General features: G+C 71.7%; 94 protein-coding genes and 2 pseudogenes (2 of these 96 running past the window's edge). 42 read left to right on the top strand and 54 right to left on the bottom strand.

The genetic code is table 11. The features are described 5' to 3' along the window. The 18 genes from ABFX81_RS05065 to ABFX81_RS04980 all read right to left on the bottom strand — a co-directional run. A protein-coding gene (locus ABFX81_RS05065) for an aminotransferase class III-fold pyridoxal phosphate-dependent enzyme (protein ID WP_086853647.1) crosses the window boundary here: on the bottom strand, window positions 1–1371 show its 5' portion. It extends 45 nt beyond the left edge of the window; only the first 1371 of its 1416 coding nucleotides appear in the window; the start codon lies at window positions 1369–1371; its stop codon lies beyond the left edge, outside the window. Next, the gene (gene dxs / locus ABFX81_RS05060; RefSeq protein WP_086853645.1) at window positions 1368–3263 is read right to left on the bottom strand and encodes a 1-deoxy-D-xylulose-5-phosphate synthase; all 1896 of its coding nucleotides are present in this window, start codon (window positions 3261–3263) and stop codon (window positions 1368–1370) included. Before dxs ends, ABFX81_RS05065 begins: the two co-directional genes overlap by 4 nt. 28 nt (window positions 3264–3291) lie before the next feature. Further along, window positions 3292–4449, bottom strand: coding sequence for a flavodoxin-dependent (E)-4-hydroxy-3-methylbut-2-enyl-diphosphate synthase (ispG, locus tag ABFX81_RS05055; RefSeq protein WP_086853643.1), 1158 nt, complete (start codon window positions 4447–4449; stop codon window positions 3292–3294). Window positions 4450–4453: 4 nt separating this feature from the next. After that, complete coding sequence (gene hpnH, locus ABFX81_RS05050; RefSeq protein WP_086853641.1) at window positions 4454–5476, bottom strand: adenosyl-hopene transferase HpnH; 1023 nt, start codon at window positions 5474–5476, stop codon at window positions 4454–4456. Between the two features lie 5 nt (window positions 5477–5481). Beyond that, window positions 5482–6123, bottom strand: a complete 642-nt coding sequence (locus ABFX81_RS05045; protein ID WP_086853639.1) for a phosphorylase family protein — start codon at window positions 6121–6123, stop codon at window positions 5482–5484. Beyond that, window positions 6123–8195: a squalene--hopene cyclase gene (gene shc / locus ABFX81_RS05040; RefSeq protein ID WP_346137669.1), complete on the bottom strand. Its 2073-nt coding sequence runs from the start codon at window positions 8193–8195 to the stop codon at window positions 6123–6125. Before shc ends, ABFX81_RS05045 begins: the two co-directional genes overlap by 1 nt. Window positions 8196–8317: 122 nt before the next feature. Next, window positions 8318–9451: a polyprenyl synthetase family protein gene (locus tag ABFX81_RS05035; RefSeq protein WP_086854294.1), complete on the bottom strand. Its 1134-nt coding sequence runs from the start codon at window positions 9449–9451 to the stop codon at window positions 8318–8320. After that, window positions 9451–10863, bottom strand: a complete 1413-nt coding sequence (gene hpnE, locus ABFX81_RS05030; RefSeq protein WP_086854295.1) for a hydroxysqualene dehydroxylase HpnE — start codon at window positions 10861–10863, stop codon at window positions 9451–9453. The genes ABFX81_RS05035 and hpnE overlap by 1 nt, the downstream gene beginning before the upstream one ends. Further along, on the bottom strand, window positions 10860–11021 hold the full coding sequence (locus tag ABFX81_RS05025; protein ID WP_346137774.1) for a DUF6380 family protein: 162 nt from the start codon (window positions 11019–11021) through the stop codon (window positions 10860–10862). The genes hpnE and ABFX81_RS05025 overlap by 4 nt, the downstream gene beginning before the upstream one ends. 581 nt (window positions 11022–11602) lie before the next feature. After that, a complete protein-coding gene (hpnD, locus tag ABFX81_RS05020) occupies window positions 11603–12553 on the bottom strand; it encodes a presqualene diphosphate synthase HpnD (RefSeq protein ID WP_086854297.1) in 951 nt (316 codons plus the stop codon). After that, window positions 12550–13452, bottom strand: coding sequence for a squalene synthase HpnC (gene hpnC / locus ABFX81_RS05015; protein WP_086854298.1), 903 nt, complete (start codon window positions 13450–13452; stop codon window positions 12550–12552). Before hpnC ends, hpnD begins: the two co-directional genes overlap by 4 nt. A gap of 359 nt (window positions 13453–13811) precedes the next feature. Further along, the gene (locus ABFX81_RS05010; protein WP_346137668.1) at window positions 13812–14600 is read right to left on the bottom strand and encodes an ABC transporter ATP-binding protein; all 789 of its coding nucleotides are present in this window, start codon (window positions 14598–14600) and stop codon (window positions 13812–13814) included. Continuing rightward, entirely contained in the window at window positions 14593–15522 is a 930-nt protein-coding gene (locus ABFX81_RS05005) for an ABC transporter permease (RefSeq protein WP_086854299.1), read from the bottom strand. The genes ABFX81_RS05010 and ABFX81_RS05005 overlap by 8 nt, the downstream gene beginning before the upstream one ends. Before the next feature lie 100 nt (window positions 15523–15622). Next, window positions 15623–16495: a glycosyltransferase gene (locus tag ABFX81_RS05000; protein ID WP_086854300.1), complete on the bottom strand. Its 873-nt coding sequence runs from the start codon at window positions 16493–16495 to the stop codon at window positions 15623–15625. Window positions 16496–16500: 5 nt separating this feature from the next. Then, window positions 16501–17280 carry a CDP-alcohol phosphatidyltransferase family protein gene (locus ABFX81_RS04995; RefSeq protein ID WP_346137667.1) on the bottom strand — a complete coding sequence of 260 codons (780 nt, stop codon included), beginning with the start codon at window positions 17278–17280 and terminating at the stop codon, window positions 16501–16503. Continuing rightward, complete coding sequence (locus ABFX81_RS04990) at window positions 17258–18319, bottom strand: iron-containing alcohol dehydrogenase (RefSeq protein ID WP_086854302.1); 1062 nt, start codon at window positions 18317–18319, stop codon at window positions 17258–17260. Before ABFX81_RS04990 ends, ABFX81_RS04995 begins: the two co-directional genes overlap by 23 nt. Beyond that, window positions 18307–19059 carry a phosphocholine cytidylyltransferase family protein gene (locus ABFX81_RS04985; protein WP_086854303.1) on the bottom strand — a complete coding sequence of 251 codons (753 nt, stop codon included), beginning with the start codon at window positions 19057–19059 and terminating at the stop codon, window positions 18307–18309. The genes ABFX81_RS04990 and ABFX81_RS04985 overlap by 13 nt, the downstream gene beginning before the upstream one ends. Then, window positions 19056–20861, bottom strand: a complete 1806-nt coding sequence (locus ABFX81_RS04980) for a DUF5941 domain-containing protein (RefSeq protein ID WP_086854304.1) — start codon at window positions 20859–20861, stop codon at window positions 19056–19058. Before ABFX81_RS04980 ends, ABFX81_RS04985 begins: the two co-directional genes overlap by 4 nt. 277 nt (window positions 20862–21138) lie before the next feature. Here ABFX81_RS04980 and galE point away from each other — a divergent pair, with 277 nt between their 5' ends. The 3 genes from galE (at window position 21139) to idi (ending at window position 24111) form a co-directional block, all read left to right on the top strand. Continuing rightward, entirely contained in the window at window positions 21139–22110 is a 972-nt protein-coding gene (galE, locus tag ABFX81_RS04975; protein WP_086854305.1) for a UDP-glucose 4-epimerase GalE, read from the top strand. Between the two features lie 169 nt (window positions 22111–22279). Beyond that, complete coding sequence (locus ABFX81_RS04970) at window positions 22280–23218, top strand: cation diffusion facilitator family transporter (protein WP_086854306.1); 939 nt, start codon at window positions 22280–22282, stop codon at window positions 23216–23218. Between the two features lie 299 nt (window positions 23219–23517). Beyond that, the gene (gene idi / locus ABFX81_RS04965) at window positions 23518–24111 is read left to right on the top strand and encodes an isopentenyl-diphosphate Delta-isomerase (RefSeq protein WP_086854307.1); all 594 of its coding nucleotides are present in this window, start codon (window positions 23518–23520) and stop codon (window positions 24109–24111) included. 22 nt (window positions 24112–24133) lie between these two features. Here the strand turns inward: idi and ABFX81_RS04960 are convergent, their stop codons facing one another. Further along, window positions 24134–24640, bottom strand: a complete 507-nt coding sequence (locus tag ABFX81_RS04960; protein ID WP_086854318.1) for an ATP-binding protein — start codon at window positions 24638–24640, stop codon at window positions 24134–24136. 218 nt (window positions 24641–24858) lie between these two features. Here ABFX81_RS04960 and ABFX81_RS04955 point away from each other — a divergent pair, with 218 nt between their 5' ends. The 5 genes from ABFX81_RS04955 to ABFX81_RS04935 all read left to right on the top strand — a co-directional run bounded on the left by ABFX81_RS04955 (window position 24859) and on the right by ABFX81_RS04935 (window position 30024). Further along, entirely contained in the window at window positions 24859–25614 is a 756-nt protein-coding gene (locus ABFX81_RS04955) for an enoyl-CoA hydratase-related protein (RefSeq protein ID WP_086854308.1), read from the top strand. Window positions 25615–25719: 105 nt separating this feature from the next. Next, window positions 25720–26589 (top strand): SCO6745 family protein, encoded by an 870-nt coding sequence (locus tag ABFX81_RS04950; protein WP_346137666.1) that lies wholly within the window; start codon window positions 25720–25722, stop codon window positions 26587–26589. Window positions 26590–26731: 142 nt separating this feature from the next. Further along, on the top strand, window positions 26732–26863 hold the full coding sequence (locus ABFX81_RS04945; RefSeq protein WP_010042827.1) for an LPFR motif small protein: 132 nt from the start codon (window positions 26732–26734) through the stop codon (window positions 26861–26863). A gap of 101 nt (window positions 26864–26964) precedes the next feature. Further along, the gene (locus tag ABFX81_RS04940; RefSeq protein WP_086854310.1) at window positions 26965–29361 is read left to right on the top strand and encodes a helix-hairpin-helix domain-containing protein; all 2397 of its coding nucleotides are present in this window, start codon (window positions 26965–26967) and stop codon (window positions 29359–29361) included. A 105-nt stretch (window positions 29362–29466) separates the two neighbouring features. Next, entirely contained in the window at window positions 29467–30024 is a 558-nt protein-coding gene (locus ABFX81_RS04935) for a putative glycolipid-binding domain-containing protein (RefSeq protein ID WP_086854311.1), read from the top strand. Here ABFX81_RS04935 and ABFX81_RS04930 read toward each other — a convergent pair. Together ABFX81_RS04930 and ABFX81_RS04925 are read right to left on the bottom strand one after the other, a co-directional pair. Beyond that, the gene (locus ABFX81_RS04930) at window positions 30021–31661 is read right to left on the bottom strand and encodes an ATP-binding cassette domain-containing protein (RefSeq protein WP_086854312.1); all 1641 of its coding nucleotides are present in this window, start codon (window positions 31659–31661) and stop codon (window positions 30021–30023) included. The two genes, ABFX81_RS04935 and ABFX81_RS04930, sit on opposite strands and share 4 nt — an antisense overlap. A 46-nt stretch (window positions 31662–31707) precedes the next feature. Next, window positions 31708–32730 carry an oxidoreductase gene (locus tag ABFX81_RS04925; protein WP_086854313.1) on the bottom strand — a complete coding sequence of 341 codons (1023 nt, stop codon included), beginning with the start codon at window positions 32728–32730 and terminating at the stop codon, window positions 31708–31710. Window positions 32731–32796: 66 nt separating this feature from the next. Here ABFX81_RS04925 and ABFX81_RS04920 point away from each other — a divergent pair, with 66 nt between their 5' ends. Further along, window positions 32797–33744 carry an FAD-dependent oxidoreductase gene (locus ABFX81_RS04920; protein WP_086854314.1) on the top strand — a complete coding sequence of 316 codons (948 nt, stop codon included), beginning with the start codon at window positions 32797–32799 and terminating at the stop codon, window positions 33742–33744. An 86-nt stretch (window positions 33745–33830) separates the two neighbouring features. Here ABFX81_RS04920 and ABFX81_RS04915 read toward each other — a convergent pair whose 3' ends face one another. From ABFX81_RS04915 to ABFX81_RS04905, 3 genes are all read right to left on the bottom strand, one after another. Beyond that, window positions 33831–35555, bottom strand: coding sequence for a BCCT family transporter (locus ABFX81_RS04915; RefSeq protein ID WP_086854315.1), 1725 nt, complete (start codon window positions 35553–35555; stop codon window positions 33831–33833). Window positions 35556–35636: 81 nt separating this feature from the next. Continuing rightward, window positions 35637–36938, bottom strand: coding sequence for a M14 family metallopeptidase (locus ABFX81_RS04910; protein ID WP_086854319.1), 1302 nt, complete (start codon window positions 36936–36938; stop codon window positions 35637–35639). A 50-nt stretch (window positions 36939–36988) separates the two neighbouring features. Continuing rightward, the gene (locus tag ABFX81_RS04905; protein WP_086854316.1) at window positions 36989–38947 is read right to left on the bottom strand and encodes a Xaa-Pro dipeptidyl-peptidase; all 1959 of its coding nucleotides are present in this window, start codon (window positions 38945–38947) and stop codon (window positions 36989–36991) included. Between the two features lie 201 nt (window positions 38948–39148). Between ABFX81_RS04905 and ABFX81_RS04900 the strand changes: the two genes are divergently transcribed. Continuing rightward, the gene (locus tag ABFX81_RS04900) at window positions 39149–40672 is read left to right on the top strand and encodes a M1 family metallopeptidase (RefSeq protein ID WP_346137665.1); all 1524 of its coding nucleotides are present in this window, start codon (window positions 39149–39151) and stop codon (window positions 40670–40672) included. Window positions 40673–40766: 94 nt separating this feature from the next. Next, on the top strand, window positions 40767–41660 hold the full coding sequence (locus ABFX81_RS04895) for an arginase family protein (protein WP_086852014.1): 894 nt from the start codon (window positions 40767–40769) through the stop codon (window positions 41658–41660). An 11-nt stretch (window positions 41661–41671) separates the two neighbouring features. On the opposite strand, the gene ABFX81_RS04890 is transcribed toward ABFX81_RS04895, so the two are convergent. Continuing rightward, window positions 41672–42151, bottom strand: coding sequence for a macro domain-containing protein (locus tag ABFX81_RS04890; protein WP_086852016.1), 480 nt, complete (start codon window positions 42149–42151; stop codon window positions 41672–41674). A 42-nt stretch (window positions 42152–42193) separates the two neighbouring features. After that, window positions 42194–43660 (bottom strand): amino acid permease, encoded by a 1467-nt coding sequence (locus ABFX81_RS04885; protein ID WP_086852019.1) that lies wholly within the window; start codon window positions 43658–43660, stop codon window positions 42194–42196. Window positions 43661–43928: 268 nt separating this feature from the next. Here ABFX81_RS04885 and ABFX81_RS04880 point away from each other — a divergent pair, with 268 nt between their 5' ends. Continuing rightward, complete coding sequence (locus ABFX81_RS04880; protein ID WP_346137664.1) at window positions 43929–44645, top strand: MerR family transcriptional regulator; 717 nt, start codon at window positions 43929–43931, stop codon at window positions 44643–44645. Here the strand turns inward: ABFX81_RS04880 and ABFX81_RS04875 are convergent. Genes ABFX81_RS04875 through ABFX81_RS04865 form a run of 3 tightly spaced genes read right to left on the bottom strand, consistent with a single transcriptional unit; the run spans window position 44631 to window position 49223 of the window. Continuing rightward, window positions 44631–46817: a 3-hydroxyacyl-CoA dehydrogenase NAD-binding domain-containing protein gene (locus ABFX81_RS04875; RefSeq protein ID WP_346137663.1), complete on the bottom strand. Its 2187-nt coding sequence runs from the start codon at window positions 46815–46817 to the stop codon at window positions 44631–44633. The two genes, ABFX81_RS04880 and ABFX81_RS04875, sit on opposite strands and share 15 nt — an antisense overlap. A gap of 34 nt (window positions 46818–46851) precedes the next feature. After that, on the bottom strand, window positions 46852–48066 hold the full coding sequence (locus tag ABFX81_RS04870) for an acetyl-CoA C-acetyltransferase (protein ID WP_346137662.1): 1215 nt from the start codon (window positions 48064–48066) through the stop codon (window positions 46852–46854). A gap of 11 nt (window positions 48067–48077) precedes the next feature. Next, on the bottom strand, window positions 48078–49223 hold the full coding sequence (locus ABFX81_RS04865; RefSeq protein WP_346137661.1) for a CaiB/BaiF CoA transferase family protein: 1146 nt from the start codon (window positions 49221–49223) through the stop codon (window positions 48078–48080). Between the two features lie 219 nt (window positions 49224–49442). Here ABFX81_RS04865 and ABFX81_RS04860 point away from each other — a divergent pair, with 219 nt between their 5' ends. Continuing rightward, the gene (locus ABFX81_RS04860) at window positions 49443–49928 is read left to right on the top strand and encodes a hypothetical protein (protein ID WP_086855351.1); all 486 of its coding nucleotides are present in this window, start codon (window positions 49443–49445) and stop codon (window positions 49926–49928) included. A 27-nt stretch (window positions 49929–49955) separates the two neighbouring features. Here the strand turns inward: ABFX81_RS04860 and ABFX81_RS04855 are convergent, their stop codons facing one another. The 7 genes from ABFX81_RS04855 to ABFX81_RS04825 form a co-directional block, all read right to left on the bottom strand. After that, the gene (locus ABFX81_RS04855; RefSeq protein WP_086855352.1) at window positions 49956–50864 is read right to left on the bottom strand and encodes a DUF4231 domain-containing protein; all 909 of its coding nucleotides are present in this window, start codon (window positions 50862–50864) and stop codon (window positions 49956–49958) included. A gap of 95 nt (window positions 50865–50959) precedes the next feature. Further along, window positions 50960–52867 carry an AAC(3) family N-acetyltransferase gene (locus ABFX81_RS04850; RefSeq protein WP_086855353.1) on the bottom strand — a complete coding sequence of 636 codons (1908 nt, stop codon included), beginning with the start codon at window positions 52865–52867 and terminating at the stop codon, window positions 50960–50962. Continuing rightward, on the bottom strand, window positions 52864–54126 hold the full coding sequence (locus ABFX81_RS04845) for an FxsB family cyclophane-forming radical SAM/SPASM peptide maturase (protein ID WP_086855354.1): 1263 nt from the start codon (window positions 54124–54126) through the stop codon (window positions 52864–52866). Before ABFX81_RS04845 ends, ABFX81_RS04850 begins: the two co-directional genes overlap by 4 nt. Before the next feature lie 88 nt (window positions 54127–54214). Next, on the bottom strand, window positions 54215–58189 hold the full coding sequence (fxsT, locus tag ABFX81_RS04840) for an FxSxx-COOH system tetratricopeptide repeat protein (RefSeq protein WP_346137659.1): 3975 nt from the start codon (window positions 58187–58189) through the stop codon (window positions 54215–54217). Beyond that, the gene (locus ABFX81_RS04835; RefSeq protein WP_346137658.1) at window positions 58179–59486 is read right to left on the bottom strand and encodes a TIR-like protein FxsC; all 1308 of its coding nucleotides are present in this window, start codon (window positions 59484–59486) and stop codon (window positions 58179–58181) included. Before ABFX81_RS04835 ends, fxsT begins: the two co-directional genes overlap by 11 nt. 170 nt (window positions 59487–59656) lie before the next feature. Continuing rightward, window positions 59657–59827, bottom strand: coding sequence for an FxSxx-COOH cyclophane-containing RiPP peptide (gene fxsA / locus ABFX81_RS04830; RefSeq protein WP_086854639.1), 171 nt, complete (start codon window positions 59825–59827; stop codon window positions 59657–59659). Window positions 59828–59977: 150 nt separating this feature from the next. Continuing rightward, window positions 59978–60367 (bottom strand): MmcQ/YjbR family DNA-binding protein, encoded by a 390-nt coding sequence (locus ABFX81_RS04825; protein ID WP_086854638.1) that lies wholly within the window; start codon window positions 60365–60367, stop codon window positions 59978–59980. Between the two features lie 91 nt (window positions 60368–60458). Here ABFX81_RS04825 and ABFX81_RS04820 point away from each other — a divergent pair, with 91 nt between their 5' ends. Beyond that, window positions 60459–61637: a saccharopine dehydrogenase NADP-binding domain-containing protein gene (locus ABFX81_RS04820; protein ID WP_086854637.1), complete on the top strand. Its 1179-nt coding sequence runs from the start codon at window positions 60459–60461 to the stop codon at window positions 61635–61637. Window positions 61638–61659: 22 nt separating this feature from the next. Here the strand turns inward: ABFX81_RS04820 and mmpA are convergent, their stop codons facing one another. Further along, complete coding sequence (gene mmpA, locus ABFX81_RS04815) at window positions 61660–61806, bottom strand: morphogenic membrane protein MmpA (RefSeq protein ID WP_086854636.1); 147 nt, start codon at window positions 61804–61806, stop codon at window positions 61660–61662. A 178-nt stretch (window positions 61807–61984) separates the two neighbouring features. Here mmpA and ABFX81_RS04810 point away from each other — a divergent pair, with 178 nt between their 5' ends. Beyond that, on the top strand, window positions 61985–62179 hold the full coding sequence (locus ABFX81_RS04810; protein WP_346137657.1) for a hypothetical protein: 195 nt from the start codon (window positions 61985–61987) through the stop codon (window positions 62177–62179). Here the strand turns inward: ABFX81_RS04810 and ABFX81_RS04805 are convergent. The 3 genes from ABFX81_RS04805 to ABFX81_RS04795 all read right to left on the bottom strand — a co-directional run bounded on the left by ABFX81_RS04805 (window position 62167) and on the right by ABFX81_RS04795 (window position 64494). Beyond that, on the bottom strand, window positions 62167–62862 hold the full coding sequence (locus ABFX81_RS04805; RefSeq protein ID WP_086854635.1) for an endonuclease V: 696 nt from the start codon (window positions 62860–62862) through the stop codon (window positions 62167–62169). The two genes, ABFX81_RS04810 and ABFX81_RS04805, sit on opposite strands and share 13 nt — an antisense overlap. 125 nt (window positions 62863–62987) lie before the next feature. Beyond that, window positions 62988–63311 (bottom strand): hypothetical protein, encoded by a 324-nt coding sequence (locus ABFX81_RS04800; RefSeq protein ID WP_010042867.1) that lies wholly within the window; start codon window positions 63309–63311, stop codon window positions 62988–62990. A gap of 70 nt (window positions 63312–63381) precedes the next feature. Beyond that, window positions 63382–64494, bottom strand: a complete 1113-nt coding sequence (locus ABFX81_RS04795) for a WD40/YVTN/BNR-like repeat-containing protein (RefSeq protein ID WP_428837133.1) — start codon at window positions 64492–64494, stop codon at window positions 63382–63384. A 249-nt stretch (window positions 64495–64743) separates the two neighbouring features. Between ABFX81_RS04795 and ssgD the strand changes: the two genes are divergently transcribed. After that, complete coding sequence (gene ssgD, locus ABFX81_RS04790) at window positions 64744–65160, top strand: spore wall synthesis regulator SsgD (RefSeq protein WP_086852655.1); 417 nt, start codon at window positions 64744–64746, stop codon at window positions 65158–65160. A 127-nt stretch (window positions 65161–65287) separates the two neighbouring features. On the opposite strand, the gene ABFX81_RS04785 is transcribed toward ssgD, so the two are convergent. Then, window positions 65288–65935, bottom strand: a complete 648-nt coding sequence (locus tag ABFX81_RS04785) for a GPP34 family phosphoprotein (protein ID WP_086852656.1) — start codon at window positions 65933–65935, stop codon at window positions 65288–65290. 296 nt (window positions 65936–66231) lie between these two features. On the opposite strand from ABFX81_RS04785, the gene ABFX81_RS04780 reads away from it, so the two are divergent. The 5 genes from ABFX81_RS04780 to ABFX81_RS04760 all read left to right on the top strand — a co-directional run bounded on the left by ABFX81_RS04780 (window position 66232) and on the right by ABFX81_RS04760 (window position 75360). Beyond that, a complete protein-coding gene (locus tag ABFX81_RS04780) occupies window positions 66232–67857 on the top strand; it encodes an ATP-binding cassette domain-containing protein (protein ID WP_086852658.1) in 1626 nt (541 codons plus the stop codon). Window positions 67858–67867: 10 nt separating this feature from the next. Beyond that, the gene (locus ABFX81_RS04775; RefSeq protein WP_346137655.1) at window positions 67868–70171 is read left to right on the top strand and encodes an ATP-binding cassette domain-containing protein; all 2304 of its coding nucleotides are present in this window, start codon (window positions 67868–67870) and stop codon (window positions 70169–70171) included. Between the two features lie 455 nt (window positions 70172–70626). Continuing rightward, on the top strand, window positions 70627–73011 hold the full coding sequence (locus ABFX81_RS04770) for an Orn/Lys/Arg family decarboxylase (RefSeq protein WP_346137654.1): 2385 nt from the start codon (window positions 70627–70629) through the stop codon (window positions 73009–73011). 401 nt (window positions 73012–73412) lie between these two features. After that, window positions 73413–74189, top strand: coding sequence for a dimethylargininase (gene ddaH, locus ABFX81_RS04765; RefSeq protein ID WP_086851822.1), 777 nt, complete (start codon window positions 73413–73415; stop codon window positions 74187–74189). A gap of 190 nt (window positions 74190–74379) precedes the next feature. Then, window positions 74380–75360 carry an acyl-ACP desaturase gene (locus tag ABFX81_RS04760; RefSeq protein WP_086851824.1) on the top strand — a complete coding sequence of 327 codons (981 nt, stop codon included), beginning with the start codon at window positions 74380–74382 and terminating at the stop codon, window positions 75358–75360. 155 nt (window positions 75361–75515) lie between these two features. On the opposite strand, the gene ABFX81_RS04755 is transcribed toward ABFX81_RS04760, so the two are convergent. Next, entirely contained in the window at window positions 75516–75761 is a 246-nt protein-coding gene (locus ABFX81_RS04755) for a WhiB family transcriptional regulator (protein WP_346137653.1), read from the bottom strand. 246 nt (window positions 75762–76007) lie between these two features. On the opposite strand from ABFX81_RS04755, the gene ABFX81_RS04750 reads away from it, so the two are divergent. After that, entirely contained in the window at window positions 76008–76793 is a 786-nt protein-coding gene (locus ABFX81_RS04750) for a VOC family protein (RefSeq protein ID WP_086851827.1), read from the top strand. Between the two features lie 446 nt (window positions 76794–77239). Here ABFX81_RS04750 and ABFX81_RS04745 read toward each other — a convergent pair whose 3' ends face one another. Together ABFX81_RS04745 and ABFX81_RS04740 are read right to left on the bottom strand one after the other, a co-directional pair. Next, window positions 77240–78277 carry a substrate-binding domain-containing protein gene (locus tag ABFX81_RS04745; protein ID WP_086851829.1) on the bottom strand — a complete coding sequence of 346 codons (1038 nt, stop codon included), beginning with the start codon at window positions 78275–78277 and terminating at the stop codon, window positions 77240–77242. 104 nt (window positions 78278–78381) lie between these two features. Then, complete coding sequence (locus tag ABFX81_RS04740; protein WP_086851831.1) at window positions 78382–79359, bottom strand: multicopper oxidase domain-containing protein; 978 nt, start codon at window positions 79357–79359, stop codon at window positions 78382–78384. A 189-nt stretch (window positions 79360–79548) separates the two neighbouring features. On the opposite strand from ABFX81_RS04740, the gene ABFX81_RS04735 reads away from it, so the two are divergent. Both ABFX81_RS04735 and ABFX81_RS04730 read left to right on the top strand, forming a co-directional pair. Next, window positions 79549–82026: a ThuA domain-containing protein gene (locus ABFX81_RS04735; RefSeq protein ID WP_346137652.1), complete on the top strand. Its 2478-nt coding sequence runs from the start codon at window positions 79549–79551 to the stop codon at window positions 82024–82026. A gap of 47 nt (window positions 82027–82073) precedes the next feature. After that, complete coding sequence (locus ABFX81_RS04730) at window positions 82074–84215, top strand: OmpL47-type beta-barrel domain-containing protein (protein WP_346137772.1); 2142 nt, start codon at window positions 82074–82076, stop codon at window positions 84213–84215. On the opposite strand, the gene ligD is transcribed toward ABFX81_RS04730, so the two are convergent. Beyond that, on the bottom strand, window positions 84202–85233 hold the full coding sequence (gene ligD, locus ABFX81_RS04725; RefSeq protein WP_346137651.1) for a non-homologous end-joining DNA ligase: 1032 nt from the start codon (window positions 85231–85233) through the stop codon (window positions 84202–84204). The genes ABFX81_RS04730 and ligD overlap by 14 nt on opposite strands. A 74-nt stretch (window positions 85234–85307) precedes the next feature. Between ligD and ABFX81_RS04720 the strand changes: the two genes are divergently transcribed. Beyond that, a complete protein-coding gene (locus tag ABFX81_RS04720) occupies window positions 85308–86372 on the top strand; it encodes an ATP-dependent DNA ligase (protein ID WP_346137650.1) in 1065 nt (354 codons plus the stop codon). A 16-nt stretch (window positions 86373–86388) separates the two neighbouring features. Here ABFX81_RS04720 and ABFX81_RS04715 read toward each other — a convergent pair whose 3' ends face one another. Then, window positions 86389–87579 (bottom strand): alcohol dehydrogenase catalytic domain-containing protein, encoded by a 1191-nt coding sequence (locus ABFX81_RS04715; RefSeq protein WP_086846704.1) that lies wholly within the window; start codon window positions 87577–87579, stop codon window positions 86389–86391. A 177-nt stretch (window positions 87580–87756) separates the two neighbouring features. On the opposite strand from ABFX81_RS04715, the gene ABFX81_RS04710 reads away from it, so the two are divergent. After that, on the top strand, window positions 87757–88761 hold the full coding sequence (locus tag ABFX81_RS04710; RefSeq protein WP_086846702.1) for a DUF3048 domain-containing protein: 1005 nt from the start codon (window positions 87757–87759) through the stop codon (window positions 88759–88761). Between the two features lie 16 nt (window positions 88762–88777). Here the strand turns inward: ABFX81_RS04710 and ABFX81_RS04705 are convergent, their stop codons facing one another. Further along, a complete protein-coding gene (locus ABFX81_RS04705) occupies window positions 88778–89242 on the bottom strand; it encodes a MarR family winged helix-turn-helix transcriptional regulator (RefSeq protein WP_086846700.1) in 465 nt (154 codons plus the stop codon). Window positions 89243–89450: 208 nt separating this feature from the next. Between ABFX81_RS04705 and ABFX81_RS04700 the strand changes: the two genes are divergently transcribed. The 8 genes from ABFX81_RS04700 (at window position 89451) to ABFX81_RS04665 (ending at window position 96848) form a co-directional block, all read left to right on the top strand. Continuing rightward, window positions 89451–90206 carry a CoA transferase subunit A gene (locus ABFX81_RS04700; protein WP_346137649.1) on the top strand — a complete coding sequence of 252 codons (756 nt, stop codon included), beginning with the start codon at window positions 89451–89453 and terminating at the stop codon, window positions 90204–90206. Further along, complete coding sequence (locus tag ABFX81_RS04695; RefSeq protein ID WP_086855077.1) at window positions 90206–90850, top strand: 3-oxoacid CoA-transferase subunit B; 645 nt, start codon at window positions 90206–90208, stop codon at window positions 90848–90850. Before ABFX81_RS04700 ends, ABFX81_RS04695 begins: the two co-directional genes overlap by 1 nt. Continuing rightward, entirely contained in the window at window positions 90847–92049 is a 1203-nt protein-coding gene (locus ABFX81_RS04690; protein WP_086855078.1) for an acetyl-CoA C-acyltransferase, read from the top strand. The genes ABFX81_RS04695 and ABFX81_RS04690 overlap by 4 nt, the downstream gene beginning before the upstream one ends. Window positions 92050–92166: 117 nt before the next feature. Next, window positions 92167–92940: a protocatechuate 3,4-dioxygenase subunit beta gene (gene pcaH / locus ABFX81_RS04685; RefSeq protein ID WP_086855079.1), complete on the top strand. Its 774-nt coding sequence runs from the start codon at window positions 92167–92169 to the stop codon at window positions 92938–92940. Window positions 92941–92946: 6 nt separating this feature from the next. Next, on the top strand, window positions 92947–93552 hold the full coding sequence (pcaG, locus tag ABFX81_RS04680; RefSeq protein ID WP_086855080.1) for a protocatechuate 3,4-dioxygenase subunit alpha: 606 nt from the start codon (window positions 92947–92949) through the stop codon (window positions 93550–93552). Beyond that, window positions 93549–94844, top strand: coding sequence for a 3-carboxy-cis,cis-muconate cycloisomerase (pcaB, locus tag ABFX81_RS04675; protein WP_086855081.1), 1296 nt, complete (start codon window positions 93549–93551; stop codon window positions 94842–94844). The genes pcaG and pcaB overlap by 4 nt, the downstream gene beginning before the upstream one ends. Next, the gene (gene pcaDC / locus ABFX81_RS04670; RefSeq protein ID WP_346137648.1) at window positions 94841–95959 is read left to right on the top strand and encodes a bifunctional 3-oxoadipate enol-lactonase/4-carboxymuconolactone decarboxylase PcaDC; all 1119 of its coding nucleotides are present in this window, start codon (window positions 94841–94843) and stop codon (window positions 95957–95959) included. The genes pcaB and pcaDC overlap by 4 nt, the downstream gene beginning before the upstream one ends. Before the next feature lie 97 nt (window positions 95960–96056). Next, the gene (locus tag ABFX81_RS04665; protein WP_086853631.1) at window positions 96057–96848 is read left to right on the top strand and encodes an SDR family NAD(P)-dependent oxidoreductase; all 792 of its coding nucleotides are present in this window, start codon (window positions 96057–96059) and stop codon (window positions 96846–96848) included. Window position 96849: 1 nt separating this feature from the next. Here ABFX81_RS04665 and ABFX81_RS04660 read toward each other — a convergent pair whose 3' ends face one another. Next, complete coding sequence (locus ABFX81_RS04660) at window positions 96850–99534, bottom strand: AAA family ATPase (RefSeq protein ID WP_086853633.1); 2685 nt, start codon at window positions 99532–99534, stop codon at window positions 96850–96852. 180 nt (window positions 99535–99714) lie between these two features. Here ABFX81_RS04660 and ABFX81_RS04655 point away from each other — a divergent pair, with 180 nt between their 5' ends. The 4 genes and pseudogenes from ABFX81_RS04655 to ABFX81_RS04640 all read left to right on the top strand — a co-directional run. Continuing rightward, entirely contained in the window at window positions 99715–101028 is a 1314-nt protein-coding gene (locus tag ABFX81_RS04655; protein WP_086853635.1) for an MFS transporter, read from the top strand. 18 nt (window positions 101029–101046) lie between these two features. Beyond that, the gene (locus ABFX81_RS04650) at window positions 101047–102201 is read left to right on the top strand and encodes an anhydro-N-acetylmuramic acid kinase (RefSeq protein WP_086853637.1); all 1155 of its coding nucleotides are present in this window, start codon (window positions 101047–101049) and stop codon (window positions 102199–102201) included. A gap of 57 nt (window positions 102202–102258) precedes the next feature. Further along, window positions 102259–102339, top strand: a pseudogene (locus ABFX81_RS04645) (DUF2510 domain-containing protein); the annotation flags it as partial. Window positions 102340–102849: 510 nt separating this feature from the next. Continuing rightward, a pseudogene (locus tag ABFX81_RS04640) lies at window positions 102850–103752 on the top strand (hypothetical protein); the annotation flags it as partial. A 182-nt stretch (window positions 103753–103934) separates the two neighbouring features. Here the strand turns inward: ABFX81_RS04640 and ABFX81_RS04635 are convergent. Then, complete coding sequence (locus tag ABFX81_RS04635; RefSeq protein WP_086839953.1) at window positions 103935–104543, bottom strand: TetR/AcrR family transcriptional regulator C-terminal ligand-binding domain-containing protein; 609 nt, start codon at window positions 104541–104543, stop codon at window positions 103935–103937. A 166-nt stretch (window positions 104544–104709) separates the two neighbouring features. Between ABFX81_RS04635 and ABFX81_RS04630 the strand changes: the two genes are divergently transcribed. Continuing rightward, window positions 104710–105531: a phosphatase PAP2 family protein gene (locus tag ABFX81_RS04630; protein ID WP_086839952.1), complete on the top strand. Its 822-nt coding sequence runs from the start codon at window positions 104710–104712 to the stop codon at window positions 105529–105531. Further along, window positions 105528–106475 carry a DMT family protein gene (locus ABFX81_RS04625; protein ID WP_086839951.1) on the top strand — a complete coding sequence of 316 codons (948 nt, stop codon included), beginning with the start codon at window positions 105528–105530 and terminating at the stop codon, window positions 106473–106475. The genes ABFX81_RS04630 and ABFX81_RS04625 overlap by 4 nt, the downstream gene beginning before the upstream one ends. Here ABFX81_RS04625 and ABFX81_RS04620 read toward each other — a convergent pair. Next, window positions 106465–108516, bottom strand: a complete 2052-nt coding sequence (locus ABFX81_RS04620) for a phosphocholine-specific phospholipase C (protein ID WP_086839950.1) — start codon at window positions 108514–108516, stop codon at window positions 106465–106467. The genes ABFX81_RS04625 and ABFX81_RS04620 overlap by 11 nt on opposite strands. A gap of 169 nt (window positions 108517–108685) precedes the next feature. Here ABFX81_RS04620 and ABFX81_RS04615 point away from each other — a divergent pair, with 169 nt between their 5' ends. Further along, window positions 108686–109969, top strand: a complete 1284-nt coding sequence (locus ABFX81_RS04615; RefSeq protein WP_086839948.1) for an MFS transporter — start codon at window positions 108686–108688, stop codon at window positions 109967–109969. 25 nt (window positions 109970–109994) lie between these two features. Here ABFX81_RS04615 and ABFX81_RS04610 read toward each other — a convergent pair whose 3' ends face one another. From ABFX81_RS04610 to ABFX81_RS04590, 4 genes are all read right to left on the bottom strand, one after another. Further along, entirely contained in the window at window positions 109995–111080 is a 1086-nt protein-coding gene (locus tag ABFX81_RS04610) for a hypothetical protein (protein ID WP_346137647.1), read from the bottom strand. Window positions 111081–111199: 119 nt separating this feature from the next. Next, a complete protein-coding gene (locus ABFX81_RS04605) occupies window positions 111200–111562 on the bottom strand; it encodes a peptidoglycan-binding protein (protein ID WP_428837132.1) in 363 nt (120 codons plus the stop codon). Between the two features lie 159 nt (window positions 111563–111721). Next, window positions 111722–112960, bottom strand: coding sequence for a SpoIIE family protein phosphatase (locus ABFX81_RS04595; protein ID WP_086839944.1), 1239 nt, complete (start codon window positions 112958–112960; stop codon window positions 111722–111724). A 418-nt stretch (window positions 112961–113378) separates the two neighbouring features. Then, entirely contained in the window at window positions 113379–113585 is a 207-nt protein-coding gene (locus tag ABFX81_RS04590; protein WP_086839942.1) for a LysM peptidoglycan-binding domain-containing protein, read from the bottom strand. Between the two features lie 178 nt (window positions 113586–113763). On the opposite strand from ABFX81_RS04590, the gene ABFX81_RS04585 reads away from it, so the two are divergent. Beyond that, window positions 113764–114418: the 5' portion of an aromatic ring-hydroxylating dioxygenase subunit alpha gene (locus ABFX81_RS04585; protein ID WP_346137646.1), read on the top strand. 416 nt of this gene lie beyond the right edge of the window; only the first 655 of its 1071 coding nucleotides appear in the window; the start codon lies at window positions 113764–113766; its stop codon lies off the right edge, out of view.

The raw sequence follows: 114418 nt of genomic DNA, 5'->3' as shown, positions 1-114418 counted from the left end.
CCAGACCAGCCCGCCGTCGTGCGCGTCGTCCATCACGGCCGTGAAGGCGTCGACGAACCGGTCCACCTCCCGCTCGCCGATGATCAGCGGCGGGATCAGCTTGATCACCTCCATGTGATCGCCGGAGACCTGGGTGAGGATCCGGTGCTTCTGGAGCAGCGGTACGACGACCATCTGCGCGAACAGTCCCTTGCGCGCGGCCTGGAGCACGGCCCAGCGGCTGCGCAGTTTCAGCGACTTCGGCCGGCCGAACTCGATCCCGATCATCAGGCCCCGGCCGCGGACGTCCGCGAGCATCTCGTACTTGTCCGTCAGCGCCGCCAGCCGGGATCTGAGCTGTTCCCCGGTGGCGCGGACGCCCGCGACGATCTGCTCGTTCTCCATCACCGACAGCACCGCCAGACCCGCCGCCATGGCCTGCGCGTTGGACCCGAAGCTCGCCGAGTGGACCAGCACCCGGTCCATCGACGAGTAGACCTTCTTGAAGATCCAGTCCTTGCCGAGCGTGGCGCCCACCGGCACATACCCGCCGGAGAGCGCCTTGGCCACGCACACCAGATCGGGCTCCACGCCGTCCTCGTGCTGGTAACCGTAGAAGTCGCCGGTACGGCCCAGGCCCGTCTGCACCTCGTCGGCGATGAGCAGCGCCTTGTGCCGGTGCAGCAGCTCCTGGGCGGCCCGCAGATAGCCGGGCGAGGCCTCCAGCACGCCCTTGCCCTGGATCGGTTCGACGATCAGGGCGGCTACGTCGCCCTTCCTCACCTCCCTCTCCAGCGCGTCGAGATCGCCGAGCGGGACGGCCGTGTCGGGCAGCAGCGGGGCGAAGCCGTCGCGGAAACCGGACTCCCCGTTCACGGAGAGGGCGCCGGTGGTCAGGCCGTGGAAGGCGTGCTCGCAGTACAGGATCCTGGGCCTGCCGGTGACGAACCGGGCGAACTTCAGCGCTCCCTCGACCGCCTCTGTGCCGCTGTTGCCGAAGAACACCCGGTCCAGGTGCGGGCTGTGCGCGAGCAGCTTCTCGGCCAGCAGGCCGGGCAGCGGCTGGCAGTCGAAGCGGGTGAGGTCGGCGAGCTGGGCGTCCAGGACGTCGTGCAGCGCCTTGCGCACCACGGGGTGGTGGCGGCCCAGGCCCATCACCCCGAACCCGGCGAGCATGTCCAGGTAGTCGTTGCCGTCCGCGTCGTAGAAGTAGGCGCCCTCGGCGCGCTCGTAGACCTTGTCGAAGCCGATGGTGTGCAGCATGCGCGGGAGCTGGTGGTTGAGGTACCGGGTGTGCAGCTCGTAGCGCTCGGCTCCGCGTTCGGCCAGGAGTGCGCCGAGGTCGAACGCCCCGGCCTGCGACGACTCCGACGCGGACTCGGCTGTTGTCATTCCTGTGGCTCCTTGGACAGCTCTTCCTTCACGGTCAGGCTCGCGCTGATCCGTCCGGCGACCTCGACGGGTGTCAGGCCGATGTCGGCGAGCACCTCACCGCGCTTGGCGTGCGCGAGGAACTGCTCCGGGATCCCGAAGCGCCGCACGGGGACGTCGACTTCGGCATCGCCCATGGCCAGCGCCACGGCCGAACCGACCCCGGCCGCCCGGCTGTTGTCCTCGACGACGGCGACCAGGCGGTGTTCGGAGGCGAGGCCCGGGAGGGCCGGATCGACCGGTTTGACCCAGCGGGGGTCGACGACGGTGCAGCCGATGCCGCGGGCTTCGAGCAGCTCCGCCGCCTGGAGGCACACCGGCGCCATGACGCCCACGGCGACCAGAAGCACCTCCGCCCGGTCGGCGCGGTGCAGCACGTCCAGTCCGCCCACCCGGTCCACGGCCGGGATCGTCGGGCCGACGGACTCCTTCGGGAAACGCAGCAGGGTCGGGGCGTCGTCCACGGCGACCGCCTCGCGCAGCTGGGCCCGCAACTGGTCGGCGTCGCGCGGCGCGGCGATCCTCAGGCCCGGCACGACCTGGAGGACGGACATGTCCCACATGCCGTTGTGGGAGGCCCCGTCGACGCCCGTGACGCCGGCCCGGTCCAGCACGAAGGTCGCCCCGCAGCGGTGCAGGGCCACGTCCATCAGGAGCTGGTCGAAGGCACGGTTGAGGAAGGTGGCGTAGACGGCGACGACCGGGTGCAGGCCGCCCGTCGCCAGGCCCGCCGCGGACACGGCCGCGTGCTGCTCGGCTATGCCGACGTCCCACACCCGGTCCGGGAACCGCTCGGCGAACCTGCCCAGACCGACCGGATGGAGCATGGCCGCGGTGATCGCGACGACGTCGTCCCGCTCCTCGCCGATCCTGACGATCTCGTCGCCGAACACGGAGGTCCAGGAGGGGCCGCCCGCCGGCGAGAGCGGCGCGCAGGTCAGCGGGTCCATGACGCCGACGGTGTGGAAGTGGTCCTCCTCATGGGCGAGGGCGGGCTCGTAACCGCGGCCCTTCTCCGTGAGGCAGTGGACGAGGACCGGCCCGTGGAAGCGCTTCGCACGCCGCAGGGCGGACTCCACGGTCCCGATGTCGTGCCCGTCGATCGGGCCCACGTACTTCAGGCCCAGGTCCTCGAACAGGCCCTGCGGGGCGAACGCGTCCTTGAAGCCCTTCTTCGCTCCGTGCAGGGCCTCGTAGAGGGTGGTGCCGATCAGCGGCGTGCCCTGGAGCACGTCCTTGCCCCAGGCCAGCACCTTCTCGTAGCCGTCGGTCGTGCGCAGTGTCGCGAGGTGGTTGGCGAGGCCGCCGATCGTCGGGGCGTAGGAGCGTTCGTTGTCGTTGACGACGATGATCAGCGGCCGGTTCTTGGCGGCCGCGATGTTGTTCAGCGCCTCCCAGGCCATACCGCCGGTCAGGGCGCCGTCGCCGATGACCGCGACGACATGGCCCTTCTCCCCCTGCACCTGGCGGGCCTTGGCGAGCCCGTCGGCCCAGCCGAGCGCCGTGGACGCGTGGCTGTTCTCGATGACGTCGTGCTCGGACTCCTCGCGCGACGGGTAACCGGACAGGCCGCCCTTGCCGCGCAGCTTGGAGAAGTCCTGGCGTCCGGTCAGCAGCTTGTGGACGTAGCTCTGGTGGCCGGTGTCCCACAGGATGCGGTCGACCGGCGACTCGAAGACCCGGTGCAGGGCGACGGTGAGCTCCACCACCCCCAGGTTGGGCCCCAGATGACCTCCGGTCCTGGCGACCGCGTGCACCAGGAACTCCCTGATCTCGTCGGACAGTTCGCCGAGTTCCGCTTCGGACAGCGCCTTCAGGTCGCGTGGTCCCCGGATGGTCTCCAGAATCGTCACGATCGGGCCCCCTTCGGTTCCGTGCTGTTCAGCTCACGGTGACGGCCGGTTCCCCCGACCCCACGCCGTCCTGCTCCATCTGCTCGGCGATCTTCATCGCCTCTTCGATCAGCGTCTCGACGATCTTCGACTCGGGAACGGTCTTGATGACCTCGCCCTTGACGAAGATCTGCCCCTTGCCGTTGCCGGAGGCCACCCCCAGATCGGCCTCCCGTGCCTCGCCGGGGCCGTTGACCACACACCCCATGACGGCGACCCGCAACGGCACTTCCATGCCCTCGAGTCCGGCCGTGACCTCGTCGGCGAGCTTGTAGACGTCGACCTGGGCGCGACCGCAGGACGGGCAGGAGACGATCTCCAGCCTGCGCTGCCGCAGCCCCAGGGACTCCAGGATCTGGATGCCGACCTTGACCTCCTCGGCCGGCGGCGCGGACAGCGACACCCGGATCGTGTCGCCGATGCCCCGCGACAGCAGCGCGCCGAAGGCCACCGCCGACTTGATCGTGCCCTGGAACGCCGGGCCCGCCTCCGTCACCCCCAGGTGCAGCGGGTAGTCGCACTGCTCGGCGAGCTGCCGGTACGCCTCGATCATCACGACCGGGTCGTTGTGCTTGACGGAGATCTTGATGTCCCGGAAGTCGTGCTCCTCGAACAGGGACGCCTCCCACAGCGCGCTCTCCACGAGCGCCTCCGGGGTGGCCTTGCCGTACTTCTGGAGCAGCCGCCGGTCCAGCGACCCGGCGTTGACCCCGATCCGGATCGGCGTGCCGTGATCCTTCGCCGCCTGGGCGATCTCCTTGACCCGGTCGTCGAACTGCTTGATGTTGCCGGGATTGACGCGTACTGCGGCGCAGCCCGCCTCGATGGCCGCGAACACGTACTTCGGCTGGAAGTGGATGTCGGCGATGACCGGGATCTGCGACTTGCGGGCGATGGTGGCGAGGGCGTCGGCGTCGTCCTGCGTGGGGCAGGCGACCCGGACGATCTGGCAGCCGGACGCGGTGAGTTCGGCGATCTGCTGCAAGGTGGCGCCGATGTCCGACGTACGGGTCGTCGTCATCGACTGCACCGACACCGGGGCCCCGCCCCCGACCGCCACCGGACCGACCTGGATCCGGCGCGAGTCGCGCCGCTCCGCGATCGGCCGGACCGGTACCTCGGGAACGCCCAGCGGGATGGCGGTCATGGCCTCACTCCCGGTTTCCGGAGACCGTCTCGCGCATGGCGCGCAGGGACTCCTTCAGCGATCCCATGGTGGCGAGGACGGCGGTGGGCTCGTAGCCGCAGTGCGCCATGCAGTTGGCGCAGCGCGGGTCCTTGCCGCGGCCGTACTTGTCCCAGTCGGTGTCCTCGACCAGCTCCCGGTACGTCGGCACGTAGCCGTCGCTCATCAGGTAGCAGGGGCGCTGCCAGCCGAACAGCGAGTAGTTCGGGATCGCCCAGGCGGTGCACGGGAAGTCGACCTTGCCCTCCAGGAAGTCCAGGAAGAGCGGGGAGTGGTTGAGCCGCCAGCGGCGCCGGTTGCCGCCCGCGAAGGCCTTCTTGAACAGTTCGCGGGTCTGCTCCACGCCCAGGAAGTGCTCCTGGTCGGGGGCCTTCTCGTAGGCGTAGGCGGGCGAGATCATCATTTCGTCGACCTTGAGGTCGTCGTTGAGGAAGTTCAGCACCTCGATGATGGTCTGCGGGGTGTCGGTGTTGAAGAAGGTCGAGTTGGTGGTCACCCGGAAGCCGCGCCGCTTGGCCTCCTTCATGGCCTCCACGGCCTCGTCGAACACGCCCTCCTTGGCCACCGACTCGTCGTGCCGCTCGCGCAGCCCGTCGATGTGCACCGCGAAGGCGAAGTAGGGGGAGGGCTTGAACTTGTCCATCTTCTTGCGCAGGAGCAGGGCGTTGGTGCACAGGAAAACGTACTTCCGCTTGGCCACCAGCTGACGCACGATCTCGTCGATCTGCGGATGCATCAGCGGCTCGCCACCGGCGATGGACACCATGGGGGCGCCGGACTCCAGCACGGCCCCCACGGCCTGCGCGACGGGCATCCGCTGCTTGAGCACCCCGGCCGGGTGCTGGATCTTGCCGCATCCCTCGCACTTGAGGTTGCAGGCGTACAGCGGCTCCAGCTCCACGATGAGCGGGAACTTGTCCCGTCGGCGGAGCTTCTGTTCAGCCAAGTATGTAGCGACCTTGATGGACTGTCGGAGCGGCATGGCCATCTGGCTCACCTCCTGGGGAGCAGCAAGGAACGGTGCCATTCGAAGAAAGCGGGAAGGACCGAACGAAGAACACGGAAAGCTGATATTCCACCGCGCACCGTGCCGATCCGGACGAGTTCATGTTCTGGAGCGTCCACGACCACCCGGACGGCCGCAACCGGGCGCTCGCCCGCGCGCACGGCGCTCAGGAGCGTGGCCGCCGACTCCATGTCGACCGCGATCGCGCCGGTCGCGCGCAGATCCGACCGTTCGTGACCTCGGACGACATGGTCGGAGCCGGTGAGCGGCCCGGTGTGCACGGTCCGCCCGGGCACCGCGCGGCCCAGCTCCTTGACCAGCAGGTCGGTCCCGACGCAGGCGGTCGTACCGCGCGGGTCTCGGGTCTCCTCGGCGACGACCAGGTCACCGGGGTGCATGCCGGGTGCGAGCCCCGCGCAGAAGCCGGTCGCGAGGACGGCCGCGTCGCGCAGGGCCGGGTCGGCGAGCATCCGGGTGACGGACCGCTCGGCCGCCGCCGGACCCATACCGGTCCGCAGCACGGTGACCGGCCCGCCGGCGCCGCCACGGTCCCCCGCGCGCAGGGCGAGCTGCTCGATGCCGAGCGCGCAGGCGATCAGCAGCGGGGCCGGAGCGGGCTGTGAGCTCATCAGCTCCCCTTGGCGTCGGCGAGCGGCTTCCCGGTCTCTCCACTCCCGTTGGCCGCGGCGAGCGGTTTCCCGGCCGCCCCGCCGCCCTGGTGCCGGTCGGCGAAGGGCTCCCCGTGCAGGTACCGGCCGAGCGCGGTGAGCGGGAACACCTGCCGGTAGAGGTGGTAATTGATCGAGAAGTCCCACGGGAAGCCCGTCCCCGTGAAGTACGGCTCGTCCCAGGAACCGTCGTCCCGCTGGGTGGCGGCGAGCCACTCGATACCGCGTTCGACGGCCTTGGAGTCCCGCTCCCCCGCCGCGAGCAGGGCCATCAGGGCCCACGCCGTCTGGGAGGCGGTCGAGGCGCCCCGGCCGCTCCACTCCCCCACGTACTTGTAGGAGCGCAGGTCCTCGCCCCAGCCGCCGTCGTCGTTCTGGACCGCCTCCAGCCAGGTCACGGCCCGGCGGATCGCCGGGTGCGCCGCGGGGATGCCGGCGACCACCAGGGCGGGTACGACGGACCCGGTGCCGTAGACGTAGTTGACGCCCCAGCGACCGAACCACGAGCCGTCGGGTTCCTGTTCGGCCAGCAGCCACTCGATGCCGCGCCGGGTGCGGGGGTCGTGGGCGAGGCCCTCCACCGCGAGCATCTCGACGACGTGGGCGGTGACGTCGGCGGAGGGCGGGTCGATGACCTCGCCGAAGTCGCAGAACGGCAGCCGGTTCGGGAACGGGCTGGTGTTGTCGACGTCGAAGGCGGCCCACGCCCCGTTCTTCGACTGCATGCCGAGGGTCCAGCGCACGCCGCGCCCGACGGCCTTGTCGACCCGCGCCGGGTCGTGGTGAGTGATCCGGCGCAGCGCGAGGATCACCTCGGCGGTGTCGTCGATGTCGGGGTAGTTGTCGTTGTGGAACTCGAACGCCCAGCCGCCGGGCGGCAGTCCGGGCCGCTGCACCGACCAGTCACCGGGCCGGACGATCTCCTCGCCCAGCATCCAGTCCGCGGCTTTCACCAACTGGGGGTGGTCGGCGGGCAGTCCGGCGTCGACGAGCGCGATCGCGGCCAGGCAGGTGTCCCACACCGGCGACTGGCAGGCCTCGATCATCCGGGCCCCGTCCTCGCGCCACACGGCGAACCGGTCCAGCGAGGCGAGCCCTTCGCGCATCACGGGGTGCTGGAGGTCGTAGCCGAGCAGATGCAGGGCGATGATCGAGTACACGGCCGGGGGCTGGATGCCGCCCCAGCAGCCGTCGTTCTCCTGCCGCTCGATGATCCAGCGGGCGGCTCTGTTCATCGCGGCTCTGCGCAGCCGGCGCGGCGCGACCTTCCGCAGGGCGTGCAGCCCCTTGTCCATCCGCTGGAAGGCGCCGTCCCAACTGAACGCCGGGGCGAGCGGCTTGGCCGGGTTCGGGTGGGCGGGGTCGGTGTGCAGCTCGTGCAGCGGGAAGGGCGCGGGGCGTACCGGCCGCTTCGCCGAGACGATCGTCAGCGGGACGACGGTCTGCCGCGCCCAGCAGCCGAAGTCGTAGATGTTGAGCGGCACCCACTTCGGGAAGTAGATGAGCTCCGGAGGCAGTTCGGGGAGGTCCTCCCACTTCCACCAGCCGAACAGTGCCAGCCAGATCCGGGTGAAGACCCGGGCGGCGGCGATGCCGCCCTGCTCGCGGACCCAGGCGGAGGCCTTCGCCATGTGCGGTGCGCCGGGCTCGTCCCCGGCCAGGCGGAGGGCGACGTAGGCCTCGATGGTGGCGGAGAGTTCGCCGGGGCCGCCGTAGAAGGTGGCCCATGCGCCGTCCTCGCGCTGCTCTCCGCGGATGAACAGCGCGGCGGCCTGCGTCGTCTTCTCGTCACGGATGCCCAGGAACTGACGGAGCAGCAGGTCCTCGGCGTCCATCGTGACGTTGGTCTCGAGGTCGCCCTTCCACCAGCCCTGGGCGTCCTGGCGCGAGAGCAGGAAGTCCGTGGCGCGCTGTGCGGCGCGGGCGGCGGCTTCTTCTACCCCGGCCGCCACGGGCGTGTCGGTGTCGGTTTCGCTGGCCGCGGCGGCGCGGGGTGGCAGTGCCCCGGTGCTTCCGTCGGTCGTCGCTGTCATGGCTTCCCCTTCGTGCAGTGGTGCAAGGTGTGCAGCTGCTGTGGGTCCGCCGTCGGCCGGTGCTCCGTGGTGTCTCGCGGCACCGGCCGGCGACTACGCGAGGGCTATTCGACCGATAGTGATCATCTCTTTCGTACGACGACGAAGTCCGCGAGTGCCGTGAACTGCTCCCGCACCCGGTCGGGCATGTCGACGGCGTCGAGGGCTTCGATGGCGATGGTGTGCTGACGGCGGGCCTCGTCGGCGGTCCACTCGCGGCCGCCCGCCTCCTCGATGAGAGCGGCGCGGGCCGCGAACTCCTCCTCGGAGAAGCTCTCGAAGTCGCTGCTCTTGGCGTCGGCGGCGAGGAGCTCGCCGAGCCGCTCGGAGGCGGATCCGCCCGCCGCGAGTGCGGCCACGACCGGCAGGGACTTCTTGCGCTGGCGCAGGTCGCTCCAGGTCTGCTTGCCGGTGGAGATCGGGTCGCCCCAGATGCCGAGGAGGTCGTCGACGGCCTGGAAGGCGAGGCCCAGGTGGTAGCCGTACTTCTCCAGGGTGTCGGCGGTGCGGTCGTCGGCGCCGCCGAGGACGGCACCGATGGAGCTGGCGCAGGCGAGCAGGGCGCCGGTCTTGTTGCCCTCCATCTCCAGGCACTCCTCGACGGTGACGCGGTCGCGGTGCTCGTAGGAGATGTCCTGGGCCTGACCGTCGATCAGGGCACGGGTGGCGGTGGTCAGGCGGCGGGTGGCGCGGCCGGCCTCGACGGTGCCGAGTTCCAGCAGCACCTCGTTGGCCAGGGCGAACAGGGCGTCACCGACCAGGATGGCCTGGGCGGGGCCGTGCACCTTCCAGACCGTGTCGCGGTGGCGGCGCTGTTCGTCGCCGTCCATCAGGTCGTCGTGGAGGAGGGAGAAGTTGTGGACGAGTTCCACGGCGACGGCGCCGGGGATGCCGGTCTCGGGGGCGGCGGACATGACCTCGGCGGACAGCACCGCGAGGGCGGGGCGCACGGCCTTGCCGCCGTCCCCCGCCGCGGGCCGGCCCTGGGCGTCGATCCATCCGAAGTGGTAGGCGGCAACAGTGTCCATGGGAGGTGCCAGGCGGTCGATGGCCGCCCGCAGTACCGGAGTGGCCAGGGTCCGGCCGCGCTCCAGGAGCGCGGTCACGTCCACCGCCTCGGCAGTCTTCGAGGCCGGGGGCACAGTGGGCACAGTCTCTCCTCTTGTTGCGGTACCGGGGGTGCGGGGGCCGTCTGCCGCGCTGTTCTGAGCGAGCATCACGCCGCCTCCTCGAACTCGAAGAGGTGGCGAGGGCGGGGCCGGCCCAGGGCGCCCAGCACGGCGTCCGCCGCGCTCACACCACTGCGGACCGCACTCTCCATGGTCGCGGGCCACCCGGTGGCGGTCCACGCTCCGGCCAGGTACAGGCCGGATGCCTTGGTGCGGGAGCCGGGCCTCAGGCGCCCGACTCCGGGGGTGGGAGCGAACGTCGCCGTGCGCTCCCGGGTGACGAAGAAGTCCTTCACTGCGGCGCCGCGGGTCAGCGGCAGCAGCCGCTCCAGCTCGGGCAGGTACCGCTCGCGCAGCACGGCCACGGGCTCGTCGATCTCGTCCTGGGCCGCCGACTGGGACAGGGCGAGGTACTGCCCGTCGCGCAGGCCCGACGCCTCGGTCCGGTCGAAGACCCACTGCACCGGAGTGCCGAGGGCGGTGAAGAACGGCCGGCCGAGCACCTTGCGGTCGTACACCACATGGACGTTGAGGATGGGCGCGGTGCCGATCTCCAGGAGCCGCTCGGGCGCGTCCAGGGCACCCGCGGGCAGCAGGTCGTGCGCCTCGCGCTGCGGTACGGCGAGCACCACCGCGTCCGCCTGGAGCGTCTCGCCGGGAACCCGGACGCTCCACCCGCCGTTGCCGTCGTCGGAGACGGAGGTGACGCGGGTACGGACCTCGGTGCGGACGCCCGCGGATTCGAGCGCCTTGCGGGCCAGCCGGTCGTGCAGGTCGCCGAGCGGGACGCTCGCCCAGCCGATGTCGGCCGCGCCCGGGTCGGACAGAAGACCGGTCTTGAACACCATCGCGGCGAGCCCCAGGGAGGCGTCGCCCGCGACCGCGTTGAGGGTGGCGACCCCGACCAGGTCCCACAGGGCCTCGACGGCGCGCTCCGACTGGCCGTGCGCGGCCAGCCAGCTGCCGAAGTCCTGTGCGTCCAGGGCCGGATCGGCGAGGTCCAGCCCCTTGAGCGCGAGTGCGGCCCGGCCGACCTTGGCGCGGTCGGCGAGCGACAGGTGCGGATAGGTGGCGAGGCTGCGGCCCAGATGCAGGGGCACGGGCAGCGCGTCGCGCCGCAGCCTGCCGAGGCGCCGCCCCGCGGGCCGCGCGACGTCCAAAACGGGCACGTCGAGCCGGTCCTGGAGCGGAGCCAGCGCCGCGCCCTCGATGCGGTCGAGGAACCAGCGGTAGGCGGTGCAGCAGCGCAGGTACACGTGCTGTCCGTTGTCGACGGTCAGCTCGCCGCGCTGGAAGGAGAAGGCCAGGCCGCCGAGTCTCGGCCTGCCCTCCACCAGGGTGACGCGCACGCCGGCGTCGGCGAGCGCGAGCGCGGTGGTGACGCCGGCGAGCCCGCCGCCCACCACGACGGTGTGCCGCCCCTCCGCGACCGGCCCCCGGGATCCCGTGCCGTGGGTCATCGTGCACCCTCCCCTGCGCGGCGGCCGTCCTGCTCGACCGGTGCGCGACCGACCGTCTCCGTCAGGGACGCCGTCCCACGCCGGAGGGTTGCCCGCCGCTTGTCTCCGACGGTTTGGCGGAGAGGGGCGTCGTGCCCACGCCCCGCCGCGGGGGTCACGCGAGCGGAACCGCCCGGCCCGGCGCCGACGACCGCAACACGCCCCCACCGGCGGGCAAGGGAGACCACCGACTCCGTCTCGTGGTGAGCCCGCGAGGCGTCGGCCCCACGCCCGGCAGCCGCCCAGGCCACCCGAGCGAAACCACCCGCCCCGGCAGTGACGACCGCAACGCGCCCCCGCCCACGGACAAAGGAGAACACCGACTCCGTCTCGTGGTGAGCCCGCGAGACGTCGGCCCCACGCCCGGCAGCCGCCCAGGCCACCCGAGCGAAACCACCCGCCCCGGCAGTGACGACCGCAACGCGCCCCCGCCCACGGACAAAGGAGAACACCGACTCCGTCTCATCGCGGACCTGCGAAGCGTCGTGCCCGCGCCCCGCCGCAGGGGTCACGCGAGCGGAACCGCCCGGGCCGGCGCCGACGACCGCAACGCGCACCCGCCGACGCGCCAGGGAAAGCACCGACTTGGTCTCACAGCAGGCCCGCAGGGCGTGCGGCACTGTCCGGGAGCACAGGACCGCACCCGCGCGGCGGGCGTGAGTCCGGTCGACGGTGGCATCCCCCTGGGCCGGTCCGTTCGTCACGCGCGCCTCCTGACGGTCCGTCGGGTCACATGGCGGGCGTCGAGGCCGGACAGGCCGCGCACGGCGACGTAGGCCTTCTCCCGGCCGGGCAGGGAGACGCGGCCGCGCAGCACGGCCTCGGGGTCGCGCTCGATGCGGTCGAGGAGGCGTCGGTAGATGCCGGCCATGGCGGCGACACAGGCGCCGCTGCGCCGGTCCAGCATGGGGAGCAGCCGGTAACCCTCGGCGAAAAGAGCGCGGGCCCGTCGCACTTCGAAGTGCACGAGGCCCGCGAAGTCGGAGCCCTCCGGTGGCCGCGGCCCGCTGAAGCCGGCCGAGCAGCCGAACTTGGCGAGGTCGTCGGCGGGCAGATAGGTGCGTCCGCCCACGGCGTCCTCGCGGACGTCTCTGAGGATGTTGGTGAGCTGGAGCGCCAGACCGAGCGTGTCGGCATACTCCGGCGCCCGCTCGACACCGCGCGCCCCCGGTTCCGTGCCGAACACACCGAGCGAGAGCCGCCCGATGGCCCCCGCCACACAGCGGCAGTAGACCTTCAGGTCGTCCCAGGTCTCGTACGTCTCGCCGCGTACGTCCATCAGGACGCCGTCGATGAGCTCGTCCAGGCCGCCGAGCGGGATCGGGAAGTGCCCGGCGGCGTGCGCGAGGGCGACGGCGACCGGGTCGGTGTCGTCGTCCGCCACCCCGCCCTCGCGGATCCGGCTGAGCAGCGTCCGGGTCTCCTCCAGCCTGGCCACCTTGACGTCGTCGGCGAGCGCGCCGTCGCCGAGGTCGTCGACCCGCCGCGAGAACGCGTACAGCGCCGACATCGCACGGCGCTGGGGCGTCGGCAGCAGCCGGATGCCGTAGGCGAAGTTACGGGCCTGCCGTCCGGTGACGGCCTCGCAGTAGCTGTAGGCGGCGAGTACCGGCGGGGATGCGTGTGGTTCCGACTCCACGGTCCGGATCACCCCTCTCCTCGCAGAGTCACGCCCACCTCACGCAGCAACTGGACCTTGCCGGGCTTGGGCGGGCCGGGAAGTACGTCGTAATCAGCGGCGGCGATGGCACGGACGGCCGCCCTTCCCCCCGCCACGAACCCTGCGAGCAGCAGCTTCAACCTGCCGTGGACGCTACCCACCAGGGGGGCGCCTTCATTCAGGAGATCCAGGGCCCTTTGCGCTTCGTACGCAATCAGCGCACGGACCGACGCTCCGGCGGATTCCGTGGCAAGGTCCGCCTCCTGGACATGAAAGCGTTTCATGTCGGCGGCAGGCAGGTAAACGCGGTCGCGGTCGAGATCCTCGGCCACGTCCTGGAGGTGCTCGACGATCTGGAGGGCCGTGCAGATCATGTCGGAGCGGCGGATCCGCTTGGGCGTCGAGGTGCCGGTGACGGCGAGGACGAGACGGCCGACGGGGTTGGCGGAGAGCTCGCAGTAGGCGAGGAGGTCGTCGTAGGTCTCGTACCGGCCGACCAGTTGGTCCTGGCGGTTGGCGGCGATCAGGCCGAGGAACGGCTCGGGGGTCAGGGAGCGGCGGCGGACGGTCGGCTGGAGGCGGCGCAGCAGGGGATGACGCGGGGTCGCGTCGAAGACCCTGCGCAGGTCGGCCTCGAAGGCGTCCAGCAGGACCAGCCGGTCCTCGGCCTCCTGCGGGGACACGCCGAGCAGTCGGGCGTCGGCGCCGCCGGGGGCCAGGTCGCCGTCGCCGATGTCGTCGACGAGACGGGCGAAGCCGTAGACGGCCATGAGGTCGGTGCGCCAGGCCCGGGGCAGGAAGAACGGGGCCACCGGGAAGTTCTCACCCGCGGCCTTGTCGAGCGTGCCGCGCTCCGGATCGAGGGCGCGCGCCGTGCCGGTTCCCGTCACCGCCGGCTGCCCGGCGCGAGGACGGCACGTGCTGCGTGGAGCTGGGGAGTTTCCGTAGCCATTGCCGTCACATCTCCCGTTCTACACTGCCGACCCAATACACACTATTTCGGACACGCCGCCCAGCCGTCCGCACGGCGGCGCGACGAGCGATGTCGCGCATTATCGCCCTGATTGCCGTGATTCGGGACCGGTACAGCTTACGTTGTACAACGCATCGAGGTTCGCCAGGGTGTCCCGCACATCACGAGAACACACCGATTGGCCCCAAGATTCCTGAGCCGGGCCGGAGTTGACGCTTCTTTTGCAGACGCAGGGCCCCGCCGGAACAGTTCCGGCGGGGCCCTGGACCGGCCGGACTACTTGCCGGTGAACTTCTCGTACTCCTTGAGCACCTCGTCGGTCGGGCCGTCCATCCGCAGCTCACCGCGTTCCAGCCACAGGACGCGGTTGCAGGTGTCGCGGATCGACTTGTTGTTGTGACTGACCAGAAACACGGTGCCGGCTTCCTTGCGCAGCTCCCGGATGCGGTCCTCGGAACGCTTCTGGAACTTGCGGTCGCCGGTGGCCAGGGCCTCGTCGATCATCAGGACGTCGTGGTCCTTGGCGGCGGCGATGGAGAAGCGGAGACGGGCCGCCATGCCGGAGGAGTAGGTGCGCATGGGCAGGGTGATGAAGTCGCCCTTCTCGTTGATGCCGGAGAAGTCGACGATGTCCTGGTAGCGCTCCTTGATCTCTTCCCGGGACATACCCATGGCAAGCCCGCCCAATATGACGTTCCGTTCGCCGGTGAGGTCGTTCATCAGGGCCGCGTTGACGCCGAGCAGCGAGGGCTGGCCGTCGGTGTAGACCTTGCCCTGCTCGGCGGGGAGCAGGCCGGCGATGGCGCGCAGCAGCGTCGACTTGCCGGAGCCGTTGGAGCCGATCAGACCGATGGCCTCGCCGCGGTACGCCACGAAGGAGACGCCTCGTACGGCGTGCACCTTGCGCACGCCCCGCGCCGTGTCGTCGGAGCCCCGCTTCAGAATGCGGCTGAGGGCCGCGGTGGCGCTGCCCTTGCCGGTCTTGGCGCCGTTGACGCGGTAGACGATGTGCAGGTCGTCCGCGATGACGGTGGGGATCCGTTCGTCCTGCTTCCGCTCAGCCACGGCCGTACCTCTCCTCCGCCTTCCAGAAGTACACGAAGCCACCCAGGGCGAAGAGCACGGCCCAGCCGCCCGCGGCCGCCCATACGTGGTCGGGGAGGTACTCGGAGCCGTAATCGTTCATGAGGGCGAAGCGCATCAGGTCCATGTAGATCGCGGCCGGGTTCCACTGGAGGACGTTCGAGATCCAGGCCGGCTTGTCCTCGAGGAAGATCGGGATGGAGAACATCACCCCCGACGCGTACATCCACGTCCGCATCACGAACGGCATCAGCTGCGCGAGGTCCGGGGTCTTGGCGCCCGCCCGGGCCATGATCAGCGCGAGGCCGGTGTTGAAGCAGAACTGAAGGGCGAGCACCGGCACGATCAGCAGCCAGGACAGGTCCGGGTAGTGGCCGAAGCCGACCGCGATGGCGAACAGCACGATCATCGAGAACAGCAGCTGCTGGAGCTGCTGGAGCGCGAAGGAGATCGGCAGCGAGGCGCGCGGGAAGTGCAGGGCGCGGACCAGGCCGAGGTTGCCGGAGATCGCGCGCACGCCCGCCATCACCGAGCTCTGCGTGAAGGTGAACACGAAGACGCCCGTGACCAGGAACGGGATGTACACCTCGCGGGACATGCCCCGGTCGGCCTCCAGGAGCAGGCCGAAGATGAAGAAGTACACGGCCGCGTTCAGCAGCGGTGTGGCCACCTGCCACAGCTGGCCGAGCTTGGCCTGGCTGTACTGGGCCGTCAGCTTCGCGCGGGAGAAGGCGAGGATGAAGTGCCGCCGGTCCCAGAGCTGACGGACGTACTCGATGAGGGACGGCCGGGCGCCGCTCACGCTCAGCCCGTACTTGGCGGCGAGCTCCCTCGCCGTGAGTCCCTCGTCGGGCGCCGCGGGCGCGCTCACCGCGACCGTGGCGTCGTGCGTTGTCTCACTCACTAGTGGAAACTTTCGTCTTCGAGATGCGCGGCCTGTCCGGGCCTGCATGAGCCGGGGGCCAGGGTACGGCCCCTCCCGGATACTCCCGGATACGAGCTTGTCAGATGACGGGGGGCCGGCCCAGTCGGGTCAGCCGCCACACCGTACGCCACTTCATGGGGCGACGGCGTCCGCACGGGGTGGTCCAGCCCTCGCGGAATCCGCCGAACCAGGCCCGCAGGGCGGAGCGGGAGGGACGGCGTACGAGGGTGAGCAGCAGCCACACGCCGAGGTAGACGGGGACGAGGGGCGCGGGGAGGTTGCGGCGGGCGAGCCAGACGCGGTTGCGGGCGACCATGCGGTGGTAGACCGCGTGCCGCGAGGGGGCGGTCGTCGGGTGGTACAGCACCATGTCGGACCGGTAGTCGATCATCCAGCCCGCGTCGAGGGCCCGCCATGCCAGGTCGGTTTCCTCGTGGGCGTAGAAGAATTCGTCCGGGAGGCCGCCGACGTCGGCGAAGACCCGGGTGCGGACGGCGTTGGCGCCGCCGAGGAACGTGGTGACGCGGGAGGAGCGCATCGGGTCGGAGGCCCGCAGCCGGGGCACGTGGCGGCGCTGGGTGACCCCGGTGTCGGGGTCGGCTATGCGGAAACTCACGATGCCGAGCTTCGGGTCGGCCTCGAAGGCCTTGCGGCACAGCTCGGCGGTGTCGTGGCTCGCGAGCAGCCCGTCGTCGTCCAGGAACAGCAGGATGTCGACGTCCCGGCCGGCCGGGCCGAAGGCCTCGATGCCGACGTTGCGGCCGCCGGGGATGCCGAGGTTCTCGGGCAGCTCGATCGTGCGGACGCCCTCGGGGACGTCCGGGACGGGCGAGCCGTTGCCGACGACGACCACCTCGACCGGGTCGCCGTCCTGCTTGGCGACCGAGTCGAGCAGGGCGCGCAGTTCGTCGGGGCGGTTGCCCATGGTGATGATGACGGCGCCGACCTTCATGCCGCTCACTTCAGCCTGCTCGAAGCGAGGATGGAGACCAGGTGCAGCAGGGTCTGGAGCAGCGCGATGCCGGCCAGCACCGCGACGCCGAGCCGGGAGAAGAACAGGTCGCCGCGGGCCTGGTCGACGATCGCCAGGACCAGGATCAGCAGGGACGCCTCGATGCCGAGGATCAGGCGGTGGAACTTGAACGCGGCGGCGGCCCTGCGGGCCAGCGCCATGCCGGAGGAGCGCATCTCGGATGCGGTCTCCTTGACCGGCGGCTTTCCGGTCTGGTGCCGGGCGACGCCGACGAGGTCGGTCTCGGCCTTGATCAGGATGGCGCCGAGGGCGGCCAGGGTGCCGAGGAAGGCCCACAGCCAGTCGATCCGGCCGCTGCCCCACAGGTCGGCGGCGCGCAGGCCGAAGCCGACGAGCACCGCGGCGTCGGTGAGGTAGGCGCCGACGCGGTCCAGGTAGACGCCGCTGAGGGAGTACTGCTTCCTCCAGCGCGCGATCTCGCCGTCGACGCAGTCCAGCAGGAGGTACATCTGGACCATGACGACGCCGAGTACGGCGCCCGGGATCCCCGGCACGAGCAGTGCCGGGGCCGCGAGTACACCGAAGACGGTCATCAGGTACGTGAGCTGGTTGGGCGTGACCCGGGTGTTCACCAGGTAACGGTCGACCCGCAGGGACACCTCACGCATGTAGAGGCGTCCCATCCAGTGCTCACCGCTGCGCCGGTCCTTCACCCCCGCGGGGTGAACGACGGGGCGTAGTTCAGCTACCGATGGCCTTGACATAGTCGGCGTAGGTGTCCTTGATCTGTTCGGTGTTCAGGTCGAGGTGTTCGAGGATGGTGTAGCGGCCGGGCCGGGTCTCCGGGGCGAACTCGACGGCCTTGACGAACTCGTCCGTGGTGAAGCCGATCTCGTCCGGCAGCACGGGCAGCCCGTGCCGGCGCAGCACCTCGGCCATGTACGCCGACTCGTCGTGCGCCCCGCGCAGCCACATCGCGAAGGCCGCGCCGAGACCGCACTGCTCGCCGTGGGCGGCGGCCCGCTTCGGATAGAGCAGGTCGAAGGCGTGGTTGATCTCGTGGCACGCCCCGGAGGACGGCCGCGAGTCGCCCGACACCGACATGGCGATGCCGCTGAGGACCAGCGCCTCGGCGAGCACCTGGAGGAAGTCGTTGTCCCCGATGCCGCCCGGGTGCCGCAGTACGGCCTCGCCGGCCTGGCGGGCCATGGCCGCGGCGAGTCCGTCGATCCGCTCGCCCTTGACGCGGTTGGCCAGCTCCCAGTCGGCGATCGCCGAGATGTTGGAGACGGCGTCGCCGATGCCGGCGCGGACGAAGCGGACCGGGGCCTCGCGGATGACGTCCAGGTCGATGACGACGGCGATCGGGTTCGGTACGCCGTAGGAGCCGCGGCCCGCGTCGTTGTCGAGGGTGGCGACCGGCGAGCACAGGCCGTCGTGCGCCAGGTTCGTGGGCACGGCGACCAGGGGCAGGCCGACCCGGGCCGCGGCGAACTTGGCGCAGTCGATGATCTTGCCGCCGCCGAGGCCGACGACCGCGTCGTAGTGGCCGGCCTTTATGTCACTGGCCAGCCGCACCGCGTCGTCGAGGGTGCCGCCGCCGACCTCGTACCAGGTGGCGCCGGGCATGCCGGGCGAGATGCGCTCGCGCAGCCTGGCGCCGGAGCCGCCGCTGACCGCGACGGCGAGGCGGCCGGAGTGCGAGATGCGCTCGTCGGCGAGGACGCACGCCAGGTCGTCGAGGGCACCCGGGCGGATGTCCACGACCAGCGGCGAGGGGATGAGCCGGGTCAGTACTGGCATGCGATCTCCCGTCCACGGGCGAGATCGTCGTGGTTGTCGATCTCCACCCACTTGACGTCGCCGATCGGCGCCACGTCGATACGGAAGCCGCGGTTCACCAGCTCCTGGTAGCCGTGCTCGTAGAACTGCTGCGGGTCGGTCTCCCACACGGTCTTGAGCGCGTCGGCCAGTTCGGCGGCCGCGTCGCCCTCGATGAGGGTGACGCCGATGTACTCGCCGGTGGCCTCGGCGGGGTCCATCAGCTTGGTGATCTTCGTCATGCCCTTGGCGGGGTCGACGACGACCTTCATCTCCTCGTCGGCCAGGTCCTTCACGGTGTCCAGGGCGAGGATGATCTTCTTGCCGTCACCGCGGGCGGCGAGCAGCGTCTTCTCGACGGAGACCGGGTGGACGGTGTCGCCGTTGGCGAGGATCACACCGTCCTTGAGGGCGTCACGCCCGCACCACAGGGAGTAGGCGTTGTTCCACTCCTCGGCCTTGTCGTTGTCGATGAGGGTGAGCTTGAGGCCGTACTTCGCCTCCAGCGCCTCCTTGCGCGCGTACACGGCCTCCTTGCGGTAGCCGACGATGATCGCGGCTTCGGTGAGGCCGACCTCGGCGAAGTTGGCGAGGGTCAGGTCGAGAACCGTGGGTTCGCCCTCTATGCCCGCGGGCCCCACCGGCACCAGCGCCTTGGGAAGGCTGTCGGTGTAGGGGCGCAGACGCCGTCCGGCGCCGGCCGCCAGCACGAGGCCGATCATGCGGGTTCTCCTTCATCGTGTACGGCGGGCGCCCCTGCGGACACCCAGAAGCGGATGCTCTCGACGAGCACCACCAGGGCCACGGCCACGGCGAGAACCGTGAGCGCGACCGTGAACTGCGAGGCGGTGAGCAGCGCGGCGAGGACGGTGACGAGCAGCGTCCGTCCTTCGTGCCCCCCGATGGAACGCACCAGCCAGGCCGGGGGCGCTCCGGCGTTGCCGCGGATGCGGTACACCGTGTCGTAGTGATGGTAGGCGACCGCGCCCACCAGCCCGAAAGCCGCAGGAAGGGCTCCGTTCACGTCCGCCCGGGCCGCCAGGACCAGGACGGTGCCGTATTCGGCGGCGCGGAGGAACGGGGGGACCAGCCAGTCGAGGGCGCCCTTGAGGGGGCGGGCGACGGCCAGGCCGGAGGTGAGGGCGTAGGCGAGGGCGGCGACGATCGGCCAGGGTCCGCCGAAGCCGGTGACCGCGGCCACGGCGACGACGGCGACACCGCCGAGGAGGGCGACGGCGGGGGTCGCGAAGCCCGGCAGCCTGCGCGCGGGCTTCCTGAGTGCCTCCGCCACGCCCTGGGCGAGCGGCCCGCTGTCCGCGAGGTCGGCGAGCGCCCCGGCCGCCCGGTCGGTCCGCCGGGCCTTGCGGGTCAGGGAGCGCAGCACCCGGCCCGCCGTGGTGTACGTCGCCGCGAAGGCGCAGCCGATGAGCAGCGCGTAGAAGGTGATACGGGGGGTGGTCGCCGCCGTGAGGACGGCGATCATCGCCCAGCGCTCGCCGATCGGCAGGACGATCATGCGGCGCACCCAGACCGTCCAGCCGACGCTGTCGAGCTTGTCGGAGAGGGCGGCGGTGGGGCTGGTGTTGGCGGTGGCGTCGTGGTTGGCCTCGTTGAAGGAGAAGTCCACGACGTGCCGGCAGGTCTGGAGGACCATGGCGCCGAGGGCGAGGGCCCAGACGTCGTCTCCGCCGCGGGCGGCACCGAGGGCGAGTCCGGCGTAGTAGGCGTACTCCTTGGCCCGGTCGAAGGTGGCGTCGAGCCAGGCGCCGAGCGTGGAGTACTGGAGGGAGTAGCGGGCGAGCTGGCCGTCGGTGCAGTCCAGTACGAAGGACGCGATCAGCAGCACGCCGGCCGCGACGAAGCCGCCGCGGGTGCCGGTGGCCGCGCAGGCCGCCGCTATGAGGGCGGTGAGGAGCGAGGCCGTGGTGACCTGGTTGGGGGTCAGGCCGCGGCGGGCGCACCAGCGGGCGATGTAGCGGGAGTACGGGCTGATGCAGTAGGTGGTGAAGAAGCCGTCGCGGGACTTCACGGCCGACTTCAGGCGCACGGCCTCGTCGTCGACGTCCGCCACCGCCTGCCGTGCCTCGTTGCGGGCCTGCGGGTCGGCGGGGACGGTGGCGACGAGGCTGCCCAGTTCGGGGCGGTGCACGTCGGCGCCGTCGGCGTCGAGGGCGGTGAGGATGCGGTCGGCGAGGCTGTCGACGAGGGTGGTGCCGCCGCCCGCGGAGTTCTCGCGGGCCATCGCCCGGGTCAGGGCCTGGCGGCCGGCCGGCTGGGCCGTGACGGCGCCCGGGATCGCGGCGAGCGGGAAGCGGGGGTCGGTGAGACCGAGGCGCAGCGCATGCACATGCCCCACGAACCGGGCGTCGACCAGGGCGACCCTCTCCTCGCCCGGCACCCCGGCGAGCAGGGTCTCCGCCTCGGCGGCGTCGGCCGCCACCCGCACGTCGAAGCCGAGGGACCGCAGATCGCCCTCGATCGACGATCCGGGGACCGGCTGTCCGGTGAGGATGGCGGTCGACAACCGAATTCACTCCCTGGGGACCGACGCGTCCGCGCCAGTGCTGTACATGGTGGGGGCGCCCGAGCCGGAAGCTCCCGGCCGGCATGTCGGCAGAGGCTATCGGATGCCGGGAGGGCCACGTTCACCGCCTGTTCGGCAGATCGATCTACGTGGTTCGCACAAGCCCTTGCCGCGATCATCATCGTGGATCCGGGGCCCGCCCCACAAACCGTGCCCTCAGACCGGACATCGGGGACATCGCGCCGGGTCCGGCCGTGGCCGCATAGGGTGGACGACCATGACTTGGCTGATCACCGGCGGGGCCGGCTACATCGGGGCCCACGTGGCCAGGGCCATGGACGAGGCCGGGGAGCGCGTCCTCGCCCTGGACGACCTCTCGTTCGGGGTGCCCGCGCGGCTCCCGGCGGACGTACCGCTCGTCGAGGGGTCCTCGCTCGACGGTGACCTGCTGAAGCGGGTGTTCGCCGAGCACGGCGTGACGGGTGTGGTGCATCTCGCGGCGCGCAAGCAGGTCGCCGAGTCGGTCGCGCGGCCGACGCGCTACTACCAGGAGAACGTGGGCGGTCTGGCGGCCCTCCTGGACGCGGTCGCCGAAGCCGGGATCGAGCGCTTCGTGTTCTCGTCGTCGGCCGCGGTGTACGGCGACCCGGGGGTGGACCTCATCACGGAGGACACACCCTGTGCGCCGGTCAACCCGTACGGCGAGACCAAGCTCGCCGGGGAGTGGCTGGTACGGGCGGCGGGCCGCGCGCACGGGATCTCCACCGTATGTCTGCGCTATTTCAACGTGGCGGGCGCCGCCGCGCCGGAACTGGCCGACACGGGTGTCTTCAACATCGTCCCGATGGTCTTCGACCGGCTGACGCGCGACGAGGCGCCCAGGATCTTCGGTGACGACTATCCGACCCCGGACGGCACCTGTATCCGTGACTACATTCACGTCGCCGACCTGGCCGAGGCGCATCTCGCGGCGGCGCGGCGACTCGCCGGCGGGGACGTCACGGGCGATCTGACGGTCAACATCGGCCGGGGCGAGGGCGTCTCGGTGCGCGAGCTCATCACGGTCATCGGCGAGGTCACCGGCGACCGCCGCCCCCCGCTCGTCGAGGGCCGCCGCCCCGGGGACGCCCCGCGGGCGGTCGCCTCGGCGGCCCGGGCGGCCGGGGAACTCGGGTGGACCGCGCGGCGCGGGGTGCGCGAGATGGCCGAGTCGGCGTGGCGGGGCTGGCTCCTGCACCACGGCTCCTGAGTGCGGCCCCCGACCGGTTGAGGGTGCCCTGACCTGCGCATCGTTTCCGCAGGTCAGGGCACATGACAACGGTGTTCAGTGCCGCGTTGCGCATACCCCCTCCCCGTAGTTCACTGGGGTGCCCGAGCGCGATCGGACGGGTACTCGGACGGACACAGGAGGGGCTTTCATGGGGGCTGGGCACGATCACGGGCACGCGCACGGCGCGCCGGCCGACGGTACGGCGACCTCGGCGTACCGCGGCAGGCTGCGGATCGCGCTGGCGATCACGCTCGGCATCGTCGTCGTCCAGGTCGTCGGCGGGGTGCTCGCCGACTCGCTCGCGCTCGTCGCGGACTCGGCGCACATGGCGACGGACGCGCTGGGCCTGGGCATGGCGCTGCTGGCGATCCGCTTCGCGAACCGCCCGGCCAGCGACCAGGCGACCTTCGGGTACGCCCGCGCCGAGATACTCGCCGCCCTGGCCAACTGTCTGCTGCTGCTCGGGGTCGGCGGGTACGTCGTGTACGAGTCGGTCCAGCGCTTCGTCACCCCGGCGGACACCGAGGGCCACCTCGCTGTCGTGTTCGGTGCCATCGGCCTGGTCGCGAACATGGTGTCGCTGGCGCTGCTGATGCGCGGCCAGAAGGAGAGCCTGAACGTGCGCGGCGCGTTCCTGGAGGTGGCGGCGGACGCCCTCGGCTCGGTCACGGTGATCGTCTCGGCCCTGGTGATCATGCTCACGGGCTGGCAGGCCGCCGACCCGATCGCCTCGCTCGTCATCGCGCTGATGATCGTGCCGCGCACGGTGAAGCTGCTGCGCGAGACCCTGAACGTCCTGCTGGAGGCGGCGCCGAAGGGCGTCGACATGGCGGAGGTGCGGGCCCACATCCTGGCGACCGACGGGGTGGAGGACGTCCACGACCTGCACGCCTGGACGATCACCTCCGGGATGCCGGTGCTGTCGGCGCACGTGGTCGTCAGCTCGGAGGTGCTGAGCGCGATAGGCCACGAGAAGATGCTCCACGAACTCCAGGACTGTCTCGGCGGCCACTTCGACGTGGAGCACTGCACCTTCCAGCTGGAGCCGAGCGGGCACCGGGAGCACGAGGCGCACCTCTGTCACTGACACGCCTCTGCTGAGGCATGTGGGACTGATGGCGCTGGTGGGGCGCATTCGGTCTGGAGTGCGCCGGGGTACGCAGCCCTCCGGCGCGCGCCCGCGCCCTGGCTCTCACCGCACCGGCGGGGACGATTTTCGGCCCATCGCGCCGGGCACGCTCACCTACTGGGTCCCTCTTCCGGGGCCGAGCGGCGCCGGCCGCGCTCCGCGCCACCGCGCGGGACATGCGGGCGCGGCGCGAAGTGCCGGGAGTGCCGGATTCGTACGGCAGACTTGGGGCGCGAAGACCGATGTGAAGGATGGGTATGCCGATCACACCTGCCACCGCGACGCACAGCCCGTCGAACGGCACCGCAGACGCGATTTTGCTGGAACTGGTCGACGAGGACGGCGTGACGATCGGCACCGCGGAGAAGCTCGCCGCCCACCAGCCGCCCGGGCAGCTGCACCGCGCGTTCTCCGTGTTCCTCTTCGACGAGTACGGCCGGCTGCTGCTCCAGCAGCGGGCGCTGGGCAAGTACCACTCCCCCGGCGTGTGGTCGAACACGTGCTGCGGCCACCCCTACCCCGGTGAGGCACCCTTCGCGGCGGCGGCGCGGCGGACCTTCGAGGAGCTCGGCGCCTCCCCCTCCCTGCTGGCCGAGGCGGGCACGGTCCGCTACAACCACCCGGACCCGGAGTCCGGTCTGGTGGAGCAGGAGTACAACCACCTCTTCGTCGGGATGGTGCAGGCCGTGCTGCGGCCGGACCCGGCGGAGGTGGCGTCGACGGCGTTCGTGACACCGCCCGAGCTGGCGGAGCGGCACGCCAAGGACACCTTCTCGTCCTGGTTCATGACCGTCCTGGACGCGGCCCGGCCGGCGATCAGGGAACTGACCGGCACGTCGGCCGGCTGGTGACGACGGCCCTGACGAGGCCCTTCTAGAGGAAGCGCGCGGGCTTGAGCGGCAGAGTGGCCCAGATCACCTTGCCGCCGCTCGCGGTGTAGTCGACCTCGCACACCCCGCCCGCCTCCCGGGTGATCTCGCGCACCAGCAGCAGTCCGCGGCCGCCGGTCCGGCCGTGGTCGGTCTCCAGTGCGGTCGGCCGGTACGGGTGGCTGTCCTCCACGGACACGCGCAGCCACTCGGCGCCGACGGCCAGCTCGACGGCGATGGTCGGCGAGAGCACCGCCGCGTGCTTCACGGCGTTCGTCACCAGCTCCGAGACGATCAGCAGCAGCCCCTGGGCCAGGTCGTCCGAGACGGGCACCCCCTGACGCAGCAGCAGGTCCCGTACGGCGTGCCGCGCCTGCGGCACCGAGGCGTCGACCGCTGGTGCGGTGAACCGCCAGACCCCTTCGTACGGCAGCGGATCTCCGGGCCCCTGGCCGAGGGGCGCCGCGCCGCCCTCTGGGCGTGGACCGAACCCACGCCCGTCGTTGTCCATCGTCCGGTCGCCACCCTCGCGCTCGATTGTCGCCACACCCCGAGTGTTGGTAACGATGCGCTCCCTACCCCAGAGCTGACCAGAAGTCAGCAGGTATCGAGCACTTCTGACCGTTGGCGTATGACACGGTCAGTTGTGGGACTGGTCCTGCCCCTGTTGTGCCGTCTCGGCGAACTATTCGGGTTGTACGGGTTTGGCATCCGGATAGCATCCGGCGCATGGAGCCGCAGCTGCTGTACAGCGTGACCGACTCGGTCGCGACGGTCGTGATCCGCCATCCCGAGAAGCGCAACGCCATGACGGCCGCCATGTGGCGCTCCCTGCCGCCGCTGCTGGAGAAGCTCGCGGGCGATCCGGCCGTGCGGGCGCTGGTGCTCACCGGCGAGGGCGGGACGTTCTGCGCCGGGGCCGACATCTCGACGCTGCGGGGCTCGCCGGAGGAGGCGCAGCGGCTGGCGGTGGAGGCGGAGGAGGCGCTCGCCGCGTTCCCGAAGCCGACGCTGGCGGCGGTGCGCGGGCACTGTGTGGGCGGCGGGGCGCAGCTGGCGGCGGCATGTGATCTGCGGTTCGCCGAGGAGGGGGCGCTGTTCGGCGTGACCCCCGCGAAGCTCGGCATCGTCTACCCGGCGTCCTCGACCAGGCGGCTGGTCTCCCTGGTCGGGCCGGCCACCGCCAAGTACCTGCTGTTCTCCGGCGAACTGATCGACGCGGAACGGGCACTGCGCACCGGGCTGGCCGACGAGGTGCTGCCCGAGGGGAAACTGGGCAAGAGGGTCGCCGAGTTCACGCGGGTCCTGGCGTCCCGTTCGCTGCTGACCCAGGCCGCGGCCAAGGAGTTCGCGAACGGGCGCACGGACCGCGACGCCCACTGGGCCGCACAGGCACGCGAGAGCGGCGACACCGCCGAGGGCGTCGCCGCGTTCCTGGAGCGCAGGCAGCCGCGGTTCGGCTGGAGTACGCCTACGTCAGGATGACGCCGGCGCGTGACCGGAGCAGTTCGACGGTGCGCGCGGGTGCCTTTTCTGCCATGAGGGGCACAGCCGTAGAGGACATACCAAGCGGTTGGTAACCTGCCGGGCATGACGACTGCCGCCCTCTCGCCGCTCGCCGGCCGACGCTGCCAGAACGTGCTCAATTCGCTCCACGCGACGCACTACTTCTCGCCGGACCTGGGGCGGGAACTGGGTGCTGCCGGGATCACTCATCCCCACGCCGTGAACTTCGCCGTGCGGGCCGCCGCCCTCGGGCCGGTCGGGGCCGGGGCGGTGGTGGCGGCCTTCTACAACTACAAGTACGAGCTCGTGGCCCGGCACGTGCCGGCGGTGTGGGAGGCCGCGACGCCCGCCCAGGTGCTGGCGGCACGCGCGCGTGCGGTCGACGCGACGCTGCGCCGCCTGCTCGGCGAAGAGGCCCTGGCGTCGGCGGCGATGGCCGAGGCCGCGCGGCTCGCGCTTCGCGCCGCCGAGGCCTGCTCGCGCGGGGCGCGGCCGCTGTACGCCGCCCATGCCGACCTGCCGGTCCCCGAGGAGCCGCACCTCGCGTACTGGCATGCGGCGACCCTGCTGCGCGAGCACCGGGGCGACGGGCATCTGGCCGTGCTGATGTCCGTGGGGCTGGACGGGCTGGAGGCCATGGTGACCCACACGGCGACGGGCAAGGGCATGGCACCGAAGTGGGTCTTCAGGAGCCGGGGCTGGAACCAGGAGGACTGGGACGCGGCGGCGGGCCGGCTGCGTGAGCGCGGGCTGCTGGACGCGGCCGGCGAACTCACCGAGCGCGGTGCCGCCCTGCGTGAGGAGATCGAGCAGGAGACGGACCGCCTGGACCGGGCACCGTACGAACACCTGGGCGCGGAGGGGGTGGCGCGGCTGACCGAGCTGGGGGCGGCGTTCGCGCAGGCGGCGCTCACGGCCGGGGCCTATCCGGCGGATCTGGTCGGCAAGCGCTGACCGGGGGCTCCTGGAAGCGGCCCGCCCCTCATCCGCACTCCGTGCCGAGTACGCGTGTTCGGCCGTGACGCATGGTGAAGCCTTGGTGAGGTACCCGTTCCCTCCCGGCCGCTGCGGTCGGGAGAGGAGAAAGGGGAATTTCGTGTTCCGTGCCATTGCAGATGTGCTGCGCCAGATCGGCGGTGCCATCGCCACCGTCGTGACGCTGCCCTTCCGGGCCCTGGCCCGGCTCTTCGGCGGCGCTTCGTCCTCCACCCGCAGCCGCAGGGTCTGACCAGAACGGTCCCGACGTGCCGGGTGCCGCCCTGACCCCCGAGTGTCGGTGTCACCTGCCACAATTGCCGCGCAACCTCAGTGGATAGGCGGTACGGGATCGTGACGACACCCGGGTCCCTCGAAGTAGGGTCCATCGAAGGCAGGATCGCCGAGGAGCTCGGCGTACGGGAGCGGCAGGTCAGGGCTGCCGTGGAACTGCTGGACGGCGGTTCTACGGTGCCCTTCATCGCCCGCTACCGCAAGGAAGCGACCGAGATGCTCGACGATGCGCAGCTGCGCACGATCGAGGAGCGGCTGCGCTATCTGCGGGAGCTGGAGGAGCGGCGGGCGGCGATCCTGGACTCGGTGCGCGAGCAGGGCAAGCTCACCGAGGAACTGGAGGCGCGGATCCGGGGCGCGGAGACCAAGGCGCGCCTGGAGGACATCTACCTCCCGTACAAGCCCAAGCGGCGCACCAAGGCACAGATCGCGCGTGAGGCCGGTCTCGAGCCGCTGGCGGAGGGGCTGCTCGGCGATCCGTCCGTCGAGCCCCTCGCCGCGGCCGCCGCGTTCGTCGACGCCGACAAGGGCGTGGCCGATCCGCAGGCGGCCCTCGACGGCGCCCGGGCGATCCTCACCGAGCGGTTCTCGGAGGACGCCGACCTGATCGGCGAGCTGCGCGAGCGCATGTGGGTGCGCGGGCGGCTGGCCGCCAAGGTGCGGGACGGCAAGGAGGAGGCGGGCGCGAAGTTCGCCGACTACTTCGACTTCGCGGAGCCGTTCACCGAGCTGCCCTCGCACCGCATCCTGGCGATGCTGCGCGGCGAGAAGGAGGAGGTCCTCGACCTCGTCCTGGAGCCCGAGGAGCCGACGGACGGCCCGTCGTCGTACGAGGGGATGGTCGCCCACCGGTTCGGGATCGCCGACCGGGGCCGCCCCGGCGACAAGTGGCTGCTGGACACGGTGCGTTGGGCCTGGCGCACCCGCATCCTCGTCCACCTCGGCATCGATCTGCGGCTGCGGCTGCGCACGGCCGCCGAGGACGAGGCGGTGCGGGTCTTCGCGGCCAACCTGCGCGACCTGCTGCTCGCCGCCCCGGCGGGCACGCGCGCGACGCTCGGCCTCGACCCCGGTTTCCGTACGGGCGTGAAGGTCGCCGTCGTCGACGCGACCGGCAAGGTCGTCGCCACGGACGTCATCCACCCCCACGTCCCGGCCAACCGGTGGGACGAGGCCATCGCCAAGCTCGCCCGGCTGGCGAAGGAGCACGCGGTCGAGCTGATCGCCATCGGCAACGGCACGGCGTCCCGCGAGACCGACAAGCTCGCCGGGGAACTGATCGCCAAGCACCCGGAGCTGAACCTCACGAAGGTGATGGTGTCCGAGGCCGGCGCGTCCGTGTACTCGGCGTCCGCCTTCGCCTCGCAGGAACTGCCCGACATGGACGTGTCGCTGCGCGGCGCCGTGTCGATCGCCCGGCGGCTCCAGGACCCGCTGGCCGAGCTGGTGAAGATCGACCCGAAGTCGATCGGTGTCGGCCAGTACCAGCACGACCTGTCCGAGGTGAAGCTGTCGCGTTCGCTGGACGCGGTGGTGGAGGACTGTGTGAACGGCGTGGGCGTGGACGTCAACACGGCGTCGGCCCCCCTGCTCGCCCGGGTCTCCGGCATCAGCTCCGGGCTCGCCGAGAACATCGTGGCGCACCGGGACGCCAACGGCCCGTTCAAGTCCCGTGGTGAGCTGAAGAAGGTGGCGCGGCTGGGCCCGAAGGCGTACGAGCAGTGCGCGGGCTTCCTGCGGATCCGCGGCGGTGACCCGCTGGACGCGTCCAGTGTGCACCCGGAGGCGTACCCGGTCGTCCGGCGCATGGTGAAGACCGCCGGGCAGGAGGTCGCGGGGCTCATCGGCAACACCGGGGTACTGCGCTCGCTGAAGCCGCAGGACTTCGTGGACGAGACGTTCGGTCTGCCGACGGTCACCGACATCCTGAAGGAGCTCGAGAAGCCCGGCCGCGACCCGCGTCCGGCCTTCAAGACGGCCGCCTTCAAGGAGGGCGTGGAGAAGATCTCCGACCTGTCGGCCGGGATGGTCCTGGAAGGTGTCGTGACGAACGTCGCCGCGTTCGGCGCGTTCGTGGACGTCGGTGTCCACCAGGACGGTCTGGTGCACGTCTCCGCGATGTCGAAGACGTTCGTCAAGGACCCGCGGGACGTGGTGAAGCCCGGGGACATCGTCAAGGTGAAGGTCCTCGACGTCGACATCCCGCGCAAGCGGATCTCGCTGACCCTGCGCCTGGACGACGAGGCGGCCCCGCAGGGGCAGGACGGCACCGGCGAGCGCAGGCAGCGGGGCGGGCGTCCGCCGCAGCAGCGGCAGGGCGGTCGTGGCGGCGGCCGTGGCGGCCGTGGCGGCGGTGGCGGTGGCGGTTCGCGTCAGGCGCCTCCGCCTGCCAACGGTGCGATGGCCGACGCGCTGCGCCGCGCGGGCCTGGTCGACCCCAAGAAGGGCAAGCGTTGACCGTTCGGCTGTGGGGAGCTGCGGGTCCGTTGTGGCCGGTCGCGCAGTTCCCCGCGCCCCTGGTGAAGAGGCGCTTCGCGCCCTTCACGATCTAGTGTGGCCGGTATGTCTGCTTCGCGTGTCATCACCTGGGACGTTTCCGCAAGCCGGGGGGTCGAGACCGCTTGGGTCGAGCTCGGGGACGGAGTGATGCGGGCGCGGGGGCGGGCCGTCGGGACCGTCCCCCAGCCGTACTGGGTCTCCTACGAACTCGAAACCGCCGAAGGGTTCGTGACCCGGCGACTGAGCGTCACGGTGGAGACAGAGGCGCAAGACCACGTCCTCGATCTGCGGCACGACGGCGGGGGCGGGTGGACCGCGAACGGCGTCCCCCTCCCCGCCGTCGACGGCGCCCTCGACTGTGATCTCGGGCTGTGTCCGCTCACCAACACCATGCCGGTGCTCCGGCACGGCCTCCATCGCGGGCCGGGCGAGCTGGAGCTCCTGATGGCCTGGGTGTCCGTGCCGGACCTGGCCGTGCGGCCGTCCCGGCAGACCTACACGCATCTCGGCCCCGGGCGGGTCCGGTACGCCTCCGGTGACTTCCGCAGCGATCTGGAGTTCGACGAGGAGGGGTACGTCGTCGACTACCCCGAGCTGGCCCGTCGCCTGACGGCCCGTTAGCGCTCGGTCACCTTGCCGTCCGCCACCTCAAGGCGGCGCGTGACGTGTACGGCGTCGAGCATGCGGCGGTCGTGGGTGACCAGCAGGAGGGTGCCCTCGTAGGAGTCGAGGGCCGACTCCAACTGCTCGATGGCGGGCAGGTCGAGGTGGTTGGTCGGCTCGTCGAGGACCAGGAGGTTGACGCCCCGGCCCTGGAGCAGTGCCAGGGCGGCCCTGGTGCGCTCGCCCGGGGAGAGGGTCGCCGCGGGGCGCAGGACGTGGTCCGACTTCAGGCCGAACTTGGCCAGGAGGGTGCGGACCTCGGCCGGTTCGGTGTCCGGGACGGCCGCACGGAAGGCGTCCATCAGGGGCTCCTGGCCGTGGAACAGCTTGCGAGCCTGGTCGACCTCCCCGAGCAGGACACCCGAGCCGAGCGCCGCGTGCCCGGCGTCGAGCGGGACACGGCCGAGCAGGGCGGCGAGCAGGGTGGACTTGCCGGCGCCGTTCGCGCCCGTCACCGCCACCCGGTCCGCCCAGTCGATCTGGAGGGACACCGGGCCGAGCACGAAGCCGCCGCGACGCACCTCGGCGTCCCGCAGGGTCGCCACGACGGCGCCCGAGCGCGGGGCCGACGCGATCTCCATGCGCAGCTCCCACTCCTTGCGGGGCTCCTCGACGACGTCCAGCCGCTCGATCATGCGCTGGGTCTGCCGGGCCTTCGCGGCCTGTTTCTCGCTGGCCTCGCTGCGGAACTTGCGGCCGATCTTGTCGTTGTCGTTGCTCGCCTTGCGGCGCGCGTTCTTCACGCCCTTGTCCATCCAGGAGCGCTGCATCTGCGCGCGGTCCTGGAGGGCCGACTTCTTGTCGGCGTACTCCTCGAACTCGTCGCGGGCGTGCCTGCGGGCGACCTCCCGCTCCTCCAGGTAGGCCTCGTAGCCACCGCCGTAGAGGTTGATCCGCCGCTGGGCGAGGTCGAGTTCGAGGACCTTGGTGACCGTGCGGGTGAGGAACTCGCGGTCGTGGCTGACGACCACCGTCCCGGCGCGCAGGCCGCTCACGAAGCGTTCGAGGCGCTCCAGGCCGTCCAGGTCCAGGTCGTTGGTGGGCTCGTCCAGGAGGAAGACGTCGTAGCGGGACAGGAGCAGGGAGGCGAGGCCGGCGCGGGCGGCCTGGCCGCCGGACAGCGACGTCATCAGCTGGTCCAGATCGACCGCCAGGCCCAGCGAGTCGGCGACCTCCTCGGCGCGTTCGTCGAGGTCGGCGCCGCCGAGTCCGAGCCAGCGCTCCAGGCTCGTGGCGTAGGCGTCGTCGGCGCCGGGGGCCCCGTCGACCAGGGCCTGGGTCGCCTCGTCCATGGTGCGCTGGGCCTCGGCCACGCCGGTGCGGCGGGCCAGGAACGCCCGTACGGTCTCGCCCGGGCGGCGGTCCGGCTCCTGCGGCAGGTGGCCGACGGTGGCGGTCGGCGGGGACAGGCGCAGCTCCCCCTGCTCGGGGGCGGTGAGTCCGGCGAGCATCCTGAGCAGGGTGGACTTGCCGGCGCCGTTGGCTCCGACCAGGCCGATCACGTCGCCGGGCGCGACGACGAGGTCGAGTCCGGCGAACAGGGAGCGGTCGCCGTGGCCGGCGGCGAGGTTCTTGGCGACGAGGGTGGCAGTCATCAGACCGCGATCCTAACGGCCGTCCCGGGCGGTCCACGGCTGGGTTTCAGGAGGCCACGACCGTCACCAGCACGCTGGTGGCGGTGCGCGCCACCAGGAACGACTGCCCCTTCACCGCCTTGGTGTCCAGGGCGATGCGGTGGCGGCCCGGTTCCAGGACGCCGTCGAAGATCTCGTGGGTGTGGGTGCGGGAGAGCCGGTCGAGGCGGTACGCGGTGAGGGTGACCCGGCAGGCGGAGGTGACCTCGACGTCGGCCTCGCCGCCGGTGGCGGTCAGGCCGGTGAGGCGGCGCCGCTCCAGCGGGCTGCCGTCCAGGGCGTGTTCGATCTGGGCGACGAGGAGGGGGACGATCGGGGCGAGGCCGTCGACGTACGCGACGGGGACCTCGGCGCGTTCGAAGGCGCGGCGGACGGCGGCACGTTCCCGCTCGCCGGTCCCACGGCCGAAGGCGACGGCGCCGTAGCCGCGCAGTTCGTCGGCGGGCACGTGGTCGGCGTCGTGGGCGATGTCGGCGCCGACGCCGATGGTGCGCAGCGCCGCGGCGAGTTTGGCCAGGACGGCGACCCGGGCGCCGATCAGCAGGACGCGGCGGCGGGTGTCCGGGGCGGAGCCGTTCAGCAGGGCGCTCAGCGCCGCGCGGTACTCGGCACCACGGAAGCGGAACGGGCCGATGCCGTGGTAGCCGTTGAGCTCCAGATCGGCGTGTTCGTCGGTCTGCCAGGCGAAGTCCCGCCAGATGAAGTCCTCGCCGTCCCGGCGGATGACCGCGGTGACGGCGCCGCAGGCCAGGTCCTCGCACTCGGGGCAGCCGTAGACGACGTAGCGGCCGCCGGGCAGCGGTGCCGGGCTCTCCAGGAGCAGGCTGCGGACCTGCGCGGTGAAGATCGAGGGTGGTACGTCGGAGGCGAGCGGGGAGACCGCGTCGAGGTCGGAGAGCCGGAACAGCAGCGGGCGTCCGTCGACGATGAAGTCCACGAAGTCCCGGTGGACCTGGTAACCACCGTCTGTGCGGACTCCGCCGGCCCGCATCGCGGGTGCCAGGCCGAAGGTCGTGTACTCGGCACACATACGGTGAGTATTCCCACACCCCGCGTGATGTGAGCACGGCATGGCACATTCCGCTACGGTCCGGGCATGGTTGGTGAGCGCGGTGACGAGATCGTGGTGGTCGGTGGAGGGGTGGTCGGGCTGACGACCGCGGTCGTTCTCGCCGAGCGAGGGCGGCGGGTACGGGTGTGGACGCGTGACAGCGTCGAGGCGACCACCTCAGCGGTCGCGGGGGCGCTGTGGTGGCCGTACAGGATCGAACCGCTCGCGCTGGCGCGGGTGTGGGCGCTGCGGTCGCTGGGGGTGTACGAGGAACTGGCCGCGGGGTCCGAGGCGTGCGGCGTACGCCTGGTCGACGGGGTACTGGGCGAGACGCGTCTCGACGAGGTCGACGGGTGGCTGACGGAGCGGATGCCGGAGCTGCGGGCGACCACGGCCGGGGAGTACGCGGGGTCGGGGATCCGGGCGCGGTTGCCGCTCATCGACATGCCGGCCCATCTGCCGTGGCTGCGGGAGCGGTTGGCGGCGGCGGGCGGTGTGGTCGAGGCTCGTACGGTGTCCGGGCTGGCCGAGGCCGACGCGCCGGTCGTGATCAACTGCACGGGGCTCGCCGCGCGGGAGCTGGTGCCGGATCCGTCCGTCCGGCCCGTGCGCGGGCAGTTGGTCGTCGTGGAGAACCCGGGGATCGACACCTGGCTGGTTTCCACCGACGCGGCCGGCGAGTACGCGTACATGTTCCCGCAGCCGGGCGGGCTCGTCCTCGGCGGTACGGCGGAGGAGGACGCGTGGTCGCTGGAGCCCGACCCCGCGACGGCCGAGGCGATCATCCGCCGCTGCGCGGCGCTGCGGCCGGAGATCGCCCGGGCGCGCGTGCTGGAACACCGGGTGGGACTGCGCCCCACCCGCCCGGCCGTCCGCCTGGAGCGCGACACCCTGCCTGACGGCCGCCTGTTGATCCACAACTACGGCCACGGTGGTGCGGGTGTGACGGTGGCCTGGGGATGCGCGGAGGAGGCGGCCCGGCTGGTCGGCTAGGACCGCCGGACCTGGGCTGCTCGACTCAGACGCCCCCGGCCGAGGGCGGCCGAGGGCGTCGAGGTGAAGCGGCTGGGGCGGTCGGGTCAGTGCTTGCCGATCGGGTCTCCCTCCACGTCCGGGCCGCGGCCCGGGCCGACGCGGAACTCGAACTCGCCGTCGTACTTCTTGTGGCCTTCCATGACGGCCATTTCGACGGCCTCGGATCCCATCTGCTCACGCACGATCACCGGGTCGCGGCGAAGGTCGCGCATCAGGGCGATGCACATGAAGATCATCACGATGACGAACGGCGCCGCCGCGAGGATCGTGAGGTTCTGCAGACCGGTCAGCGCGTCGCCCTGGCCGCTGCCGACCAGGAGCATGATCGCGGCCACCGCACCGGTGACCACACCCCAGAACACCACCACGAACCGGCCCGGTTCGAGCGCGCCCTTCTGCGACAGAGTGCCCATGACGATCGACGCCGCGTCGGCGCCCGAGACGAAGAAGATGCCGACGAGGACCATCACGAGCAGACTCGTGGCGGTCGCGATGGGGAACTGCTGGAGCACGCCGAAGAGCTGCCCCTCCGGGGTGGCCTCCTTGCCGAGCTGCCCCTGCTCCTGCATCTTCATCGCCGAGCCACCGAAGATCGCGAACCAGATCAGGCTGACCGTGCTGGGCACGAGGATGACGCCGCCGACGAACTGGCGGATCGTGCGGCCCCGGCTGATGCGGGCGATGAACATGCCGACGAAGGGCGTCCAGGAGATCCACCACGCCCAGTAGAAGACCGTCCAGCTGCCCAGCCAGTCGGCGACGCCCTCGCCACCGCTCGCCTCGGTCCGGCCGGCCAGCTGGGGCAGGTCGCCGAGGTAGGCGAAGACGGAGGTGGGCAACAGGTCGAGGACGATGATGGTCGGGCCGGCCACGAACACGAACAGGGCGAGCACGAGCGCCAGCACCATGTTGGTGTTGGACAGCCACTGGATGCCCTTCTCCACACCCGAGATCGCGGACGCGACGAAGGCCAGGGTCAGCACCGCGATGATCGTGACGAGCAGCCCGGTGCTCACCTTGTCCATCCACTTCAGCTCCTGCACACCGGAGCCGATCTGGAGCGCGCCGAGGCCAAGGGAGGCGGCGGAGCCGAAGACGGTCGCGATGATCGCGAGGATGTCGATGGCCCGGCCGATGCCGCCGTTGGCGTTCTTCCTGCCGATGAGCGGGGTGAAGACGGCGCTGATGGTCTGGCGGCGCCGCCGGCGGAAGGTGCTGTAGGCGATGGCGAGGCCGACCACCGCGTAGATCGCCCACGGGTGGAGCGTCCAGTGGAACAGGGTGGTGGCCATGGCCGTCTCCATGCGGTCGCCGGAGTCGGCCGGGTTCGTGCCCGGCGGGGGCGTGCCGTAGTGCGACAGCGGCTCGCTCACGCCGTAGAACATCAGGCCGATGCCCATGCCGGCGCTGAACATCATCGCGACCCAGGACACCGTGCGGAACTCGGGTTCTTCGCCCTCCGTACCGAGATGGATACGGCCGTAGCGGCTGATCGCGAGCCACAAGGCGAACACGACGAAGCCGGACGCCGCGAGCATGAACGCCCAGCCGCCGTTGTGCATCAGCCCGCTGAGCATGCTGGTGGAGACGTCTTCGAGCGAGTCGGTGGCCGCGGCTCCCCAGACCACGAAGGCGAGGGTGAGCACGGCCGTGACCCCGAAGACAATTCGGTCGGTTCTAGGACGTTCCTGACCAGGGAGCCCCGCTTCCGAACCCGGAAGCGCGGGCCCCTCTTGGTGATCGCTCTCACTTGGTCGGTCGTGCGTCACAGGCGGCACCTTTCATCGGAGCGTAGGAGGAACGTAAGTCCTCCGTACGCCCCTACCACGTGTGGCGCATTTTCACCCCCCTCAACATTGCGTTTCCGGATCGCCTGCCGTCAGGTGGTACGTTCCGCGCTCGTCGAGCAGCAGCGGCACGAGCGCCCGCAGGGGCTGGCGCAGGGGTACGAGCACGCCCTCCGCGTCCCGGCGTACGCGCACACCGTGCAGCGCGAGTTCGTCTCCCACCTCGGCGTACTGCGCGGCCGTGAGCCGGTAGCCGCAGGGCGGGTTCTGGATCACCTCGGCCGGTTCGGGCGTGTCGTTGTCGGCGCCCCCGACGTAGACGGGGCCGGCGGTGACGTATCCCGCGAGCCGGGCCCTGCCCGTCGCTGCCTCGACCGCGCCGCGGCGCTGGTCGGCGTATCCGAACAGGCCGTCCAGGGCATCCAGTTGAGAGGTGACCCGGCGGCGGCTGTTCAGCGCGTCGTCCGCCTTCTCGGCATCGGTGAGCGGGTCGACGCGGCTCTCGATGAGCAGACCGATCCCGTGTTTGACGCCGGACATATTGCGCAATATGCGCTCCTGGCCGTCTCCGGCAACCTGCTTGACCGGCTCGCCGGTCTCGGGATCGGTCCAGATGCCGTAGGTGCCGGTCGAGTGGCCGGCCCGCCGCGCCGCGGGGCGGACGTACTTCTCTGAGAGGGTCTTCGCCTCGTCGTGGACCGCCTCATGGGTGTTGAGGTTGCGCGGCCACAGGTCGAAGAGGTCCTTGTCGTAGTACGGGGGTGTGGCGCCGTACTCGTGCAGGTCGTAGACGAGGTCGGGACGCTGGTCGCGGATGAGCTTCGCCAGCGCACGGCCTTCGGCGGTCCGGAGTGCCAGGTGGTCGCGGTTGATGTCCACGCCGTCGCTGTTGCCCCGGGTGTCGGCGGCCCGGCCGTCGGGGTTGGCGGTGGGCACGACGAGGACCGTGGTGCGGTCCAGGAAGCGCCGGGTGCGGCTGTCGCGGGCGTACGCGAGGTCGCGGACGGTGGTCAGGCAGGCTTCGCGGCCTGCGGGTTCGTCGCCGTGCTGGCTGCACACGAGCAGCACCTTGCTGGGTGTCGGGCGGGTGCCGATCCGGACAAGCTGGAGCGGGCGGCCCTGCTTCGTCGTCCCGAAGCGGGTCAGGGAGACGCGGCCGCTCGACCGGTCCACGGCGTTGAGGAAGTCCTGCTCCTCGGGCTGGGTGGTCCAGCGGGCGCCGTTCGTCTGCTCGAAGCCGGTGCGGGGCGGGGAATCGGTGGTGGCCTCGGCCGGGACGGCGGCCAGGGACGCCGCGACGGCCGCGGCGGTCAGGGTGAGGGCGCGCACGCGCGTCGCGGTCCTGCCTGCCGCCCTGCGGGCCACGGGCCCGGCCGCGGTGTCGCGGGGCGCGCTCCTGACTGCGGTGTCGCGGGTCACTGGCTTCCCTCCGGGACGCGGTGAGCGGTGCGCGGATCCCGTACGCCGTCCAGCGGGGTGGCGTCGGGTGTGGCGGACGCGGCTCCGGTGGTGGCGCGGGCGAAGGCGACGGCTCCGCCGACGAACGGCACGCGGGCCGAGGTGCGGGACAGGTCGACGGTGAGCTCGGGCCTGTCGGCGGCGGGAGGGTCGACGAGGCCCTTGTCGGTGCCCGCGACGATCAGTGCCAGGCGGTGGCCCTTGGGGACGACGTGGTCGGTCGCCGCCAGGTCGAGGGTGATCGTGTACCGCTTGCCCGGGGTGAGCGGGGCGCCCGTCAGGTCGGAGGCGTGGTTGCCTAGGTCGGCCCAGCCGCGGCTGACGATCGTGTAGTCGACGTCGGCGGTCTTCGCCTTCGTCTCCTTGAAGCACGAGCTGTCGCCCGCGGTGCTCGCGCCCCAGCAGGTGCGGTCGGTGAGGGTGGTGATGCCTTCGCCCGCGTCGGCGTAGTCGCGGATGGTGGCGGGGCCGATGTCCACGAGGACGGCGGAGAGGTGGGCCGTCGGGGTGGAGGGCGTCGCGGTGACGGTGACCTCGGAGGAGCCGGACAGGCGCAGGTCACGGGTGAGCGGCCTGGTGACGAAACCGGCCTTCTCCGGTGTCCGCTTGTCGATCTGTGCGGCCCAGTCGGTCTCGCTCAGCTTCGGGTCGTCGGTGAAGGTCGCGGTGCCGTGGCCGCGCTGCAGGCCGAGGGTGCCGACGCTTGCCTGGGCGCCTCGGTCGGGGCGCAGGGTGGCGGGCCGGGTGCCGTTCGGCGGCCAGGTCTTCGAGGTGGTCCACTGATCCGGCGCGCGTTCGATGTCGGCCATGGGCTCGCGGTCGATGCCGTTGTCGTAGCCCTTGAGTTCGTGGTCGAACCAGCGGTGGAGCGTCTCGACCCAGGTGGCGCGGCGGAAGTCGAAGGGGTCGACGTGGCCGGTCCGGGAGAGCCAGATCTTGCGCTCGACGCCGTTCTTCGCGAGGGCGTCCCACCACTGGCCGACGTGCTTCATCCGCACGTTGAGGTCCTGCATGCCGTGCACGAGGAAGACGCTGGCCTTGACCTTCCGCGCGGCCCTGACGTAGTCGCGCTCGGTCCACAGCGGGGTCCAGTCGCCGGTGCGCGGGGCCCCGTCGACGAGCTTCTTCTGCACGGCGGCGCACTTGCTGCGGGCGTCGGGGCTGTTGACGTAGTCGGACAGCCATTCGGGGCCGGAGTCGTAGAGCGGGGCGCCCTGCTGGAAGTAGTAGTCGTACCAGGAGGAGATGGCGCTGATCGGGACGATGGTCTTCAGGCCCTCGACGCCGGTCGCGGCGACGCCGTTGGCGATGGTGCCGTCCCAGCTCTTGCCGATCATGCCGGTCTTGCCGTTGGTCCAGGCCGCTTTGGCGCGGGTGGTGCCGGTGCGGGTCGTGTAGGCCTTGGCACGGCCGTTGAGCCAGTCGACGACGGCCTTCGCGGACTGGATGTCGGAGCGGCCGCCGACGTCGACGCATCCGTCGGAGCGATTGGTTCCGGCCAGGTCGACGCCGACGAAGGCGTAGCCGCGGGGCACGAAGTAGTTGTCGTAGTACAGCGGCATCTGGTTGACGTCGCCGTTCGCGTCGTACGTCTTCTTCTGGCTCTCGTTGCCGCGCCCGCAGCACGAGTAGTACGGGCTGGCGTCCATGATGACGGGGACCTTGCGGCCCTGTCGGGCGGGTTCGCGGGGGCGGACGATGTCCACGGCGACCCGGTCGGCCTTGCCGTCGCGGTCGCCGTCGAGTCCGGTGTCCACCCAGACGGCCTCGCGGATGGCGTTGTCGTACGAGTGGACGGGTCGGCTCTCGCGCGGGGCGGCGTCCGCCGCGGCCGGGGTGAGCAGCGTGGCCACCAGGGCGGCCGTGGCCGCCGTCGCGAGCGGTCTCCAGGTCGTGAAGCGCGTGCGTTTCGGCATGCGGCGGACGCTACATCGGTGAACTCCCGTTCAGAAGAGGGCACCTGACGGACCGGCGTGTCCGGGATGGACCACTGGGGCCGGTGTCCCATGTCGGCCGAATGGCGATCGTGTGACAGCAGGGGCCATGGACATGATCAGTGAGACCGGGAGTCAATAGGCTCCGGACAGCCCTCGGGACCCTACGACTTGGAGTTTTGCGTGCACCGCAGCATCATCGCGCCGGGAGCCCTGGCCGCGGCCGTTCTCCTGCTGGCGATCCCGGCATCGGCCGCGCCCCGCTCCCCCGGCGCGCCGGGTATCGGTGACCCCTACTACCCGGCCTACGGCAACGGCGGATACGACGTCTCCCACTACGACCTGAGGCTGAAGTACCAGCCGGCCACGGACGAGCTCGAGGGCACGGCCACCCTCGTGGCCCGCACCACGCAGGACCTGTCCAGCTTCAACCTGGACTTCCTGCTGGACGTCGGCGAGGTGCGCGTCAACGGCGCGAAGGCGTCGTTCCGGACATCGGGCGAGCACGAGCTGGAGATCACGCCGAAGACCCCGCTGGCCAAGGGCACGCCCGTCACGGTCGTCGTGCGCTACCGCGGCGTGCCGTCGTCGAAGAAGGCCTACGGCTTCACGAGCTGGCACCGCACCCCGGACGGAGGCGTCGCGGCGAACGAGCCCGAGGCGGCGGCGTGGTGGTTCCCGAGCAACGACCACCCGCTCGACAAGGCCACCTACGACGTGTCCGTGCTGGTCCCGGACGGCACGCAGGCCATCTCCAACGGCACGCTCCAGTCGACGAGTTCGCGTCTCGGCTGGACCCGCTGGAACTGGCGCTCCGACAAGCCGCAGGCCACGTACCTCGCCACGCTCGCGGTCGGGAAGTTCGACATCACGACCGGCACGACCGAGAGCGGCATCCCGGTCCTCAACGCCTACAGCAAGGACCTGGGGAGCCACGCCGGCGCGGCGCGGGCGAGCCTCGAACGGACCGGGGAGATCGCCGACTGGCTGACGGGCTACTTCGGGCCGTACCCCTACAACGCGCTCGGCGGATACGTGCCGAACACCACCACCGGGTACGCGCTGGAGACCCAGACCCGGCCGTACTACAGCCCGCGGCAGTTCGCCAACGGGTCGAACGTCTCCCTCGTCGTCCACGAGCTGGCGCACCAGTGGTACGGCGACGACGTGTCGCTCAAGCGCTGGAAGGACATCTGGATCAACGAGGGCTTCGCGCGCTACGCGCAGTGGCTGTGGTCCGAGCACGAGGGCGAGGGCACGGCACAGGAACTCGCCGACCACGTGTACGCCTCGCATCCCGCCGACGACCCGTTCTGGACGGTGAAGCCCGGGGACCCGGGCCCGGAGAACCAGTTCGACATCGCGGTGTACGACCGGGGCGCGCTGGCCGTCCAGGCGCTGCGCAACGAGATCGGCGACGAGGCGTTCTTCGCGATCCTCAAGGGCTGGCCGCAGAAGTACGCCCACGGCAACGCGTCGGTCGCCGACTTCCAGCGGTACGCCGAGGAGGTGTCCGGCAAGCCCCTGGCCGCCCTGTTCGACACGTGGCTGTTCCAGCCGTCGAAGCCGGGGGCGCCGGCGGCTCGGGCCGCGGCGGTCGCGAAGGGCTCGGGGGCTGTGCCGCAGCCGAGGTCGTGGAAGAAGATCGCGGCGACCAACGGGGTGCACGAGCACGCGGAGCACGGGAACGCCGGGCACGTGCACTGACGCGCCTCGTCCCGGGCGGCGGTCTACGGTGGGCCCATGCGCGTCGGCGTGTGGGCCCGGCCGGCGCGATGGCTGGCTGGTGAAGGAGCCGGACGTGCGGAACGTGGCGATCATCGAGGCACCGTCCGTGCTCGGGCTGCGCCCGACCGGCGTCGAAGACCTGCCGGCAGCACTGCTCCGGGCAGGGCTGGCCGAGGGAATCGGAGCGGTGCCGGCGGGCCGGGTCGAGCCACCCCCGTACGACCCGGAGCGGGATCCGCAGACCGGGGTCCTGAACCCCGCCGGCATCGCCGCGTACTCCACCGCACTGGCCGGCACCGTAGGCGGCGTCCTCGACGACGGCCGCTTCCCGCTGGTGCTGGGCGGCGATTGCAGTGTGCTGCTCGGCAACCTGCTCGCGCTGCGCCGCCGTGGCCGGCACGGGCTGCTGTTCCTCGACGGGCACACCGACTTCTACCAGCCGTCGGCGGAACCGGCCGGTGAGGTGGCCTCCATGGAACTCGCCTTCGCCACCGGGCGCGGCCCGCGCCTGCTGGCCGACTTGGAGGGCCGGGGCCCGCTGGTACGGGACGAGGACGTCGTCGCGCTGGGGTTCCGGGACGCGGAGGAGTCCGCGGCGTACGGGATGCAGCCGCTGCCGTCCGCGCTGCACGCACTGGAGCTGGACACCGTGCGCGCCCTGGGGGCGGGCGAGGCGGCCCGGCGCGCGGTCGGGCTGCTGACCGGCGACGGCGCGGGCGGCGCGTACTGGATCCACCTCGACGTCGATGTCCTGGACGACGCGGTCATGCCCGCCGTCGACTACCGGCTCCCGGACGGGCTGACCTGGCAGGAGCTGGAGACCGTGCTGCGCACGGCCCTGTTCGGCGGCGGTGCCGTCGGCCTCGACGTGGCGATCTTCAACCCCCGTCTGGATCCCGACGGGGCGATCGCGCAGCGCCTCAGCGACTGTCTGGTGCGGGCGTTCGCCAGGGACGGCCAGGACTGAGCCCGGGCCGGTCAGTCCCCGTGGTCGTACACCGTCACCCGTATCCCCCGCCGTATCAGCCGCTCCTCGATCAGCGGCTCGACCCGGGACCACTTGCCACCGGCGAGACCACAGCCGATACGGGGCATGTGGACGGTCGCGCCCAGTTCACCGGCCCGCTCGGCCAGGGTCTCCAACGCCGTGTCGATCGCCTCGTAGCGGACGGGGACGCCCTTGCTGCCGGTCCTGGTGCCGCGCTGGCCGATCATGTTGGCCACCCACACGTACGGCTCGACCTGGACGAACTGCACCGCGCCGAGCCCGAAGTCGTTCGCCGCGCGGTCTCGGTGCCACGCCCGGTACTCCGCCTCCGGCTCGGGCCAGCGGCGCGATATCGCCAGGACGAAGCCCTTGCCCCAGCCCCCGAGGTCGTTGGAGACATGGGCGATGACCTTGACGCCCTTCACCGACGGAACGGTGGCGTCACCCCGGACATACCTGATCCCCGACATGACGCCACCGTAGGCCCTGCCACTGACAGTGGCTCCGGCCTGCTACTTCGTGAACTGCGACAGCTCCTGGTCGGCCGTCTGCGACACCCGGCGGCGGATGCCGAACCAGCCCGCGACCAGGGCGGCCGCGATCAGCGGGACGAGTAGCAGCGTCTTGCGGCCGACCTCCGGGTCGTTCCACATCATGCCGAGGCAGGCCAGCAGGAAGGCGATCGTGGTGATCTCCGTGACCGGGCTGCCGGGGAGACGGAAGGAGGGGCGTGCGACCAGGCCCTCCTTGGCGCGGCGGACGAAGACCAGGTGGCAGATCATGATGATCACCCAGGTGCTGATGATGCCGAGCGAGGCGACGTTCAGCACGATCTCGAAGGCCTGGGCCGGCACGAGGAAGTTCAGGCCGACGCCGAGCACGCACACCGCGCAGGTCAGCAGGATGCCGCCGTAGGGGACCTGGCTGCGGTTCATGCGGGCGGTGAACTTCGGCGCCGAGCCGGCCATCGCCATGGAGCGCAGGATGCGGCCCGTCGAGTACAGGCCCGAGTTCAGCGAGGACATCGCGGCCGTGAGGACCACCAGGTTCATCACGTCGCCGGCGGCCGGGACGCCGATCTTCGACAGGACGGTGACGAAGGGGCTCTGGTCGGCCGAGTAGACCGAGCCGGGGAGCAGCAGGGCCAGCAGGACGACCGAGCCGACGTAGAAGAGACCGACCCGCCACATGATCGAGTTCACCGCGCGCGGGACGACCTTCTCCGGTTCGGCGGTCTCGCCCGCGGCGACACCGACCAGCTCCAGCGCGGCGTACGCGAAGATCACACCCTGCATGACGAGGACGACGGGCATCATGCCGTGCGGGAAGACGCCGCCGTTGTCGGTGATGACGCTCAGGCCGGGCGTCTGGCCGCCCACCTCGTGCTGGGTGGCGAGCAGGAAGATGCCGATGAACATGAAGCCGACGAGCGTCGCGACCTTGATGATCGCGAACCAGAACTCCATGTCGCCGAAGATCTTCACCGAGATCAGGTTCACCGCAAGCACCACCGCGAGGGCGATCAGCGCGAGCACCCACTGCGGGATGTCGGTGAACATGCTCCAGTAGTGCGTGTAGAGCGCGATCGCCGTGATGTCGGCGATGCCGGTGGTCGACCAGTTCAGGAAGTACATCCAGCCGGCGACGTAGGCGCCCTTCTCGCCGAGGAACTCGCGCGCGTACGACACGAAGGAGCCCGAGGAGGGCCGGTAGAGCACGAGCTCCCCGAGGGCCCTGACCACGAAGAAGGCGAAGATGCCGCAGACCAGGTAGGCGATCGCCAGGGCCGGGCCCGCGTTGTGGAGGCGACCGCCGGCGCCGAGGAAGAGGCCGGTGCCGATGGCCCCGCCGATGGCGATCATGTTGACGTGGCGGGCCTTGAGGTCCTTGCTGTAGCCGGCGTCGCCCGCGTCCGCGGGCACCTGGGCCGCATCGGTACGCGGCGTGGCCGCAGCCGTGTTCACGGCGTCCTTGCTCACGGGTGGTTCCACTCTCTGGTGCGCCCGGACGTCGTGGGCCCGGGGTCCGTACAGTGCAGTGGCCCGTACCACCCTTGTGACGCGGCACAGACCAAGCCAGCACCTTCCCACACCGATCCGCTCGCATACGGTGACGGGCGTCACAGAGCGTCACCCCTCACAAGATCCATCAGGGAGCGGCACAGCCGCCACCCGACGTTCACCTCAGAGTCACGAGGGGATGCGGACGAGGTTTCACAGCACTGGTGAGACAGCGATACTGCTGCACATGACGACCGACACCGGGGAACCGACCCTCACGATCGACGAACTGGCCGCCCGGGCCGGTGTCACGGTGCGCACGGTCCGTTTCTACGGCACGAAGGGACTGCTGCCGCCGCCGGTGCTCGGCCCCCGGCGCGTGGGGCACTACGGGCGGGAGCACCTGGCCCGGCTGGCGCTGATCGAGGAGTTGCAGCACCAGGGCATGACGCTGGCCGGCATCGAGCGCTATCTGCGTCAGTTGCCGCCTGACCTGAGCGCCCGCGACCTCGCCGTGCACCGGGCGGTGGTGGCCTCCTGGGCGCCGGACACCGTCGAGACGGTCACGCGGGAGGAGCTGGAGCGCCGGGCCGGGCGGCCGCTCGGCCACGAGGACGTCGAGCGGCTGGTCGCGATGGGCGTGCTGCGGCCGGCGGACGGCGGCTACGAGGCCGATCTCGGTCTGCTCCGGCTGGGCGTCGGGCTGCTGGACGTGCCGCTCTCCCAGGAGGCGATCTTCGCGGCGCGCAAGGTTCTCATCGAACACTCGCGCGCCGCGGCCCGTGAACTCTCCCAGCTCTTCCGCGGTGAGGTGGCGGAGCGTGACGCACGGGACGTGCGGTCCCTGTCGGCGCACATGCAGCCCCTGGTGGTGCAGGCGCTCCTCACCGCTTTCCAGCGGTCGCTGAAGGAAGAGCTGGGCGAGTGGCTCACCGAGCCGTCACGGGAGTCAGGCGCGGGCTGAGTCGCTGAACCGCTCCCCCTTCTCCGCCTTGTCCACGAGCAGCGCGGGCGGCGTGAACCGGTCGCCGTAGCGCTCGGCGAGTTCACGCGCGCGTGCCACGAACCCGGGCAGACCGCCCTCGTAGCCGTTGATGTACTGGAGCACGCCACCCGTCCAGCCCGGGAAGCCGATGCCGAAGATGGAGCCGATGTTGGCGTCGGCGACGGAGGTCAGCACGCCTTCCTCCAGCAGCCGGACGGTGTCCAGCGCCTCGGAGAAGAGCATGCGCTCCCGCATGTCCTCGAACGGGATCTGATACCCCGGCTCGGTGAAGTGCTCGCGCAGGCCCGGCCAGAGTCCGGTGCGCTTGCCGTCCTCGCCGTAGTCGTAGAACCCGGCGCCGCCGCTGCGGCCCGTGCGGCCGAACTCGTCGACCATGCGGTCGATGACGGCCTCGGCGGGGTGGGGCGTCCACGTGCCGCCCGCCTCCTCGACCGCCCGCCTCGTCTCGGCCCGGATCTTGCGGGGCAGGGTCAGCGTCAGCTCGTCCATCAGGGACAGCACCTTGGCCGGGTAGCCGGCCTGGGCGGCGGCCTGTTCGACCGAGGCGGGCTCCACGCCCTCGCCGACCATGGCGACGCCCTCGTTGATGAAGTGCCCGATGACACGGGAGGTGAAGAAGCCCCGCGAGTCGTTGACGACGATCGGGGTCTTGTTGATCTGCCGGACCAGGTCGAAGGCGCGCGCCAGGGCCTCCTGCCCCGTGCGCTCGCCCTTGATGATCTCGACGAGCGGCATCTTGTCGACCGGCGAGAAGAAGTGCAGTCCGATGAAGTCGGCCTGGCGCTCGACGCCTTCGGCGAGCGCGGTGATGGGCAGCGTCGAGGTGTTGGAGCACAGCAGCGCGTCGGGCGCCACGACGTGCTGGATCTCCTGGAACACCTTGTGCTTGAGGGAGGTGTCCTCGAAGACGGCCTCGATGACGGCGTCGCAGCCCGCCAGGTCCTGCGCCTCTGCGGTGGGGGTGATGCGGGCGAGCAGCGCGTCCGCCTTCTCCCGCGTCGTACGGCCCTTGGCGACGGCCTTCGCGCAGAGCTTCTCGGAGTAGCCCTTGCCCTTGACGGCCGCCTCCAGGGAGACGTCCTTCAGCACGACGTCGATGCCGGCGCGGGCACAGGAGTAGGCGATGCCCGCGCCCATCATCCCGGCGCCGAGGACGGCGGCCTTGCGGACCTGGCGGGGCTCGATGCCCTGGGGGCGGTTGGCGCCGGAGTTGACGGCCTGGAGGTCGAAGAAGAAGGCCTGGATCATGTTCTTCGAGGTCTGGCCCGCGGCCAGTTCCACGAAGTAGCGGGACTCGATGACCTGGGCGGTCTCGAAGTCGACCTGGGAGCCCTCGACGGCCGCGGCGAGGATGTTGCGCGGGGCCGGGTAGGGGGCCCCGTTCGTCTGCTTGCGCAGCGTGGCCGGGAAGGCGGGCAGGTTGGCCGCGAACTTGGGGTTGGCCGGGGTGCCGCCCGGGATCTTGTACCCCGGCTTGTCCCAGGGCTGCTGCGACTCGGGGTTGGCGTCGATGAAGGCGCGGGCCTTGGCCAGCATGTCCTCCTGAGTGGCGGCCACCTCGTCGACGAGGCCGTTCTCCAGGGCGCGGCGCGGGTTGTACTGGGTGCCCTGGAGGAGGACCTTCAGCAGCGCGTCGGCGATGCCGAGCATGCGGACGGTGCGGACGACGCCGCCGCCTCCGGGCAGCAGGCCGAGGGTGACCTCGGGGCAGCCGATCTTGGAGCCGGGCGCGTCGAGGGCGACGCGGTGGTGGCAGGCCAGGGCGATCTCGTAACCGCCGCCCAGGGCGGCGCCGTTGAGGGCGGCGACGACCGGCTTGCCGAGGGTCTCGATGCGGCGCAGGTTCCGCTTGATCGCCATGCCGCCGTCGAACAGCTCCTGGGCCGTCTCGGGCGTGACCCGGATCAGGTCGCGCAGGTCGCCGCCGGCGAAGAAGGTCTTCTTGGCCGAGGTGATGATGACGCCCCGGATGGTGTCCTTCTCGGCTTCCAGGCGGTCGGTGACGGCGGCGAGCGAGTCGCGGAACGCCTGGTTCATGGTGTTCGCCGACTGGTTCGGGTCGTCGATGACCAGGGTGACGAGGCCGGTGCGGTCCTGTTCCCAGCGGATGGTGGTGGATTCAGTGCTCATGTGGAGGTGCTCCGTGTGATCCGTCGGGAGGGGGTCAGATGCGCTCGACGATCGTGGCGACGCCCATGCCGCCGCCGACGCACAGCGTGGCGAGGCCGTAGCGCTTGTCCTGGCGCTCCAGTTCGTCGACGAGCGTGCCGAGGATCATCGCGCCGGTCGCGCCGAGGGGGTGGCCGAGCGCGATGGCGCCGCCGTTGACATTGACCTGGTCCAGGGACAGGCCCATGTCCTTCACGAAGCGCAGCACGACCGCCGCGAACGCCTCGTTGATCTCGACGAGGTCGATGTCGTCGATGGTCAGTCCGGCCTTGGCGAGGGCCTTGCGGGTGGCGGGGGCGGGCCCGGTGAGCATGATGGTGGGCTCGGAGCCGGACACGGCGGCGGAGACGATCCGCGCGCGGGGCGTGAGGCCGTAGCGCTCGCCGACCTCCCTGGAGCCGATCGCGACGAGCGAGGCGCCGTCGACGATGCCGGAGGAGTTGCCCGCGTGGTGGACGTGGTCGATCTTCTCCACCCAGTGGTACTGCTGGAGCGCGACCGCGTCGAAGCCGCCGAGTTCGCCGATGTCCGCGAAGGACGGCTTCAGCTTCGCGAGGGAGTCGGCGGTGGTGCCGGGGCGCATGTGCTCGTCGTGGTCGAGGACGACGAGGCCGCTGCGGTCCTTCACCGGGACGACGGACTTGTCGAAGCGGCCCTCCTTCCAGGCGGTGGCCGCCCGCTCCTGGGAGAGGGCCGCGTACTCGTCGACGTCGCGCCGGGAGAAGCCCTCGATGGTGGCGATCAGGTCGGCGCCGATGCCCTGCGGCACGAAGTTGACCTGGAGGTTGGTCATCGGGTCGTTGAACCAGGCGCCGCCGTCGGAGGCCATCGGCACCCGGGACATGGACTCCACGCCGCCCGCGAGGACGAGGTCCTCCCAGCCGGAACGCACCTTGGCGGCGGCCAGGTTGACGGCCTCCAGACCCGAGGCACAGAAGCGGTTCTCCTGCACGCCCGCGACGGTGTCGGGCAGGCCCGCGGCGATGGCGGCGATCCGGGCGATGTCCGAGCCCTGGTCGCCGACGGGGCCGACGACGCCGAGGACGATGTCGTCGACGGCGGCCGGGTCCAGCTCCGGGAAGCGGGCGCGGATCTCGTGGATGAGTCCGACGACCAGGTCGATGGGCTTGGTGCCGTGCAGGGCGCCGCCTGCCTTGCCGCGCCCGCGCGGGGTGCGGATCGCGTCGTACACATACGCTTCGGTGCTCACGAGGAGGCCTTTCACTGAGGGTTGCGGGACGACGGCAGAAGCCCGGGGACGTCCCAGTCCCGGGCGACGTCGGCCGTGTCGGCGCCCGGCCGGGCCGGGCCGGTGCGGACGGAGGTCGGGGTCGTGGAGAAGCGGGGGGCCGGGGCGGGTTGGGTGATGCCGCCGTGGTCGGTGAAGGTGCCGCGGGCGGCCAGGTGCGGGTGGCGCGGGGCCTCGCGCAGCGACAGCACGGGCGCCACGCACGCGTCGGTGCCGTCGAAGAGGGCCGTCCACTCGTCCCTGGTACGGGTCTTGAAGCGGGCGGCGACCTGTTCACGCAGTTCGCCCCAGCGGGTGACGTCCTTGCGGGCCGCGGCCTGGTCCTCGATGCCGAGGAGAGCGAGGAACTCCTCGTAGAACTGCGGCTCCAGGGCGCCCACGGCCATGTACCGGCCGTCGGCCGTCTCGTACGTCCCGTAGTACGGGCACCCGCCGTCCAGGAGGTTGGCGCCGCGGCGGTCCTGCCAGCCGCCGGCGGCGAGCATGCCGTGGATCATCGTGGCCAGGTGGGAGACGCCGTCGACGATGGCCGCGTCGACGACCTGGCCGGTGCCGGTCGCGCGCGCGTGGTGCAGGGCGGCGAGGACGCCGACGACGAGGTAGAGGGAACCGCCCGCATAGTCGCCGAGCAGGTTGGCCGGGACCGCCGGCGGCTCGTCCGGGCGGCCGATCATGCCGAGGGTGCCGGTGGGGGCGATGTACGCGATGTCGTGCCCGGCGCGGGCGGCGAGCGGGCCGTCCTGGCCCCAGCCGGTCATCCGGCCGTAGACGAGGGCCGGGTTGCGGACGTGGCAGGGATCGGGGCCGACGCCGAGGCGCTCGGCGACGCCGGGGCGGTACCCCTCCACCAGGACGTCGGCGCGGGCGGCGAGGTCGAGCACCCGGTCCGGGCCGTCCGGTGCCTTCAGGTCGACGACCACCGAGCGCTTGTTGCGGTTGGTGACGTCGTACGCCGGGTCGATCGCGAGGCCGGGACCGCCCGGGCGGTCCACGCGCACGACGTCGGCGCCGAGGTCGGCCAGGAGCATGGCGGCGAACGGACCGGGCCCGATGCCGGCCAGCTCGACGACGCGCACGCCGGTGAGCGGGCCGTGTCCGGGCGTCCTTGCCGTGGTCATCCAGCCCCCAGTGCTGTGACACAACTGATGTAACACCAGTGATGCTAAGAACGGGTTCCACTCGGCACAAGCCCTGGGCGAGCAAGCGCTTAGCCCATTCTGGCGAGAGTTCGGCGCCGGCGCGAGGGCACGGGCTCGGCGGCGGGTTTGCGGCATTTCCGGTCAAGTCTCCCGACGCTAGGGTGAGGGGACGACTTTCGTGGCCTCGGAGGTGGACGGGTGACACGGTCACCGACACGGATCGGCGTCACCGGGCACCGTGTGATCCCGGACGCCGTCCTGCCGGCCGTCGCCGCGGGCATCCGCGCGGAACTGGGGGACAACGCCCCGGTCGAGGCGCTGAGCTGCCTCGCCGCCGGTGCCGATCAGCTCTTCGCGCACATCGCCCTGGCGCGCGGCGTGCCGGTGACGGCCGTGGTCCCCGGCATGGACTACGAGGCCCATCTCGGCGGCGACGGGGTGCGGGCCTCGTACCGACGGCTCCTGGAGTTCTGCGCCGAACGCGTGGACCTGCCGTACGAACACACCCACGAGGAGGCGTACTACGCGGCCGGCCGGTACATCGTCGACCACGCCGACCGCATGATCGCCGTCTGGGACGGGGCCCCCGCCCGCGGGCTGGGCGGCACCGGGGACGTCGTGGACTACGCGCGGCGCACCGGGGTTCCGGTGCGGGTGCTGTGGAGCCCCGGGGCGCGGCGTTAGGCCCGGTCCCGCCAGCCGGCCCTCCGTTCAGGTGCCGAACCGGACGAGCCAGTCGGTGTGCTGGGGCGACACCAGCCGTTCCGCTTCCGCGACCGCGTCGGCCCACCGCTCCTCGGTGACGGTGGTGGCCATGGCGACGCGCAGGGTCTCCAGGTCCTGTTCGACGAGGCTGTGGGCGTAGGTCAGCGGGCGGTGCCGGCGGACCTCCTGCCAGGCCACCGCTGCCGCGGCGGCGGCGCTCAGCAGGCCGGTCAGGTCCCAGCGGCCGAACATCCCGAACGCCCTGAGCACGGCGGCCAGCAGGGCGGTGAGAGTCAGCGCGGTCGTCACCCCCGACCAGTACAGGGAGGCGCGGCGCGCCCGTCCGGCGCGGTTGCGGTACCAGGTGAGCTGCTCCAGCACGCGGTCGCGGAGATAGACGTCCCGCCGGACCGTGAACGGCTTGACGCGAACCGCCCGCATGGCCGGGGTGACGAGACCGGCGCCGAACCCGGCGGTGCCCTCCCGCGCGTCCTCCCATCCCACCTTCCGCAGTTCTCTCAGCCGGTCCTCCAGGCGCTCGGCGAACAGCGCGTCCGGGTCCTTGACCTGGGAATGGAAGGGACCGCCGTGCGCCATGTACTGCCAGGCCAGCGACTTGACGACCTCGGCGGCGGCGCGGTGTGCCTGCCAATGCGCGCGGGCCCTGCGGCGGGAGGCGTGGATGCCGATGCCGACCGTCAGCCCGTAGAGCACGGCGGCCAGCACCATCAGGGCACGGCTGTCCAGGCGTTCGGCCAGGGAGGCCGCCGTCGTGGCGGACAGCAGGACGATCAGCTGGGTGCGGACCACACGGAACGACTCGCCCTGATGGGCCAGCGCACGCCGGTCACAGCGCTGGAACAGGGGCGGCAGGTCTTCGTCACTCACCGTGGTGCTCGGGCCGGGCGTCGCCATATGGACCTCGCGCTGACACAGGAGTCGGCCGTGCGGAGCGGACAGGCCATGCTCTCGCCCCGGGCACACGAACACCAGACCGGCCCCGCATGCCTTCACGTCCGGACTTCGGGCCCCCGCGTCAGCCACCGCACCGCGTGGTCGACGGCCGCGCCGAGATCGAGCAGCCGGCAGTCGGCACTGCCGATCCGGCCTCGCCGCACCGCCCCGGTGCCCTCGTACGCCGCTCCCAGCTCGGCGAACGGGCCGGAGTCGAGAGCGACGTCGCGGTACTCGTGCCAGCGCCGACCGTGCGGGGGCGGTGCGGCCACGACACAGGAGTACGTCCGCCGAGGACGGCCCGGGATACGGTACTCGGCCAGGTGGAAGGCGGTGCACGCGGCGTAGCCGACACCGAGCAGGAGCACGCGCGCACCGAGTTTCTCCAGCCGTGCCAGGGGTGAGTCCTCCCCCAGATGGCAGTCGAGGGCGTGGTCCGAGGTGACGTACGCAGCCTGCGCGCCGAGCGCCGCGAAGGAGCTCTGCGGATGGGCACTGCGCAGGGCGCCGGGCCGAAGGCGCACGGCCTCGGGCAGGACACCGACGCCGAAGCTGCGTGTGGTGTGCGGATCGAACGCGGGCATCCGGGCCCGCTCCTGGTCCCAGTTCTCCTCGGGAACCGTGTAGCCGCGGGTGAGATGCCAGCGGGAGGGGTCCGAGTTGTCGGGGGTCTGGGTGTAGGTCACGAGCGTCCCGGCAGGGCCGAGCACCTCCAGCAGGGCGTCCACGACGGTCCGCACACCGCCCGAGACGGGCCCCACGGCATGCAGGGCGGCGTGGACGAGCACGGTGTCGCCGTCCCGCAGCCCCAGCCGGCGCAGATCGGCGACCAGGTCCGCCCGGCCTCGCAGCCTGCCCGGGAGCACGGGCTCGCGCCGTACCGCGGTGCGCAGCTCCCGGACGAACCGCTCGCCCGCGGGCAGGAGTTCGCCGCTCTCCAGCAGCGTTCCGGCGGCGGCGTCGGTGTGGCCGCGCCACGTGTGGTACTCACGCCGGGCCCGCGCCCCACCTGTTCCGGCGGCCAGCTCGGCGCGCCAGAAGTCGGTCACGCCGAGATGGGCGTACGTGCCCTGGAGCAGGGCACCGGCGGGACGCGGATCGGGGCGCCACGGGGCGTGGTAGCGGGCGTCCGTGCGGGGACCGTGCAGCGGCAGCAGGTCCAGCAGGGCGCCCAGCTGGACGTGCAGGAACTCGTGGACGAGGGCCAGCGCGAGCAGCGCCGGGTCTTCCGGGAGAGACGCGGCGACGGCTCCGAAGGCCCTGCGGGCGGCCGAACTCACGACCGTCCCGTCGGGGTCGGGCAGCAGCGGAACCAGGGTGGTCAGGCAGGAGGCGAGGGCTTCCGCATGCCACGGATGCCGGCGGACGAGGATCTCCCAGGCGGCGCGGAGGGTCTCCTCCCAGCGCCGGGTCTGCCCGGCCGTGAGGGGCGGGGCCAGGGCGTGGCCGTGGACGTCGCGGAAGGGACCACGGTCGGCGAGCCGCAACTCCAGGAACTGTCCGTCACATTCGGCACGCAGCCGGTGCCAGGGCTCAGGGCCGGGGTGGGACGTCAGCCGCTCCAGCCGGCGCAGGTCGGCGGGCTCCCCCAGGTCGAGCGCCGTGATGGCCCGGGCCAGCCCCTCGTCCAGGTACGGATGCAGCATGACGCGCCGCCACAGGGCACGGTCGCTCCGGGACAGCTCCACCAGCCCGCGGTAGACGGCCTCCGCCGCCCCCGCCTCCGCGCGCCCGTCCGCCGACCGCAGCAGGGCACGCACCATCAGCATCCGCTTGCTGAGCTGTCCCGCACGCAACAGCCTCACCCCCGCGGCACCACCGCGCGCCCGGGCGAGTGCGGCGAAGACGGCGGGCTCGATGACGTGCCGTCCGAGGCCCGGGGACGCCGAACCGTCCTGCGGGGCGCGGCCCCCGCCGTGTCCCGCCGAGTCCTGCGTCGGCCGGTCACGCGTCACCCCGCTCATCGGGCCGGCTCCCGGTGCCGCAGCGTCAGGTCGGTCACGTCCCGGCGCAGACGGGTGCCGATGTGGTCGATGAGGTGCGCCAGGTCGTCGCAGTAGGCGGAGGGCGCGGAGAAGACGGGATCGGCGGACGGGTCGTAGCGGTGCGCGTAGAGGCCGCCGCCGCAGACGGAGGCGCGGACGCAGGAGCGGCAGACGGGGCCGAGGCCTGCTGCGCCGCGCTGCCGGGCGCGGAAGGCGGGGTGTGCGGCGGCGTCGGCGAACGTGTTCCGGAACACGTGCAGCCCCGTCGCCGGGGCCCCGGGGTAGCTGACCTTGAGGGAGTCCGCCTGCTCGATGGCCCCGTCGGCCTCGACCACGACGAGGTCGACGGGCGTCAGCCCCACCACCTCGCTGCGGGCGGTGCCGCCGAGCAGCAGCACCATGATCTCCTCGAACAGCCGGATGCCGGTCTCCCGGCGAGGGGCGTCGTACCAGCGGTCGAAGACCGCGCGCAGCCACTCGGCGTAGGGGGCGGGTCGTTCGGCCCCGCCCGGCGGCGGAGGTGCCGTCGGCGGCGACGTCCGCCAAAGGACGCCGGGCGGCGGGGTCTGCCAGGTCGCGTGCGGCAGTAACAGGTCGAGCCGGGGAGGGGCGAACTCCAGCAGCGCCTCGTACGTCTCCAGCGGATCGGCACCGGTGTCGATCACGCACAACAGCCCGGCGTAGAGGTGGCGGTGCGCCGGATCCATGAGGAGGTGCAGGGCCCGTGCGGTGGCGGCGTGGCTGCCCCGCCCGTCCGCCCGGCGCCGGTGCCGGTCGTGCCCGGCGGCCGTACCGTCCAGGCTCACCCCGATCCGGACGCCGTACCGGTCGAGCACGGGCAGCAGCCCCGGATCCTCGGCCAGCCGGATGCCGTTGGTCTGCACGGTGAACCGTGGCACGGCGATCCCCTCCAGCGCCTCGGTGAGCGTGCCGAGCAGCGCCTCCAGCCGCTCCGCCCCCACCAGGAGAGGCTCACCGCCGTGCAGCACCACCTGCACCTCGGAGAGTCCGTGCTCCCTGGCGTGCCCGGCGATCAGCCGGGCGGTACGGCGCACGGTCGCCGGTGCCATGCTCCTGGGCCTTTGCCGCCAGCTCTGGTCGGCGGCCTCGTACATGTAGCAGTAGGTGCAGGCCAGGTTGCATCTGCTGTGAACCTTCAGCAGGAACTGCCGGAAGGGGACGGGCTCCTGCCCGTCGTCCGGGGCGGCGGGCAGGGCACGGATGGCGGACATGGGCATCGATCGCTCTGGTGCGGCGGTGAAGGAAAACAGCCATCATAGGGACAGTTGGTGCCGCTGGTGCCGTGAAGCCTTGGTGTTACACCGTTCAGGTGGTGGGCGGTTCGATGTCCGAGTCGAGCCGCTTCCCGGCCAGGATCCTCCTGGTCGTCGGATGGCCCTCGCCCAGCGTCTCCCTGGCCCGCCGTGCCGCCTCGCCGGCCAGCCGCTCCGCCTCCTCCGTGTGGCCGGTGTCGCGCAGGCTGAGGGCCAGGTTGGACGTGACGCCGATGGTGTCGTAGTGGTCGGCGCCCAGGATGTCGAGGAAGTACCGCAGGGCCCGCCGGTCCCACTCGGCGGCCTCCTCGGCCTGACCGGCCGTCACGAGGTCGTTGGCGTGGTTGGTCATGCAGCTGAGGCTGTACGGGTGGCTCTCGCCGAGGATCCGGGACAGCTGGTGCAACGCGATGGACGACAGCTCGCGCGCCTCGTCCAAACTCCCCGTCAGCCGCCGGTACACCGAGAGGTTGTTGGCGCAGGCGAGGGTGACGGGGTGCTCCGAGCCCAGGTAGGTGCTGTACCGGTCCATCGCCCGCTCGGCCAGTTGCCGCGCCCGCTCGGACTCGCCCATCGCCGCCAGGTCGCAGGCCAGGCCGCAGGCCGCGGCCAGGGTGTCGGCGTGCTCGGGTCCGTGCGCCTCGACATAGCGGGTGTGGATGTCCTCGTTGATCTTCCTGGCCTGCTCGTACTCCCCCGCCCGGCGCAGCGCGACCGCGAGGTTCCGGCGGGTGCGCAGCGTGTCCGTGTGGCGGTCGCCCAGGGTCTGCTCGTACAGCTGGACGGTGGTCCGCAGCAGTTCCAGGGCCTCTTTCAGGCTGCCCGTCTCGCGCAGGTCACGGGCGTAGTTGCTGGCGAACAGCAGGGAGTAGAAGTTGTCCCGCCCGCGTGCCTCGATCTGCTGTTTGGAGGCGCGCTCGTGGAACTTCAGGGCGGCCCGGCGATCGCCGGCCAGGTACTCGGACATGCCGAGGTTGTTGGTGTACATCAGCGTGCGCGGGTGATCGTCGCCCAGCACCCGCAACGCCCCGTCGAGGGTCTGGCGGTCGAGTTCCCGCGCCTCCCGGTAGCGCCCCAGCGCGCGCAGGTCGGCGGCGACGTTCCCGGCGGCGGCGAGGGTGTGCGCGTACTCCGGGCCCTTGGTGCGGCGGAACCGTTCGAAGGTGTCCCGGTCGATGTCGTAGGCCTCCGTGAGTCTGCCCTTGGAGCGCAGGATGTTGCCCAGCTGGACACGGAGCATCAGGGTCTGCGGGTCGTCGGGGTGGCCGATGCCGCGCGCCTCCCACCGGGCCAGCGTGCGTTCGGCGAGGTCGCGGGCGTCGGCGTGCAGGCTGCGCTTCCACAGGTAGCGCACCGAGTCGGTGACCCACTTGCGGACCTCGGGGTCCGGGCTCTCGCCCGCGCGGCAGGGCCACAGGTGGGGCAGCAGCTCACCGTAACGGTCCCAGTCGCCCGGGACGTCCGGGTCGCCGGGGTTGGCGTCCACCAGCGCGGCGTGCACGACCCCGCGGACGCGCGGTGTGCGCTCTTGGTCGACCTGGTCGCGGATGACGGCCTGCACCAGCCGGTGGACCGTGAGAGTCGCGCTGCTCTGGTCGCTCTTGGCGAGGCCGAACCGGTTGATGGCGCGCACCAGCTGGGCGATGGCCATGTCGTCGCGCGGCTCGCCCTCCGGGAGCGGCAGCGCCTTCGTGACGGCCTTGCTGTACAGCAGCCGCAGCGGGATCGGGTCGGGGCCGAAGAAGGAGCAGATCTCCAGCATCTCGGCGGCCGCGAGGTTGACGCGGCGCAGTTCGTCCACGGCCAGGCGCCAGGTCGCGGCGGCCGAGTGGGGGTAGTCCCGTTCCGGCAGCTGGGTGTTCTGCAGGACCTGGGTGAGGCGGTCCTCGAGCATGCCCAGGTAGGTGGCCACCGGCATGCTGCTCTCGCTGAGCCAGACGGCCGCCTGGGCGACGGCCAGCGGCAGGTCGCCGAGTTCCTTGGCGACCTGTTCGGCGTCGGCGTGGGAGAGGCCCGCGTTGAGCCGGTGCAACAGGTCGGTGCTCTCGTGGCGCCGGAACACCTCGACCTCGACCAGGCCGGCGTCGTTGACCCAGGTGCGGTCGCGGGAGGTGAGCAGGACGTGGCCGCCGGGCGGCCCGCTGGGGATGAACTCCGCCAGTTGCTCGGGCCGCCCGGCGTTGTCGTACACCAGCAGCCAGCGGTCGAACGGCTCCCCGCGGCGCAGCGCCCGCAGGACCGATTCGGCCGTGCTCGCCACGTCCTGGCTCACCTCCAGCCCCAGTCGGGGCGCGAGGTCGGCGAGCGCCGGCCTGATCAGGCCGGGCTGCGCGGCGGTCACCCACCAGACCACGTCGTAGGCGGCCTTGAACCGGTGGGCGTACTCCTGGGCGATCTGGGTCTTGCCCATGCCGCCGAGACCGTAGACGACCTGGGTGGTGGTGCCGGAGGTGAAACCGTTGCGCAGCTTCTCCAGGACCACGCCGCGGCCGGTGAAGGAGACGTTCCGGGAGGGGACCCGCTGCACCGCGGGCGATGTCCCGGGGAACGGCGGTGCCGCCCTGCCCTGGGCGGGTGGTCCCCCGTCCGTGGTCCGCATTCTCCTGACCGGGCCGACGGCCGCGAGTAACTGCCCCTCCGCCTCCTCGGCCGTGCTGTGGGTCAGGTCGGCGGCGAACCGGTCGCCGAAGGGGGCCCCGGCCGAGCAGTCGACCTCCTGGACACGCACGGCCAGCAGCGCGGAGCCGTCGGAACTCTCCTGGGTGCCCAGCTGGGTCCAGATCTGCCCGGCGCGCCGCTGTGCCGTGTACTCGGGCGACACCAGGGCGAGCAGCCTGCCCCGGCCCTTCAGGACGGCGGTGACCTCGGGCAGTGCACCGCCGCCGGGTTCGGCGGTGCTGTACATCGACACCTGGTATCCGGCGGCCTCCAGGTGGGCGGCCGCCCACTCCGCCCACATGCGGTCGGCGGGGGCGTAGCTGACGTGGACGCGTGGCCACGAGGTGCGCGGATCGAGGTACGCGGTGCGCATCTGCTGCCGGGCGTCCTCGTGCTGCGGGACGAGTGAGCGGATCCGGCCCTCGCTGATCCAGGCGGTGAGCCGTTCGAACGCCGCCAGCAGGTTGCCCGGCTGGGCGGGCCGGTCCCGGACGGTGGCCGGGATCTCCGCGTAGGCGTAGTACTTCTTGTACGGGATCTCGACCTCGCCCCAGTACTGCTCGTGCCTGCGCTCGTCCAGCCAGGACAGGAACGGCCCGAACCGCGCGCGGGCCAGGTCACGGCCCCATTCGAGCAGTTCCTGCTCACCGTCCTCGACGCGCATGGGGACGGGCAGGATCCGGACCGGGTGCTGCGCCCCGGAGGCCACCGACCGGGCGACGTCGAGGCCGCCCTCGATGCTCTGGTGGTTGAGCACGAACCCGTCCACGAGGACGTCCGGCATGAGGGTGGTGCAGATGCCCGAGATGTCGCTCACGCCCGTGCGGCTGTCGATGAGGACGTAGTCGTAGGAGGCCTTCATCTCCTCGCGAAGCGCCTGAAGGAAGGCGCCGCCGCCCAGGCGCTCGTAGAAGGCACGCCAGTTGAAGCTGGTGACGTCCGCGGAGTAGGAGGCGGACATGCGTCCCGCGGGCAGGAAGTCGAGCCGGCCGCCGGAGGGCAGCCTCAGGTCCAGGCCGGTGGTGTAGGGGCCGAGCCGGGCGTGGGAGCGCAGTTCCTCGTCGCTCATGACGGTGGTCCCGGCGCCGGGCTCCGGCTGCTCCGGAGGACGCATCACCTGCCCGACGAAGGCGCTCATCATGTTGATCAGGCCTTCGGTGTCGCGCAGTTTGGGGTCGACGAGGAACGGGCGCAGGTACCGGTGCAGACCCGGCGCCTCCAGGTCCCAGTCGACCAGCAGGACCCGTTTCCCGTTGCTGGCCATGATCCAGCCGACGTTGACCAGGGCCATCGTGCGCCCGGTACCGCCCTTGTACGAGTAGAAGGTGACTATCCTGCCGGTGCCCTGAGCCTCGGTCTCAGTGGTCATCGTCCTGATCCTTCTGCGGGGGCAAAGGACCGGGTGGCTCGGCCTGGTCGCCGGTCCTGGGTGGGGGTGGCGCCGGGACGGTCAGGCCCGGCAGGGGCGGTGCCGGCGGCCCTGCGGGCAGCCGGCGCGGGACGGCGTTCTCCATCAGCCGGTTCTGGGCGACCACGACCATCCGGGCGAGCCGTTCCTCGAACTGGTCCTTGCCCACCCGGACCTGGAAGAGCGGGTCGTAGGGATCGTTGCGCCGCATCCAGTTGCGCCGGAAGACCTGCTGGAGGTCCGTCCACAGTTTCTCGTCACCGGACTCGCCGTCGGTGTCGTGGCAGGGCACGAGCACTCCGGTGACCGGATGGTTCTGCCCGTCGTAGTCGGACAGCGGGTTGCGGTAGGGCCCCTCGCGCGCGGCCCACGCGTCGACCAGCAGCACGCTGGTCTGGTTGTCGCGCATCGCCTCGTCGAGCTTGCTGCCGAGGCTCTGGTCGACGACCTCCAGGCTGGTGGTGCATCCCTCTTCGATGATCACGCGCTGGGCGCGGTGCGCGACGGTGGGGTGGACGGGAGGGTGGTACGGCGTCCAGTCGAGCGGTGAGGGGCCGTAGTACTCACGGCACTGCCGGCCCCGGGGGAGCCGGCCGGTGACGCCGGCGGCTATGAACACCCGGACGTGCCCTGTGGTGCGCTCGGCGGGCTCCGCCGGCTCGATGCCCTGGAAGGGGCTGGGCACGGTTCGGAGGTCGAGGCCCTCGGCCCTCGGGAGCCGGAACAGGTCGGCGGCGTAGTGCACCCGCCGGGCGACGAGTTCCAGCACGGTGCGGTAGGCACCTCCCGTGGGCGAGGCGCGTAACAGGCTCATCAGCCCGCGCTCGACGTATTCCTCGCCCATCGCCGGCTCGTAGTACTGGTACCGCGTGATCTCCGGCGGCAGCGCTCCGCGTGTCGGCGTCCACAGGACCGGTATGAGCGCCGGCACGTCGATGTCCGTGTGCTCGCGGTACCGCACCAGCCTGGCCTGGAAGGCCGCCCACTCCTTGCCGCAGTAGAGGCTGCTCACATAGGCGGGCGAGCACAGCGCCACCATCGCGCGGCAGTTCCCGACCGCCCGGCCGAGCGTCCTCTCCCAGTCGGCGCCCAGACCGATCCGCTCCACGTCCCGGAACGGCATCTGCCCACCGCAGTCCGCGCCCAGACGGTCCAGCTCCGCCACCAGGTCCTCGTAGAACCGCCCCACGAACGCGTCCTTGCGGTCGTCCCGGCGCGCATAGCTCAGGAAGAAGTACGGCTCTCGTTCCAAAGGCACCCCCCGCAGCCGCATTCGGCAGCCGGTGTGTCGGGCCGGGAGCCGGGCATACGTGCGTGGACGTCATACCCCGGCGGCCGGGGGCTCAGTCCTCGCGGGGGAAGCGATCGCGGTTGGCCGGAAGACGTCGACAGAACGGGCGGGGATGTCGGACGAGCCAGGCAGACGCGTCAGAGGAGGGCCGACGAGAAGGCGGCGAACCCTTCGCCGGAAGGGGACCGGACGTCCTGGAGCACCGAGGCGAGGGCGGTGTCCGGCAGGTCTTCCAGGGCCTCCATGGGGAGGTCCGCGATGTCCACCAGAACCGAGACGTACTCGGCAGCACTCGTGTCTCTCAGCACCTACAGTGCCCTTCTGCCCGGCGCGCCCCGGTCGCGGGCGCGCTCGTTGTCCGATGCCACGGTGCTGCACCGGGCGACGGCTACAGAGCCTAGTGCCAGTCCGCTTCTCATCCATACCCGGCCGGTCGGCCACCAGAGGGTTTCCGGCCCTCATCGGCCGCTGCGTCCGTCCAGTTCCGCTGTCAGCCGCTTCGGCGCGATCACCCGGTAGCTCTCCTCGACCCAGTCGCAGAGCACCTCCGCGGCCGGGGCGTCCTGCTGCTCGAGGGGGATGCTCACCCAGCCCGCCTTGCCCAGGCCGTAGCCGGCGGGCTCGGCTCCGGGACACGCCAGCGCGTGCGCGTGCGCCGTCTCGTCCTTGAGCTTCACCGTCACACCCAGGGGGTAACTGCCGTCCTCGACACCGAGGAAGACGAACACCTTCTTGTTGACCTTCGCGACGGACTCGCCCCAGGGGAACTCCTCGACGGCGCCCGGCAGTCCCAGTGCGAACGCGCGCACTTTCTCCCACTTCTTCAGGGCATTCCTGGGCACGGCCATCGTCGTCCTCCGGGCTCGTCGTCGGGCTCCGCGCTCCTCACGCTAGCCTCGGCCACCGACAGCGGCACGGGCTGCACGACCGAGGGGTGTCATGAGCAGGCTGAACAGGACCGACCGTCCGTACGACATCGTGCTCTTCGGAGCCACGAGTTTCGCCGGAGCGCTCACCGCGGAGTACCTCGCGGCCCACGCGCCCGAGGGGCTGCGGTGGGCGATCGCGGGCCGCAGCGCGGAGAAGCTGGAGCGGCTGCGGGAGCGGCTGCCCGGCGGCGCGGAGGTCGGGGTGCTGCGGGCGGACGTCTCCGACCCGGCCTCGGTGCGCGCCCTCACCGAGCACGCGCGCGTGGTGGCCACGACGGTCGGCCCGTACATCACGTACGGCGAGGAACTCGTCGCCGCGTGCGCGGACACCGGGACCGACTACCTCGACCTCTGCGGCGAGCCCGAGTTCGTGGACCTGATGTACGTGCGGCACGACGCACGCGCGCGTGAGACCGGGGCACGGCTGGTGCACGCCGCCGGGTTCGACTCGATCCCGCACGACCTGGGCGTGTACTTCACCGTGCAGCAGCTGCCGGAGGACGTGCCCCTGACCGTGGAGGGCTTCGTGACCGCCGACGCCGCGTTCTCGGGCGGGACCTTCGCCTCCGCTCTCAACCAGTTCGCGCGCCAGCGGGAGATGGCGGCGGCGGCGCGGGACCGGCGGCGGCACGAGCCGCGGCTGGTGGGCCGGCGGGCGTCGGCGCCGGCGGGTGCGCCGCGGTTCGCCAAGGAAGTGGGCGCGTGGGCGCTGCCGATGCCGACCATCGACCCGCAGATCGTGCGGCGCTCGGCGTCGGCCCTCGACCGCTACGGACCCGACTTCCGCTACCGGCAGTACGCGGCCGTCCGGCACCTGCCCGTAGCGGTGGGCGGTGTCGCGGCCGTCGGCGCCCTGGTCGCGGCGGCACAGGTGCCGCCTGCGCGGCGCTGGCTGTCGGGCCGGCTCAGGCCCGGGGACGGGCCGAGTCCCGAGAAGCGGGCGAAGAGCTGGTTCTCCCTGCGCTTCGTGGGCGAGGGCGGTGGCCGGCGGGTGTACACGGAGGTCTCGGGCGGCGATCCCGGCTACGACGAGACGGCGAAGATGCTCGCCGAGTCGGCGCTGTGCCTGGCCTTCGACGATCTCCCGAAGACGGCGGGGCAGGTCACCACGGCGGTGGCGATGGGCGACGCGCTGATCGGCCGGCTGCGCGCGGCGGGCATCCGCTTCCGCGTCGCGTCGACCCGCTGAACCCACCCGGAGGGGTTCCTGCCTAGAGCGGCCACTCGACGATGGTGTAGATCATCCCGGCGATCCAGCCGAGCCCCGCCAGCACGGCGAGGATCAGCCCTATGGTGACGGCCCGCTCGACGGACTGGGTCGGGCCGGCAACAGGCTTGGGGGCGCGGTGCGTTGTCATGGCCCCAGCCTGCCGACGGGGGCGGGGGCCGGGCATCCGTACGGGTACTCAGAGCCGGTACTCAGATCTGACGCCCCGCCTGGGTCGGCCCATTCCCTCGGTTTGAGACTTTCCGCCTTCCGCTCCTGGCGACAGCTCGAAAAGTGCCAAGAAGGAGTTCAATGAAACCATTGAAGGCATGAAGTTTCTTCTCGAAGTCACCATGGAAGACGCGGCGTTGGCGAAGGACCCGGCGGGCGAGCTGGGCCGGATCCTCAGGTACTGGGGCGGCAACCTGCGCCACCACGCGCTCCGGCCCGGGGACGGGTCGGTCATCTACGACTCGGAGTACCGCGAGGTGGGCCGCTGGAGCGTGGCCGGTCAGGCGGAATAGGTCTCCCGCAGTGCCGTCCGGCAGAGCGCGTCCGCCCTGCGCGTGGTCTCCGGGAGGCGGTACTCGGGGGTCAGCGCGAGGGTGTGGGCGCAGGCGTTCGCCAGGGTCACGCGGTGGCCGACGGAGACGAAGACCGGCTTGACGCCGTCGCGCGTGCGCAGGGCGCGGCCGACCTCCTCGGGACCGGCGAGCAGCGCGGAGGTGCTGCCCCGCGGGGTGTCCGGGTCGTCGTAGGTGAAGGTGAAGGGGTTCTTGGCGACGCCGATCGTGGGCAGGCCGGTCAGGACGCCGAGGTGGCTGGCGAGGCCGAAGCGGCGGGGGTGGGCGAGGCCGTAGCCGTCGCAGACCACCAGGCCGGGCCGGCACGGCAGGGCGTCGAGGGCGGCGAGGACCGTGGGGATCTCGCGGAAGGCGAGCAGTCCGGGCACGTAGGGGAAGGAGACCCGGCCCACGGCCGTGGCCTCGGCGACGACGTCGAGACTCGACGCGTCCAGGACGACCGCGGCCGCCGCCACGACGTCCCGTTCGTCGTCGTAGGCGACGTCGACCCCTGTCACATGGCCCGTCCCGGGCGGCGGCCCCGGTTCGTCGAGGATCACGCGCTCGCGGAGTCCGTCCTGGACTGCGCGGGCCTGTTCCTCGGTGGCGGGCCAGTCCTCGGGGATGCGTACGGTCGTCGTCATGGTGCCCCCGAGCCTATGGGCTCCTGAGGCCGTGGACACTGCCGAGGCCGCGGCCTGAGGGGACTGCGGGCCGCGCGAAGGCCGGCGGAACCCGGGGGTCCCGCCGGCCTCGGGGGGTGTGCGACTCACTTGCCCAGCGCGCGCTGGAGCTGGCTCTTGTTCATGTTGGAACGGCCTTCGACCCCGCGGCGCTTGGCCTCCTGGTACAGCTGGTCGTAAGTGGGCCCCTGGGAGCCCTGGCCGGAGCGCTGACCGCCACGCTTGCCGGACGACATGTCCTTGGTGGAGGTGCGGCTGGCCGTCTTCGACTCGCCGGAGCGGGCGCGTTCCTTGTTCACCGTCCGCGAGGCGATCTCCTTGGCGCGGCCGGTGCTCTCGCCCCGGTCCTGCGCACTCTTCTTGATGTGCTCGTACTGGCGCTCCCGCTTGGAGCTCGAACCGCGTGGCATGACCGCTCACTTCCTTTCAGCTTCAGTGAACGAGTACCCACATTGCCAACAATCAGGGCATAGCGCGCGCTCAATGCTCCAGGCGGGCAACCCGCCCCTTCTCGCCGGCGGCCCAGCACCCTTGGTCAGGGGTGCAGTCGACGGTGTCGAAGGAGCCGGTGTCGACCGTGCGCCAGGTGCGGCCGCCGTCCGTGGTGAGGTCGGTGCCGGTGGGGCCGACGGCGAGGGCGGCGGTGCGGCTGTGCGGGAGCCAGGCGACGCCGGAGCGGTAGGCGGGCGGGGGCGCGGAGGCGGGGCGCCAGGTGCGGCCGCCGTCGCCGGTGCGCGCCGCGGCGTTCGGTGAGGGCCGGCCGGGGGTGAAGTCGCCGCCGACGGCGAGACCGTGGGTGCGGTCGCGGAAGGCCAGCGCGAAGACGCCCCGGGCCGGGTCGCCCGCCGGAATGGGCGTGTCGGTGGCCGTCCAGGTCCGCCCCCGGTCGGCGGAGTGCAGCACGCGCGCGTGCGCGGCCCCGCCGGTGGCGAGCCAGACGTCCTTCGGCCCGGAGGTCACCAGACACTGGCCGCTCGCGGCGAATCCGGCCTCGCCCTCCTGCGCCGCCGGCATGCCCTCGTCCGGCAGCACCGTCCAGGTGCGGCCGCCGTCGCGGGTCGACAGGATGCGGAACTTCCCGTCCACCGGGTCGCTCATCGCGAGGCCGTGACGGTGGTCGAAGAAGGCGAGGCAGTCGTAGAAGGCCTTCGGGTCGGTGTTGCGGAAGGACTCCGTCCAGGTAGCACCGCCGTCGTCGGTGCGGTACACGCGGGACGCCTCGCCCTCGCCGATGGCCAGGACCACGGCCCGCCGCGCGTCGAACGCCTCGACGTCCCGGAACTGCAACTCCGCCGCGCCCGGGGGCGAGACGTTCCGCCAGGTCGCGCCGCCGTCAATGGTGCGCAGGACGGTGCCGCCGGTCCCGGCGAGCCAGGCGGTGTTCCGGCTGACGGCGGCCAGGCCGCGGAACCGTACCTCCGGAGTGCCGGTGTCCTTGAGCTGCCAGTGCGGCACCCGGCGCTCCGGCTCGTGCGCCTGCGCCGGTACGGCCGTCAGGACGGCGAACGCGACCAACGCCGCCGTCCCCGCCGCCACTCCGGTCGCCCTGCTGCGTGTCCGACCCGTCCGTCGCGTGGTTCCCAAGCGCCTCATGGCCGGCGAAGCTAGCCCACCCCCCGGGTGCCGTCCAGATGGCCTCGGCCGTTCCGCGGATGGTCCGGTGGGCGCCACAAGTGCCCTGCGAGGAACACGAGGAGAGCCACATCACTCTGGTGCATGAACGCGGTGACAGAGGTCACTCGCACTTCGTGTGCACGGATTGGCTGATTCCGTCGTCTCTTCCAGTGCCCGGCCTCATCCGCCCGGAAGTGTCCCGTCCAGCCGTCACAAGGGAGCAAGGCGTTGTCCATCGTCATCGAGCAGCCCGTGGAGGCCCGCCTCGTCGCCGCCGCGCCGCGTATGCCGAGCATTCCCGCGACGCTCCACTACGACCGACGTGATCCGTTCGCCGTCCGCATGACCTTCCCGGCCCCGGCCACGCTGGAGGGCGTCGAGGTCTGCTGGACCTTCTCCCGCGAGCTGCTCGCCGCGGGCCTGAGGAACGCCGAGGGCCACGGCGACGTGCGGGTGCGGCCGTACGGGTACGACCGCACGGTGCTGGAGTTCCACGCTCCCGAGGGCACCGCCGTCGTGCACGTCCGCTCCGGCGAGGTGCGCCGGTTCCTGGAGGCCACGAGCGAGCTGGTGCCGGTCGGGCTGGAGCATCTCCAGCTGGATCTGGACCACGGCCTGGCGGAGCTGATGCGGGACGCGTGCTGAGCTGACGCGTGCCGGGCTGAGCCGCTCCGGCAGGGCGTGGGCGGCCTGGGCGATGCCCGAGCCCCCGCGGGCGACCCAACCAGCGGCGGCCGGACCGTGGCCGGCAGGAATTCGGCGCGGACGCGGGTCAGGGCGGGGTGGTCGCCGTCGCGGCGAGTGCCGTGCGGAGTTCGCGGATGATCTCCCTGAGCCCGGGCACCGACGCCACGGCACGTTCCGCCAGCTCCCGCACGCGCTGCTCGTGGGCGCGGACGTCCTCTCCGGGGAGAAGTTCCGCCGAGGCGGCCAGCGTCACGAGTGCCGCGTCCCGCTCGGAGATCCCGGCGACCGGCTGCGGCCCCCGGAGGACCTGACGCGTCTCCTCCCGCAGCGCCTCCGCGGCGGCGGCGCGCTCCAGCGCGTACTCCACGGACGGGAACACCCCGAGGACCCGCTTCTTCTCCGCCCGCAGAAACCCCTCGGCCACCAGTTGCTCCCGCACCGCGTCGAGGGTCACCCGCGAGCGCAGCGTCACCCAGGTCCGCCAGGGATGCGGGCACGACTCGCGGACGAGTTCCAGCAGCCCGTCGAGGACCGCGTCACCCGTGCCGGAGTCCAGGTCGACCGGCGTGGCGATGCCGTCCTCGTCGACGAGGAGGCCGCGCCGGGCCAGCTCGGTGAGGGCACCGGCCCGTACCGGGCCGAGCAGATGGGCGGTGCCGGTGTCCGCCGGCCACGCGGGGTGCCAGGCCAGCAGGCAGAGCCGGGCCGGCAGCGAGAGCGGGCCGTTGGGCACGGGGCCTCCTCGGGGAGGGAAGATCGGGTCTCACGTTAATTCGTTGACAGGACCGACGCCCCCTCGTACGTTGTACAGCGTCCTGTTGCCGCCGATTGGAGAAGGACGTTGCTCGTCTGAGGTCCTGAGACACCGCGTCACCCACATCCGATGGGTGCGCTGCGTGCGACCTCGGCGTTCGAGCCGTCCTCCGGTGCAGGGCTTTTCTCATGCCCCTGGAGCCCTCCTCCCTGGTCGCAGGTGTCTCGACACGCGTTTGCCCCTGACCGCATCAAGCAACCGCGAAAGAGGCCCGCATGCCTACTTCCATCACCGTCACCTCCCTCGCCTTCACCTGGCCCGACGGCACCCCCGTCTTCGAGGACCTCGACGTCTCCTTCGGCCCGGGCCGGACCGGCCTGGTCGGCGTCAACGGGTCTGGCAAATCAACCCTGTTGAAGCTGATCGCCGGTGAACTCGCCCCGGCCGACGGCACCGTCCGCGTGGCCGGCGAGGTCGGGTACCTCCCGCAGAACGTCACGCTCGACACCACCCTGCGCGTCGACGAGGCGCTCGGCATCGCCGACCGGCGGGCCGCGCTGCACGCCATCGAGGCGGGCGACGTGGCCGAGGCGCACTTCGAGACCGTCGGCGACGACTGGGACGTGGAGGAGCGCGCCCTGGCCACCCTCGGCGAACTGGGACTGGGGCACGTGGAGTTGGACCGCACGATCGGCGAGGTGTCGGGCGGCGAGTCGGTGCTGCTGAGACTGGCCGCGCTGCTGCTGCGCCGGCCCGACGTGCTGCTGCTGGACGAGCCCACCAACAACCTCGACCTGTACGCGCGCAGGCGGCTGTACGCGGCCGTCGAGTCCTGGCCGGGCGTGATGGTCGTCGTCAGCCACGACCGGGAACTGCTGGACCTCGTCGACCAGATCGCGGACCTGCGCTCCGGCGAGATCACCTGGTACGGCGGCAACTACTCCGACTACGAGGAGGCCCTGGAGATCGAACAGGAGGCGGCCGAGCGCATGGTGCGCGTCGCCGAGGCCGACTTCCGCAAGCAGAAGCGCGAACTGACCGACGCCCAGGTCAAGCTGGCCCGCCGCAAGCGGTACGGGCAGAAGATGTGGGACCAGAAGCGCGAGCCGAAGATCGTCATGGGGGCGCGCAAGCGCGCGGCGCAGGAGTCCGCGGGCAAGCACCGGATCATGCACGAGGAGAAGCTCGCCGAGGCCAGGGAGCGGCTGGACGAGGCGGTGGAGGCCGTACGGGACGACGACGAGATCCGCGTCGACCTGCCGTACACGGCCGTGCCGCCGGGGCGTACGGTCCTCACCCTCCTGGATCTCGGGCTCCGGTACGGCGCCCGGGTGGCGGGCGGCTTCGATCTGCGCGGTCCCGAGCGGGTCGCGCTGATCGGGCGCAACGGCGCGGGCAAGACCACGCTGCTGCGCACGATCACCGGGGAGCTCGCTCCGGAGTCGGGCGAGGTGCAGGCGCACGTCCCGCTGCGGTTCCTGCCGCAGCGGCTCGACGTCCTCGACGGGGAGCTGACCGTCGCCGAGAACGTGGCCCGGTTCGCGCCGGGCGCCACCAACAACCGGGTCCGGGCGCGGCTGGCCCGCTTCCTGTTCCGGGGCGCCCGTGCCGACCAGAAGGCGGCGACGCTGTCCGGCGGCGAACGCTTCCGGGCGGCGCTGGCCGCGCTGATGCTGGCCGAGCCCGCGCCGCAGCTGCTCATGCTGGACGAGCCGACCAACAACCTCGACATGGCGAGCGTGCGCCAGCTGACCACGGCCCTGGAGTCGTACGAGGGGGCGCTGATCGTGGCCAGTCACGACCTGCCGTTCCTGGAGTCGATCGGCATCACCCGCTGGCTGCTGATGGAGGAGGGAGAACTGAAGGAAATCACGCCAGAGGCTGTCGGGTTTCCCGCCTAGCGTCGGCGGCATGACCGACTTCACGCACGATGTCATCACCCTGACCGGAGCCCGCGAGAACAACCTCAAGGACGTCACACTCCGCATCCCGAAAGGCCGGCTGACCGTGTTCACCGGCGTTTCGGGGTCGGGGAAGTCGTCCGTCGTCTTCGACACGATCGCGGTGGAGTCGCAGCGCCAGCTGAACGAGACGTACCCGTGGTTCGTCCGCAACCGGCTGCCCAAGTACGAACGGCCGCACGCGGACGGCATGGAGGACCTCTCCCCCGCGATCGTCGTCGACCAGCGGCAGGTCGGCGGCCACTCCCGGTCGACCGTCGGCACCATGACGGACATCTACTCGGTGATCCGGGTGCTGTTCTCCCGGCACGGCGTCCCGAGCGCCGGGCCGGCGACCGCGTACTCGTTCAACGACCCGTCGGGCATGTGCCCCGAGTGCGACGGCCTCGGCCGGACGGTACGGCCCGACTGGGACCGCATCCTGGATCCGGACCGCTCCCTCGCGGGCGGGGCGGTCCGCTTCCCGCCCTTCGCCGCGGGCACCTGGCAGGGCCAGGCCTATACGAACAGTGCCGACCTTGACCCGGACAAGCCGGTGGGGCGGTTCACCGCCGCCGAGCGCGAGTTCCTGATGCGCGGACGGCCCGGCAGCAAGGTCACCGTCAACGGCAGCGGCGGCACCTGGACCACCGAGTACGAGGGGCTGGCCGACCGTTTCGAGCGGCTGTACCTGAAGCGGGACCTGTCGGCCATGAGCCAGAAGACCCGTGACCTGGTCCGGGAGTTCCTGGTGGAGGGCACCTGCCCGGTCTGTCACGGAGCGCGGCTCAACGCGGCGGCGCTCGCCACCCGGATCGGCGGCCGGAACATCGCCGAATGCACACGGATGCAGGTCACGGACCTGATTGCCGTGCTGAAGGAGATCGACGACCCGGTGGCCGGGCCCGTCGCGGGGGCGGCCGTGGCCGCGCTGGAGCGCGTCGAGGCGATCGGCCTCGGCTACCTCAGCCTCGACCGGGAGACGGCGACCCTCAGCGGCGGGGAGGGGCAGCGGCTGAAGACGGTGCGGCACCTCGGCTCCAGCCTGAGCGGGATGACGTACATCTTCGACGAGCCGAGTGTCGGCCTGCACCCGCGCGACGTGGGCCGCCTCGGCGATCTGCTGCTGCGGCTGCGCGACAAGGGCAACACCGTGCTGGTCGTCGAACACGACCCCGACGTCATCGCGCTGGCCGACCACGTCGTCGACATGGGGCCCGGGGCCGGCACCGAGGGCGGCCGCGTGGTGTTTGAGGGCACGCCGGGCGAACTGGCCGCGTCGGACACGCTCACCGGGCGCTGTCTGCGCCGCCGTACGGCGGTCAAGGAACAGGTACGGCAGGCCGACGGCGAGCTGTGGGTCAAGGGCGCCGACCGGCACAACCTGCGCGACGTGACCGTACGGTTCCCGGCCGGTGTGCTCACGGCCGTGACCGGGGTGGCGGGTTCGGGGAAGAGCACCCTGGTCGGGGAGTTCACCGCCGCGCACCCCGACGCCGTGGTCGTCGACCAGTCGTCGATCGGGATCTCCGGCCGGTCCACCCCGGCGACCTACCTGGGGATCATGGACACCGTACGGAAGGTCTTCGCCCGCGAGACGGGAGCCGAGGCGGGCTTGTTCAGCTTCAACTCCAGCGGCGCCTGCGGCACCTGCGAGGGCCGGGGCATCATCTACACCGACCTCGCCTTCATGGACCCGGTGACGACGACCTGCCACGACTGCGAGGGGCGGCGCTTCAAGGAGGAGGTGCTGCGGCTGACCGTGCGGGGCAGCTCCATCGCCTACGTTCTGGAGATGACGGCCGAGCAGGCACTCGACTTCTTCGAGGACTCGGGCGTACGGCGCCGGCTGCGCGCCCTGCGGGACGTCGGACTGACGTATCTGACGCTCGGCCAGCCCCTCTCCACGCTCTCCGGCGGCGAGCGCCAGCGCATCAAGCTGGCCACGCGGCTGCACCGGACGGGCGCGGTCTACGTGCTCGACGAGCCGACGACCGGGCTGCACATGGCGGACGTGGAGGGGCTCGTCGCCCTGCTGGACCGGCTGGTCGACACGGGCAACACGGTCGTCGTCGTGGAGCACAACCTGGACGTGATCGCCCGGGCCGACTGGGTGATCGACCTCGGCCCGGACGGCGGCAGGGACGGCGGCGAGGTCGTCTTCGAGGGGACGCCGCGACAGCTCCTTCACGCGCGGGGATCGTTCACCGGGGAGCACCTGCGGCGGGCGGTGGCGGCACCGGCCGTCACCACGCCGGTGCGAGCTCCCCGGTGAGCGGGACGTCCGGGAGCGCCGTGCAGCTGACGACGGCGAGGCGCGGGCCGCCCGGGCCAGTCCAGGCTGGAGCGGTAGGGGTAGCCGGGGCTCCAGTGTGGCGGTGGCGGCGCTGGTGACGAGGCCGGCACCGTGCTCGCGCAGCCGCTCGACCTGGGCGTGGAAGCCGTCGGCCGGTTCCCGGTAGGCGCCGAGGTCGACGAGGGTGTGTCCGCGCGGGGACGTCACCGGGGTGGAGCCGTAGCGGGCGTGGCGCAGCAGCCCGCCTTGCAGGTCGTCGTTCCACAGGCACCCGGTACTCCGACGGGATGCCGGGACCCGGGGCATTGACACGTCAAAGTGCGGTCCGCGCTGTGGACCGATGGGGTGGTTTGGCGCTCCGCCGGCCGATCACGCGTGCGGGCCCGCGAAGACTGGGGTGCGGGGGTGGCACGGGGCCACCGGGAGGGGGAGACATGGCCGACAGCACGGTTCTGGTGGCGGTGACCGAGCGTCCGGAGGACGGGGGCGCGGCCGCCGGGCAGCTGGCGAGGATCGCCGAGGCGATCCGGGGGCGCGGCTTACAGGTCCGTTGGGTGGTGAGCGTGGCCGACGCCGAGGCGGTGCTCAGGACCGAGGCCGGCCTCTCCGCCGCGGTGGTCGCCTGGGATCTCCCGCCCGGGCCGGGAGCCGACGGCGAACCGGGCGGTGCGGCGGTGCTGCGCCGGATCGGGCGCCGGTTCCAGAACCTGCCGGTGTTCCTGGTCATGGCGGACGAGGGGCTGCGTGACCTGCCGTTGTGGGTGTCGCAGGCGGTGGTGGGCTACGTGTGGCCGCTGGAGGACACCCCGGCGTTCATCGCGGGGCGGATCACCACCGCCGCGCGCGGCTACCAGGACGCCCTGCTGCCGCCGTTCTTCAAGGCGCTGCGCCGCTTCGACGACGCGCACGAGTACTCGTGGCACACCCCGGCGCACTCGGGCGGCGTCGCCTTCCTGAAGTCGCCCGTGGGTCAGGCGTTCCACGACTACTTCGGGGAGCGGCTGCTGCGCAGCGACCTGTCGATCTCGGTCGAGGAGCTCGGCTCGCTGTTCGAGCACACGGGGCCGATCGGCGAGGCCGAGCGCAACGCCGCGCGGGTCTTCGGCTCCGGCCACACGTACTTCGTGCTGCACGGCGACTCCACCTGCAACCGCCTGGTCGGCCACTTCAGCGTGACCCGCGACGAGATCGCCCTGGTGGACCGCAACTGCCACAAGTCGGTCCTGCACGGCCTGGTCGTCTCCGGTGCCCGGCCGGTGTACCTGGTCCCCACCCGCAACGGCTACGGCCTCGCGGGACCGCTGCCGCCGGCCGAGATCGCGGCGGACTCGGTGGCGGCGCGGATCGCCGCGAGTCCGTTGACGAGGGACGCGGTGTCGTCGCGCGCGCAGTACGCGGTGTTCACCAACTCTACGTACGACGGCCTGTGTTACGACGCGGTGGCGGCGGCCCGGGCCCTCGCCGCCGGCGCGCCCCGGCTGCACTTCGACGAGGCGTGGTTCGCCTACGCCCGCTTCCACCCTCTGTACGCCGGGCGCTACGGCATGTCGGTGGACGAGGAGAGCTTCCCCGGGCCCGACCGGCCGACGGTCTTCGCGACCCAGTCCACGCACAAGCTGCTGGCGGCGCTGTCGCAGAGCGCCATGGTGCACGTCAGGCCCGCGCCCCGGGCGCCGGTGGAGCACGAGCGTTTCAACGAGGCGCTGATGATGCACGGCACCACGTCGCCGCTGTACCCGATGATCGCCTCGCTGGACGTCGCCACGGCGATGATGGACGGCCCGCAGGGGCAGTGGCTGGTCGACGAGGCCGTGACCGAGGCGGTGCGGTTCCGGCAGGAGATGGTGCGCATCGGGCGGCGGATCGAGGCCGCCGGGGACCGGCCGCCGTGGTTCTTCGGGGTGTGGCAGCCGGGTGAGGTGACCGACCCGGAGAGCGGGGCGCGCCTGCCCTTCGACGAGGCTCCGGCGGACCTGCTGCGGACGGAACCGTCCTGCTGGCACCTCGAACCCGGAGCGGACTGGCACGGCTTCCCGGGGCTGGCCGACGGCTATTGCATGCTCGACCCCATCAAGGTCACCCTGACCTGCCCGGGGATCAGCGCCACCGGCGAGGTGTCCGGCTGGGGCATTCCCGCGCGGGTGCTCACCGCGTATCTGGGGACGCGGGGCATCGTCGTCGAGAAGACCGACAGCTACACCACGCTCGTGCTGTTCTCCATGGGCATCACCAAGGGCAAGTGGGGCACGCTGCTGGACGCCCTGATGGACTTCAAGGACCTCTACGACGGTGACGCGCCGCTCGACCGGGTGCTGCCCGAGCTGGTCGCCGAGCACTCGCGGCGCTACGCGGGGCTGACCTTGCGCGAGCTGTGCCAGGAGATGCACGACCACCTGCGCGAGCTCCGCCTGGTCGAGCTCCTCGACACCGCCTTCCGGCAGCTGCCGGAGCCCGTCGCCCCGCCCCAGCTGTGCTACCAGCGCCTGATCCGCGGCGGCACGGAACGGATCCGTCTGGCCGACGCGCCCGGCCGGGTCGCCGCCGCCATGGTCACCGTCACACCGCCCGGCATCCCCGTCCTCATGCCGGGCGAGAGCGTCGGCGCCGCGGGCGGCCCCCTGCTGCGGTACCTGACCGCACTGGAGTCCTTCGACCGCCGCTTCCCCGGCTTCGGCAGCGAGACCCACGGAGTGGTCCGCGCCCCCGACACCGGCGACTACCTGATCGAATGCCTCCGCCCGGACACACCCGAGCGCGCCGAGGCCGCGACGACACCAGCACAGCGAAGCGCCCCGGAGGGCGCCGAGCCGGTGGGGTGAGTCGGGCCGACGATGGCGTGACGCCTGGCCGCGACACCAAGTCCCGAGTCGCGGCCGGGCCGCCAGACTGCGACAGCTCTCCACGCTCGGACGCCCTTCTGAGGTGCCCGGGCCCAGAACCGCCCGGCCGGGTACGACCCGGTCCCACAGCAGGCCGGGCCCGGCGGAATCCGGCCGGATGGCCCGCCGCGACGTCGGCCGGGGCGGGACGGGCTGCCAGCTGGTCGGGGCGTTCACCTGCTGCCCTAGCGAGGTACCGGGCTGCCCGTCCCCTCCCCGGGGGTGTCGCCCCCCGGGTTCGCCCTGCATGATGGTCGGCTGACGCCCGATGGGTTCCGGCCGATCCCGGAGGCTCCGTCGGCGCTGTCCAGACACGTCCCATCCGATACGGAGTCACGCTCGTGCCCAGCAAGAAGGCCCTCGTCCGCCGCCCCAGCCCGCGTCTTGCCGAAGGGCTGGTGACACACATCGAGCGCGAGAGGGTCGACGCCGACCTCGCGGTCGAGCAGTGGGAGGAGTACGTGAAGGCCCTGCGCACGCACGGCTGGGAGACCATCGAGGTGGACCCGGCCGACGACTGTCCGGACTCGGTGTTCGTCGAGGACACGGTCGTGATGTACAAGAACGTCGCGCTGATCACCCGCCCGGGCGCCGAGTCCCGGCGTGACGAGACCGCCGCGGTCGAGGAGGCCGTGGCCGGTCTGGGCTGCTCGGTGAACTGGATCTGGGAGCCCGGCACGCTGGAGGGCGGCGACGTACTGAAGATCGGCGACACCGTCTACGTGGGCCGGGGCGGGCGCACCAACGCCGCCGGCGTCCAGCAGCTGCGGGCCGCGTTCGAGCCGCTGGGCGCGCGGGTCGTCGCCGTACCGGTGAGCAAGGTGCTGCACCTGAAGTCCGCGGTCACGGCGCTGCCCGACGGGACGGTCATCGGGCACATCCCGAGGATGGACGCGCCGTCGCTGTTCGCGCGCTTCCTGCCGGTGCCGGAGGAGGCCGGGTCGCACGTCGTACTGCTCGGCGGTGCCAAACTGCTGATGGCGGCGAGCGCGCCGAAGACCGCGGAGCTGTTCGCGGACCTGGGGTACGAACCGGTCGTCGTGGACATCAGCGAGTTCGAGAAGCTCGAGGGATGTGTGACATGCCTCTCGGTGCGGCTGCGGGGGCTGTACGCCTAGGGGACGGGCACGCACCTGTGCGGCCCCTCTACCTGCGGGTCCGGGGAGGGGTGGAATGCCTTCAGGCGACACCGCTGATCAGCGGCCTTTACAGCGTTCTTAACTTACGGCAACGTAACCTACGGAAACGTAGCCTACGATTCCGTAAGTTACCGCTCACCGCTCGTACGCATGTCCCCCTGGAGAGTCCATGACGATCACCACTCCCCACCTCGGTAGCCCCGCCGGCGCCTGGACCGACGCTCAGCTGCTGTACGCACTGGAGGAAGTGGTCGAGAAGGAGCTCAACCGGCATCTGCAGGTCGCCAAGGACTGGATGCCGCACGAGTACGTGCCCTGGAGCGACGGGCGCAACTTCCCCGGCCTCTTCGAGGACGGCGAGGCCTGGGACAAGGAGCAGTCCAAGGTCACCGAGATCGGCCGCATCGCGCTCGTCGTGAACCTGCTGACCGAGGACAACCTGCCCAGCTACCACCACGAGATCGCCTCGCTCTTCGGCCGCGACGGCGCCTGGGGCACCTGGGTGCACCGCTGGACGGCCGAGGAGGGCCGGCACGGCATCGTGATGCGGGACTACCTGCTCACCTCGCGCGCGGTCGACCCGGACAAGCTCGAGCAGTTCCGCATGTCGCACATGAGCGAGGGCTTCGAGTCGGACAACCGGCACTCGATGCTCCACTCGATCGCCTACGTCGCCTTCCAGGAGCTGGCCACCCGCATCTCGCACCGCAACACCGGCCACCAGTCCGGCGACCCGGTCTGCGACCGCATGCTGTCCCGCATCGCGACCGACGAGAACCTGCACATGGTCTTCTACCGCAACCTCCTCAAGTCGGCGTTCGAGCTCGCCCCCGACCTGACCATGCAGGCCGTGCGGGACGTGGTCGTGAACTTCCGCATGCCCGGCCACGGCATCCCCGGCTTCGAGCGCGCCGCCGCGCAGATGGCGATCGGCGAGGTCTACAACCTGCGCATCCACCACGACGACGTGCTCCAGCCCGTGCTGCGCTTCCTGAAGATCATGGAGATCGACGGCCTGGGCGCCGAGGGCCGCAAGGCGCAGGAGGAACTCGGCCTGTACATGGGCGGCCTGGACAGCGAGGCGACGAAGTTCGACGAGAAGCTGGCCGCACGCAAGGCCCGCATGGCGGCCCGGGCAGCCGGCGCCTGACGGCCGACCCGGCACATCCGGTTCCACGACTGCGGGCCCCGACCGCCACGAGCGGCCGGGGCCCCGGTGTGCCGGCGCCCGGCCCCCGGCGGGCCGCCGCCCGCGCGACGCGCGAGGGGTTGCGGACCTCCACGCGGCCGCGGCACGGCACACGGCTAGCGCGACGTACGCCGCAGTTCCAGCCGCTCCTTCTCCGACAGGCCGCCCCAGACGCCAAAGCGCTCGTCGTTGTCCATCGCGTACTCCAGGCAGGCGTCACGGATCGGGCACATGCCGCAGATCCGCTTCGCCTCCCGCACCGAGCTGCCGGGTTCGGGGAAGAAGAAGTCCGCCCCGGTCTGCGCGCACAACGCCTCCTGCTGCCAGGCGAGTTCGGGCGAGAACATGGTGTCGATGTGCATGGCCAGAAGCGTTCCGGAGCGCGAAAAACGTTCGATCAACGCGGGATCAACACCGCATTGACGGGCCTCCGGCCACCTTGATGGTCACCCGCCGGACGGGCTGACGCACGGCGGCGCGCGGAAACCCGGCATCACGCCACGGCGGCACTCCGGCGGCGCTCCGGCGGCGCTCCGGCGGCGCTTGTCAGTGGGCGGTGCGAGACTCGGCAGAGTGGACGAACGGGCCCCAGCGCGAGGAGGGCGACGATGCTCACCACCCGTTACGTGACCGGCGCTCCGAACTGGATCGATCTCGGCACCCCCGACATCGACGGCGCCGCCTCCTTCTACGGCGACCTGTTCGGCTGGGAGTTCCAGCCCGGCGGCCCCGAGGTGGGGGGCTACGGCCTCTTCCGGCTGGGCGGCAGGACCACCGCCGGTGGCATGCAGACCACCCCGGAGCAGGGCCCGCCCTCCTGGACGGTGTACTTCCAGGCCCCGGACGCGGACGCCACGGCACGGGCGGCCGGGCAGGCGCACGGGTCGGTGCGGATGCAGCCCATGGACGTGCAGGACCTGGGCCGCATGGCGATCCTCGCCGACCAGGCGGGGGTGCCCTTCGGCCTGTGGCAGCCGGGCCGCAACACGGGCCTGGACGTCGTCCGGGAGCCCGGCTCGCTGTGCTGGCTGGAGCTGTACACGGCGGACGTCCCGGCCGCCGCCGCCTTCTACCACTCCGTGCTCGGCCTGGAGACCTTCGGCGTCGACTTCCCCGGCGGCACCTACACCACCCTCGCCCCGGCCGGAGAGGGCGAGGACGCCATGTTCGGCGGCGTCGTCCCGCTGGCCGACGACCCGGCCGAGGAGGAGGCGCACTGGCTGCCGTACTTCGAGGTCACCGACGCGGACGCCACCGTCGCCCGGGCCCGGGACCTGGGCGGCACGGTCCGCATGCCCGCCACGGACCTGCCGGACGTGGGCCGCGTCGCCAAGCTCACGGACCCGTACGGAGCGCGTTTCGCGGTGATCCGCAGCGAGCCCCAGCCGGGCTGAGACACGCCCGCCGCATCCTGCGGACACCCGCCGGTCACGCGGGGCCCCACCGGACTACGCGGACGCCCGCCGGACCACGCGGGCGCCCCCGGACTACGCGGACACCCGCCGCACCACGCGGGCCCCCACCGGACCACGCGGGCCCCCACCGGATCACGCGGGCCCCCACCGGACTACGCAGACACCCACCGGATCACGCTGGCGCCCCGGACTACGCGGACACCCGCCGCACCACGCGGGCCCCCACCGGACTACGCAGACACCCACCGGACTACGCGGACACCCGCCGCACCACGCGGGCCCCCACCGGACTACGCAGACACCCACCGGACTACGCGGACACCCGCCGCACCACGCGGGCCCCCACCGGACTACGCGGGCACCCCCGGACTACGCAGACACCCACCGCACCACGCGGGCCCCCGGGTCACGCGGCACCCCCGGGACTACGCGGACGCCCGCCGCACCAGCGTCGTCGGCAGGACCACACTGGAGGGCGTGCCGCCCACACCCTCCCGCGGAGTGCCGCGGTCGAGCCCCCGCAGCAGCAGGCGGGCCATCAGGCGGCCCATCTCCTCGATGTCCTGACGGACCGTCGTGAGGGGTGGGTCGGTCTGTTCCGCGACGGGCAGCATGTCGTCGAAGCCGATCAGGGCGACGTCGTCGGGGACACGCCGTCCGGCCTCGCGCAGGACGCGCAGCGCCCCCGAGGCCGTGAGGTCGTTGGCGGCGAACACCGCGTCCACGTCCGGGCAGCGGTCGAGGAGCTCGCGCATCGCCCGCTCGCCACCGGCCGGGGTGAAGTCGGCCTCCGCGATCAGCCGCGGGTCGGCGTCCACCATGACGTCCCGGTAGCCGTCGAGCCGGTCGACGGCCGACGTCTGGTCGAGGGCGCCGGTGATGTGCGCGATACGGGTGCGGCCGAGGCCGGCCAGGTGGCGGACGGCGTCGCGGGCGCCGCCGCGGTTGTCGCTGTCGACGTACACCACGTCGCGCCGGTCCCCGCTCCAGCCCGGACGCCCGCCGAAGACGGTGGGGACGCCGGCCCGCTGGATCAGCTCCGGCAACGGGTCGTCGAGGTGCAGGGAGAAGACGAGGGCCCCGTCGACATGCCCGCCGGCGAGGTACCGGCCGACCCGGGCGTGGTCGTCCCGGCCCTCCGTGAGCAGCAGTACGAGCTGGTTGTCGTGGGCCGTGAGTTCCTTGCTGATGCCGCGCAGCTGGTGCGCGAAGAACGGGTCGGCGAACACGCGGGTCTCCGGTTCGGCGACGACGACCGCGATCGCGTCGTGCCGCCGGGTCACCAGGCTCCGGGCCGCCTGGTTGGGCACGTAGCCGAGCTCCTCGACCGCCTTGCGGACCCGCTCGACGAGGATGTCCCTGACCCCGTCACCGCCGTTGACCACGCGCGAGACGGTCGCCCGCGAGACACCGGCCCGGGCGGCCACGGCCTCCAGGGTGGGACGCGGCGCTGTGTCGGTCACTTCGGGGCTCCTCACCTGCGGTTGCGGATCAGGATAGCCCCGGTGGCGGAGTGTGGTGAGAGCGCTCTCCTGCTGACCGGAGAGTGCCCGGGCTCACGCGCCCGTCAGTGGTCGTGGCCGCCCCCCGGCGGCTCCTCCCCGTGCTCGTGCGGGTCGTAGCCGGGAATCGTCCCGTCCGGCTTCTTCACCAGGAACAGGCCGACCATCCCCATGTCGGAGTGGCTCTGCACATGGCAGTGGTACATCCAGGCGCCGGCGCCGACCCCCTCCCCCGCGATCACCTGGAAGCCGAACGAGTCGGCAGGACCCGTGATCTTGTTGTCGATGACCTGGCTGGGGTCGTCGGGGCCGGTCAGCATGCCCGTGCGGTTGTCCGCCCAGCGGTGACCGTGCATGTGGAACGTGTGGTAGAACTCGCCGTGCGTGATCACGACGAACTCGACGCGATCCCCCACCGTGGCCTCGAAGTCGGGCCCGGAGTGCGGCGCCTTGTTGTTGATGCGCATGTCGTTGAAGACGACCGTGTGCGTGCGGTCCGGAAGGACGTCGCCCTTGCGGCGGACGATGACCGGGCCGTAGAGGCCCTTCTGGAGCCCCTGGGTGCCGTGGTCCGTGCCGACGACGTGGTCGTGGTAGTGCCAGTAACCCGCGCTGCCCGCCCGCCAGGTGCCGTCCTTGCGACGGCCGGGGGCGTGGGTGCGCCAGGTGTAGGTGCGGGTGCCGCCCGGCTCGACATGACTGCGGTTCAGCTTGGTACCGTCGCTGGTGATCTCGTAGTCCAGGCCGTGGACGTGCAGGCTCACCGCCACGTCCATGGTGTTCTCGAACTCGATGTGCAGCGTGTCGCCCTCGTTGAGCTCGATCAGCGGGCCGGGGACGGTCGCCTTGCCCTTCTCCAGGCCGTAGCCCATCTGCCCGTCGGCGAGCTTCTCCGCGTACAGCTTGATGCGTCTCACCTCGCCCCCGGCCGGTGCCGTCTTCGCCGGTCCGGCCGCGCTGACGGCCTCCGGCGCCACGGACAACGATGTCGCGACGGCCGCGCTCCCCAGCAGGACCCGCCGGTTGAAGCTGCGTCTGTCCATGCGGAACTCCCCACCCTGGTAAGGCCTTTACGGAGACGTACCTGTGATGAACCCGTGAGACGGTACCGGCCGCACTCCCGTTTATCCACACTCAAGACAAAGTTGGAGCCATCACGGTCATAGGTATTGGCGAGCCGGGCAAAGGGGTTTAGCTTCCTTGGCGGTGTTGCTGTGACCGTGGAGGTGCCCATGCACTTACGAGGGTTGAGCAAGGGAAGACGTGTCTGGGCGGCCTCCGTGGCCGCCGGGGTCGTGACCGCCGGACTGCTGGCGGGGCCCGCCAACGCGGGCCCGTATCCGGAGCCCCCGCTGACAACGATGTCGATCAAGTCGCCGCCGGGCGGCGCGAATGTACGGGTGCTGATCTTCCACGGTTCCGCGGCGGCCGGGGACGAGTCGCCGGTGGTGAACGCCGGAATCGAGGCCATCGAGGACATCGGGCTGTCGGGACCGGCGAACCGCCGCTTCAAGGTCCAGGCGACCGACGACGCCTCGGTGTTCACCGACGAGACGAAACTCGGCCGCTTCAACGCGATCGTGTTCCTGACCGGCGGGGGCGACGTCCTCGACGCGGAGCAGGAGGCGGGCCTGGAGGCCTACATGGAGGCCGGCGGCGGGTTCGTCGGCGTCCATGACGCGGCGCGAGCGGAGCCGTACTCGGACTGGTTCACCGGACTGGTGGGGGCCCGCCCGGCCGGGTCGAGCCCCGCGGCCGTCCAGCGTGCGACGGTCGAGGCCGGCGACCGCAGGCACCCGGCCACCAAGGACGTGCCGGTGCAGTGGAAGCGCCCCGACAAGTGGCTGAACTGGGTGAAGAACCCGTCGGGCGACGTCCATACGGTGGCCCGGGTCCGGGAGTCGACGTACCAGCCGGGGACGAGCGCCAACGGCTGGGATCACCCGGTGAGTTGGTGCCGTGACTACGACGGCGGCCGCTCCTTCTACACCGGCATGGGCGGCACGGTGTCGTCGTACGACGAGGCCGACTTCCGTGCCCATCTGCGGGGCGCGCTGATGTGGACCACCCGTCTTGAGCAGGCCGACTGCAAGGCGACCATCAACGCCAACTACGCGGCGGAGCGGCTGACCAAGCCCAACCAGCCGGGGCGGAACGACCAGATCGGCGAGCCGCACGGGCTGGTCACCGCGCCCGACGGCCGTGTGTTCTACATCGGCCGGGGCGGCGCCGACTCCTCGCAGCCCGTGGTCACCGACTGGAACAACCCCGACATCGGCAAGGGCAAGGGCGAGATCCACGTCTACGACCCGAAGTCCAAGCAGGTCACCCTGGCCGGAGCGCTGACCGTCTTCGGCAACAAGGGCGGCGGCGACGAGCTGGTCAAGGTCGAGGAGGGGCTGCTCGGCATCGAGCTGGACCCGAGGTTCGAGCAGAACGGCTGGGTGTACCTGCACTACACGCCCCACAGCCAGATCAACCGCGACACGCGGATGGCCGAGCGGCGGGTCTCCCGCTTCACGCTCGACCAGGCGACGAACAAGCTGGACCTGAGCAGCGAGAAGGTGCTGCTGAAGTGGCCGGTGCAGATCCACAGTTGCTGTCACTCGGGCGGCGGGATGGCCTGGGACTCCAAGGGCAACCTGTACATCGCCACCGGTGACAACAACTCCAGCGGGTTCAGCGGCGGTTACTCGGGCAACAACCCGCAGCCGAACTACAAGGGCGTCTCCTTCGCGGACGCGCGCCGCACGGCCGGCAACACCAACAACCTCAACGGCAAGATCCTGCGCATCCACCCGGAGCCGGACGGGACGTACACGCTCCCCGAGGGCAACCTCTTCACCGGGAAGGAGACCGACGAGGGCGGCGGCAAGACACGCGGCGAGATCTATGTGATGGGGGTCAGGAACCCGGCCCGCATCTTCGTCGACGAGTCGACCGACGTTCTCTACGCGGGCTGGGTCGGCCCGGACGCGAGCGCGCCCTCGACGACCTGGGGTCCGGCCAAGTACGACACGTTCGCCGCCATCACCAAGGCGGGCAACCGGGGCTGGCCGTACTGCATGGGCAACAAGCAGCCCTACCGGGACCGCAATCTGCCGGACCCGTCCCAGCCGCTCGGCTGGTACGACTGCGACCGCCCGAAGAACGAGTCGCCGAACAACGACGGTCTGGTCAACCTGCCGCCGGTCACCGGCAACAACATCTGGTACTCGCCGCAGGGTGGCGCGCCGGACTACCCGCGGGACGCGAACGGTGTCCCGTCGTACAAGCCGGATGAGGCGACGTACCGGCTGCCCTGGCTGAAGGGCGGCGGGCAGGCGGCGATGAACGGGCCGGTCTACCGGTACGACACGGTCGCGGCGGACAGTGCCGTCAAGTGGCCGGCGTACTGGGACGGCAAGTGGTTCGTCGGTGACTTCTACGACGCCGACCAGCCGCGCAACGCGGTGCTCATGGACCCGAAGACGCAGGGAGACGGCGGTCTGCCGGTGCACTCGGAGTCGCTGAAGAAGATCGTGCCGATCGGCAACGACGGCATCAAGAACCTCATGGACTGGAAGTTCGGTCCGGACGGCGCGCTGTACGTCCTCGACTACGGCCGCGGCTTCTTCACCTCGGACTCCAAGTCGGCCCTGTGGCGGGTCACCTACAAGGGCGGCGGGCCGACCCCGGCCGCCGGTCGGCTGGCGAGGGGGACCGAGTGATCCGGCAACGAAGAATCTGGGCCGCCCTGCTGGCCGCCCTGCTCGTGATGCTCGGAGTGCAGGCGATGCCCGCCGCCGGGCAGACGGAGGCTCCGGCCGCCGAACAGGTCCTCACCTGGACGGCCGGCAACGACATCGACAAGTACCTCTCGGCGCCGAAGACGGCGGTCGCAGGCAGCGCGACGATCGTGTTCGAGAACAGCGTGGCCACCGGCAACACCACGGGCATGCCGCACACGCTGACGTTCGTGACCAGTGATCCCGAGTTCAACAACGACGTGCAGCTCAACATCCTGGCCAATCCGAACGACGCCCAGGGCGGCAAGCACACCGCCCAGGTCACCCTCACGCCCGGCCGGTACTTCTACCACTGCACCATCCCCGGCCACGGTCAGATGCAGGGCATCCTGGTGGTGACCGAGGGCACCGGCGAGGACACGACGGCGCCCGAGGCGTCGGCGCACGTGAGCGGCACGCAGAACACGCAGGGCGAGTACGTCGGTTCGGCGAGCGTGGCGATCCACGCCACCGACGAGGGCGGCTCGGGCGTCGAGAAGATCGAGTACGCGATCGGCGACGCGGGCGCCTGGCAGCCGTACACCGCGCCGGTCGTCGTCGACCAGGTCGGCGCCCACAAGGTCCGCTATCGCGCCTTCGACAAGGCGGGCAACGTCTCCGCCGAGAAGAGCACCTCGTTCACGGTGGTGGCGCCGCAGTCGGACGACACGACCGCGCCGGAGACCTCGGCGACGGTGAGCGGCGAGCGCGACGCCGACGGGGCGTACATCGACATGGCGACGGTCACCGTCTCCGCGTCCGACACGGGCTCCGGGGTCAACACGATCGAGTACGCGGTCGGCTCCGGCGCCTGGCAGCCGTACACCGCGCCCGTGATGGTGCACCAGGTGGGCGCGCACACCGTCCGCTACCGCGCCACCGACAAGGCGGGCAACGTGGCGGCCGAGAAGAGCGTGCGGTTCACGGTGGTGGCGGCTCCGCCGCAGGACACCACCCCGCCGGTGACGGGCGTGACCGTGGAGGGCACGAAGAACTCCGCCGGGGCGTACGTCAACAGCGCCAGGGTGACCGTCACGGCGACCGACGAGCACGGCTCGGGCGTCGAGAAGATCGAGTACTCGCTGGACGGCGGGCCGTACCTGGCGTACACGGCTCCGGTCGTGGTCGACCGGGCGGGCGCGCACACCGTGGCGTACCGCGCGACCGACAAGGCCGGCAACACCTCGGCGGCCCTGACGGTGACCTTCACGGTCGTCTCCGGCCAGGTGCCGGCGCCGGACTGCCCGGAGTACGACGAGCGGTTGACGGTGATCGTCGGCACGGTCGACTCGGGCGTGCGCAACCGGGTCACCGACAACCGCTGCCGGATCGGCGAGCTGATCGAGGACGAGAAGGAGTGGACGTCCCACGCGCTGTTCCTCAAGCACGTGACGTCCGTCCTCGACCGCCTGCTGAAGGAAGGGGTCATCGACCAGCGGGAGTACAACGCCATCCGCAAGGCCGCCCGCCAGTCGGGCATCGGCAAGCCGGGGCAGACCGAGGGCTACCGGGCGATCTTCGACGGCAGCGCGGAGTCCCTGGCCAAGTGGCAGCAGGTGGGCGGCGGTTCGTTCGGGCTGAACCCGGACGGGACGATCACCTCCAGCACGACCACACCGGGCATGGGCATGCTGTGGTTCCCGCAGCGCAAGTACGGCGACTTCTCGCTGAAGCTCCAGTGGCGTGACGACGCTCCCGGCACGGGCAACGCCAACTCGGGCGTCTTCGTGCGCTTCCCGTGGGTCCACGACCACCCGGAGGAGTCCCGGCCCGAGTGGGTCGCCATCAAGTACGGGCACGAGGTGCAGGTGCTCGACCGGCCCGACGGCGACATGTACAAGACGGGGTCGGTCTACGGCTTCGACCGCGTGGGGCTGGCCGGCGCGGGCGTGACGCAGAAGGGCACCTGGAACGACTACGAGATCCGCGTGGAGGGCCAGCACTACTCGGTGTTCCGCAACGGCGTGCTGATCAACGAGTTCGACAACACCGGCGGCCAGCAGTTCACTCCGCCGCGCTCGGACGACCCGGGCACGGACGGGCGGCGGTTCGCCTCCGGCTACATCGGGCTCCAGGTGCACGGCACGACGGACGTGGTCTCGTACCGCGACATCCGGATCAAGGAGTTGTAGGCCCTCCGGGCGTCTTCCTGGCCCTGCTCGGCTGTACCCGCCTCGGTTCCCCCGGCATCTTCGGATACTCGGGCGGGTACGGCAGGTCTCCCAGCCCGTGGTCGTGTTCGTCGCGGCGGGCGAGGTCGAGCAGGGCCTCCAGGGAGTAGCGGTGGTCGTCCATGTCCGCGTGCACGTCGCCGAGTTCGGCGAAGCGCGCGGGCATGGTCGCGAGGTCGAAGTCCTGGGGGTGCGCGACCCCCACCTCGTCCCAGCGCAGGGGCGCCGAGACGGGGGCGTGCGGGCGGGGGCGCACGGAGTAGGCGGAGGCGATCGTGCGGTCGCGTGCCGTCTGGTTGTAGTCGATGAAGATGCGCTTGCCCCGCTCCTCCTTCCACCACTTGATGGTGACCTGCTCCGGCATCCGCCGCTCCATCTCCCGGCCGACGGCGATGGCGGCGCGCCGGACCTGGGTGAAGGTCCAGCGGGGTTCGATGGGCACGAAGACGTGCAGGCCCCGGCCGCCGGACGTCTTGGGGAAGCCGCGCAGGCCGCCGAACTCGTCGAGTACGGCCCGTAGTTCGTGGGCGGCGCGGACGGCGTCCTCGTAGTCGGTGCCGGGCTGCGGGTCGAGGTCGATGCGGAGCTCGTCCGGGCGGTCGACGTCGCCGCGGCGGACCGGCCAGGGGTGGAAGGTGAGGGTGCCGAACTGGGCCGCCCACACCACGGCGCCGACCTCGGTGGGGCACATCTCGTCGGCGCTGCGGCCGCTGGGGAAGGTGATGTGCGCGGTCGGGATCCAGTCGGGCATGTTCTTCGGGGCCCGCTTCTGGAAGAAGTTCTCGCCGGTCACGCCCTCGGGGTAGCGCTCCAGGGTGGTGGGCCGGTCACGCAGGGCGCGCAGGATGCCGGGGCCGACGGCCAGGTAGTAGCGGGCGAGGTCCAGCTTGGTGAAACCGCGCTCGGGGAAGAAGACCTTGTCCGGGCTGGACAGCCGTACGGTCCGACCGCCGACCTCCAGTTCCACCGCGTCACCCATGCGAGCCACGGTAGGCGTACCCCGCACACCTCGCACATCGGGCGTACCTGGCTGTAAGGGCGCAGAATCGGACCATGGATCTGCCGGTGATGCCCCCTGTGCTGCCGATGCTCGCCAAGTCCGTGGCGGCGATCCCGGTCGGCATGCAGTACGAGGCGAAGTGGGACGGGTTCCGGGCGATCGTCTTCCGCGACGGGGACGAGGTCGAGCTCGGCAGCCGTACCGGCAAGCCTCTGACCAGGTATTTTCCCGAGCTGGTGACAGCCGTGCGGGAACGGTTGCCCCATCGCTCGGTGGTGGACGGGGAGATCGTGATCGCGCGGGAGGGGCATCTGGACTTCGACGCGCTGACGGAGCGGATCCACCCGGCGGACTCGCGGGTGCGGATGCTGGCCGAGCGGACACCGGCCTCGTTCGTCGCCTTCGATCTGCTGGCGCTGGGGGACGAGTCGCTGATGGACGTCCCGCTGACCGACCGGCGGGAGCTGCTGGAACGGGAGCTGTCGGGGGTGGCGGCGCCGGTGCACCTGGCTCCGGCGACCACCGACATCGAGGTGGCGCGCAGCTGGTTCGAGCAGTACGAGGGGGCGGGCCTGGACGGGGTCATCGCCAAGCCGCTGACCGTGCGCTACCGGCCGGACGAGCGCGCCATGTTCAAGATCAAGCACGAGCGGACGGCGGATGTGGTCGTCGCCGGGTACCGGCTGCACAAGAGCGGCCCCGTGGTGGGCTCGCTGCTGCTCGGCCTGTACGACGACCGGGGCACCCTCCAGCACGTGGGCGTGTCCGCCGCGTTCCCGATGAAGCGGCGCGCCGAGCTGGTGGAGGAGCTGGAGCCACTGCGCATGAACGATGTCCAGGGGCATCCGTGGGCGGCCTGGTCCGAGGAGGCCGCCCACGAGAAGGCCCGGCTGCCCGGGGCACCGAGCCGCTGGTCGGGCCGCAAGGACCTGTCGTGGGTGCCGCTGAGGCCGGAACGGGTGGCCGAGGTGGCGTACGACCACATGGAGAACGGGCAGCGCTTCCGGCACACCGCCCGTTTCCGCCGCTGGCGCCCGGACCGGACTGCCGAGAGCTGCACGTACGCGCAGCTTCAGGAGCCGGTCCGCTACGACCTGGCGGAGATCCTGGGCGCGTAGAGCGCACAAGGACCCGTCAGGGCTGCATCAGCACCTTGACCGCGCCGTCCTGCTTGCGCTGGAACATCTCGTACGCGTGCGGGGCCTCCGACAGCGGCACGCGGTGGGTGGCGAAGTCCTCGACGCCGAGCGGGTCCTCGTCGGTCAGGTACGGGATGATGTCGTCGCTCCAGCGGCGGACGTTGGCCTGGCCCATCCGCATCTGGATCTGCTTGTCGAACAGGGTGAGCATCGGCAGCGGGTCGGCCATGCCGCCGTAGACGCCGGACAGCGAGATGGTGCCGCCGCGCCGGACCAGGTCGATGGCGGTGTAGAGGGCGGCGAGGCGGTCGACGCTGAAGCGTTCGGCGAGCGGTCCGCCCAGTTTGCGGGGCAGCATCGCCGAGGCCTGCTGGGCGAGCTTGGCCGCCGCGCTGCCGTGGGCCTCGGTGCCGACCGCGTCGATCACGGCGTCGGGGCCGCGGCCGTCGGTCTCGTCGCGGATGGCCTCGACCAGTTCCTTCTCGCTGTCGAAGGACCTGAGGTCGTAGGTCTCCACGCCGCGCGAGCGCGCCCGGTCCAGCCGCTCCGGGACCAGGTCCACGCCGAAAACCCGCCCGGCGCCCTTGACCTGGGCCACCCGGCAGGCCATGTCGCCGATGGGGCCGAGGCCGAGCACGGCGATACTGCCGCCCTGCGGGACGTCGGCGTAGGCGACCGCCTGCCAGGCGGTGGGCAGGACGTCGGAGAGGTAGACGAAACGGTCGTCGGGCGGGCCTTCCGGCACCTTGATCGGGCCGTACTGCGCCTGTGGGACGCGCAGGTACTCGGCCTGGGCGCCCGGCACCGCGCCGTAGAGGCGGGTGTAGCCGAACAGGGCGGCTCCCATGCCCTCGCCGTGGACCTGGGTGGTCTCGCACTGGGTGGGCAGACCGGTGAGGCACATCCAGCAGTTGCCGCAGGCGATCTGGAACGGCACCACGACCCGGTCCCCGGCCTGGAGGTCCGGGACGCCGGCGCCGACCTCCTCGACGATGCCGATGGGTTCGTGGCCGAGGATGTCCCCGGGGGTCATGAACGGCGTGAGCACCTCGTACAGGTGCAGGTCGGAGCCGCACAGCCCGCTGGAGGTGACGCGGATGACCGCGTCCGTCGGTTCCTGGATCTCCGGATCGGGCACGTTCTCCACGCGGACGTCCCGCTTGCCCTGCCAGGTCACTGCCCTCATCGCCTCGCGCTCCCTCCGTCAGCGTGCGCGTCGGTGGTTCGGCGACGCCCGGGTACCCGGGCGTCCCGCCCTGCAACCTTGAGCCGATCGACGGACGAAGCGGAGATCCTCCGTCAAAAACAACCGGGTATAGCCATCGATGGACATATAAGTACACAATCAAGACACATCGATGACATGAGGCCGGTGGCGACGGTGGGCAGGGAACGAGGGGCGCGCGGTCGGCGCGCCGCGACGACGGCGGCGCTGCTGGCCGCCACGGTGACGGCCGCCCTGGCGGCGGGCTGCACCGGCGGGGGCGGCCCCCGCGACGACGGACGGGGATCCGCCGGCGAGTCGGAGCAGGGCGCATCGCCCTCGGCGACCGGCCCCCCCGTGCTCGCCGTCAAGCTCGACAACGCCGCCGCGGCCCGGCCGCACACCGGCCTCGACGCCGCGGACGTGGTGTACGCGGAGCAGGTCGAGGGCGGACTGAGCCGGCTGATGGCGGTGTACGCGACGCAGTTGCCGAAGTCGGTCGGCCCGGTACGCAGCGCGCGCGAGTCGGATCTGGAGCTGCTGCGCCAGTTCGACCGGCCCGTCCTCGCCTACTCCGGCGCGCAGAAGAAGCTCCTGCCGCTGATCGACAGCGCACCGCTGCGGGCGGAGACGCCGGGCAGCGCCTCCGAGGCCTACTTCCGCGGCTCCGGAAAGCCCGCCCCGCACAACCTCTACCTGCGGCCCGAGCGGCTCGTTCCCGAAGCACCGGGACAGGCCTCCCTGACCACCGGCTTCCGCTACGGCTCCGCCCCGGCCGGCGGCACGGCGACGGCCTCGCAGACGGTGCGCTACCCGGCGGCCCGCTTCACCTTCACCTGGTCGGACTCCCGGGACCGCTGGCTGGTCGGCATGGACGGCGCGCCCGCCACGACGGCCGACGGGAAGCGGATGGCGGCCGCGACGGTCGTCGTGCAGTACGTGAAGGTGCGCGAGTCCCGCTTCCGCGACTTCCTCGGCAACAACACGCCGTACACCGAGACGGTGGGCTCCGGGAAAGCCAAGGTGCTGCGCGACGGGCGGGCCTACGACGTGAACTGGGAGCGCGAGGACGCCGCAGACGGCACGGCGTTCAGCACCGGCGACGGCACACCGGTGAACTTCGCGAAGGGCCAGGTGTGGGTGGTGTACGCCAAGGCGTCCTGACTGCGGGCCGCGCCGGTCAGCCGGGCGCCACCAGGGACTCCCCCGGGTTGCGCAGCCCTTCGGCCGCGTCCGCGACGCGCCGGATGAGGTCGAAGAACACCGTCCGCTCCTCGGCGGTCAGCGGGGCGAGGAACACCTGGTTCATCCGGGCGGTGCGCACGGTCAGCTTGCGGTGGGTGCGCACGCCCTCCTCCGTGAGGCGCAGCAGGAATCGGCGGCCGTCCTCCGGGTCGCGGACCTTGTCGAGGAGTCCGCGCCTGCCGAGCCGGCTGATCACCTCGGCGATGGTCGACCGGTCCAGGCCCACCCGCTCCCCCACCGTGCGCTGGTCCAGCCCGGGCTCGGCGACGAGCGTGTTGAGGACCGCGTACTGGGGCGAGGTGATCTCCTCGGAGACCATCGTGTTCCAGAGCAGGTAGTGCGCCTGCTGGAGCCGCCGGGCCAGGTGCCCGGGGTGGGTGGTGAGGTCCGCCGCCGCCATGTGCACCCCTCGCTCGTTTTCGTTGGTGCACTGAACAATACCCGGCCACTCCTGGACTGTCTGCCGTCCGCGAGAGGCGCCGACTGGCGATCTTCCCAGGTCTTGACGCCCTGCTGTCCTGGTGGCAGCGTGAGAGATGCTTCGCGGAAATACTCAGTGCCCTGACTAAATCTGGGTCGGGACGCTCGGAAGAGATGGGGCTTCTCGGATGGACAAGGTGGTCGCCACAGCCCTGGAGGCGGTGGCCGACGTCCCGGACGGCGCGTCGCTCGCGGTGGGCGGTTTCGGGCTGAGCGGTGTCCCGAACGTGCTGATCGGGGCGCTGTATGAGCGCGGGGTGGCCGGGCTGTCGGTGGTCTCCAACAACTGCGGGGCGATGGAGTCGGGCCTTGCGGTCCTGCTGGCCGCCGGCCGGATCGCCCGGGTGACGGGGTCCTACATCGGCGCCAACAAGGAGTTCGCCCGGCAGTACCTGGCCGGTGAGCTGGAGGTCGAGCTGATCCCGCAGGGCACGCTGGCCGAGCGGCTCCGGGCCGGCGGCGCCGGGATCCCCGCCTTCTACACCCCGGCCGGGGTGGGCACGCAGGTCGCCGAGGGCGGGCTGCCGTGGCGCTACGACGGCTCCGGAGGTGTCGCGGTGGCCTCGCCGGCGAAGGAGGTCCGGGAGTTCGACGGGACGGAGTACGTGCTGGAGCGGGGCATCCGGACCGACTTCGCCCTGGTCCGGGCCGCGAAGGGCGACCGGCACGGCAACCTGGTCTTCAGCAAGTCCGCCCGGAACTTCAACCCCCTGGCCGCGATGGCGGGGCGGGTCACCATCGCCGAGGTGGAGGAGCTGGTGGAGCCCGGCCGGATCGACCCGGACGCGGTGCATCTGCCGGGGATCTTCGTGCAGCGGGTGCTCGCGCTCACCGCTGAGCAGGCGGCGGACAAGAAGATCGAACAGCGGACGGTGAGGTCCTGATGGCCTGGAGTCGCGAGGAGATGGCCGCGCGGGCGGCGCTGGAGCTGCGGGACGGCCAGTACGTCAACCTGGGCATCGGCCTGCCCACCCTGATCCCCAACTACCTCCCCGAGGACGTCGAGGTCGTCCTCGAATCGGAGAACGGCATCCTGGGCACGGGCCCCTACCCCACCGAGGGCCAGGTCGACCCGGATCTGATCAACGCCGGGAAGGAGACGGTGACGGTCCTGCCGGGCGCGTCCTACTTCGACTCGGCGCTGTCGTTCTCGATGATCCGGGGCGGGCACATCGACGTGGCCGTGCTCGGTGCCATGCAGGTGTCCGCGCGGGGCGACCTGGCCAACTGGGCGATCCCCGGCAAGCTGATCACCGGGATCGGCGGGGCGATGGACCTGGTGCACGGCGCCCGTACGGTCATCGTCGTCATGACGCACACCGCCAAGGACGGCTCCCCGAAGATCCTCACCGAGTGCGCCCTGCCGCTGACCGGCAAGGGGTGCGTGAACCGGGTCATCACCGACCTCGGCGTCCTGGACGTCACCGACGACGGGCTCTTCCTGGTGGAGACCGCGCCCGGCGTGACCGCCGCCGAGATCGCCGCCAAGACCGACGCCGAACTGACCGTGCCGGAGGGCGTGAAGTGAAGGACGTCTACATCGTCGACGCGGTCCGCACGCCGATCGGCCGCTACAACGGCGCACTGGCCGGCGTGCGCCCGGACGACCTGGCCGCGCACGCCATCCGCGAACTCCTCGCCCGTACACCGGAGCTGGATCCGGCGCGGATCGAGGACGTGTACTTCGGAAACGCCAACGGCGCCGGTGAGGAGAACCGCAACGTCGGCCGGATGGCCGCCCTGCTCGCGGGCCTGCCCACCTCCGTGCCGGGCGTGACCGTCAACCGGCTGTGCGCGTCCGGCCTGGAGGCCGTGATCCAGGCGGCCCGTGCCATCGCGCTCGGCGACGCCTCGATCGCGCTGGCCGGCGGGGTCGAGTCGATGACCCGGGCGCCGTACGTCCTGCCGAAGAGCGACAGGCCCTTCCCGGCCGGGCACACCGAGCTGTACTCCACCACCCTCGGCTGGCGCATGGTCAATCCGCGCATGGAGCCGCAGTGGACGATCCCGCTGGGCGAGAGCGCGGAACTCATCGCCGACAAGCACAAGATCGGCCGGGAGCAGCAGGACGAGTTCGCGCTGGCCTCGCACGCGAAGGCCGCACAGGCTCAGCGGGCCGGCTTGTTCGACGCCGAGTTGGCCCCCGTGGCGATTCCGCAGCGCAAGGGCGACCCGGTCGTCCTCGCCGCCGACGAGAGCGTCCGTCCGGATGCCTCCCTGGCGGCGATGGCCAAGCTGAAGCCGTCGTTCCGTAAGGAGGGCGGCACGGTGACGGCGGGCAACGCGTCGCCGCTCAACGACGGTGCGGCGGCGCTGCTGCTCGTGGATGAGGAGGGGCTGAAGGCGACGGGGCGCGAGCCGCTGGCCCGGATCCGTGCGACGGGTGTGTCGGCGACCGACCCGCACTACTTCGGGCTCGCTCCCGTCGAGGCCGTCAACCGTGCGCTGGCCAAGGCCGGCAAGGGGTTCGACGACCTGTCCGTGCTGGAGCTGAACGAGGCGTTCGCGGCGCAGGTGCTGGGATGTGTGGCCGAGTGGCCCGAGTTCGATCCCGCGATTCTCAATCCGCAGGGTGGTGCGATCGCTCTCGGGCATCCGCTGGGTGCGTCCGGGGCCCGGCTCGCCGGCACAGTTGCCCATCAGCTTGCCCGGCGTGGCGGCGGTGTCGGTGTTGCCACGCTTTGTATCGGGGTGGGCCAAGGACTCGCCCTCGTCCTGGAACGCTAGGCGATCCGCGCGACTGCAGGCCGTCTGTGGCTGGTCGCGCCCGCGCGGCGGAGCCGCACATCGACACAGCCCCGCCCCTTTGGGGCGCGATCCGGAAGAACCTTTCAGGGGACCCCCATGACTCTCACCCAGCACGACATCGACCAGGAGATCGCGGCCGAACGCGCCGCGTACGAGAAGCGGCTCGCCGACGGCGGGCCCGTCGAGCACCAGCCGCGTCGTGACTACGCCCCGTACCGCTCCTCGGTGCTCCGCCACCCGAAGCAGCCGCCGGTCACGATCGACGTCAGCAAGGACCCGGAGCTGGTGGAGCTGGCCTCCCCGGCCTTCGGGGAGCGGGACATCACCGAGATCGACAACGACCTCACCCGGCAGCACGACGGAGAGCCGATCGGCGAGCGCATCACCGTCTCCGGCCGGCTGCTGGACCGCGACGGCCGCCCGATCCGCGGCCAGCTCGTGGAGATCTGGCAGGCCAACTCGGCGGGCCGCTACGCCCACCAGCGCGAGCAGCACGACGCCCCGCTGGACCCGAACTTCACGGGTGTGGGCCGCACCCTCACCGACGACGAGGGCCGCTACCACTTCACCACCGTCCAGCCGGGCCCCTACCCGTGGCGCCAGCACGTCAACGCCTGGCGCCCGGCGCACATCCACTTCTCGCTCTTCGGCACGGCGTTCACCCAGCGGCTCGTGACGCAGATGTACTTCCCGAGCGACCCGCTGTTCCCCTACGACCCGATCATCCAGTCGGTGACCGACGACGCCGCCCGGCAGCGGCTGGTCGCGACGTACGACCACGCCCTGTCGGTGCCGGAGTTCTCGATGGGCTACCACTGGGACATCGTGCTGGACGGCCCGAACGCCACCTGGATCGAAGAAGGGCGCTGACCTGCCATGACGAAGATCGACACCAGCAGGCCGGAGAGCGTGCTGCCCACCCCCTCGCACACCGTCGGCCCGTTCTACGGCCACGCCCTGCCGTTCCGCGGCGGTGAGGACATCGCACCCCTGGGGCATCCGGACACGGTCACCGTGCACGGGTACGTCACCGACGGTGCGGGCGCTCCGCTGCCGGACGCCCTCATCGAGCTGTGGGGCGCGGACCCGGACGGCAACGTGCCGACGGCGGACGGTTCGATGCGCCGCGACCCGGCGTCGGGCGGCTTCCTCGGGCGCAACGGCGTGGAGTTCACGGGCTGGGGACGGATCCAGACCGACGCGAACGGCCACTGGTACGCGCGCACGCTGCGGCCCGGCGCGCGCGGGCGGAGCGCCCCGTACATCAGCGTGTGCGTCTTCGCGCGGGGGCTTCTCGTGCACCTGTACACCCGCATCTACCTGCCGGGCGACGATGCGGTGCTCGCCGCCGACCCGCTGCTGTCCGGGCTGGAGGACGGGCGCCGCGACACGCTGATCGCCGTGGCGGAGGCCGACGGCACGTACCGTTTCGACATCCGCCTTCAGGGCGAAGGCGAGACGGTATTCCTGGAGTTCCAGTGACATCTGCCCCTGGTGACACCGGCCTGCTCGCCCCCGGGTGGGCCGACTCGGCGGCGGCGTCCGCCACGAGCGATGACGCCTATCTGCGGGCGCTGCTCGACGCGGAGGCCGCACTGACCCGGGCCCAGGCGGCGCTCGGGCTGGCCCCCGCCGAGGCGGCGACGGCGGTGACCGAGGCGGCCGGCGCCGGCGCCTTCGACGTCCGGTCCCTCTCCGAGCGGGCCCGCTCGGGCGGCAACCCCGTCATTCCCCTGGTCGCGGAGCTGACGAAGGCCGTCGGCGAGGAGTACGGCCCCTACGTCCACCGGGGCGCGACCAGCCAGGACATCATGGACACCGCGACCATGCTGGTCGCGGTGCGCACCCTGGACCTGGTCCTCGCCGATCTCGGCCGCACGGAACGGGCGCTGGCGCGGCTGGCCGCCGAGCACCGCGACACCGCGCTGCCGGGGCGGACGCTCACCCAGCACGCCGTACCGACGACGTTCGGGCTGAAGGCGGCCGGATGGCGGGCGCTCGTCCTCGACGCGCGGGACCGGGTGAAGGCCGTGAGGGACTCGCTTCCGGCCCAACTCGGTGGCGCTGCGGGCACGTTGGCGGCCTTCGGGGCGTACGGCGCGAGCGATCCGGCCGCGCTGCCGGTGGCCTACGCCCGTGAACTCGGCCTCCGCGTACCCGATCTGCCCTGGCACACCCTGCGGACGCCCGTCGCCGATCTCGCCGGCTGCCTCGCCTTCACGGCGGGCGCGCTCGGCAAGATCGCCGTGGACGTCCTCACCCTGTCGCGCACCGAGATCGCCGAGGTCGCGGAGAGCAGTGGCGGGAGTTCGTCCGCCATGCCGCACAAGTCCAATCCCGTACGGTCCACCCTCATCGCCACCGCCGCGCGGCGGGCACCGCAGCTCGCGGCCACGCTGTACGGGTCGATGGCGGCGGAGGACGAGCGGCCCGCCGGGGCCTGGCACGCGGAGTGGGAGCCGCTGCGCGACCTGCTGCGGCTGGCCGGCGGGGCCGCCCGGGATGCCGCCGAGCTGGCGGAGGGACTACGGGTCAGACCCGACGCCATGCGCGAACACCTGGATCTCACCCACGGGTTGATCATCTCCGAGCGGCTCTCCGCCGAGCTGGCCCCGGTGCTGGGCCGCGCCCGCGCCAAGGAACTCCTGACCCGGCTGGCCTCCGAGGGGCGCCCGCTGGCTGAGGCACCGGAGCTGGCGGACGCCGACCTCGATCCCACCCACTACACCGGCTCCGCCGGAGCCCTCACCGACCGTGCTCTGGAGCGACGTTGACACTCCTCGACCACCGTGCCGAAGGGCCCGCTTCCGCACCCCCGCTGCTGCTCGGGCCCTCCCTCGGCACGTCGAACGCCCTGTGGGACAAGGTGGCCCCCGAGCTGTCGATCGCCCATCGGGTGGTCCGCTGGGATCTGCCGGGACACGGCGGCTCGGCCGCCGGTCTCATCGGCGCGGGCGCGACGGTCGGTGACCTCGCCGACCTGGTGCTGGCGCTCGCCGACTCGCTCGGGATCGAGCGGTTCGCGTACGCGGGTGTGTCGCTGGGCGGGGCCGTGGGGCTGCACCTCGCGGTGCACCGTCCGCAGCGGCTGTCGTCCCTGGCCGTGATCTGCTCCTCCGCGCACTTCAACGGGGCGAGGCCCTGGGAGGAACGGGCCGCGCTGGTGCGGCGGGAGGGGCTGGCCGGGCTGGCGGAGAGTGCGGACGCGCGCTGGTTCACGTCCGGTTTCACCGTGCCGGGGCTGGTGGACGACCACCGTCGCGCCGACCCGGACGCGTACGCCGCCTGCTGTGACGCGCTCGCCGCGTTCGATCTCCGGGACCGGCTGCCCGAGATCGCCGTGCCGACCCTGCTGGTGGCCGGACGGGACGATCCGGCGACACCGCCCGCGCATCTGCGGGAGATCGCGGACGCCGTGCCGGGTGCGGCGCTCGTGGAGATCCCGGGCGCCTCGCACCTGGCGCCCGCGCAGTGCCCGGAGGCGGTGCTGACCGCGTTGCGCGCGCACTTCGGCGGGCCCGCCGGCCGCGGTATGGAGGTGCGGCGCGAGGTGCTCGGTGACGCGCACGTCGACCGGGCGCAGGCCCGGCAGACCCCGTTCACGGCGCGCTTCCAGGACTTCATCTCGCGCTATGCCTGGGGCGAGATCTGGACCGACCCGACACTGTCGCGCCGCGAGCGCAGCATGATCACGCTCACCGCCCTGGTGGCGCACGGCCACTACGACGAACTGGCCATGCACGTCCGGGCGGCCCGCCGCAACGGGCTCACGCCGGAGGAGATCGGCGCGGTGCTGCTCCAGACGGCGGTGTACTGCGGGGTGCCGGCGGCGAACTCGGCGTTCGCGACGGCCCAGCGGGTGCTGGCGGAGGAGGACGGCGCCTCGTAGACGCCGGAGCGCCTCGTGGGCGCCGGAGGGTGTCCCTGCCGGTCGTAGGCTCGACGGCAGCTCGCCCGGGCCCGCCCGGCGTGCCTACGGTGGGGGCATGTCCACCATCCTGATCACCGGCGCCACCTCGGGGCTCGGCCGGTACGTCGCCTTCGAGCTCGTCCGCTCCGGGCATGTCGTCCTCGTCCACGGCCGGGACGCGGACCGCACCGAGCGGCTGGCCGGGGAACTGCGCTCCGAGGGGGACGCCGAGGCGTTCGTCGCCGACCTGGCCTCGCTGGCGCAGGTGCGCGAGCTGGCCGGGCACGTCGCCGACGCGCATCCCGAGCTCGACGTGCTGGTCAACAACGCGGGCGTGGGGTTCGGGACGCCCGGCGCGGGCCGTGAGCTGAGCGCCGACGGACACGAGTTGCGGCTGGCGGTGAACTATCTGGCGCCGGTCGTGCTGACCCGGGGCCTGCTACCGGTGCTGCGGGCGAACGCGCCGGCGCGGATCGTCAACGTCGGTTCGGCCGGTCAGGAACCCCTCGTCGCCGAGGACCCCGAGTTCACCCGCGGCTACGACGGCGTGTCGGCGTACTGCCGCAGCAAGTTCGCGCTCGCCGCGCACACCTTCGCGCTCGCCGGGGAACTGGACGGCACCGGCGTCTCGGTGAACGTGCTGCACCCGGCGACCTACATGGACACGGCGATGGTCCGCGAGGCGGACGTCACGCCGTGGAGCACGGTCGCCGACGGGGCGGCCGGTGTGCTGGCCCTGGCCACGCGCGACCTGGGCAGCGGCCGGTACTTCGACGGGACGAGCCCGGCACGGGCCCATGAGGCGGCGTACGACCCCGGGGTGCGCAAGCGGCTCGCCGCGGTGACCGACCAGTTGCTCGCCGCCTGAGCTACCCGGGTCCGGCACCCGCCTTCAGCGCCGTCCGTGCCCGCTCGGCCAGTCCGTCCGCGCCGCAGGAGACCGCCATGTCCAGTCCGCGGTGCAGGTCGGTCGCCGAGCGGGCGGCGACGCCGTACTCGATGCGGGCCGCCGCGTGCTCGTACTGGCAGGGCGAGGACTCCAGGTAGGCGACGGCCTGGGCGGCGAGGCGGACCGCGCGCTGGCCGGTCTCCAGGGCGGCGGCACAGCGCAGGGCCTCCCCTATGGCGGTGTCCGTGCCGAAGCGCTCGGCACGGCGGCGGACGTCGACGGCGAGCCGGGCGGCGCGCGTCGGGTCCTCGGTGGCCAGGGCCCGGGCGAGGTCGGCCGCCCAGGGGACGAGCACGGGGTTGTGGTGCCCGCGCGCCGCCGCCGCCTTCTCGGCGGCCTCCAGTTCGTTGACGCCGTCCTTGGTGCGGCCGACGGCCAGCAGCAGCCGGCCGCGCACCGAGCGCGGGTCCGGCAGGACGATGGTGGACGGGTAGGGCGGGGCGAAGCCGTACCGTTCGGCGACCTCCCAGGCCTCCTCGACATGGCCGCGGGCGAGCAGCGTGTCGACGAGGTTGCAGGTCGCGGTCCAGTACAGGGGCAGGCGGCGGCCGACGCGTTCGGCGAGGCGCAGCGACTCGCGCAAGGACGCCTCCGCGTCCTTCAGCCGGCCCCGCCTGCGGTGGCCGAGCCCGACGTAGGCGTGGGCCAGGGCGAGGTGGCCGCCGCTCCAGCCGGCGGTCTCGTAGGCGCGCAGGGCCTCGTTGTAGAGAGTCTCGGCGCGGTCGAGGCGGTCGGTGAAGGCGTAGGCGTTGGCCAGCATCAGCAGCAGTTCGATGCCCCACTCGGTGTCGGTCCAGCCGAGCCCGGGGGCCAGGCGGCCGTTGACGAGGGCGCGGTCGCACAGTTCGGCGACCTCCTCGGCGTTCTCGCCGTGCATCAGGGCGTCGAAGCCGCGCAGGATGAGCAGCGCGCGTTCGGAGTTGTCCCGGCCGGTGCAGGTGCTCGCGAGGTCGGCGAGCCGCCGGGAGCGGTCGGGTGAGGTGGCCTCGCCGGCGTGCAGTCCCTCCCACATGAAGTGCACGGCCTGGAGCCGCATCCGGGCGGGACCGGGCTGGAGCCGGGCGGCCTCCGCCTCGACCGTGCGGACGGCCTCCTCCAACTCGTCGTTGTGGAGGAGCGCCTGGGAGAGCCGGAAGACGGCGTCCACGCGTTTGTCGCCGTCGAGGCCCGGCATGCCGAGCGCGGCCCGCAGCTGGCTGATGGTGCGGGCGGGCGCGGTCAGGAAGGTGGCCTCGGCCAGTTCGTACAGCACGTACGGGTGTGATTCGGGCCGGGGCGGCTCCTTCAGGGCACGCTCCAGGCAGCGGCGGGCCGCGTCGGGGGCGCCGACGGCGAGGTGCTCGCGGGCGGCCTCGCGCAGTTGGCCGACGAGTTCCTCGTCGTCGTCCGGGTGGACTTCGAGGAGGTGCCGGGCGGCGGCCGCGGCGCCGTGTCCCTCGTCGGAGACGATGCGGGCGGCGATGCCGTGCATGGCGGTGCGCAGGGCGTCCGGGATGGAGTTGTAGACGTCGGTGGCGATCAGCGGGTGGACGAACTCCAGGTCGCCTTCGCCGGTGCGGCCGGTCGTCGGGTCGGGGGCGGTGAGGATGCGGGCGGTGCGCAGCAGTTCGGCGCAGCGGCGGGCTTCGTCGGGCCGCAGGGTGGCGAGCTTGGCGACCAGGTCGATGGAGATGCCGGTGCCGAGGATGGCGGCGGCCCAGGCGAACCTGGTGGCGTCGATGCCGAGTTCCTCCAGGCGGGCGACGAGGCCGCCGCCGCGGGCCGAGCGGTTCAGCTCGCGCAGCTCCCCGGCCCTGGCCTCGACCGGTTGGAGTTCGCTGTCCCGCACCTTGGCGAGGAGTTCGACGGTCTCGTAGGGGTTGCCTGCGGTGACGGCCCAGACCTCGCGGCAGAACGCGGCGTCGGCGTGCCCACCCAGGGCGGCTCGGGTGAGTCCGGCCGTGGCGTCCGGGGTGAGGGCGCTGAGGGTCGTGACGGGGGCGTCGGCGGCGGCTGCGACGGTGTCGAGGTGCCGGGCGCTCGCGCCGGAGACCTTGCCCGGTCGGCGGGTCACCACGACCAGGACGGACATCTCGTCGAGGCGCTCGGCGAGCCCCGCGAGCCAGTGCAGGGTCTCCTGGTCGGCCCAGTGGGCGTCGTCGATCAGCAGCACCAGCGGCCACTCCCGGCGGGAGAGCCGGCGCACGGCGGCGACCAAGCCGTCGCACACGCCCTGCGGGTCGGCCTGCCGGCCGCCGGGGTCCGCTATGCCGAGGGCGGGGCCGGCGATGTCGTACCAGTCGCCGAGGTACTCGCGTGCCTCCTCCGGCAGCATCGACACCAGTGCCGGTTGCAGCAACTGCCGTACGACGTTGAAGGGGACGGACCTGAGGGTCTCGCCGCCGCGTGCCGACCAGACCGTGCAGCCGCGTGCCTCGGCGATGCGGCGGGTTTCGGCCAGCAGCGCGGTCTTGCCGAGTCCTGCCTCGCCGCGGAAGACCAGCAGTCCGCCGGCCGAGGAGCGGTCCGCGCACAGGCGGTCGACCGCCCGCGCGACGGCGGCGACTTCCTCGTCGCGCTCCCACAGGGAAGCCGAGGCGCCGGCCGTGGGCCGTACCTCCGTCATCCCGCTACCTCCCCAAGTCGCCCGAACGACGTACAGACGTCGAGCGTAGTCCTCCGATTGCCTGAGTGGTGGGCGGACCGGGCACCTGTTGCCGTGACGGGTGACATGGAGCGCGGCCGGACGACGCGACCGGCCCGCCACCGGCCCCCTTCGGGCCAACGCGGCGCGGTAGCACGGGAGGTGACGTTCATTCACCGGAAACGGAACACACGGCGCGGCCGCCGGGCGCTGGTCGCGGGGTCGGTGGGCAATCTCATCGAGTGGTACGAGTTCGGCGTCTACGGCTACTTCGCGACGATCATCGCGGCGCGGTTCTTCACGCCGGAGGGCGGCAGCGAGGCCGAGGCGCTGGTGAAGACGTACGCGTCGTTCGCGCTCGCGTTCTTCTTCCGGCCCGTCGGGGCGGCGCTTTTCGGCCGCCTGGGCGACCGGGTCGGCCGTCGTCCCGTGCTGGTCCTGGTGATCACGCTGATGACGGTCGCGACCACGCTGATCGGCGCGCTGCCGACGTACGCGCAGGCGGGTGCCCTGGCACCCTGGCTGCTCACCTTCCTGCGGGCGCTCCAAGGGCTGTCCGCCGGTGGAGAGTTCGGCGGGGCGGTGTCGGTGATGACGGAGTTCGCGCCGCCGGGCAGGCGAGGGCTATACGGGTCGTTGCAGTCGTTCACGGTGGCGCTGGGGCTGCTGGCCGGTGCGGGGGCGGCGGCGTCGCTCGCCACGGTGCTGACGGAGGAGCAGTTGGGATCGTGGGGCTGGCGGCTGCCGTTCCTGCTGACGCTGCCGTTGGGGTTGGGGGCGTTGTGGCTGAGGCTGCGGCTGGACGAGACGCCGGCGTTCGTGGCGGCGGCACGGGAGACGCCTCCCCCGCGCGAGGTCGTCAGAGCCGTCGTGCTGGGCGCGGGCCGGATCATGGGCTGGGCCGCGGCCGGTTACACCTTCCTCGTCGTGCTGCCGTCGTATCTCCAGAGTGCGCTGGGAGCGAGCTTCCAGCAGGCGCTGGTCGCCACCGTGCTGGCCAACCTGGGCTTCGCGCTGACGATCGTGCCGGCGGGGCTGCTCAGCGACCGGCTCGGGCGGCGGGCGGTGATGCTGACGGGCGCGGTGCTGGTCGTGGTCCTCGCGGTGCCGCTGCTCAACCTTCTTCAGGCGCCCGGCGTTTCGAACACCGTGAAGGGTGTGGCGGTGTTCGGCGCGGGTGCGGTGGTGGGGCTGATGGCGGGGCCGGGTCCGGCGATGCTGTCGGAGATGTTCCCGACCCGGGTGCGCTACACGGGCCTGGGACTCGCCTACGCGCTGTCCAATGCGGTGTTCTCCGGGTGCGCCGGGCTCATCATCACGGAGACGATCGAGCGGACGGGGAGCGTGGACATCCCCGCGTACTACGCGGCGGTGGCGTGCGCGGTGAGCGTACCGGCGCTGCTCACGCTGTCCGGGCGGCGGGTGGGGGGTGCGGTGGCTGACACGGCGGAAGAGGCGGAACAGAAGGCGGGCTGAACGGATGCGGGTGATCGGATGCGGGTGATCGGTCTCATGTCCGGGACGTCGTACGACGCCATCGACGCGGCGGCGGCCGAGCTGGACCTCGTCGGGGACAGCCTGGTGCTGAAGCCGCTCGGCATGGTGAGCGAGCCGTACGACGGCGAACTGCGCGAGAGCCTGGCCGCCGCCCTGCCGCCGGGCACCACCACGCTGGGCGAGGTGTGCCGGCTGGATACCCTCATCGGGCAGGCCTTCGCGGCGGCCGCCGTCCGGGCCGACCGGGAACTGTGCGAGGGGCGCGCCGAGTCGGTGGCCTCGCACGGGCAGACCGTCTACCACTGGGTCGCCGAGAAGGAGGTGCACGGCACGCTCCAACTCGGGCAGCCGGCGTGGATCGCCGAGGCGACCGGACTGCCCGTGGTCGCCGACTTCCGGCCGCGTGACATCGCCGCCGGCGGGCAGGGCGCCCCGCTGGTCAGCCTGTTCGACCTGCTGTGGCTGCGCGGCCGGCCGGGCAGGCCCGTCGCGCTCAACGTCGGCGGTATCGCCAACCTCACCGCGCCCGACGGGACCGCCTTCGACACCGGGCCGGGCTGCGCGCTGATCGACGCGGCGGCCCGGGGGTTCAGCGGCGGGGCCCTGGCCTACGACACGGACGGGGCCCTGGCCGGCCGCGGCCGGGTGCACGGGCCGCTGCTCGACCGGCTGCTGGAGGAGCCGTACTACGCGCTGCCCGCGCCCAAGACGACGGGCAAGGAGCTGTTCCACCTCGGTCATCTGCGGGACGCGCTGGCCGGGTTCGGGACACTGCCCGCCGAGGACGTCGTCGCCACTCTGACCCTGCTCACGGCCCGGACGGTGGCGGACGCCGTGCGGTCGGTGAGCGCGACGGAGGTCGTCGCCTCGGGCGGCGGGACCCGCAACCCGGTGCTGATGGGCATGCTCGGGGACTTGCTGCCGGGGGTGGCGGTACGCACCTCGGACGAACTCGGGCTGCCGTCCGACGCGAAGGAGGCCTACGCCTTCGCCGTCCTGGGATTCCTGACCCTGCACGGCCTGCCCGGCACCGAGCCCGCGAGCACCGGTGCCCGGCGTCCGAGCGTGCTCGGGTCGGTGACCCCGGGGCGGGACGGGCTGCGGCTTCCCCCGCCGGCCGACCGGAGTCCGACGCGTCTGCTGCTGGACTGACGCGATCCGTTCGGCTCCTCTCATGCCACTTTCACCGACGCCTCATACGGTGGGGGCATGACGCAGGAGACTCCTCCCGGGTGGTACCCCGACCCCGGACAGAAAAGTGACGGGCCCGCCACCGTGCGCTGGTGGGACGGCAAGGCCTGGACGGACCGCATCCGTCCGGCGGACCCGGCCGCGACCTGGGGTCCCCCCACGCAGCCGCCGACGGCGGAGGCCTCACCGATGGATCCGGCCCCTGGTGATGCGCCGTTGCCGGATCCGGCGCCCTCAGGGGACGCGTCGTCCTCGGGGGACACGTCGACCTCAGGGGACACGTCGTCCGCGGGGGACGCGTCGTCCGCGGGGCATTCGGGGGCCGCTGGGCGGCCAGGTGATGCGGGGGCACCGGGAGCCCCCGGGTATCCGGATGGTGCCGGGAATCCGGCCGGCGCCGGGCAGCCGACCGGAGTTGGACAGCCGGAAGCGGGGCAGCCGGCTGACGCCGGGGCACCGGGGGCTGCTGGGAGTCCGGGTGGTGCCGGTGCCCCAGGATCCCCGCAATATCCGGGTAATGCCGGACAACCGGCAGCCGCCGGAAACCCGGCCGACGCCGGGCAGCCGACCGGCACCGCATTCCCAGGAGCCTCCGGACATCCGGGGAATGCCGGACAACCGGCAGCCGCGGGGTATCCGGGCGGCGCCGGGTATCCGCCTGGCACCGGCTATCCGGCAGTTCCCGGATATCCCAGCTACCCCGCCACGCCTCCGCCCGCCGGCCGGGGGCGAGGGTTGCGGATCGGGATAGCCGTGGCGGCCGCCGTCGTCGTGCTCGCCAGCATCGGTGTCGGCGTGTACGCGCTGACCGACAACGGCGGTTCGGGCGGTGGTTCCGCCACCTCGCAGGCGCCGGGCGGCCCGGGCGGACCCGGGGGCCAGGGAGGGCCGTTCGGCGGGCCGGGCGACTCCGGGGGCTCAGGCGGGGACGGCGGCTCCGGCGGTCCGAGTCCGTCACCCGAGCAGTCCCAGCCGCCCAAGATCAGGAGCGGGTCGGTGACCGACGCGGTCAGCGGGATCAGCCTGCCGATCCCGAAGGGCTGGTACGGCCAGGAGGTGCCGGTCGGCGCGCAGATGACGTCCGACGACTCCTACAAGTGCCCCGGCGACACCACCTCGACCTGCACGAAGGGCGGAGCCTACTCGGCACCGGCCCTGGCCCTCGGCACCAAGGGCGCCACCGCCGAGGAGGTCGCCAAGGCGGACATCGCGGCGAACGCCGAGGAGTCCTACGGCGGGAAGTCCTACGGCGGCATCACCTCCCACGACGTGCTGGACTCCAAGGCCGTGACCGTGGCCGGGCAGAAGGGCTATCTGGTCCGCTGGAAGGCCGTCACGAGCAAGGGCGCCGACGGCATCGTGGAGTCGCTCGCGTTCCCCTCCCCCGCGAACGCCAAGCAGATGGTCGTCGTGCGCTTCGGCGTCGACGCCGACCAGAAGGAGTCCGTCCTGGACGAGATCACCAAGGGCATCAAGGTGTCGACGGGCGGCGGCAACGGCCAGACCGTCTGACCGGCCCCTGACCGGCCGGAAACACCGGACCGGCAAAGGGACCCGGACACTGTCGGCCGGGTGGGGCGCCCCCGCCGCTCACAGGGGAACCCCACCCGGCCGGGGGTGCGCGCCGCCCCCGTCCCCACGGGTCGGCGCGGTCGGGTCGCCGTCCGGTCATCCCGTGGACGGCGGCCCGGGTCTCAGGTGAGGCCGAGTGCCGGCAGCACCGCCGCCTCCACGAATCGCACCAGATAGTCAGGGTCCGCGTCCTCGCCCTCCAGGACGGGCCGGATGCGCAGGACGCCGAACATCTGCGCGGGGATGTACTCCAGCGCCGGATGATCGGCGGGCACCTCCCCGCGTTCGACCCCGCGCCGGATGATCTCCTTCAGCGCGGCGATCTCCGGCTCGACCAACGCCTCGCGCAACGCGCGCTTCAGCTCGGGGTCCTGGGGCGCGGCATGGGCGAGCGCCTGGAGCAGCTTGGTGTCCCGGCCCGACAGCTCGCCCGCCGCCCGGGCGGCCTCGCGCAGGTCGTCCGCGAGCGAGCCGGTGTCGATGCAGCGCGTCCGCCGGTGGGAGCGCAGCGCCGCCGCCACGAACTGGGGCTTGGTCTTCCACTGCCGGTAGAGCGTGGACTTGCTGCACCGGGTGCTGGCCGCGATCCCCTCCATGGTGACGGAGTCGTAGCCGCACTCGCGGAGCTGCTCCAGCACGGCGTCGTAGAACTCCTGCTCACGCTCGGGCGTGATCTTGGAGCGGCGCGAGGAACCGACCGGCTCGGGCCGGTCCGCAGCCTGCGACGTCATGGGCTGTGCTCCTGGCTTCCTCGGGCGGCCGGAAAATTCCCGGCCGGCGGTGTGTCGTTCGTCTATCGATACGCCAGTGTACCGGTACGCCGCCGTATCGGTACACTGGCGTATCGGTACGCACTCGTACCGATAACAGCAGTACCGTCATCGAAAGGGCCGGGGGATGAATGCCCGCACCGAGCCTGCGCCGGCGGGGTCCGACGCGATAGCGCGACCGCCGCTCGTCCGGGAGCTCCTGCTCGTCGCAGGGCTCTTCCTCGTCTACAAGCTCGGCCGGCAGCTGGCCACGGGCCAGACCGGCGAGGCCTTCCACAACGCGTACAGCGTGTGGGACTTCGAACGAGCGGTCCGGCTGCCCGGCGAGGAGGCGGTGCAGTCCCTGCTGCTGCACGGGGAAGGCCTGGTGCACCTGGCCAACACCTACTACGCGGCCGTCCACTTCCCGGTCACCGCCGCCTTCCTGATCTGGCTCTACCTGCGACGCCCGGCCCACTACGTGTGGGCCCGCCGGATCCTGGCCGCGGTCACCGCCGCCGCCCTGGTGCTGCACCTGCTGTTCCCGCTCGCCCCGCCGCGCATGCTGGCCGCGACCGGCCTGGTGGACACGGCGCGCGTGTACGGCCCGTCGGTGTACGGCAGTCCCGCGACCGACTCCCTGTCGAACCAGTTCGCGGCGATGCCGTCGCTGCACTTCGGCTGGGCGCTGATGGTGGCGGTCGGCCTGATCCTGGCGACCCGCTCGCGGTGGCGCTGGTTGTGGCTGCTGCATCCCCTGCTGACGCTGCTGGTGATCGTCGGCACCGCGAACCACTACTGGCTCGACGCGATCGTGGCGACGGCGTTGCTGGGGCTCGCACTCGCGGCTGTCCACCTGCCGCATCGCACCGTGACGACGACGCACCGCGCGCAAGGCAGGCTCGTACCGGCCCAAGTACGGGCCGAGGTCCGGGCCGAAGAGCAGGCGCTCGCGGGAGCGGGCCGATGAGCGCCGTCCTCGTCGCCGTGGCCCTGTCCCTCGTCTCCGCCGTCGCCTACGCGGCCGCCGCGGTCGCCCAGGAGCGGCTCGCCTCCCGTTCGCCCGGTGCGGGCACGCTGCGACTGCTCGGCAGTGGCGCCTGGTGGTGGTCGGTCGGGCTGAACGCGGCTGCCGCCCTGCTGCACGTCGTGGCGCTGAAGTACGGCCCGCTGACCGTGGTCCAGCCGCTCGGCGCGCTCACCCTGGTCGCGGCCGTGCCGATGGGCGCTCGGCTCGCCGGGCGGCGGGTGAGCACCGTCGAGTGGAGGGGCACCGCGCTGACGCTGCTCGGCCTGGGCGCGATCCTGGTCACGGCGTCCGGCCCGGCGCCCGACGACGTGCTGAGCGTTCCCGAGGCGCTGGCGGTCGCGGGCGCGACCGCGGCCCTCATCGGCGTGCTGTCCCGGCCGGGCGCCCGCCCGGGGCTGCGGCACGCGAGCGCGTCCGGCGTGGCCTCCGGGGTCGCCTCGGCCCTCACGCAGACCGTGACGGTGGCGGCGACGGACCGGTCCGGTCCGCTGCTGAGCGTCCAGGTGGTCGGGGTGGCGCTGCTCGTTGCGGCCTTCGCGGCCGGCGGGCTGCTGTTGTCGCAAACGGCTTACCGGGGCGGTCTCGGCGGCCCGCTCGCGGTGGTGACCCTGGCCAACCCGCTGGCCGCCGCGGTGATCGGCCTGTCGCTGCTGGGCGAACGCCTCCAGGGCGGTCCGGCGGGCGTGCTGCTCGCGTTCGCCGGCGGCGGCCTGGCGTCCTGGGGCGTGGTGCTGCTCAGCCGGGTGACGCCCGCGGCCGCCCCGGCGGACGACGACCATCCGGTGGCCGCCGTCCTGGCGCTGGAACCCGGTTCGGCCACGGCCGAACCGGCCCTGGTGCCCCGGCCGCACGATCCGGGGCACCTCACCACGGCTACGCGGTGATGAACGCCGGGTCGCTCACGCCCGGCCGCCCGTTCTCGACGTGCCCCGCGAACCGCCGCAGGAACGCCGCGTCGCCCTCCGCGGTGACGGTCAGGTCGTACCAGCGGCGGCCGGCGGTGAGGTCGACGGTCCGCCGCACCTTGGCGCCGGGGCGGACGGTGACGGTCGAGGGCCGGCCGCCGTAACCGTCGGAGAGCTTCAACCGTGCCGTGCCGGAGCCCCCGTTGGTGAAGGTCAGCTCGATGTCGTCACCGGCGTGGCGTGCGGTGACCTCGCAGCCGGCCGTCCTGTTCGACCCCCTGAAGACCCGCACGAAGCCGTTCGGGCCGTGCACGGTCAGGTCGTACGAGCCCGCCGACCAGTCCGAGTTCCAGGTGTCGGAGACGGTTTTGCCGGCCTCGGTGGTGTACATCCAGGGGCCGTCGGCGCGGTTGCCGGACGTGACGTGGAAGGCGGCGCCGGCCTTCGGCCCGGAGGCGAAGGCGAGGGTAAGTTTCCCGGCCCCCGCGTCGACCGAGGCGTCCACGTGCGGTGCGTACTTCAGCGGCCGGGCGCGGCGCAGGCCGCGTTCCTGCCGGGGCATGCGCGGGTCGGCGGGCGGGGTCGGCTTGTAGTCGGGGTGGCGTTCGCGGTCCTGCGGCTCGTACTCGTCGGTGCCGGGCAGCGGGGCGGGCCGCGTGTCCTTGCGGGAGAAGTCGAACGCGGAGGTCAGGTCGCCGCAGATCGCCCGGCGCCATGGCGAGATGTTGCTCTCGCGCACGCCGAAGCGGCGCTCCATGAACCGCAGGATGGAGGTGTGGTCGAACGTCTCCGAGCAGACGTATCCGCCCTTGCTCCACGGCGAGACGACGAGCATCGGCACCCGGGGTCCGAGCCCGTAGGGGCCGGCCGTGTTCTTGCCGTCGCCCGGGAAGAGATCGAGGGAGACGTCGACGGTGGACTTGCCGCGGGAGGCGTCCTTCGGCGGCAGGGGCGGCACGACGTGGTCGAAGAAGCCGTCGTTCTCGTCGTAGGTGATGAACAGGGCCGTCTTCGACCAGACCTCCGGGTTGGCGGTGAGGGCGTCCAGGACCTGGGCGATGTACCAGGCGCCGTAGTTCGACGGCCAGTTGGAGTGCTCGCTGAATGCCTCGGGGGCGACGATCCAGGAGATCTGCGGCAGCTTGCCGGCCTTGACGTCGGCCTTCAGCAGGTCGAAGTAGCCGTCGCCGGCCTTGGCGTTCGTGCCGGTGCGGGCCTTGTCGTACCAGGGGTCGCCGGGCTTGGCCTCGCGGTACTTGTCGAAGTACAGCAGGGAGTTGTCACCGTAGTTGCCGCGGTAGGCGTCCGCGATCCAGCCCCAGGAGCCCTTCGCGTCGAGGCCGTCGCCGATGTCCTGGTAGATCTTCCAGGAGATGCCGGCCCGCTCCAGGCGCTCGGGGTAGGTCGTCCAGCCGTAGCCGAGTTCGTCGTTGCCGAGGACCGGGCCGCCGCCGGTGCCGTCGTTGCCCGTGTAGCCGGACCACATGTAGTAGCGGTTCGGGTCGGTGGAGCCGATGAACGAACAGTGGTAGGCGTCGCAGACGGTGAAGGCGTCGGCGAGGGCGTAGTGGAAGGGGATGTCCTCGCGGGTCAGGTAGGCCATGGTCGTGGTGCCCTTGGCGGGCAGCCACTTGTCGTACTTGCCGCCGTTGTAGGCCTGCTGGCCGTCGGGCCAGGAGTGCGGGAGTCCCTCCAGGAACTGCATGCCGAGGTCGTCGGCGTCCGGGTGGAACGGCAGGATCTCCTTGCCGTCCTTCTCCTGGTGCCATATCGGTTTGCCGTTGTCGAGGGTGACCGGACGCGGGTCGCCGAAGCCGCGGACGCCTCTCAGACTGCCGAAGTAGTGGTCGAAGGAACGGTTCTCCTGCATCAGGACGACGATGTGTTCGACATCCTCGATCGACCCGGTGCGGTGGTTGGCCGGGAGCGCGGCGGCACGCTGGATGCTGGCGGACAGCGCGCTGAAGGCCGTGGTGGCGCCCGCGAGTTGGAGAAAGCGGCGCCGGTTGACTTCGGACATGAAGGACAGACCTCTCATGCTGAGGTACGGGATGGCCGGAACGTGACGGAATCTGCGCGGAAGGAGTGTTTCAGGCACACCAAACGTCAAGGAAGGGGCCGGTGACAGTGGTGTGAAAGTCGCCGGTACGTGAGGTGTGCCGGAGCATTGTCAGGGGAGGGTCAGGGACGTGACAGAGACGCAGACGGCCTCCCCGCCGACGAAACGGCCCGTTCGCCAGCTCCTCGCCGCCTCCGTGGGCAACGCCGTGGAGTGGTACGACTGGTACGCCTACACGTTTCTGGCCACCTACATCGCCGCCCAGGTCTTCCCGAAGAGCGCGGACAACTCGCTGGTGCCGCTGCTGTCCACGTTCGCGGTGTTCGCGGTGGGCTTCTTCATGCGGCCGGTCGGCGGGCTGCTGATGGGCGCGGTCGCGGACCGGCACGGGCGGCGGGCCGCGCTGACGGTCACCATCCTGCTGATGGGCGGCAGCAGCCTGCTCGTCGGGCTGACCCCGACGTACGCGGCGGTGGGCGTGCTGGCGCCGGTGATCCTCGTCCTGGCGCGGCTGCTGCAAGGCCTGTCCGTGGGAGGCGAGTTCGCGGCCTCGACGACCTTCCTGGTGGAGTCGGCGGGCCCCGGCAGGCGCGGTCTGTTCTCCAGCTTCCAGTACGTGTCGACGACCGTGGGTCAGCTGGTCGCCTCCGGCATCGCCACCCTGCTCGTGGACACGCTGAGCGACGGGCAGATGAACGGCTGGGGCTGGCGGATCCCGTTCATACTCGGGGCCGTGCTGAGCCTGGTCGGCTTCTGGATCCGGCAGGGCGCGCAGGAGACCCGCAGCGCCGAGCAGCAGCAGGCGCCGCGCCCCGGCCTGTTCGAGGCACTGCGCCGGCACCCGCGCGAGTCCCTCCTCATCGGCGGCATCACGGCGGGCGGCACCATCGCCTACTACACGTGGACGTCGTACCTTCCGACGTACGCCGAACTCAACGCGGGGCTGGAGAAGTCGGACGCGCTGCTCGCGGGCACGATCTCACTGGCCTTCTTCGCCCTGCTGCAACCGCTCGGGGGCCTCCTGTCGGACCGCTTCGGCCGTCGCCCCCTGCTCCTCTTCTTCGGGCTGGGCTTCGCCCTGCTCACCGTGCCCCTGCTGCACGCCCTGCGCGACTCGTTCGCGGTACTGCTGCTCGTGCAGTGCGCCGGAATGGTGCTGCTGACCGGGTTCACCTCGATCAGCGCGGCCGTGAACGCGGAGATCTTCCCGCCGCGGGTCCGCGCGGCCGGTATCGGCTTTCCCTACTCGCTGACGGTCGCCCTCTTCGGCGGCACGGCTCCGTACGTGGGCACGCTGTTCAAGGAGGTGGGCCACGCCGGGCTCTTCCCCTGGTACGTCGCGGTGCTCTGCCTGCTGTCGTCGCTGGTGTACCTGCGACTGCCCGAGACGGCTCACGCACCTCTCCGGCGGTGAGCGGGCGCGCCCGGGCGGCGGACGGTCAGGGCCCGGCTCGCGGGCGAGACCCGTCCGCTCCTTCGTCCGCGCGCTCTCCGTCGTGGGTTCCCCCCTGTGGCCCTTCGTGCGGTCCCGCGCCGTCCTGGAAGGCGGTCGGCGGTCCGGGCGCGCCGGCCTCTCCCAGCACGTTGTGCTCCCGGACGGCGGCTCTCTCGGGATCGACCACGGCGTCGGTCGTCCTGCCCACCTCCGACAGCGTCATCTGGGCGCGGTCGTCGACCAGTCGGGTCACGAGGTGCTGGGCGGCGCCGAAGGCCGCGGCCCAGCCGAGGACCTGCGCCCTGCTGTCGAGGTCGCTGAGCCCGGGGACGAAGGCGCCCCGGATCAGCAGCAGTCCGAGGAAGGCGGACAGGGCGCCGGTGGGGAACTTCAGCACCGCCGATGCCAGGGGCAGCATGTAGGGAGCGTCGGTGCCCCGGATGTGGCGCAGTGAGGCGATGACGGTGAGTGCCGCGCCGGCGAGTCCGGCGATCTCGACGGTGAGGATGTCCCTTGACTGGGCCAGTTCGCTGGCAGGGGTTCCCGCCGGCACATTGGGATGCTCCGCGGTAGGGCACACGACATCGATCCTGCCCGCGTTCCCGGGGTCGACCTTGGGCGTGAAGCACATGCTCAGCGACTGGGGGAAGAACCAGCCGTAGACGGCGAGGCCGGCGACCCCGAGCAGGACGAGGAAGGTCGCGGTCCACAGGATGTTGCGCAGGCTGCGCACCCGGGCCAGCTCGTCGTCCAGCGCGTTGTACGCGGCGTCGAGCGCCCGGACCATGAGGTCCCGGTCGCTCGGTGACATCTCGCCGGAGATGATGGAACGGAGCCGCCGGGCGAGACGGACCCGTCGTGGGTCGTCCTTGTCGAGGTGATCCTTGACCAGCGCCATGACCTCGCTGGCACGGCCGGCGGCTTCCTCGTCGGAGACCAGTTGCAGGAGCGTCACCTCCGCGCTGCGTATGTTCGACCAGACGCCCTCACGCGCGGCCGAGCCGGACCAGGCACGCCGCCATCCGAAATTCTCGTCGGCAGCCGCTCCGGCCTTTTCCAGATGGCTCCGCATTCCGTCGACGAGCGTCATACGGTCTTCAGGGCAGGGCCGGACACTCTCGCGTTCCAGCTGTGCTTCGAGATAGGCGATCCGAGTTTTCGCCCGGGCGCGCCATGCGGTCCGCGGCGGCCGGCCCGGAACAGTGCCGGTCACTCGAAGACGGCGGGCACGTGCAGCCTCTCCCATGACTTCCGGCCCGGTATGCCGTCAGCGTCCTGGCCACTGAATCCGAGTTTTTCCTGCCAATGCGCGTACGACCTCCGGTCCGCCTCGCTCCACTGCGAGTCGGGCCCGTCGGCGTACTCCGAGCAGCCCTCCGCGATGAGGCGGAAGCCCATGGCCTCGATGATCGGACTGGTCACGGAGGACTGGAAGAAGTCGGCGCCCGGAAAGGGCTCGAATGCAGCGTGCCTTTCCGGAGCCACACGGATCCGCTGTCCGGGGTGGATGATGTCCGGATTCGTGATCTGGGGGTTCCACTCCAGAATCTGCTCCAGCGTCACGCGGTGCATAACCGCGATCTTACCGAGCGTGTCGCCACGTTTCACTGTGTAGAACTCTACTGTTCTTTCCATACGCCCACAGTAAATGAGTTCCCCGCCACGGGAAAGTCGAGAATTCCGTTTCGATTTCACTTTTTGATAGGGAAACGGCTTCCATGGAAAATCTGCTCACAGGCGGACGACGACCAGGGCGATGTCGTCGTCCTGACCACCGCCGGGGACGCCCATTTCGGCCAGCAGTCCGTCGGCGAGTTCCTCCACCGGGAGCGTGCCGGACCGGGCCAGGGCGTCGATCAGCCGGGCCAGGCCGATGTCGATGTCCTCGTCACGGCGTTCGATGAGACCGTCGGTGTAGAGCACGAGGGTGTCCCCTCGGAGGTAGGGCAGACCGGCCTGGGGGCGGGGGACGTGTTCCGGCCGGGCGCCCAGGGGCGGGTCGGTGGCCTGGTCCAGCAGTCGGCAGCCGCCGTCCGGGCTGAGCAGGATCGGCGGTGGGTGCCCGGCGTTGCTGTAGATGATCAGCCGGCTGCGCGGGTCGATGAGCACCTTGGCCACGGTGGTGGCCAGCGCACCGTCGACCGCCCTGGCGTACAGGCCCAGCACCTCCAGGGCCTGTGCGGGGCTGGGCACGGCCCGGATGGCGGCGCTCAGGGCGCTGCGCAGCATGCCCATGACCGCGGCGGCCTCCAGGCCGTGGCCGACGACGTCCCCGATGGCGACGGAGTAGCGGTCGGGCGGCAGATCGACCACGTCGTACCAGTCACCGCACACATTGAGTGATCCGCTGGCCGGCAGGTAGCGCACGGCGATGTCCCGGTGCCTGTCCAGGTCGGGCGAGCGGAGCATGACCTCTTGGAGGGTGACGGCGATCTCACGTTCGCGGGCGTGTGCCCGGCGCAGCCGCTCGTTCAGCTGTTCCAAATCGTGGGAACGGGCGTACGCCTGGGCCGCGATCCCCGTCACCTGGTTGCTCAGCGGCGGGGTGAGCTCCCGGATGAAGGGGGAACGCATCAACTCCGTGACGTCGTCGGCCCGGGCGATGATCCATTTCACGTCGCCGCCCGTCCCCAGGACGGGGCTGGACATCCCGCACCACCAGCGCTCCTTGACCTCGCCCGGCTTGCCGTCGACGGGAATGTCGAATCGCCGCGGCGCCACCACGTCGGGCGCGTGGGAGTCCAGCACACGCTGGAGCGAGGCGCCGAAGTCACGCGCCGCCTCCGGCGCGCCAGGAGTGTCCGGAAACGCTTCCAGGATGGGCCGCCCGGCCAGCTCTTCGCGGCTCCTGCCGGTGGCCTGGAGGTAGGCCCGGTTCGCATGGCAGACCACCAGGTCGGCGTCCAGCACCAGGTACGGATTCGGTGCGGCGTCGAACAGCTCCTCGAAATCGATCTCCGCTGACGTCACGCGTGACCTGCCGATCTCTACAGGCGCGACCGCTGCAACTCCAACCTACGAGCAGCCCGCCGAGCACGCCCGCCGGACGACGCGTCGCGCACTGCACCGCCGAGGCCGCCAGACTGAAGCAGCACCACCTCCGCGCTGCGGACATTCGACCAGACGCCGCGCAGGCGGTCGAGCCCGACCACCTACTGCGCCAGCCGAATTTCTCGTCGGCGGCGGTGCGGGCCCTTTCGAGATGCCCCCGCTTCCTTCGATGAGCGTATGCTCTATTCCGGACGGGGACTGACGCTTTTGTACTCGAGTTGCGCTTCGAGATGGGCAACCCGTGTTTTCGCACGCGTGCACCATACCGACAGCGGCGGCCCGTCACGCAGGCCTGTCATTCGGCTGCGCGTACGGGCCGCCCGGCTTTCAGTTTTGGTCATTCGCTCTCGAACTCACCGTCCTCTACGCCCGCTTCCCGGCGCGGGGCCACGCGAATCCGATCGCCGGGGTGGATGAGGTCCGGATTCTTGATCTGCGGGTTCCACTCCAGAATCTGATCCAGACTCACGTGGTGCATCCGCGCGATCTTGGTGAGATTGTCACCGCGCTTCACTACGTAGAACTGCGTTCTTGTCTTTTCCATGCGTCCAGCCTAAGGCAATTCTCCGCGAGTACAAAGTGCAGAATTCTGTTTCGATTTCACTTTTTGATTCGGAAACCGCTTCTGCCGAAGGCGGCTTCCGCCTGACGGAAGGGCGGTTGCGGTGCCGGGACGGCCGCCCCGACGATGACGGCACGACCAGAGACGGGAGCCAGTGCCCATGCCTCACATGACCGCCTTCGCCAGGAACCAGTGGTACGTCGCCGCCTACAGTCACGAGGTCGGGCGGGAGTTGCTCGGACGGACGATTCTCGGTGAGACGCTCGTGCTCTACCGGACCGAGGAGGAGGGCACGCCCGTCGTGCTGCACGACCGGTGTGTGCACCGGCGGTACCCGCTGTCCGAGGCCCCGACGCGCCTCGACGGCGATCGGATCGTGTGCGGGTACCACGGGTTCACGTACGACACGACCGGTACGTGCGTGTACGTGCCGGGGCAGAAACGGGTGCCGCGCACGGCCCGGGTCGCCTCCTACCCGGTCGTCGAGCAGGACTCGCTGATCTGGGTGTGGATCGGTGACCCGGCGCTCGCCGATCCGCAGAGCATTCCGCGGGCCAGGCACCTCGACTCCCCCGGCTGGGTCACCGTGCGCGGGATGGAGCCCATCGACTGCGACTACGGACTCCTCGTCGACAACCTCCTGGACCTGTCCCACGAGACGTATCTGCACGGCGGGTACATCGGCACCCCCGAGGTCGCCGAGACGCCGATCACGACGGAGGTCGACGAGGGCGCCGGCATCGTCCGGGTCAGCCGGCACATGGACGACGCCGCGTGCCCGCCCTTCTACGCCAAGTCCACCGGCATAGAGGGCC

Origin of the sequence: Streptomyces coeruleofuscus, from assembly GCF_039532725.1 — a bacterium.
Lineage (GTDB): Bacteria > Actinomycetota > Actinomycetes > Streptomycetales > Streptomycetaceae > Streptomyces > Streptomyces coeruleofuscus.
The sequence above is the reverse complement of the archived record's forward strand: the minus strand, read 5'-3'. Positions and strand labels throughout refer to the sequence as shown.

Excerpts from the sequence above, each read along its gene's own strand:
- ABFX81_RS04650 (WP_086853637.1), top strand. The coding sequence starts at position 101,047 with ATGCGGGTGATCGGTCTCATGTCCGGGACGTCGTACGACGCCATCGAC.
- ABFX81_RS04960 (WP_086854318.1), bottom strand. The coding sequence starts at position 24,640 with ATGGACAACGACGGGCGTGGGTTCGGTCCACGCCCAGAGGGCGGCGCG.
- hpnE (WP_086854295.1), bottom strand. The coding sequence starts at position 10,863 with ATGACCCACGGCACGGGATCCCGGGGGCCGGTCGCGGAGGGGCGGCAC.
- ABFX81_RS04825 (WP_086854638.1), bottom strand. The coding sequence starts at position 60,367 with ATGGCCGTGCCCAGGAATGCCCTGAAGAAGTGGGAGAAAGTGCGCGCG.
- pcaG (WP_086855080.1), top strand. The coding sequence starts at position 92,947 with ATGACGAAGATCGACACCAGCAGGCCGGAGAGCGTGCTGCCCACCCCC.
- ABFX81_RS04770 (WP_346137654.1), top strand. The coding sequence starts at position 70,627 with ATGGCCGACAGCACGGTTCTGGTGGCGGTGACCGAGCGTCCGGAGGAC.
- ABFX81_RS04630 (WP_086839952.1), top strand. The coding sequence starts at position 104,710 with ATGAATGCCCGCACCGAGCCTGCGCCGGCGGGGTCCGACGCGATAGCG.
- ABFX81_RS05000 (WP_086854300.1), bottom strand. The coding sequence starts at position 16,495 with ATGAAGGTCGGCGCCGTCATCATCACCATGGGCAACCGCCCCGACGAA.
- shc (WP_346137669.1), bottom strand. The coding sequence starts at position 8,195 with ATGACAGCGACGACCGACGGAAGCACCGGGGCACTGCCACCCCGCGCC.
- ABFX81_RS04735 (WP_346137652.1), top strand. The coding sequence starts at position 79,549 with ATGCACTTACGAGGGTTGAGCAAGGGAAGACGTGTCTGGGCGGCCTCC.
- ABFX81_RS04990 (WP_086854302.1), bottom strand. The coding sequence starts at position 18,319 with ATGCCAGTACTGACCCGGCTCATCCCCTCGCCGCTGGTCGTGGACATC.
- ABFX81_RS04625 (WP_086839951.1), top strand. The coding sequence starts at position 105,528 with ATGAGCGCCGTCCTCGTCGCCGTGGCCCTGTCCCTCGTCTCCGCCGTC.
- ABFX81_RS04950 (WP_346137666.1), top strand. The coding sequence starts at position 25,720 with ATGACGACTGCCGCCCTCTCGCCGCTCGCCGGCCGACGCTGCCAGAAC.
- ABFX81_RS04750 (WP_086851827.1), top strand. The coding sequence starts at position 76,008 with ATGCTCACCACCCGTTACGTGACCGGCGCTCCGAACTGGATCGATCTC.
- ABFX81_RS04855 (WP_086855352.1), bottom strand. The coding sequence starts at position 50,864 with ATGGCGACGCCCGGCCCGAGCACCACGGTGAGTGACGAAGACCTGCCG.
- ABFX81_RS04730 (WP_346137772.1), top strand. The coding sequence starts at position 82,074 with ATGCTCGGAGTGCAGGCGATGCCCGCCGCCGGGCAGACGGAGGCTCCG.
- idi (WP_086854307.1), top strand. The coding sequence starts at position 23,518 with ATGCCGATCACACCTGCCACCGCGACGCACAGCCCGTCGAACGGCACC.
- ABFX81_RS04620 (WP_086839950.1), bottom strand. The coding sequence starts at position 108,516 with ATGTCCGAAGTCAACCGGCGCCGCTTTCTCCAACTCGCGGGCGCCACC.
- ABFX81_RS04890 (WP_086852016.1), bottom strand. The coding sequence starts at position 42,151 with ATGTCGGGGATCAGGTATGTCCGGGGTGACGCCACCGTTCCGTCGGTG.
- ABFX81_RS04865 (WP_346137661.1), bottom strand. The coding sequence starts at position 49,223 with ATGACCACGGCAAGGACGCCCGGACACGGCCCGCTCACCGGCGTGCGC.
- ABFX81_RS04820 (WP_086854637.1), top strand. The coding sequence starts at position 60,459 with ATGAGCAGGCTGAACAGGACCGACCGTCCGTACGACATCGTGCTCTTC.
- ABFX81_RS04715 (WP_086846704.1), bottom strand. The coding sequence starts at position 87,579 with ATGAGGGCAGTGACCTGGCAGGGCAAGCGGGACGTCCGCGTGGAGAAC.
- ABFX81_RS04695 (WP_086855077.1), top strand. The coding sequence starts at position 90,206 with ATGGCCTGGAGTCGCGAGGAGATGGCCGCGCGGGCGGCGCTGGAGCTG.
- ABFX81_RS04925 (WP_086854313.1), bottom strand. The coding sequence starts at position 32,730 with ATGTGTGCCGAGTACACGACCTTCGGCCTGGCACCCGCGATGCGGGCC.
- ABFX81_RS04590 (WP_086839942.1), bottom strand. The coding sequence starts at position 113,585 with ATGGAAAAGACAAGAACGCAGTTCTACGTAGTGAAGCGCGGTGACAAT.
- ABFX81_RS04995 (WP_346137667.1), bottom strand. The coding sequence starts at position 17,280 with ATGTCAAGGCCATCGGTAGCTGAACTACGCCCCGTCGTTCACCCCGCG.
- ispG (WP_086853643.1), bottom strand. The coding sequence starts at position 4,449 with ATGACCGCCATCCCGCTGGGCGTTCCCGAGGTACCGGTCCGGCCGATC.
- ABFX81_RS04705 (WP_086846700.1), bottom strand. The coding sequence starts at position 89,242 with ATGGCGGCGGCGGACCTCACCACCCACCCCGGGCACCTGGCCCGGCGG.
- galE (WP_086854305.1), top strand. The coding sequence starts at position 21,139 with ATGACTTGGCTGATCACCGGCGGGGCCGGCTACATCGGGGCCCACGTG.
- pcaH (WP_086855079.1), top strand. The coding sequence starts at position 92,167 with ATGACTCTCACCCAGCACGACATCGACCAGGAGATCGCGGCCGAACGC.
- ABFX81_RS05035 (WP_086854294.1), bottom strand. The coding sequence starts at position 9,451 with ATGCTCGCTCAGAACAGCGCGGCAGACGGCCCCCGCACCCCCGGTACC.
- ABFX81_RS04845 (WP_086855354.1), bottom strand. The coding sequence starts at position 54,126 with ATGCCCATGTCCGCCATCCGTGCCCTGCCCGCCGCCCCGGACGACGGG.
- ABFX81_RS04800 (WP_010042867.1), bottom strand. The coding sequence starts at position 63,311 with ATGCCACGCGGTTCGAGCTCCAAGCGGGAGCGCCAGTACGAGCACATC.
- ABFX81_RS04905 (WP_086854316.1), bottom strand. The coding sequence starts at position 38,947 with ATGCCGAAACGCACGCGCTTCACGACCTGGAGACCGCTCGCGACGGCG.
- ABFX81_RS04755 (WP_346137653.1), bottom strand. The coding sequence starts at position 75,761 with ATGCACATCGACACCATGTTCTCGCCCGAACTCGCCTGGCAGCAGGAG.
- ABFX81_RS04740 (WP_086851831.1), bottom strand. The coding sequence starts at position 79,359 with ATGGACAGACGCAGCTTCAACCGGCGGGTCCTGCTGGGGAGCGCGGCC.
- ABFX81_RS04850 (WP_086855353.1), bottom strand. The coding sequence starts at position 52,867 with ATGAGCGGGGTGACGCGTGACCGGCCGACGCAGGACTCGGCGGGACAC.
- ABFX81_RS04955 (WP_086854308.1), top strand. The coding sequence starts at position 24,859 with ATGGAGCCGCAGCTGCTGTACAGCGTGACCGACTCGGTCGCGACGGTC.
- ABFX81_RS04635 (WP_086839953.1), bottom strand. The coding sequence starts at position 104,543 with ATGACGTCGCAGGCTGCGGACCGGCCCGAGCCGGTCGGTTCCTCGCGC.
- ABFX81_RS04610 (WP_346137647.1), bottom strand. The coding sequence starts at position 111,080 with ATGACGCTCGTCGACGGAATGCGGAGCCATCTGGAAAAGGCCGGAGCG.
- ABFX81_RS04795 (WP_428837133.1), bottom strand. The coding sequence starts at position 64,494 with ATGAGGCGCTTGGGAACCACGCGACGGACGGGTCGGACACGCAGCAGG.
- ABFX81_RS04805 (WP_086854635.1), bottom strand. The coding sequence starts at position 62,862 with ATGACGACGACCGTACGCATCCCCGAGGACTGGCCCGCCACCGAGGAA.
- fxsT (WP_346137659.1), bottom strand. The coding sequence starts at position 58,189 with ATGACCACTGAGACCGAGGCTCAGGGCACCGGCAGGATAGTCACCTTC.
- ABFX81_RS04605 (WP_428837132.1), bottom strand. The coding sequence starts at position 111,562 with ATGCACCGCGTGACGCTGGAGCAGATTCTGGAGTGGAACCCCCAGATC.
- ABFX81_RS05045 (WP_086853639.1), bottom strand. The coding sequence starts at position 6,123 with ATGAGCTCACAGCCCGCTCCGGCCCCGCTGCTGATCGCCTGCGCGCTC.
- ABFX81_RS04985 (WP_086854303.1), bottom strand. The coding sequence starts at position 19,059 with ATGATCGGCCTCGTGCTGGCGGCCGGCGCCGGACGGCGTCTGCGCCCC.
- ABFX81_RS04710 (WP_086846702.1), top strand. The coding sequence starts at position 87,757 with ATGAGGCCGGTGGCGACGGTGGGCAGGGAACGAGGGGCGCGCGGTCGG.
- ABFX81_RS04760 (WP_086851824.1), top strand. The coding sequence starts at position 74,380 with ATGACGATCACCACTCCCCACCTCGGTAGCCCCGCCGGCGCCTGGACC.
- ligD (WP_346137651.1), bottom strand. The coding sequence starts at position 85,233 with ATGGGTGACGCGGTGGAACTGGAGGTCGGCGGTCGGACCGTACGGCTG.
- ABFX81_RS04660 (WP_086853633.1), bottom strand. The coding sequence starts at position 99,534 with ATGACGGAGGTACGGCCCACGGCCGGCGCCTCGGCTTCCCTGTGGGAG.
- ABFX81_RS04780 (WP_086852658.1), top strand. The coding sequence starts at position 66,232 with ATGCCTACTTCCATCACCGTCACCTCCCTCGCCTTCACCTGGCCCGAC.
- ABFX81_RS04875 (WP_346137663.1), bottom strand. The coding sequence starts at position 46,817 with ATGAGCACTGAATCCACCACCATCCGCTGGGAACAGGACCGCACCGGC.
- ABFX81_RS04700 (WP_346137649.1), top strand. The coding sequence starts at position 89,451 with ATGGACAAGGTGGTCGCCACAGCCCTGGAGGCGGTGGCCGACGTCCCG.
- ABFX81_RS04720 (WP_346137650.1), top strand. The coding sequence starts at position 85,308 with ATGGATCTGCCGGTGATGCCCCCTGTGCTGCCGATGCTCGCCAAGTCC.
- ABFX81_RS04935 (WP_086854311.1), top strand. The coding sequence starts at position 29,467 with ATGTCTGCTTCGCGTGTCATCACCTGGGACGTTTCCGCAAGCCGGGGG.
- ABFX81_RS04970 (WP_086854306.1), top strand. The coding sequence starts at position 22,280 with ATGGGGGCTGGGCACGATCACGGGCACGCGCACGGCGCGCCGGCCGAC.
- ABFX81_RS04930 (WP_086854312.1), bottom strand. The coding sequence starts at position 31,661 with ATGACTGCCACCCTCGTCGCCAAGAACCTCGCCGCCGGCCACGGCGAC.
- ABFX81_RS04880 (WP_346137664.1), top strand. The coding sequence starts at position 43,929 with ATGACGACCGACACCGGGGAACCGACCCTCACGATCGACGAACTGGCC.
- hpnH (WP_086853641.1), bottom strand. The coding sequence starts at position 5,476 with ATGGCCATGCCGCTCCGACAGTCCATCAAGGTCGCTACATACTTGGCT.
- ABFX81_RS04775 (WP_346137655.1), top strand. The coding sequence starts at position 67,868 with ATGACCGACTTCACGCACGATGTCATCACCCTGACCGGAGCCCGCGAG.
- ABFX81_RS04920 (WP_086854314.1), top strand. The coding sequence starts at position 32,797 with ATGGTTGGTGAGCGCGGTGACGAGATCGTGGTGGTCGGTGGAGGGGTG.
- ABFX81_RS04810 (WP_346137657.1), top strand. The coding sequence starts at position 61,985 with ATGAAGTTTCTTCTCGAAGTCACCATGGAAGACGCGGCGTTGGCGAAG.
- ABFX81_RS04665 (WP_086853631.1), top strand. The coding sequence starts at position 96,057 with ATGTCCACCATCCTGATCACCGGCGCCACCTCGGGGCTCGGCCGGTAC.
- mmpA (WP_086854636.1), bottom strand. The coding sequence starts at position 61,806 with ATGACAACGCACCGCGCCCCCAAGCCTGTTGCCGGCCCGACCCAGTCC.